This window comes from Dyadobacter sp. BHUBP1, from assembly GCF_050587785.1.
Taxonomy (GTDB): domain Bacteria; phylum Bacteroidota; class Bacteroidia; order Cytophagales; family Spirosomataceae; genus Dyadobacter.
Genome location: NZ_JBOBIH010000012.1, coordinates 57,672 through 144,080 on the forward strand (window position 1 = coordinate 57,672; position 86,409 = coordinate 144,080).

85 protein-coding genes and 2 pseudogenes (1 of these 87 cut by a window edge) are annotated in these 86,409 nt (G+C 43.9%); 25 read left to right on the top strand and 62 right to left on the bottom strand.

Translation table 11 applies throughout. The annotated features are described in order from the left end of the window. A protein-coding gene (locus tag ACQ4MZ_RS29085; protein WP_430851205.1) for a hypothetical protein crosses the window boundary here: on the bottom strand, positions 1-448 show its 5' end (the start). It extends 650 nt beyond the left edge of the window; only the first 448 of its 1,098 coding nucleotides appear in the window; the start codon lies at positions 446-448; its stop codon lies off the left edge, out of view. A gap of 5 nt (positions 449-453) precedes the next feature. Further along, the gene (locus tag ACQ4MZ_RS29090) at positions 454-1,059 is read right to left on the bottom strand and encodes a recombinase family protein (RefSeq protein WP_291036858.1); all 606 of its coding nucleotides are present in this window, start codon (positions 1,057-1,059) and stop codon (positions 454-456) included. Positions 1,060-1,162: 103 nt separating this feature from the next. Between ACQ4MZ_RS29090 and ACQ4MZ_RS29095 the strand changes: the two genes are divergently transcribed. Next, positions 1,163-1,405 carry a hypothetical protein gene (locus ACQ4MZ_RS29095; protein ID WP_430851207.1) on the top strand — a complete coding sequence of 81 codons (243 nt, stop codon included), beginning with the start codon at positions 1,163-1,165 and terminating at the stop codon, positions 1,403-1,405. 159 nt (positions 1,406-1,564) lie between these two features. Here ACQ4MZ_RS29095 and ACQ4MZ_RS29100 read toward each other — a convergent pair whose 3' ends face one another. The 4 genes from ACQ4MZ_RS29100 to ACQ4MZ_RS29115 form a co-directional block, all read right to left on the bottom strand. Further along, positions 1,565-1,765 (bottom strand): hypothetical protein, encoded by a 201-nt coding sequence (locus ACQ4MZ_RS29100; RefSeq protein WP_430851209.1) that lies wholly within the window; start codon positions 1,763-1,765, stop codon positions 1,565-1,567. A 217-nt stretch (positions 1,766-1,982) separates the two neighbouring features. Next, positions 1,983-2,210: a DUF2442 domain-containing protein gene (locus ACQ4MZ_RS29105; protein WP_430851211.1), complete on the bottom strand. Its 228-nt coding sequence runs from the start codon at positions 2,208-2,210 to the stop codon at positions 1,983-1,985. Positions 2,211-2,237: 27 nt separating this feature from the next. Further along, complete coding sequence (locus tag ACQ4MZ_RS29110; protein ID WP_430851213.1) at positions 2,238-2,543, bottom strand: hypothetical protein; 306 nt, start codon at positions 2,541-2,543, stop codon at positions 2,238-2,240. 390 nt (positions 2,544-2,933) lie between these two features. Further along, positions 2,934-3,827 carry an Rpn family recombination-promoting nuclease/putative transposase gene (locus tag ACQ4MZ_RS29115; protein ID WP_430851215.1) on the bottom strand — a complete coding sequence of 298 codons (894 nt, stop codon included), beginning with the start codon at positions 3,825-3,827 and terminating at the stop codon, positions 2,934-2,936. A 1,103-nt stretch (positions 3,828-4,930) separates the two neighbouring features. Between ACQ4MZ_RS29115 and ACQ4MZ_RS29120 the strand changes: the two genes are divergently transcribed. The 9 genes from ACQ4MZ_RS29120 (at position 4,931) to ACQ4MZ_RS29160 (ending at position 11,225) form a co-directional block, all read left to right on the top strand. Continuing rightward, positions 4,931-5,593 carry an AAA family ATPase gene (locus tag ACQ4MZ_RS29120; protein WP_309993640.1) on the top strand — a complete coding sequence of 221 codons (663 nt, stop codon included), beginning with the start codon at positions 4,931-4,933 and terminating at the stop codon, positions 5,591-5,593. Beyond that, a complete protein-coding gene (locus ACQ4MZ_RS29125) occupies positions 5,565-5,846 on the top strand; it encodes a hypothetical protein (protein WP_291036867.1) in 282 nt (93 codons plus the stop codon). Before ACQ4MZ_RS29120 ends, ACQ4MZ_RS29125 begins: the two co-directional genes overlap by 29 nt. 174 nt (positions 5,847-6,020) lie before the next feature. Next, on the top strand, positions 6,021-7,127 hold the full coding sequence (locus ACQ4MZ_RS29130; protein ID WP_430851218.1) for a hypothetical protein: 1,107 nt from the start codon (positions 6,021-6,023) through the stop codon (positions 7,125-7,127). Positions 7,128-7,879: 752 nt separating this feature from the next. Beyond that, positions 7,880-8,824 carry a toprim domain-containing protein gene (locus tag ACQ4MZ_RS29135; RefSeq protein ID WP_430851220.1) on the top strand — a complete coding sequence of 315 codons (945 nt, stop codon included), beginning with the start codon at positions 7,880-7,882 and terminating at the stop codon, positions 8,822-8,824. A 136-nt stretch (positions 8,825-8,960) separates the two neighbouring features. After that, complete coding sequence (locus ACQ4MZ_RS29140) at positions 8,961-9,203, top strand: hypothetical protein (protein WP_430851222.1); 243 nt, start codon at positions 8,961-8,963, stop codon at positions 9,201-9,203. 395 nt (positions 9,204-9,598) lie between these two features. Next, positions 9,599-9,994: an ArsR/SmtB family transcription factor gene (locus tag ACQ4MZ_RS29145; RefSeq protein WP_019991102.1), complete on the top strand. Its 396-nt coding sequence runs from the start codon at positions 9,599-9,601 to the stop codon at positions 9,992-9,994. After that, positions 9,991-10,578: a mercuric transport protein MerTP gene (merTP, locus tag ACQ4MZ_RS29150; RefSeq protein ID WP_027303351.1), complete on the top strand. Its 588-nt coding sequence runs from the start codon at positions 9,991-9,993 to the stop codon at positions 10,576-10,578. Before ACQ4MZ_RS29145 ends, merTP (ACQ4MZ_RS29150) begins: the two co-directional genes overlap by 4 nt. A gap of 6 nt (positions 10,579-10,584) precedes the next feature. Continuing rightward, positions 10,585-10,794 (top strand): GDCCVxC domain-containing (seleno)protein, encoded by a 210-nt coding sequence (locus tag ACQ4MZ_RS29155; RefSeq protein ID WP_083940642.1) that lies wholly within the window; start codon positions 10,585-10,587, stop codon positions 10,792-10,794. 20 nt (positions 10,795-10,814) lie between these two features. After that, positions 10,815-11,225: a bleomycin resistance protein gene (locus ACQ4MZ_RS29160; protein ID WP_207509719.1), complete on the top strand. Its 411-nt coding sequence runs from the start codon at positions 10,815-10,817 to the stop codon at positions 11,223-11,225. 37 nt (positions 11,226-11,262) lie between these two features. Here ACQ4MZ_RS29160 and ACQ4MZ_RS29165 read toward each other — a convergent pair whose 3' ends face one another. Beyond that, a complete protein-coding gene (locus tag ACQ4MZ_RS29165) occupies positions 11,263-11,877 on the bottom strand; it encodes a recombinase family protein (RefSeq protein ID WP_019991099.1) in 615 nt (204 codons plus the stop codon). A 120-nt stretch (positions 11,878-11,997) separates the two neighbouring features. Here ACQ4MZ_RS29165 and ACQ4MZ_RS29170 point away from each other — a divergent pair, with 120 nt between their 5' ends. After that, the gene (locus ACQ4MZ_RS29170) at positions 11,998-14,985 is read left to right on the top strand and encodes a Tn3 family transposase (protein WP_138279465.1); all 2,988 of its coding nucleotides are present in this window, start codon (positions 11,998-12,000) and stop codon (positions 14,983-14,985) included. Positions 14,986-15,300: 315 nt separating this feature from the next. Here ACQ4MZ_RS29170 and ACQ4MZ_RS29175 read toward each other — a convergent pair whose 3' ends face one another. After that, entirely contained in the window at positions 15,301-15,660 is a 360-nt protein-coding gene (locus ACQ4MZ_RS29175) for a plasmid mobilization protein (RefSeq protein ID WP_430851227.1), read from the bottom strand. A gap of 354 nt (positions 15,661-16,014) precedes the next feature. Between ACQ4MZ_RS29175 and ACQ4MZ_RS29180 the strand changes: the two genes are divergently transcribed. Both ACQ4MZ_RS29180 and ACQ4MZ_RS29185 read left to right on the top strand, forming a co-directional pair. Further along, positions 16,015-17,613, top strand: coding sequence for a type IV secretory system conjugative DNA transfer family protein (locus tag ACQ4MZ_RS29180; protein WP_430851229.1), 1,599 nt, complete (start codon positions 16,015-16,017; stop codon positions 17,611-17,613). Further along, entirely contained in the window at positions 17,613-17,987 is a 375-nt protein-coding gene (locus tag ACQ4MZ_RS29185) for a hypothetical protein (protein WP_430851231.1), read from the top strand. Before ACQ4MZ_RS29180 ends, ACQ4MZ_RS29185 begins: the two co-directional genes overlap by 1 nt. Here the strand turns inward: ACQ4MZ_RS29185 and ACQ4MZ_RS29190 are convergent. The 11 genes and pseudogenes from ACQ4MZ_RS29190 to ACQ4MZ_RS29240 form a co-directional block, all read right to left on the bottom strand. Beyond that, positions 17,982-18,335 carry a hypothetical protein gene (locus ACQ4MZ_RS29190; protein ID WP_430851233.1) on the bottom strand — a complete coding sequence of 118 codons (354 nt, stop codon included), beginning with the start codon at positions 18,333-18,335 and terminating at the stop codon, positions 17,982-17,984. The genes ACQ4MZ_RS29185 and ACQ4MZ_RS29190 overlap by 6 nt on opposite strands. A gap of 26 nt (positions 18,336-18,361) precedes the next feature. Continuing rightward, on the bottom strand, positions 18,362-18,607 hold the full coding sequence (locus ACQ4MZ_RS29195) for a hypothetical protein (RefSeq protein ID WP_430851235.1): 246 nt from the start codon (positions 18,605-18,607) through the stop codon (positions 18,362-18,364). 184 nt (positions 18,608-18,791) lie between these two features. Then, entirely contained in the window at positions 18,792-19,856 is a 1,065-nt protein-coding gene (locus tag ACQ4MZ_RS29200; protein ID WP_430851237.1) for a toprim domain-containing protein, read from the bottom strand. A 416-nt stretch (positions 19,857-20,272) separates the two neighbouring features. Continuing rightward, positions 20,273-20,962: a replication protein RepA gene (locus ACQ4MZ_RS29205; protein ID WP_430851239.1), complete on the bottom strand. Its 690-nt coding sequence runs from the start codon at positions 20,960-20,962 to the stop codon at positions 20,273-20,275. Positions 20,963-21,255: 293 nt separating this feature from the next. Continuing rightward, entirely contained in the window at positions 21,256-21,531 is a 276-nt protein-coding gene (locus ACQ4MZ_RS29210) for a hypothetical protein (protein ID WP_430851241.1), read from the bottom strand. Between the two features lie 2 nt (positions 21,532-21,533). Further along, entirely contained in the window at positions 21,534-22,184 is a 651-nt protein-coding gene (gene parA, locus ACQ4MZ_RS29215; protein WP_430851243.1) for a ParA family partition ATPase, read from the bottom strand. Between the two features lie 78 nt (positions 22,185-22,262). Continuing rightward, complete coding sequence (locus ACQ4MZ_RS29220) at positions 22,263-22,910, bottom strand: recombinase family protein (protein ID WP_430851245.1); 648 nt, start codon at positions 22,908-22,910, stop codon at positions 22,263-22,265. 99 nt (positions 22,911-23,009) lie between these two features. Then, complete coding sequence (locus ACQ4MZ_RS29225; RefSeq protein WP_430851247.1) at positions 23,010-23,726, bottom strand: hypothetical protein; 717 nt, start codon at positions 23,724-23,726, stop codon at positions 23,010-23,012. 2 nt (positions 23,727-23,728) lie between these two features. Next, positions 23,729-25,636, bottom strand: coding sequence for a site-specific DNA-methyltransferase (locus tag ACQ4MZ_RS29230; protein ID WP_430851249.1), 1,908 nt, complete (start codon positions 25,634-25,636; stop codon positions 23,729-23,731). A gap of 4 nt (positions 25,637-25,640) precedes the next feature. Beyond that, positions 25,641-28,343, bottom strand: a complete 2,703-nt coding sequence (locus ACQ4MZ_RS29235) for a DEAD/DEAH box helicase family protein (RefSeq protein ID WP_430851251.1) — start codon at positions 28,341-28,343, stop codon at positions 25,641-25,643. 71 nt (positions 28,344-28,414) lie between these two features. After that, positions 28,415-29,317: pseudogene (locus ACQ4MZ_RS29240) on the bottom strand (relaxase/mobilization nuclease domain-containing protein); the annotation flags it as partial. Between the two features lie 280 nt (positions 29,318-29,597). Between ACQ4MZ_RS29240 and ACQ4MZ_RS29245 the strand changes: the two are divergent. Genes ACQ4MZ_RS29245 through ACQ4MZ_RS29260 form a run of 4 tightly spaced genes read left to right on the top strand, consistent with a single transcriptional unit; the run spans position 29,598 to position 31,224 of the window. Then, a complete protein-coding gene (locus tag ACQ4MZ_RS29245; protein WP_019991102.1) occupies positions 29,598-29,993 on the top strand; it encodes an ArsR/SmtB family transcription factor in 396 nt (131 codons plus the stop codon). Further along, positions 29,990-30,577 carry a mercuric transport protein MerTP gene (gene merTP, locus ACQ4MZ_RS29250; protein WP_027303351.1) on the top strand — a complete coding sequence of 196 codons (588 nt, stop codon included), beginning with the start codon at positions 29,990-29,992 and terminating at the stop codon, positions 30,575-30,577. The genes ACQ4MZ_RS29245 and merTP (ACQ4MZ_RS29250) overlap by 4 nt, the downstream gene beginning before the upstream one ends. 6 nt (positions 30,578-30,583) lie before the next feature. Continuing rightward, complete coding sequence (locus ACQ4MZ_RS29255) at positions 30,584-30,793, top strand: GDCCVxC domain-containing (seleno)protein (RefSeq protein WP_083940642.1); 210 nt, start codon at positions 30,584-30,586, stop codon at positions 30,791-30,793. 20 nt (positions 30,794-30,813) lie between these two features. Next, positions 30,814-31,224 (top strand): bleomycin resistance protein, encoded by a 411-nt coding sequence (locus tag ACQ4MZ_RS29260; RefSeq protein WP_207509719.1) that lies wholly within the window; start codon positions 30,814-30,816, stop codon positions 31,222-31,224. A 37-nt stretch (positions 31,225-31,261) separates the two neighbouring features. Here ACQ4MZ_RS29260 and ACQ4MZ_RS29265 read toward each other — a convergent pair whose 3' ends face one another. Further along, a complete protein-coding gene (locus ACQ4MZ_RS29265) occupies positions 31,262-31,876 on the bottom strand; it encodes a recombinase family protein (RefSeq protein WP_019991099.1) in 615 nt (204 codons plus the stop codon). Positions 31,877-31,996: 120 nt separating this feature from the next. Between ACQ4MZ_RS29265 and ACQ4MZ_RS29270 the strand changes: the two genes are divergently transcribed. Continuing rightward, positions 31,997-34,984 (top strand): Tn3 family transposase, encoded by a 2,988-nt coding sequence (locus tag ACQ4MZ_RS29270; RefSeq protein ID WP_138279465.1) that lies wholly within the window; start codon positions 31,997-31,999, stop codon positions 34,982-34,984. 114 nt (positions 34,985-35,098) lie between these two features. On the opposite strand, the gene ACQ4MZ_RS29275 is transcribed toward ACQ4MZ_RS29270, so the two are convergent. From ACQ4MZ_RS29275 to ACQ4MZ_RS29285, 3 genes are read right to left on the bottom strand one after another with little or no spacing between them, the layout of a single operon-like run. Further along, complete coding sequence (locus ACQ4MZ_RS29275; protein ID WP_430851253.1) at positions 35,099-35,581, bottom strand: hypothetical protein; 483 nt, start codon at positions 35,579-35,581, stop codon at positions 35,099-35,101. Continuing rightward, positions 35,581-36,288, bottom strand: a complete 708-nt coding sequence (locus ACQ4MZ_RS29280) for a hypothetical protein (RefSeq protein WP_430851255.1) — start codon at positions 36,286-36,288, stop codon at positions 35,581-35,583. The genes ACQ4MZ_RS29275 and ACQ4MZ_RS29280 overlap by 1 nt, the downstream gene beginning before the upstream one ends. Before the next feature lie 35 nt (positions 36,289-36,323). After that, entirely contained in the window at positions 36,324-36,680 is a 357-nt protein-coding gene (locus ACQ4MZ_RS29285) for a hypothetical protein (RefSeq protein WP_430851257.1), read from the bottom strand. A 272-nt stretch (positions 36,681-36,952) separates the two neighbouring features. On the opposite strand from ACQ4MZ_RS29285, the gene ACQ4MZ_RS29290 reads away from it, so the two are divergent. The 5 genes from ACQ4MZ_RS29290 to ACQ4MZ_RS29310 all read left to right on the top strand — a co-directional run bounded on the left by ACQ4MZ_RS29290 (position 36,953) and on the right by ACQ4MZ_RS29310 (position 40,357). Then, a complete protein-coding gene (locus ACQ4MZ_RS29290) occupies positions 36,953-37,291 on the top strand; it encodes a plasmid mobilization protein (RefSeq protein ID WP_430851259.1) in 339 nt (112 codons plus the stop codon). Beyond that, on the top strand, positions 37,288-38,100 hold the full coding sequence (locus ACQ4MZ_RS29295) for a relaxase/mobilization nuclease domain-containing protein (protein WP_430851261.1): 813 nt from the start codon (positions 37,288-37,290) through the stop codon (positions 38,098-38,100). Before ACQ4MZ_RS29290 ends, ACQ4MZ_RS29295 begins: the two co-directional genes overlap by 4 nt. A 495-nt stretch (positions 38,101-38,595) precedes the next feature. Beyond that, positions 38,596-38,832 carry a hypothetical protein gene (locus ACQ4MZ_RS29300; protein WP_430851263.1) on the top strand — a complete coding sequence of 79 codons (237 nt, stop codon included), beginning with the start codon at positions 38,596-38,598 and terminating at the stop codon, positions 38,830-38,832. An 88-nt stretch (positions 38,833-38,920) separates the two neighbouring features. After that, entirely contained in the window at positions 38,921-39,403 is a 483-nt protein-coding gene (locus ACQ4MZ_RS29305; protein ID WP_430851265.1) for a hypothetical protein, read from the top strand. A gap of 234 nt (positions 39,404-39,637) precedes the next feature. Then, entirely contained in the window at positions 39,638-40,357 is a 720-nt protein-coding gene (locus ACQ4MZ_RS29310) for an outer membrane beta-barrel protein (RefSeq protein ID WP_430851267.1), read from the top strand. Between the two features lie 330 nt (positions 40,358-40,687). Here the strand turns inward: ACQ4MZ_RS29310 and ACQ4MZ_RS29315 are convergent, their stop codons facing one another. From ACQ4MZ_RS29315 to ACQ4MZ_RS29360, 10 genes are all read right to left on the bottom strand, one after another. Further along, a complete protein-coding gene (locus tag ACQ4MZ_RS29315) occupies positions 40,688-41,023 on the bottom strand; it encodes a metal-sulfur cluster assembly factor (protein ID WP_291032088.1) in 336 nt (111 codons plus the stop codon). Further along, on the bottom strand, positions 41,013-42,287 hold the full coding sequence (locus ACQ4MZ_RS29320; protein ID WP_430851269.1) for a hypothetical protein: 1,275 nt from the start codon (positions 42,285-42,287) through the stop codon (positions 41,013-41,015). The genes ACQ4MZ_RS29315 and ACQ4MZ_RS29320 overlap by 11 nt, the downstream gene beginning before the upstream one ends. Further along, positions 42,284-43,123 carry a DUF2249 domain-containing protein gene (locus tag ACQ4MZ_RS29325; protein WP_291032090.1) on the bottom strand — a complete coding sequence of 280 codons (840 nt, stop codon included), beginning with the start codon at positions 43,121-43,123 and terminating at the stop codon, positions 42,284-42,286. Before ACQ4MZ_RS29325 ends, ACQ4MZ_RS29320 begins: the two co-directional genes overlap by 4 nt. A gap of 21 nt (positions 43,124-43,144) precedes the next feature. Beyond that, positions 43,145-44,101: an iron-sulfur cluster repair di-iron protein gene (ric, locus tag ACQ4MZ_RS29330; RefSeq protein ID WP_430851272.1), complete on the bottom strand. Its 957-nt coding sequence runs from the start codon at positions 44,099-44,101 to the stop codon at positions 43,145-43,147. 68 nt (positions 44,102-44,169) lie between these two features. Beyond that, positions 44,170-44,937, bottom strand: coding sequence for an ABC transporter permease subunit (locus ACQ4MZ_RS29335; RefSeq protein ID WP_215239248.1), 768 nt, complete (start codon positions 44,935-44,937; stop codon positions 44,170-44,172). A gap of 7 nt (positions 44,938-44,944) precedes the next feature. After that, entirely contained in the window at positions 44,945-45,700 is a 756-nt protein-coding gene (locus tag ACQ4MZ_RS29340) for an ABC transporter ATP-binding protein (RefSeq protein ID WP_215239247.1), read from the bottom strand. Next, positions 45,697-46,950, bottom strand: a complete 1,254-nt coding sequence (locus ACQ4MZ_RS29345) for a nitrous oxide reductase family maturation protein NosD (protein ID WP_229252760.1) — start codon at positions 46,948-46,950, stop codon at positions 45,697-45,699. Before ACQ4MZ_RS29345 ends, ACQ4MZ_RS29340 begins: the two co-directional genes overlap by 4 nt. A 12-nt stretch (positions 46,951-46,962) precedes the next feature. Next, positions 46,963-47,997 (bottom strand): nitrous oxide reductase accessory protein NosL, encoded by a 1,035-nt coding sequence (locus ACQ4MZ_RS29350; RefSeq protein ID WP_215239246.1) that lies wholly within the window; start codon positions 47,995-47,997, stop codon positions 46,963-46,965. Between the two features lie 11 nt (positions 47,998-48,008). Then, entirely contained in the window at positions 48,009-49,985 is a 1,977-nt protein-coding gene (nosZ, locus tag ACQ4MZ_RS29355) for a Sec-dependent nitrous-oxide reductase (RefSeq protein ID WP_215239245.1), read from the bottom strand. Positions 49,986-50,014: 29 nt separating this feature from the next. Then, positions 50,015-50,476, bottom strand: coding sequence for a c-type cytochrome (locus tag ACQ4MZ_RS29360; RefSeq protein WP_215239244.1), 462 nt, complete (start codon positions 50,474-50,476; stop codon positions 50,015-50,017). Between the two features lie 293 nt (positions 50,477-50,769). On the opposite strand from ACQ4MZ_RS29360, the gene ACQ4MZ_RS29365 reads away from it, so the two are divergent. Continuing rightward, positions 50,770-51,405, top strand: a complete 636-nt coding sequence (locus tag ACQ4MZ_RS29365) for a Crp/Fnr family transcriptional regulator (protein WP_215239243.1) — start codon at positions 50,770-50,772, stop codon at positions 51,403-51,405. A gap of 50 nt (positions 51,406-51,455) precedes the next feature. Continuing rightward, positions 51,456-52,670, top strand: coding sequence for a hypothetical protein (locus ACQ4MZ_RS29370; protein ID WP_291032093.1), 1,215 nt, complete (start codon positions 51,456-51,458; stop codon positions 52,668-52,670). Positions 52,671-52,857: 187 nt separating this feature from the next. Here ACQ4MZ_RS29370 and ACQ4MZ_RS29375 read toward each other — a convergent pair whose 3' ends face one another. The 29 genes and pseudogenes from ACQ4MZ_RS29375 to ACQ4MZ_RS29515 all read right to left on the bottom strand — a co-directional run. After that, on the bottom strand, positions 52,858-54,093 hold the full coding sequence (locus ACQ4MZ_RS29375; RefSeq protein ID WP_215241598.1) for an oleate hydratase: 1,236 nt from the start codon (positions 54,091-54,093) through the stop codon (positions 52,858-52,860). A 603-nt stretch (positions 54,094-54,696) separates the two neighbouring features. Then, on the bottom strand, positions 54,697-55,278 hold the full coding sequence (locus ACQ4MZ_RS29380; RefSeq protein WP_131962168.1) for a hypothetical protein: 582 nt from the start codon (positions 55,276-55,278) through the stop codon (positions 54,697-54,699). Between the two features lie 371 nt (positions 55,279-55,649). Further along, a complete protein-coding gene (locus ACQ4MZ_RS29385) occupies positions 55,650-57,032 on the bottom strand; it encodes an NAD-dependent succinate-semialdehyde dehydrogenase (RefSeq protein ID WP_082218017.1) in 1,383 nt (460 codons plus the stop codon). 413 nt (positions 57,033-57,445) lie between these two features. Further along, positions 57,446-57,661 carry an SHOCT domain-containing protein gene (locus ACQ4MZ_RS29390; RefSeq protein WP_082218016.1) on the bottom strand — a complete coding sequence of 72 codons (216 nt, stop codon included), beginning with the start codon at positions 57,659-57,661 and terminating at the stop codon, positions 57,446-57,448. A 689-nt stretch (positions 57,662-58,350) separates the two neighbouring features. Further along, complete coding sequence (locus ACQ4MZ_RS29395; protein WP_215239240.1) at positions 58,351-59,121, bottom strand: cytochrome c3 family protein; 771 nt, start codon at positions 59,119-59,121, stop codon at positions 58,351-58,353. Next, positions 59,118-59,879: a hypothetical protein gene (locus tag ACQ4MZ_RS29400; RefSeq protein WP_082218014.1), complete on the bottom strand. Its 762-nt coding sequence runs from the start codon at positions 59,877-59,879 to the stop codon at positions 59,118-59,120. The genes ACQ4MZ_RS29395 and ACQ4MZ_RS29400 overlap by 4 nt, the downstream gene beginning before the upstream one ends. Before the next feature lie 23 nt (positions 59,880-59,902). Further along, positions 59,903-61,912, bottom strand: coding sequence for an FAD-binding oxidoreductase (locus ACQ4MZ_RS29405; RefSeq protein WP_215239238.1), 2,010 nt, complete (start codon positions 61,910-61,912; stop codon positions 59,903-59,905). A 29-nt stretch (positions 61,913-61,941) separates the two neighbouring features. After that, entirely contained in the window at positions 61,942-62,817 is an 876-nt protein-coding gene (locus tag ACQ4MZ_RS29410) for a hypothetical protein (RefSeq protein ID WP_229252759.1), read from the bottom strand. A gap of 611 nt (positions 62,818-63,428) precedes the next feature. Next, positions 63,429-63,812 (bottom strand): DUF6799 domain-containing protein, encoded by a 384-nt coding sequence (locus tag ACQ4MZ_RS29415; RefSeq protein ID WP_082218011.1) that lies wholly within the window; start codon positions 63,810-63,812, stop codon positions 63,429-63,431. A gap of 763 nt (positions 63,813-64,575) precedes the next feature. Continuing rightward, positions 64,576-65,037 (bottom strand): hypothetical protein, encoded by a 462-nt coding sequence (locus tag ACQ4MZ_RS29420; protein WP_082218010.1) that lies wholly within the window; start codon positions 65,035-65,037, stop codon positions 64,576-64,578. Between the two features lie 174 nt (positions 65,038-65,211). After that, positions 65,212-65,556 (bottom strand): four-helix bundle copper-binding protein, encoded by a 345-nt coding sequence (locus tag ACQ4MZ_RS29425; protein ID WP_215239234.1) that lies wholly within the window; start codon positions 65,554-65,556, stop codon positions 65,212-65,214. A 79-nt stretch (positions 65,557-65,635) separates the two neighbouring features. Then, positions 65,636-65,980 (bottom strand): four-helix bundle copper-binding protein, encoded by a 345-nt coding sequence (locus tag ACQ4MZ_RS29430; RefSeq protein ID WP_215239234.1) that lies wholly within the window; start codon positions 65,978-65,980, stop codon positions 65,636-65,638. A 30-nt stretch (positions 65,981-66,010) separates the two neighbouring features. Then, on the bottom strand, positions 66,011-66,637 hold the full coding sequence (locus ACQ4MZ_RS29435) for a DUF305 domain-containing protein (protein WP_215239233.1): 627 nt from the start codon (positions 66,635-66,637) through the stop codon (positions 66,011-66,013). Positions 66,638-66,743: 106 nt separating this feature from the next. Continuing rightward, complete coding sequence (locus ACQ4MZ_RS29440) at positions 66,744-66,953, bottom strand: heavy-metal-associated domain-containing protein (RefSeq protein WP_082218007.1); 210 nt, start codon at positions 66,951-66,953, stop codon at positions 66,744-66,746. A 60-nt stretch (positions 66,954-67,013) separates the two neighbouring features. Continuing rightward, on the bottom strand, positions 67,014-69,278 hold the full coding sequence (locus ACQ4MZ_RS29445) for a heavy metal translocating P-type ATPase (RefSeq protein WP_215239232.1): 2,265 nt from the start codon (positions 69,276-69,278) through the stop codon (positions 67,014-67,016). Between the two features lie 319 nt (positions 69,279-69,597). Further along, complete coding sequence (locus ACQ4MZ_RS29450) at positions 69,598-71,664, bottom strand: copper-translocating P-type ATPase (protein ID WP_430851307.1); 2,067 nt, start codon at positions 71,662-71,664, stop codon at positions 69,598-69,600. 148 nt (positions 71,665-71,812) lie between these two features. Then, entirely contained in the window at positions 71,813-74,449 is a 2,637-nt protein-coding gene (locus ACQ4MZ_RS29455; RefSeq protein ID WP_430851282.1) for a multicopper oxidase domain-containing protein, read from the bottom strand. 67 nt (positions 74,450-74,516) lie between these two features. After that, positions 74,517-75,080 (bottom strand): DUF3347 domain-containing protein, encoded by a 564-nt coding sequence (locus tag ACQ4MZ_RS29460; RefSeq protein WP_430851284.1) that lies wholly within the window; start codon positions 75,078-75,080, stop codon positions 74,517-74,519. Between the two features lie 28 nt (positions 75,081-75,108). Continuing rightward, positions 75,109-76,326: an efflux RND transporter periplasmic adaptor subunit gene (locus tag ACQ4MZ_RS29465; RefSeq protein WP_430851286.1), complete on the bottom strand. Its 1,218-nt coding sequence runs from the start codon at positions 76,324-76,326 to the stop codon at positions 75,109-75,111. 3 nt (positions 76,327-76,329) lie between these two features. Beyond that, positions 76,330-77,652, bottom strand: a complete 1,323-nt coding sequence (locus ACQ4MZ_RS29470) for an efflux RND transporter periplasmic adaptor subunit (RefSeq protein WP_430851288.1) — start codon at positions 77,650-77,652, stop codon at positions 76,330-76,332. Continuing rightward, on the bottom strand, positions 77,630-78,883 hold the full coding sequence (locus tag ACQ4MZ_RS29475; protein ID WP_430851290.1) for a TolC family protein: 1,254 nt from the start codon (positions 78,881-78,883) through the stop codon (positions 77,630-77,632). Before ACQ4MZ_RS29475 ends, ACQ4MZ_RS29470 begins: the two co-directional genes overlap by 23 nt. Further along, positions 78,867-80,801, bottom strand: coding sequence for an efflux RND transporter permease subunit (locus ACQ4MZ_RS29480; protein WP_430851292.1), 1,935 nt, complete (start codon positions 80,799-80,801; stop codon positions 78,867-78,869). Before ACQ4MZ_RS29480 ends, ACQ4MZ_RS29475 begins: the two co-directional genes overlap by 17 nt. Positions 80,802-80,803: 2 nt before the next feature. Continuing rightward, positions 80,804-82,093 (bottom strand): efflux RND transporter permease subunit, encoded by a 1,290-nt coding sequence (locus ACQ4MZ_RS29485; protein ID WP_430851294.1) that lies wholly within the window; start codon positions 82,091-82,093, stop codon positions 80,804-80,806. 42 nt (positions 82,094-82,135) lie between these two features. After that, the gene (locus tag ACQ4MZ_RS29490) at positions 82,136-82,801 is read right to left on the bottom strand and encodes a DUF2231 domain-containing protein (RefSeq protein ID WP_430851296.1); all 666 of its coding nucleotides are present in this window, start codon (positions 82,799-82,801) and stop codon (positions 82,136-82,138) included. A gap of 33 nt (positions 82,802-82,834) precedes the next feature. Continuing rightward, a complete protein-coding gene (locus ACQ4MZ_RS29495; protein ID WP_430851298.1) occupies positions 82,835-83,383 on the bottom strand; it encodes a 5-fold beta-flower protein in 549 nt (182 codons plus the stop codon). Between the two features lie 38 nt (positions 83,384-83,421). Further along, a complete protein-coding gene (locus ACQ4MZ_RS29500; protein ID WP_430851300.1) occupies positions 83,422-84,489 on the bottom strand; it encodes a hypothetical protein in 1,068 nt (355 codons plus the stop codon). Between the two features lie 106 nt (positions 84,490-84,595). Next, entirely contained in the window at positions 84,596-85,000 is a 405-nt protein-coding gene (locus ACQ4MZ_RS29505) for an HYC_CC_PP family protein (protein ID WP_430851302.1), read from the bottom strand. Positions 85,001-85,205: 205 nt separating this feature from the next. After that, entirely contained in the window at positions 85,206-85,937 is a 732-nt protein-coding gene (gene istB / locus ACQ4MZ_RS29510; RefSeq protein WP_106599845.1) for an IS21-like element helper ATPase IstB, read from the bottom strand. A 24-nt stretch (positions 85,938-85,961) separates the two neighbouring features. Beyond that, positions 85,962-86,409 (bottom strand): annotated as a pseudogene (locus ACQ4MZ_RS29515) (IS21 family transposase); the annotation flags it as partial.

Genomic DNA, 86,409 nt, shown 5'->3' on the forward strand with positions numbered 1-86,409 from the left:
GCTCAACATATTTGACAAACCCTTTCATAAAGGTGTTATCGCCGATCGGGCCACTTACCAAGTCAAGGTTTGGTAGCAAACGGAACAGCTCCCGATCTGCGAGGCTATGAAGAAATTTATGAAACGAGCCCTTGTAACGCAGTCCCTCTCCTATCAACTGCCGCTTGTCGACAATGACGGCAAAAACCTTAAACGGTGCTTCGTCGATGTCTTCCAGGATTTCTTTCTGCTTTTCATGATTGTTGGCCGTCAGTTCGGGATCTAGGTTGCCACCTGCAAAATGCCGAATTCGCACAGCTTCGATGACCCGTTTGGCAGAAGCAATGTCTTCTTTGTTAAGAATGATTGCGGTGATAATGAAATGAGTGGTTGGCACTTCTACCCCACGCTTGGACAAATCGAGGGTGTCATTACTCCATTCGGACAAAAAGGCAACAGTCTGCTGCATGGTTCTTAGTATTGCGCTGATGATTGTTTTTCATTTTCTGAGCGGTGCTGCTGCTCGATCTCTTTGATGTACCGGTAGACCGTAGCCCTGCTAATGCCTAAGACTTTACCAATTTCTTCGCCGGTCTTGTCTTTCTTGTCGTAAAGTGCCTTCGCTGCATGTGCCTTTGACATGGCCGCCTTGCTTAGTCCTTTGGGCTTCCCTCCCATCCTTCCCCTGGCGCGCGCGGCCGAGAGCCCGGCCTTGGTCCGCTCCCGGATAAGGTCACGCTCAAATTCGGCCAACGATGCGAATATGTTGAAGATCAACCGGCCTTGCGCAGTCGTCGTATCGATCGCGTCGTTCAGGCTCCGGAATCCGATCTGCCGCTCTTGAAATTCATTGATCAGATGGATCAGGTCTTTCAGTGACCGGCCTAGGCGGTCGAGCTTCCAAACGATGATCGTGTCGCCCTCCCTTGCCGAGTCGAGCAGCTTGTTAAGCTCTGGGCGCTCTTTGACTGAAGAGACCTTCTCGCGAAAGATGCGTTCACACCCCGACCTTTTCAAGTCGTCAATTTGTAGGTTCAGGTTCTGATCTTGGGTAGAAACCCGGGCGTATCCAAAAATCATATCATTTGTCTCACTTATTCAGCCAAATATAAAAAATAAGACATAGAAAAATGAGATAAAGATTTAAGACGAATTTATATAACTAAAAACATAGTAAGTTGATATGTCACCTGTTCTCATTAAACGCAGGTTATTTGAGACGAAGCTTTTTCAATGGCTTGTCAGGTGGTATCGAACGATTTACCCAAAAGGATTTGAGCGTGGACTGTTTGAGAGCGGCGATGATGTTGATCTAGCTGAAATGTATCCCGGTCTGATTGTTGAATCTATACTCGCCGCCTTACCGGGCGCAGCAGATTTAGCTGCGAATGAGGAAAATATAGAGGTTGACCAATTATCTTGGTGATTTCAGCTTGGGATACAATTCGGAGCGTCGGCAAAAAATGACCGTCATTTGAGGCTTTTTTTGAAGAGGATTTGCACTTAGATCAACGTATTACATGTCGCGATTCAGATGGGAATTGCTATGTTAAATTCAATACCCGGAAACGTTTATGGGTTTTTGTTAGCCTTTGTTGGCTTCGAATATCTGGCGACGAACGTCGGCTACATATTTCACGGTAACTTCTAAGGCGGAAGCTATTTGATCGTCATTAAGTATAGATTGCTTGATCAAGTTACGCACCATGGTTTCCGTTTTTTGCAGCATAGCCTCTTCAATGCCCTGTCTGCGGCCTTTCTCAATAAAAACATCTAACGTGTTCATAACTGTTGTTCTAATTTGTGCGGGTTGCGTTGTTATTAGCCCTACAATCTACTTTTTGCTCCTTCAAAAAGTGAAAGAACCATTTTGTATGCCAACGGGCCCTTCCATAGTATAGCAGAATGGGCGTTGTGTTACATTGGGGATAGGCGTTGTTATAATAAACCATCACGGTTGAACTTACAGCCAGCCTACCCCAATACCATCTTGCGGAATTACTTCAGAGCTTCGAGTAGGTGTAAAAGCCTTCAAAACTCAAATCTTCATCCAGATCCGGCCAATGAATGCCGAAGGGGGAAAGCTCAAATTTCTGACGCTCTGCCAAAGTAGCATTAAAGAGTTTAGGGAACCATTTTAGCGGCTGACTACGCTCTTCTCCAGATCTCGTTTGGATAAAAATGTTCTCATCCTGAAACCAAACAGATTTAACGCTAATTTCCCTATCCATGCTCGTTCAATGTCAATCTGATTATCCTTATCTACGCATGTTCTTACTTTGGGCTACCAGGTACGAAACCAATACGACCATGTTGACTGGGATATAGCAAGCTACAATCACCATGATTGTTTGATCTGGTAAATTTTCAACAGCATATCCGAAAGCAATGAAGCACATTCCTACCAGGCTTAAATAACTCCCACCAAGTTTGGCCGCTTTCTCTTTATCAATGATTTCACCGCCTTTAGGAATATTGCTCAACCAACCGACTAGTCCGAAACGCCAGATAGCTATACCCAGCAAAATCACCAAAATACCTACCGATGCCAATACCCAGTTCATACCCGTTAATTTAACGACCAACAAATAAGCAAACCCCGATCCAGATGAATCCGATCCCCAGACGAAAGCGGCCTCTCTGGGTCCCTGCCAATACCGGATGGAAAAATATAGTGCAGCTTCGACGGCAAAAAGCTAGCACTCCAGATAGTACAAGGTATCGGAATGGAACTCTTTCGACCTTTTTATAGTGACATAAACTTTGCGGGATATAGAGTAGCACTGTTGATGGGTGAGGAAAGGGTTATTCAAGATAACACTGCCAGGTTTGTTCATGCGGGATTACTCGAAGAGTTCCTTCGCAACTACGGCCATAGTAATAATAACTAGTATAAGCTTCTATGTTTTCGGAAGCATTTACGCAGTGCTGCCGTGTATTAGAACCGAGAATACCTATGCTTCGGTGCTTTGACGGCGAATATCGGCTACGTACTTAACTGTAACCTCCAATGCAGAAGCTATCTGCTCGTCGGTTAGCAAAGATTGCTTGATGAGATTACGTACCGCGTTTTCGGTCTTTTGCTTCCGACCTTTCTCAACAAAAACATCTAAGGTACTCATAACTGTTGCTCTAATTTGAGTTGGTAGCGATGTGGTCAGTTCAATGATTTGCTGCTCGCTTAGTTCACTGTTTACGAATGTATAAATAATCAGGCTGGTTTGCAAGTTCTTATCGATTTCTCCGGCCAGCTTTAATATTGTAGGAATTAGCTCAGTAAGGCTGTCCTTCAGCACACTATGTTTCATTGCAAGCAATGAGGCGGCCAGAAATTTGTTGTGTAGCTCCTGAATTTGCTCGTCGGGGATCACGCCGAGATTATTAAACACGTAGTGGTAATCTGGCACAAACCGCGAGAATTCTGGTTCCAGTCCGCCAAAGAGCGACGAAAGCGTTTTGTATTCCCACCGGGCTTTTCCGTGATAGAGAAGTATCGGAATAATTAGTGATGGCTTCTCACCGTCCGCAATCTGCTTTAATAGGCCGGAGAAAATGTAGCTACCGATCTGGATAGGCGTGTATTTGTCCACGTAGCTTTTGTGCTCGATCAAAAGAGAAATTTTAACCTCCCCTACCCCACCGGCTCGTTTGCATGCATAGACGATATCCGAGATCGACTTTTGTAGCTCCTTCGATACATACGTATCGGGGAGCTGCCGCAGGGTGGAGAAATCTAGCTTTTCGAGGACATTTGCCGGCAGACAAGCATGGAAATAATCCAGCGCAATTTGCCGGTTACCCATAATTGTTCGAAGAAATGTGTCGTGTTTGGAAGGATATTCAGCCATATGACAAAGATATACATTTTGCGATGTGGGTGATTTTATCATGTATATCATGCTGTCGGGTATTGGCACATTATCTATTCACGCCGTTTTCGTTTTGACGGTCTGGAGGTGTTGGAGCCATTTTTACATACTTTCGGTTACAGTGGCAATACGGTAGTTGCAGGGTGTAATGATTCACCTTACTCCTGCCCTGCTATTACTAAATCATCTGGCGATACGCTATTGATCGTCATTCATCATTAAATGTAAGCAAAACTGCATAACTAAGAAATTAGTAGTTGACATATCAAGTTGTTTGGGTGTAGTTCAAAGGTGTCGGCAATTTTTATAATCCATGACGTATCTAGGGATAGACTCAAACAGCATTTCTCATTAATATACAAGACAGAACGGTTGGTGACAGAAATTTTCTTTATTACCGTAATACATTGAAGTTGAGTCATTAGGATAATGGTTGCACCTGTTTTTGATGTAAAAAACAGTGCTTATTTTAGTACCTAAAAAAGTGTTTAAAATGGTGTTTTATATTATACTTAAAATGGTGTTGTTATTAGTGCTAATTATCCACTAGGTATGGAGATGACTTGTTTCGAATCAAATCTATTTCTGGCAGATCGTTGCCGCCGTCGAAGCCTTTTCCGTCATTTTGAAGCAGTGCCTTAATGAGTACTTATTTCAGTGCTTAAATAAGTGTTATAAAATTAGCTGATTTACATGCTGAAAACAGTGCTGAAAAAAATGTCACATAAAGTGCTAATTATAGTGCTTAAATTAGTGCTTACTTTGCGCTCAGAACGTGGCGTCGCATACTGCACTTTTCATTTGATAATTCGCTCATTATCCTTGGCTCAGATAGCTTATCGAATTTGAATTACTATGAAAAGAAGGATTGATCAGAGAATTCGAAATCTGGTAATCCTGACGTTTAAGAGCTTCGGGTGATGTATAGTTAGATTCTTTTGATCCGACTGAGATATTTTATAACAAATTAATATAAAGATATTTATGAATTATAATTAGTGCTAATTTTAGCACTAAAAATTGCATTTGTTTTTGTGTAAAAATATGCATTAATTGCAGCACAATATCTAACATTGAAATCTGTGGTTATATCTTTTAATTCAATCAAAGGTGGGGTAGGGAAGAGCACTCTTGCTACCACGATGGCCGGATGGCTGGCTTCACAGGGAAGGGACGTCCTTCTCGTCGACGGCGATGATCAAGAAACATCATCTGACTTTACGGCCTGGCGCGAGCAAACTCTCGGAAACACTGGCTATACATTAGTCAATATGACCGGTGCCAACCTTCGCAAGCAAGTGGAGGCTATGAAATCCAAATACGAGTTCATTATTATTGACACAGGCGGAAGGGATACTACAAGCCAGCGGGCCGCTCTTTCAGTTGCGGATGTATCCATGATCCCGTTCGTTCCTCGTAGCTTTGATCTCTGGACAATTACAAAAGTCGTTGAACTGATCGATGAAATTCAAAGTATACGGGCTGAGCCATTAATCGCCTACACATTTTTGAGTCGGGCTGATATCAGAAGTGCGGACAATCGGGATGTTGCGGAAGCTCTCTCGCAAATCCCTCAGCTTACTTATTTGCCCTATCCAATAAGTAATAGAAAGGCTATCAGTAATGCTGCCGGCCAAGGGTTAACTGCTTTTGAAGGAAGTAACTCAGATTTAAAAGCAATTAAGGAAATAGAGGACTTATTCAACTATGTATTAAATGTCAGCCACGCTACCACCACCGCGTAAGCCCAAAATTTCAGAAGCTGAAATTGACGCAGTTATAAATAAGGGAGGGAGAACAACGAAAGAAGCGACTGTTGTTGCTGACCTTGAAACCCCTAAACATATCAACATCCGGTTAACCGGCCAAATACTTAGCGAGATAGACCAGCGTAGATCGAAACGACCGCGTAAGCCGGGATCGCCAAAGCCAGGAATAAGTATACATGACTGGATCGTTGAAGCGGTACTTGAGAAGCTTGAAAAGGAAAAAAAGTAACGTTGTTTGGCGAAGTATCTCCCTCTGATAAACAGTGCTATTAAAAGTGCTTATTATAGTGCTAAAAAAAGCACTATATGTTTTGCATAAAGATATTTAAGTGAGCTAGTTATGTAGTATTCGGCATTTCTATCTCTGTAAGATAGAATATGTGTGAATTTAACCGGACAGCAGATGATAAACGAGAATGAGGGTTCAAAAGGCGAGTTTTTTGTTAGTAGGATAGATAGAAGTGTTGCTGACAATCTGAATGATATTAGAACGTCGTTCGGTGATGACGCGGGAGTCGTTAAAGACTTTATCGTATTTGTTAGTAAAAACATGAAGCGAGATTTGTTCGGATATACAAAGTTTACACTTCAGGATTTCTGCAAAGAAACCGGCCGCAATCGCCAGGACCTTGCCAAGAGGCATCCATATTTTGTTAGTAATCCGAAAGCAGTTGTTCCCGAATATCACGGGCATCAGTTTGTTTCTGTTTTCGACTATTCACTCTTCCTGATGCTTCAGCGGAACATCATATTTGCGAAAACTTACACTGTCAATACTAAGGATGAGGTGATTCAGCTGGAGAACTTTCCAATCTTAAAGGACATCAAGCTGAACATGGATCGTGCTTCCAATACCGTTAAAATTTACGAGATAAGAATTTCTGATCAATGGATGGATGGATTCATTAGTAGATACTATACGGTAGAAACAAATGGTTATCGGATGATTGGCAAGGGTAGAGGAGGGGATGGAAGAAAGAGTTTATACCTAATCTTACAACGTACACGACATCAATGCCTTTCACAAAATCAGACAATAGCCAGATTTTCTGTTGATTACCTAGCACATCTGGCTGAGGTTGATGTTGAGGAAAACAGATTTCGGAAACGGGCAGTTAAGAGAATGCTCGATCTGTTTTTGCAGAAAGATGCAATGCCTTTCAGTTATCGTTTTGTAAAAGCAGATCGAGCTAAGGTTAACCAGGAGGAATACTGGGTGGAAATAAATTTTGCTCCCAGTAGTCAAACACCCCCTGTGGCCGAGGATCACGGTGATCACGTATTTTACAATTCTTTGGTGAGGGACTTGAAGAAGAGGTTTAAGCTGATGTACTCTGATGTAGTTATTGAAGACGAAAAGGATCATTTTCAGCGCTGGCTTACCAATCACAAGGTGGACCTTGATGTAAAAGTTGATGTTTTAATAGCAGCATATAACAAGGCATATAGTACGCAAATGACCAAGATACAGGCCAAGCAATACATAAGACAAGGAGGCTTGATTTCCTGACTTGGTGTCGAGTTTTGGCACATGAATTGAAGGCCTTTGAAACGGATTATAATGTTGCTATCAAGTTTTGGCACAAATCGTGCTTAATGCATGTACGAATATATGCAAATAAGTGGCTGATTTTCAGGAATATATTTACATATAAAATCGTAGCCTAGCAAAGAACTATTGCTGTCAACTCATTTAACAGTGATAGCTGTCGAATATTGGCACATTTGCAACTAATCAATGGTGATAAAAAGCTGGCTGTCGAGTTCTGGCACATCTCTGCACTTATTTGCAGCGAAAAGAGATCTCGATTGAAGAGCGGACAACCAGCTCGGCTAGCTAGATAATATGGCTGAATGTCGAGATTTGGCACGCTGCAGTCGAGTAGTGTCACAATCGCGTGGACAAATAGCAATTTGTTGTCGAGTATTGGCACAAAACCTGTGGATAACGCGACAATAACTGTCGAGTATTGGCACGAACTGTCGAGTATTGGCACGTATCTGTCGAGTAGTTGCTCGGGTCGTGTGGAAAAGAGTGTCTAAGTTGTCGAATATAAACTCGCTTGTCGAGTATTGGCACAATAAATATTGCCCCTGGACTTGTTTAGGCTACTTTGCTGTCGAGTATTGGCACTATTTATATAATAAAAAATAAAAAATAATATATGGCGCACTTTAACTTTTTCAAATACACCAGTTCATAAAAACCCACTGGTGAAAAGAAAATAGTATTATAAGTTAATCTATCGATTTAGTATTTTTATGAAACTTGCCGAAGCAAAGAGATTATCTCTTCCGGCCATTCTGGCAGTTTTGGGGCATCACCCACTAAAAACATTGAAGAATGGCCATGAGCTCTGGTACCTATCGCCATTTCGAGACGAAACAAGCGCGTCGTTTCATACGACGTACAGAGGGAACCTTGGAATATGGATATGGAATGATTTTGCGGAGGGGGGCGGGAATGTGATCGATTTTGCCATGCGCTATTTCGCTACCGACGTTCGCGGAGCTATCGAACAACTATCTAGTCTGGCAATAAACTCAAATAAATCCGAAAATTCAGCCTTCAACTCGCCAAAGAAGGGGTTAGATAAGGTCGTTGTTTCTGACAGACAACCAACGCTTGTTTTAACTCAAACTAAACAGCTTTCTATGGTGCTAGGACAAACGACAGCCCTTTCAAATTACCTCACTGTTACTAGACGGCTGGATCCTCTGATTGCCAGCAATTACTTAGTCGAAGTTCATTTCATTAACAGCCAATCAGGCAAACAATATTTTGCTGCTGGCATGAAAAACGAGCATCAAGGTTATGAGATTCGCAATCCTTGGTTTAAAAGCACGGTAGGGCGAAAGGGAATCAGTCTAGTAAAGGGCAAATCCGGGACAAACGTCGCAGTGTTTGAGGGTTTTATGGACTTTTTATCTGCGTTGACGTTTTATCAGGGAATTGATGTGCGCAAATTTGAGCAACTCATTGACGGCGATGTTATAATCATGAATTCACTTGCATTTCAGCAACGAACTAACGAAGTTCTTCTCAATTCTCATTATTCAAAAATTGAACTTTTTCTGGATAATGACCTACCAGGCAAAAAAGCTACTTCTCAATTTTTAGCCGACTTCGGCGGGATTGCAGAAGACTGTTCGCATGTCTATAATTCCGTGGTAGATTTCAATGAGCTTCTTATTAAGCGTTTGTGAATCAATACGGAAACGGCTCGTCCGCGGTAAAGATGAAAAATGCTGATGATTGCGTCGTTTAAATGGATGTCACTCTGCTAAGAAAGACGCTTTCATCAACTATCTGTGATGTTGCTTGTGAACGAACATCTATTGAATGTTCCCAATCGAAGCGAATACCGATTTTCAACCTATTGGACATCCTGTGTACAACAGCCAACGCGTTCCATTCACTTTCGGTCAACTGGCGGTTAAACAAGTCCACAATCTCGCCTGTTGTACCGATCTGATTATCTTCCTCAGAATCAGAATATTTCATCTTGCCTGCTTGTTTAGTGGTGGAATCGAAGCGGATTATCAAAGTAACTACGATGGGCAACATTATTTTGTTCAAAAATAGGTTGTCCGTATTACTTTCAACTCTTTGCGCAACGCTCGGATGCCTCGCTTCGTTTTGCTATCTGATGTAGTTTGTAATTTCACCTTAGCGTCAGAATCTGCCGACTCTTTTCAGTTAATTAGCATTCTAGAGGTTTTTCTTACAAATGTCCGGAAAACGGCGTTAGTAAACTACGCTTTTAGTTTTGAGGCATAATTTATACACTGTTCTATACGCAATTTCCAGTTGCTTTGAAATAGGGTTCTTCTGGTCCGCCAACCCGGCCCCAACCGCAGCGGCGGCCGCCAATGAGTTAGTTTACTCTGTTTGACTATCTGCACATAGTTTTTAATCTTCAAAAGTATTTAAGCAAATACTTAAATACTGTTATATTTGCCCAAATATTAGTGGCAGATATGGAAGATGTAGAAAAAGAGTCAGATCAAATTAGTAGCTGCATCCGTTTGTTCGCGGATCAAGAGCAGATCCAACTATGCAAGGAAACCTTAGACGAAAATGAAGACGCTTTTACCAGGTTAGCGCAGGTTTATGCGCTTGCTGGAAATGAGGCCCGGCTTAAAATACTTTATCTTATCCAGCAACAGAACGAGCTTTGTCCTTGCGATTTGAGTGATATTTTGCAAATGACCGTCCCTGCTATTTCTCAGCACCTGCGAAAACTGAAAGATGCCAGTTTAGTACGTACCAGAAAAACTGGACAAACTATCTTTTATTCGATCATACCTGATCAGGCCAGTATCATCGGTCAACTATTTGTTGATATCCCCAGTCAAGAAAGTGTAGCCTTATGAAAGCGTCCAAAATCACCGCTAATGCCAGCATACTAACTGCATTGGCAAGTTCTGTTTGCTGTATCACACCATTATTGGCCATGGTGGCCGGGACAAGCAGCTTGGCAACCACTTTTGATTGGATTGCGCCTGCACGTCCTTATTTTATTGCTGGAACCGTATTGATTTTGGGTTTTGCATGGTATCAGCAGTTAAAACCCGCTTCCGAAGACTCATGTAATTGTGGACCTGAAAACAAACCATTTATGCAAACCAAAAAGTTTTTAAGCCTGGTAACCCTTGCAGCAGTACTTCTGATTGCCGTCCCAAGTTATTCAGGACTGGCCTATCAGCAAAAGCAGGAAGCACAACAACCGGTTTCCAAAACAGACCAAACAGCCTATATAAAAATTAAGGGAATGACCTGTGAAGGGTGTGAACATCATGTTAAACAGGAAGTTAATAAGTTAAAAGGCATACGGCAGGTTCAGGTCTCGTATAAGAATGGCAATGCAACCGTTAGATATGATAGTAAGAAAACGTCACTGGCAGAAATTAAAAAGGCAGTCGACGCTACTGGTTATAAAGTTGTTGAAACAAACTAAGCAGTTATGAATTTAATATTGGAATCCATACTTACTTGTCCGCATTGCGGCACCCGACGCTTGGAAACAATGCCTGTTGATGCATGTATGTACTTTTACGAGTGTACAAATTGCAAAACATTGTTAAAGCCTGCTTCCGGTGACTGCTGTGTTTTTTGCACTTATGGAACCCAAAAATGTCCCCCGATACAATTGAATAAGTCGTGCTGTGCTTGAACTAAATGATATCAGTATCTATGAAAATGAAGAAAACGATCCCAGCTCTTCCTGTTAAAAACATTGACGAATCCGTTAAATTCTATTCTGAAAAGTTAGGTTTTACAGCACCTTATTATGACGATGGCTTTGCAAAAGTAGTCCGGGACGAAATTGAAATCCACTTGTGGGCATCTTCGGATGAAAGCTGGAAGAATAAAGGCTTATCCCTGGTAGCAGATCCAATTTGCAGTGGGGCTGAAAGCTTTCTGGCAGGCACGGCCAGTTGCCGGATTGAAGTCCAGGGTATTGATGAGTTGTACGAAGAATATAAAAAGCAAGGTGTAATTTATGATACTGACACTGTTGTACAAGAGCAGCCATGGGGAGACCGGGAATTTCCGGCACTAGACCACCATCGCAATCTGTTAACTTTTTATGAGGAGATTTAGAAAAGCCAAGATCATCATTGATGCTAAATTAACGCGGTTAAAGAGTATCCTTCGCTTTGGATAGGTAGTTGTAAACTGTTCCATAAGCTATTCCTAGTTGTTTAGAAATCTTGTTCATTGATAATCCTTGCTTTTGCAAATCAAAAATTTCATTCTGTCGATCCATTGATATAGTTGGCCGTGAAATACGTTTTCCTTGTGCTTTTGCCCTTGCCATACCGGCTTTAACCCTTTGGCTGATCAGTGAGCTCTCAAATTGGGCCAGAGAAGCCATCACATGAAATATCAGCTCACCAGTCGGCGTGGTGGTATCAATATTTTCCTGATAGGAGATAAAATCTATTCCCATACTCTGAAATTCCTTCATGGCATTGACCAGTGCCTGGGTTGAGCGGGCAAAGCGGTCATACCGCCAAACCAGGACTACATCCAGCTTTCTCTTTCTGGCCGCTTCCATCATCAATTTATACTGGACCCTGTCTTGGGTTGTTCCGGAAGCGTAGTCTATAAATTCTCCCATGACTTCAAAGTTTCGTCTTTGGGCGTAGTCCCGTAACTGGTCCAGCTGGGTCTGTGGATCCTGCCCTTTATCCAGAGTAGATACTCTGGCATATAGTGCTACCCGTTTGGCCCGATTGTTCTGTTTTTTCATTTAATTGCTTATCAAAAAGGAACTCCTTTACAAATATACTTTTTAACGCTTAAAAACAGGCTTTAAACCTATTGCAGACGGGGTGAATTTTGATACCCTTTTTGATAGCCCCATTTTCATATGGCATCACGATTTTTGAACCAATCCCAGCGTGAACGTTACGAAAAGGTCCCGACAGAAATATCAGAATATGACCTGATGCAATTTTTCCAAATCACGCGGCAGGACAATATTTTTCTTAAATCGTTCAGAGGGGAGCACAACCGGCTAGCGATCGCACTCCAGATTGGGATTGTCCGGTTCATGGGTTTTCTTCCAGACAAATGGCAGCAGCAGATCCCGGCAAATGTAGCTGCCATGGTAAGTAGGCAACTGGATTCTGATATTGAACTGTTATTAATATACGGGCAACGGGATAAGACCAGAACGGAGCATTTAAATGTAATCTTAAAATATTTGAAATTCCGCCGGTGGCAGCCCCTGGATGAAATCTGGCTTTTGCCCTGGCTGCTCGATAAGGGGATGGAACATGACAACCAGCCGATATTGCTCAGGCAAGTGTGTTTAAAACTGGGGCAGGAAAAAATTATGAGGCCGTCTATTGGGACATTGGAAAGGATTGTTGGTAGCCTGGATGAACAGCTGCACCAGGAAACCTATCGAAGGCTTAGTTTGCTGCTGACCGAGGAAATGAAGGCCAGGCTGACGCAAATAGTCGAATTGGACGATACCGGCGGCATCACTTTGCACCGTTGGCTTTGCCAAGTCCCCACCAGCAATACGCCCAGGGCTATTAACCAGACGTTGGAAAAGATCAATTTTTTAAAATCATTAAACGTCCATGAATGGGACTTATCGGTAATAAGCCTAAACCGCAGAAAAAGGCTGGCCCAAATAGCCAGGAATGTTTCTAACAAGTATCTACAGCGGATGAACGCTACAAGGCGGTACCCGATTTTAATTTGCTTCCTGTATGAGAGCCTGATAGATACCAATGACAAGGTGTTGGAAATGTTTGATGATTATTGGGAGCACATTGTCAACGGATCAAAAAAGCAACTCGACACATATCAGCAGACCTTGTTCAAATCACAGAACGAGGCGATGAAAACCCTGTCCCAGACTGTTAGTATTATCATCAATGACACCATTACAGACGATCAGCTCCGTACCTGTATTTTTGAAATATATCCAAAGGAAATGCTCAGGGAGGCATTACTGGTAACCGGGGCTGCTCTTCGCCCAGCCAGGCAAACTTACTTATACTATCTGAACAACTACTATACAACCTTAAAACAATTCACCCCTAACCTTCTTAAAACCATTGACTTTCAAATTGCCCATTCCAAAGATGGCTTTCTGGGTGTGCTTGATATTTTGACCGGGTTGCAAACGGGCAAAAGAAGAAAACTGCCTGATGACGCGCCGATTGATTTTATAACGCCTTCCTGGAACAAACTGATTTTTGAAAACGATCAGCAACAGCCGGAAGCCCTTCCACAACGCCAACCTTACGAATTATGTGCCCTGGCCAACTTGCGGGACCGGCTCCGTGCGGGCGATGTATTTATCAATATCTCCCGAAAATATGCCGACTTTAACTCGTTGCTTCTTTCAAATGTGCAGTGGGAACTGCTACGACAGGATTTTTGCAATCAAATGTCAATGCCAACTCTTCCCACCGAGCGTATCGACCAGCGCTTGCAAGAGCTGGAATCACTGTTGAAACCGCTGGATGAGCTCTTGAATGCGGGTGGAGAGATCCGGCTTGAAGAAGGCATCCTGGTAGTGCCTGCATTGCCGGCAGAAGATGTACCCTTTTCAGCAAAAGCACTCCGGGAACAAATCAATCAACGGCTCCCGAAAGTCAACATCACAGATATAATTAAAGAAGTGGATGCATGGATAAATTTTTCCGAACATCTTCATGGATTGGAAAATGAACCGCGTAACCAGGAACACCAGTCTATTTTATATGCGGCTGTTTTTGCATCCGGATGTAATATTCCTCTGTCGGATTTGGCTAGGTCTTGTGAGATTGATTATCAAACGCTTTGGTGGACAAGCAATAACTATCTCTCAGAAGAGAATCTTAAAAAAGCCAACGATGCACTTGTTAACTTTCATTATCAACAATGGTTGAGCGGCTATTGGGGCGGGGGCACACTTTCATCCTCGGACGGGCAGCGGTTCCCGACCAGCGGGAAAATCCGGAATGCGAAGGCGCTCCCCAATTATTTTGGTTACGGTAAGGGAATTACCTTTTATACACATACCTCGGATCAATATAGCCAGTATGGCAGCCGGAGCATTTCGTCCACCGAAAGGGACGCCACTTACGTACTTGATGAAATTATAGGCAATGAAACCGATTTGACAATACTCGAACATACAACCGATACGTCAGGATATTCGGACCTAATCTTTGCGCTGTTTGATCTGCTGGGTATGGATTTTTGTCCAAGGATCCGGGACATAAAAGATCAGCGGCTGTGTAAAATCAAGGATCGGGAATGGGAATACCCTGCTTTGAAATTCACCGGTCGTGTTAATCCTGATTATCTCAAACAACATTTTGACGAACTTCTCAAAGTCGCAGCTTCCATTAAATCAGGGCGTGTAACCGCTTCATTGCTAATCTCTAAGCTTCAATCGTACCCGCGCCAAAATAACCTGATGTATGTTTTGCAGGCTTATGGCCAGCTGGTAAAAACCATTTTTATCCTTAAATACCTGCTTAGCATGCCTTTACGTAGAAAGATCAACACACAGCTGATCAAAGGAGAGCAGCTGCACAACCTAAGACTTTATCTTTGGTTTGGCGGCGATGGGATTGTACGCAGAAAACAAGAAGAACAACAGCAAAAAGTGGTCAGGAGCTTGAACCTGATCACCAATATTGTCCTGGTATGGAACACGGTTTATATACAAGAAATTATCAAAGAATTACACCAGGAAGGATATCCGATAGATGAAAATGACTTTGAATTTATCTCTCCTGCTCCATTTGCCCATATCAACCGGTTGGGAAAATACTCCTTCAACACAAACCCGGATCTTGGAGTCAATGGCTTACGGCCTTTGAGAAAGCCAAAACTAAATACATAGTTTACTAACGCCGTTTTCCGGCTATTTGTAAGAAGAACCTCGTCTAGCTCTAAATGCTTCTCGATAATGTCGGCTGATTTTAACCATTCTTCGGGGGTCATGGCCTTATCTTCGCCAATCGCGGGATTAAATTGTAAATGGTAAAGCCCGTGAATACCCTTTGTTAATTCGCTACTTAGCGACATTTCCAAAAGGGATTTTTTCAGGTCGTTAGGCTGGCTTGTGCCGCGTATCTGTAACACCTGTACGCGGTCGTTTTCCTTGCTGTGCAGCAAGTAGCTCGCAAGCTGTGAACCGTTCCCCCTGCTGCGGCCTTTAATGACTGCCATTGCTTAAATCGGTCTGGATTTGATCGGCTATTTTTTCAATGGCACGAAAGACCGCTTTAACGTCCTGCGGTTTTGTAAACCTGTGAGCGTGTCGGTCTTTCAAAAGCTGGTTAATGTCGGCGCGGACATTGCCCAGCGTTCCAAGCGCGGTTATTAAAGCCAGCCTTTCAGGCGTGGCTTTTCGGCTGCGCGGCTTTGCGCCCATCAGGCGCGAACGGCAGAAATCCGCAAGGCTCAACCCCTCGGATTTTGCCAGTTCTTCAAGCTTCAAAAACTCCGCATCCGTCACACGGAAACGGGCGGTTTTAGATAGCTTGACATTATCGGGCTTGGTCGGTCTGGCCATGGTCGATTTTCTTTTTTGCGCGCAAAAAATGGGTAGGGGGTTCAGGGGGTAGGGCAAAGCCCTGACCCTCTGACAAGACGTTTTGGAGTACGAAAATCCCGCGCTAGCTGGTGGTTTTTGTGCTACAAAACATGTCTTGCGTGTAACCATTAGTATCCGTCGACAAGATTACATAATAACGGCTAGATTATCAAGGAAAATCAAGCGGTCTTATCCCCTAACGGGGGGCGGCACGCTCTCCGGCGCGCCGTATGCGAAGCGCTCCTGCGCTTCCCTTTTTTATTGGTCGGAGTCTTACGGGGCAAAAAAAGAAAATTGTTAATTTGCTGGCTATTAACTTTTAACCCTGCCCCTATGGTTTTATTTTCCCTGCTTTATATTGTCGCTCTCGCTTACGTTTATCTATTTAAATTCGACATTGTCGTAAAAAGAACAAACGGCGCACGCTGGCCGCACTTTGTTTATGGATTCTTACTGCTGCAAGCTGGCTTTGCTGGCTCTCTCACAGACAGCCCGACTTTGATTTGGCTGGTTGTGCTGATCGTGGGTGCAATATCCATTTTCCGCAAGCGGAAAAGCTGGGACACTCTTGAATCCCATATGCACCACGAGGGGCAAAAACAGGATTTGCGCAATGCTTACGGGGCTAAAGGCTGGGCTACGGAACAGGATATTTTTAACCGTCTGGGCGATGATTCAGGGCTAAATATAGGCAATCATATAAATTGGTATGAACACGGCCACATGCTGACCGTTGGCGGCTCTGGTGCTGGTAAAGGGGTTAATCTGATTATTCCCGCTTTGCTTTCTCACGGCACGACTGTTTGCGGTATGTCTCTTGTTGTTCTTGATCCGAAAGGCGAAAACGCGGCCATAACCGCCCCCCATTTTAAAAATCAGGGCTATGACGTTCACGTTATAAATCCGTTTCACATTCCTCAAATTGCCCACTTAGGTAATAGTCGTTGGAATCCGTTCGACTGTATCGAGCCGCACGAGGTTAAAAAAATGTGTGATGTGCTGGCCTATTCGCTGCACAACCGAACGGGCGGCAATGATGGCAGTTTTTTTGATAATAAATGCCGTCAATATATCGCACTATATATGCGCTATGCCTATCATACAGGCAACAAATCCATGAATTGGGTTTATAAAAAACTCATGCTTACAGGGATTAAAAGGGCTGAGTTTATAAAGGAAATGCGGGACGATGATAATTTTTCAGGACAGCAAGAGGCTGATAATATTTACAATGCTTTACTAGGAGAAACGGCCAAAACGGAAGAAAATATTTTCGGTACAATACAAGAAGCAATCAATATTTTAGGGGATGATGCTTTGCGCGAAAGTATGGCCTCGTCTGATTTTAATTTACAGGATTTACCCCGGAAAAAAATGATTATCTATATCTGCATCAAGCATGATGAATTGCGTTATTATGCGCCGTGGGTGCGGATGTTTACCGATTTTCTTTTAAAAACACTGACAACGCATTTTAACCCCGAACGAAAAATTATTATTCTGCTCGATGAGTTCGCACAATTGGGCTATGTGAACGAGTTCAAAAACTCCCCTGCCGTATTACGGGGTTACAATGTCACGTTGTGGCCGATTGTGCAGGAGTTAGGCCAACTCAAAAGCCTGTACGGCGACCATTGGGAAACATTCATCAGCAACGCCACAATAAAACATTGGCTAGGCGGCGGGATGGATAACACAACGGCAGAATATTTTGAAAGACGTATGCCGATGGATATAAAATTTGTGGGGTCTAATGCTGACGGGTCGCCACGCGAGGTGCAAACAAAGCTCATGACGGCAGCAGAAATTATAAGTTCTGATAAAATTATCTTGGAAATTGCGCGGCTCGATAAGCCTGTAAAACTGGATAAAATGCCCTATTATACGGACAAATACATAAAGGACAAAGCCGCGCCTAACCCATTCAGGTAATGAATATATTATTAATTCATTTTTTGCTGGTTACTGGTGATACGAAAACTTTATTTATTGTTTTCGCTATTTTCTTTGTTCTGGCAATTATATGGGCTTTTATTAGCTATATAAATAGTTTTAGATGTTCACGTTGCAGGTCATTTTTTACAACAAAAATGACGGAAAAAGAATATTTATACTCCAATGAAACTTATGATAGAATACCTACATCTAAAACAGAATACGACCCCATATCTGGCAACCCTATTGAAATAAAATGGCAAAGACCAGTGATTATAATAACCGACCATTATAATAAGCATTATAAATGTAAAAAATGCGGCTACCAATGGACACAAACATCTAAAAAAAAATATCAAAAAGATTTATAATGTTATATCTTGACGGCGGCTAAATCCGTAAGATAACACTTGTACCTCGCCAACATAATTCCCGTCTTTATCAAACCTATCACCCATTTCAAGCAGCCGGCGTGTTTTGAATCCCGCTATTTCCTCAATACCAGCTAAATAAAGTGTTTTCGCGGCCATTCTCTCTAATTTAGATGTTGTTGGCGTTTCGTGCTTTACAATATTTCGGTGTGATGCTCCGTTATCATAAATTTTAGTGCCATCTGGCAGGCACTCAGAAACAGAAGTATAGGAACTTTTATTAGCTAAAAACAACGCTATTTTCAAATCATTGATTGTACGCTGTGCGGATTTGAAACGAATAAACATTATTCTCTCCTCTGTCTGTCATTCCGTTAACGTTCTAGGCCGCGTGATCTTTCCCTAAATGGAAAATCATCATCGCTTTTTACAGTTGTCCCGTTCAAATTGAAAATAACGGGCGGCGGGGCTTTCCCGTGTTTGGCTGTGTATTCGTCTACGGCTTCAAAATATTGGCGCATCATTGTTTTAAAACCACCTCTTATAGAATCCTGACGCTCTTTATACTGCCGTAACATTTCGGCGGCTTCATCATGATTTTGCTTTTCCTGATCATTCACGGCGCGGTCTCCTGTGTGGAATTTCCGTAATCATACCATGACTTTATTAACAAGTCAAAACCAAATAAAATTTGGTTCATTTTCTCCAGCTTGGCGGATATCGGGCAAAATCCGCTCCGGATCTCGCCCAGGTATGGCCGCACCTGGTCAAACGTCCCAGCTCACTACCAAATATTATTCTGTTTTAGAGGGTTGGCTTTCGCAAGTTTTCGCGCAAGCGGTCGGCGGCTCGACGTGCTTCGGCTGTGGCCGACGTATCAAAGAATTTAGCCGGTGCAGCCGTGAAGCTGATCCGCTTGCTCACCGGCGTTTCTGTGAGGTACTCGTTTAGATCGTGAAAGCCCTCATAGATATAGCTACGATCTCCCAGCGTGTAGCCGGCAGGCAGGAGAATATCGGCCATGCGGTCAAATGCCTTTTGGCCGGCATCGTCATGATCAAAGTAAGTAATTACTGTTTTGCGTAAATCATCATTAGCGTATTTACTGATTATATGCTGCGCTGCCGGTGCTGCAAAGGACAGTGAATTTAGCACAATGGCCGGTTGCTCCGGCTTGGCCTGACCAATCAGCACCAGCCATGACAAAAAATCAGTGAACCCCTCGAATACGTGAATGGCCGGGGCTTCCTTGTCTTGGCCGGGAATAATGCTAATGCCCTTTTCCCCGGTGTTAACGTGGTGCTTGTAGGCCGTGGCTGCCCGGATTTCTAAACCGCCCTCGATGTTCGGGAATGAGATGCCATAAAACTTTTTCTTGCTCTGGTTGTCCAGATATTGCGCTTGGCCGCAATGCAGCTTTGCCAGCTCGGCGGGGATGCTGCGCCCGGCCAGATAGCTAACAAGCTGGGGGCTTCTAAGCGGCTTATTGTCGATCAGGGTAAACCTGTCCCTTTGAATGGCCTCTATTCGCCCAGATTTTGGGGCTGTGGTACGTTGTACGGGGGGCTCCGCTACCCTACCACCATTTACACCGTCAAGCCACTTCAGAGCCTCGGAAATCGCTCTATCGCCGGTTTCCTTTCCAATCATACGGTTAGCAAACGCAATGACGTTTCCCCCCTCGCCGCTTCCGAAGTCTTTCCAGCACCAAAGGCCGCTAGGAAGCTGCCACGCTTTGAAACTCGGCGTGTCTTCCTCCCGGAACGGCGAGAAAAACCAAATGCCCTGCCGGGTCACAGGCTGTTCCTGATACCCCAGCCGGGCGAGTATCGCCGGTAAATCGAGTTGCTTGGCCTGTGCTACGTTCATGCGTCAAAAAAAAAAAAAAACATAATGCTAGGGCATAAAAATAAAAAACGCCCTGCTGTTCAAAAAGAAAAAGCGCGGTGCGTCCCTAGTCTACCAACCCAAGCGTTACTATCAACTAAATTTTTAGTTGCAGGTTTATTTTTCTTTTTGAACAGTAAATAGTTTTCCACGTAGTGGAGCTACTAATATAGGTTTATTTTTTATTGGGTTTATTATAGGTAAAGGGTCGGGAAGTTACAGTGCTTTGGTCGGGAAGTTACAGTGCTTTGGTCGGGAAGTTACAGTGGATAAGTCCTAAATCCTTGATAAAAAAACCTATTTATCCACATTTCGTTTCCGGGGTCGGGAAGTTACAGTTAATAAATTATTACTGATAATCAACTAGTTATATAATAAAATCCGCCAAAGTGCCCATGCTAGTCCTCTTTACCCGGTAACGCCGGGTAAATTTTCCGGTGAATGACCGGCAAGCTAGGGTACAGGATTAAGCCTTTGTCCTGTACGACCTCGATATTGGCCGTCTGATACTGGGTTTTGACCAGCTTCAAAGCAGCAATAAAATCCGCTTTGAAATGCTTCATTTCGGCGTAACTGTCCCCAAATTGCTGTTTAAGGACGCCCCAATGAAGCTGCACGGCCTTCCCATCAATACGCGGTAAGCGGTGAGCAAGCCATGAATAAATATCAATTGCCATTGCATTCATAGATAATGCCCCAAGATGCTTGGGATTTAACGGGACGGCGTGCATTTGCAGACTTTCAAAATAGTCTGTTCCTAGCGTTAAATGGCTGTCCCAAATAATATGCTGGTTCTCGTCTCTCGGAAACCAAAGATCAAATTCTTTGATGATCTGTGTTGTTGCGTTTCTGGTTCTGTCCGGGGCTGTTTCAAAAGACAGAGAAACGGAAGATGCGGCCAATCTGGCAAGCTGATTTTTGATTGTCTGTAACTGATTACCGCCAACAGATAAGCCGATAGATTTTACAAATTCGGTCATATTGTGCGCTATATCAATCGTGGATTTCCCCTGTAAAAGAGCCTGTGTATTGATATGGCATAAAAGCATCCGAACAGCCGGACCAAACGGGATGCCTAAATATTGCATCTTTCCGGTTTGCGGGTTTCGTACCGGCAATGGCTGCACAAACAATGTGGCCTTTCCATTGACTTTTTCCCAAGCCTCCGACGGTAATAATCCTTTCGGCTGGCGCCGTGGGAAATAGTTTTGGCACAACCCGGCATGTTGGTAAGTCTGTTCGTTTTCCAGATCACCAAACCGGTTTTCTTCCCATGCGTCACGTGCCGCCCGGATAATCCGAATCGTCTGTTTGCTGTCGCTGCTACGTGGCTTTCCCATGCTTATATCCTCAATATAGTAAACACGTAAATAAGTATTTACTATGAATTTATATACTGCCTAATTAATTCTCTTACAATGTCTTGACCTTTTCTGTTTTTCCCCTCCATCAGCATTTTCATTTTAAATTTAATGAAATCTTCCTCCGGTAAGTCTGTCGATAGCCTAACGACTTTCCCAGATTTCTTGGCTGCATCATCAGCATTGATCTTTTTGGCAATCGCTTCCGTTTTTTCAACATTGACCGCACTTTTCTTTATCGGCTCTTTTCGCCCAAGTGACAAGGTGGATTTTAAGCCGGTGTCTTTCTTTGCCATGACTACTTTCTCTTGTTAAGTTTCCGAATGATGGTTTGAAGCTCTTTAAACAGGTCTGCAATCTCCTGTTTTGCCTTTTCGTCCTTATACTCAAAGACCCCAAGACCTTTTATAACGGCCTCCCGGTACGCAATCCGCGTTCTTAAAGACGATTTAAACACCGGTATTTCGGTCTGTTCCAAAACGTCTTTAACTTCTCTGGATAGGTTTGTTGATTGGTTTTGATTAATCAAAAATTGCGCGGGAATAGGGCTTTCTTTTTGTACTTCTGCGTCTTTGTATCGTTCTAAAAACTTCTCTGTAGCCCAAATATCCAACCCGCTTGGCTGGATAGGAATAATCACCAGATCGGCCAAAACAATAATCTTACTGGTTACCTGTGACAGGGACGGCGTTCCGTCAATAATAACAACCTCGTGGCTGTCATTAAGGTGCTTCACGTTCTTAGACAATTCAACCCCGTCATTAAGAACATACACCGGCACACCGGGCAACGCTTCATCCCGTAGGCCTGACCACCTTAAAGAGCTTTGGTTAGTATCTACATCAACAATGCAGACTTTATATTTGGTATGAGCGAAGCAAACGGCCAGATTTTGGGCAATCGTGGATTTACCTACTCCCCCCTTTAAACTTGTTATGGATATAATCATGCAAAACCCTCTGATTTTCTGGCAATATACCAGAAAATAAAATTAAGTCAACACGTATATAATTATTAGATTATATACTTACTTACTTATTCTTTTCAAAAGGGCGTAGACATTGGGAATATGCCATTTCTGGCCGTCGTTTCGATAGGTCGGAACATTCCGGGCGTTCAGCTCGTCCCGGATTGCCCGGACGGTTGTAAAGCCCTGTCCTTTCAATTCCTCAATGATCGGACGCATAGCCAGGGCGAACGTGTCAGCCGCCGTTTTATTCTTTTTGCCCAGTACGTGGCCATGCTTGCCCAGCTCAACCCCGCGCCGCTTGGCAGCACCCAAAGCCTCCTTTGTGCGAATGCTGATTTGTTCCGCTTCATGCTCGGCAAAGGCGGCCAGCATGTGCAGCATAACTTTTGTTGCATGGGGATTGTCTACCGCCTTAAACTCTACGCGGCTTTCCATCAGGTTTGATATAAACGCCACGTTACGGCCTAACCTGTCCAGCTTGGCAATAATCAGCGTTGCCCGTTCTTTGCGGCATTGGGTGAGGGCGGCCAACAACTGCGGACGCTTGCTTTTCCGTCCGCTCTCTACCTCTGTATACTCTGCGGCTATATCATAGCCCTGCGCCTCCGTAAAACGCTGTACGGCCATTTGCTGGGCTTCCAGACCCAACCCGCTTTTGCCCTGTCGGTCGATTGATACGCGATAATATGCAACTGCTTTTTTCATGGCTGTCCAAAAAGAAAAAGGGCAGGGGTGTTAGCAAATATACGGACATTAATATAGTAACAAAATAGATAAAAAATTACCTTTTTCTATAATTACAAATTAATTCCTTTCATATCCCATTTGCTCAATCTGATTAATCACCTGAAAGGTATCAAGGGCATTATTAAGAAAAACTACGCGGTATGTACTTTGCTGGGCAAATGAGTCATCGTCCCAAGGCGTTAATGTAACGTTTGAACCTTGATTCATCATCATATCCCACGTTGACCCACCCACCAATGAAAATGTAACTACATCTTCTGTCAATAAATTCGCTTTTGGAGTGTCGAAAAGGACTGCCAAATACATGTTCTTCTGAATTTCGCCAGCCTTTATACTATTAGAATAAGGACCAATATTTTTAAAATTCGCTGCTGTGTTACATAGGGCAAACTTCACACCATTCCGAGGGAACGAAGATCGAACCTCTACAAGGTGTCCCTGACTCAACATAATATCTATTTGCACAGATGCCGCCGTAAATGGAGTAGGAGAGGCAATATCTGTAAAACAGCTATTTATATATTGCTCCCAACCAGCTTCCGCACATAACCCCCCAAATGAGTCAATCTTTCGTCTTGCAAGAGTCCTATCACTCTGCGCATTATTAGCAGCACCAGCATTAACAAGGTTTGCCAATTGTCCAGATCGCTCTAAGATATCTTCATATTCAGGCGTTCCCCTTTCAAGAGTACATTGTATAATCCTAAATTGTCTAGCTGAATACCTCGCATTAGGAGGAATTTGGCAATTTATTGTTAAAGGTGTTAGAATCATATTTAAAAAGCCTGCATTTTATCCCCAAGATAATGCTTTAAATTCCACTTTTTTGTAGTGTCTAATGCTCTCTCTAAACAAATAAAAATTTTATCCGTGTTATCTTTCAAATATTCAACCGTCTCATCCATTAGCGGAGCATCCAGACAAACGAAGGCTTCTTTGTTACCATCTGCTGCCAAATAGACCTCATTTGCGGTAAACTGACTTTGCCTAACTGTGGAATAGTTCAAATTGAACCCTTTCTTCAAAAGAATCTCGGTTGTAAGTTCATCCCTATTGAATAAGGTAACCAACTGCGCTTCTTTCTCCGTAATATATTTTTTTAGAGATTCTATATTTTCTGTCTCTGTTTTATCTGTCTCTGGCGCCCACTCTACACGTGGGAATTTAGATTTTATAAGCTTAAAAACTTTAAAACCAAGCCCATTTTTATCTTCATTTTTATTGAATATATCAAGTGATTTCCCATCCTGATCTTTAATAATTCTCTCAACTACTCGCTTACTTCGATCAATAGTTATATCCGATATTTTTCTATATTCTGCTTTATAAGCTTCCGATTTTTTATCTGTCGCTTCTGGAATCTGGATTAAAATAAACTTACGAGTACCTTCTTCTTCTTGATTGAGTTCCAGAACTGCCTGCGCCGTAGAGCCAGACCCACCAAAAAAATCAAGAATAATGTCGCCATCATTAGCACCTGAAATGTTTATTAATAATTTTAATAAACCAACTGGTTTAGGGTTATTGAAAATATCTGACTTTTCTAAAACAGATTTTAGCTGTTTTTTCCCTTCACTATTTCTTTCTATATCAATCAAAAGAGAGCGAGGAACTTTCATTCTCTCATCTTCATCACCATTATTAAGATAGATTTTGTATTCAACTGCCCATTTCCCAGTAGAATCTTTTTTGATAATTATCTTATTATTAGAAAGGCCTTTTTTAAAATTATCTTCCTCCCATTTCCACTCATCAAAAATAGTGCTTCCATCAGGGCACAAAATAGAATATTGCAGTCCAGGTCTTGGGTCATCTGGCCGCATACGTCTAAAAGATTTTGTTTTATAAAAACCTAAGGTACTAAAATGCTCATCTTTTAGAGTATACTCTTTCTTATCATCTTCATCGAGAGGTATTCTAATTTTATCAATCGTTGAAATTTCTTTTGCATATACCAAAATATATTCATGATCTATTGCAAAATATCGCGAGTCATTACCACCACCAGCATGTCGCTTCCAACATAATTCCCTTAAAAAATTTTCTTCTCCAAAAACTTCATCACAAAGTTTTCTAAGATTATGAACTTCATTATCATCAATGGAAATAAATATCACTCCATCTTGGCGTAATAGCTGTCTAGCAATTAAAAGGCGGCTATACATCATATTTAGCCAATTGCTATGATAACGCCCGTCTGCCTCGGTATTCGTGTCAATTTTAATACCTTGTTCTATAACTCCAGCATCTTCCCAATAACCTTTTTTATCCTGTGTGAAATTGTCGCTATAAACAAAATCCTTTCCTGTATTATATGGCGGGTCAATGTATATGCATTTGATTTTTTCACGATAGGCCGAACTAAGAAGCTTTAACACTTCCAAGTTTTCTCCCTCAATAATTAGGTTTTCGGCTTTGTCAGGATTTACACTTCGTTTTTCATCATAAACTAGCGTTGCATTGCTGGGGGTAAATGCGTTGCGTTTGGCTTGGCTCTTACCAAACCATCTAAATTCATAGCGTTCTGTTTCGTTGACGCTCTTAGGGTCAACGATTTTTTTAAGCTCATCTAGGTTTAACTGTCCCTCGCTTGTAAAGAGGTCAGGAAACATAGTTTTCAATGCTTCAAGACGTTCTTTATTATGATCTGGGCTTAGCGGCAAATGTTCTGTAATGTCTTCCATCGGTTCAATCCTGCATTAAAGCATTTATTTTTTGATCAGCTTTGCCCTTGAAATGAGCGTATTCTTTTACGGGTGCTTCATAATGAACAGGAACACCCAATTTTTTAAAGTGCTTTAAAGCACATTTGATTTTATAAACTTCGCTCTCGGTTAGGGCTTTTGTATCGTTTATATCGTTAGTCCCCTTAGTCTCTATCACAAAGTAAAATTCATCCTCATTACCTGACTTAAGGCTCTTACGCTTCATGACTAAACCAAAATCAGGTTCATAGTTACCAATAGGGGTTTTTATCTTGTAGTAGCTCGGAAGTTTTAGGAAACAAATAACCTGCGGGTCTTTATCCGCACCTTTTGAAAAAAGGCTTTCTACATCACTGTCTATCAGCATTTTATCAAATACGCCATTCTGCGGCGTTTCAACATACTTGCTTTGATCTACATTCTTGACAAAATCTTCGAAACTAAACGGGTAGCTTTCTCCTGTTGTATGATAGTCTAACCCGCGTATCATTTCGTCCAGTTCAGCCCTGCGGATAACATTAGTTGCTGCCTGAATGTAGCGGGGCGGGTTTTTTATCGTCTGGTTAAAGTTGGTTATCCTGCTGACGATTGAAAAAATCGTCTGATAGCTTACACCTGTGTTTTCGCTTAATTCTTCGATTAAGTCCAAAGGCGCAAAATTGGCTTTAAGCTTGTACGTTTCAGCACCGCCGTACTCATTATCAAAACCATCTTCATTCATGGCCTGTATACGCTGGCTGCTCACTTCGGCCACATAATCGCCAATTGTAATTTTATTAATTTCATCGGCTGCTTTATCAATTACGGCTTGTTCATCAAAGGCAACAGTAAAATCTGTCTTTTTCGCCATAGCTGCCCAAAACTGCTTGAAAGCCGTTTGTATGTGATCTTTCGTATTAAGTTTGAATGTAACCGCGTTTGCTGGTTTTCCCTTATGAGTATGCTCAAACGGTGACCCCGATTGTGTGTTTCCGTAAACCTCTTTGATTTCCTCTTGATATTGCGTTACAAAAGTCTCATAGCTTTCATTAGGGATTACAGTTAATTCATTAATTCGCTCATTATCAACCGCATTAGATGGGTCATAAACCCTTTGTCCATACTGATTTACACAGATACGTAGCCCGCGGCCGATTTCCTGCCGCTTCCTGATTTCCGAATAGGCCGTGTTAAGAGTAGCAATATTAAAGATGTTGGGGTTATCCCAGCCAACACCCAAAGCGGAGTGCGAAAAAATAAACTGTACAGGATTATCTATACTTAACAGCTCGTCTTTTTTCTTCAAAATAAGCTCATAAATTTCTTTATTGCTTTTCATGGTTACTTCGCTATCGGTATACTCACCTTTACCCGTGGTAGCAAAATAATAACCTTGAATATCTTGTATGTGCTGCGCCGTCGGCTCTTGTCCATTGTGCCATTCTGGATAAATGGCTTTATATTTCTCAACGAACAAATTTTTGATTATCGGGTCTTCACTCATGTAATTTGCCACCTTATCAATGAAGATTAATGACAAACATTTTATCCCCTGATCGGCAAACTTTTGACTTTTTGAAAAGTGTCTATGTATAAGCCATTCCAATTGTAAAGCCCAAATACTTGCAACATTTCCCGCGGTCTGCCTTTCTATGATTTCCGTACCGTTGGTAAAATTTACACGCCATTTTTGGTCTTTTAAACTCTTTGATATGCGTTCAATCGTGTAATTTAGGTAACTAGGATTGTTTACTTTCTCACCTAAATTATCCCCAACTTTCAGCCATTGGCTTTCTTCAAATACAAATTTCCCGCTTTTTTGCTTCCAAACTTTTAATTTGGCTTTGGGGTCTCCTTTGCCATTTTGTGTTTCGGACAACTCTATTTTTATAGATGCTTCGTCATTTTTTTCGGTGACGGTTAAAACTTCAATCTTTTTAACTAACCCTTGTCTATAACTATCATAAGGGGTTAGACGGTAAAGAAGATTTTTAACAACCTTATGCGTTGCTGAGTATCGGATTTTAGTTAACGGATTAAGTTTACCGATTTGCTTTATTGAATTTTCCGTATCCATGCCCTCTTGTGGCTCATCCATCAGAATGATAGGGCGTGTTTTACCGATAGCGTCAATGTAAGGAATGTTGTTAAATAAGTCTTCCCGCTGCGCTTGATTCAAAATCTTATCTTCCGAATTAAATGACGCTAACGTCATAATCATAACACGCGGGTGCTGATCTTCTATAAATTCTGTTACTTTATTAAGTCTTTTACTGTCATATTCAAATACATGCGGCTGGAATCCGTATACGTCTTCTAATTGTTTGGCAAAATTTTTAAATGCGCCCAATGTTCCTTGACGAATAGCTACGGACGGCACCAAAATAATGAACTTGGTAAAACCGTATTGTTTATAGAGTTCATAAATAGTTTTTATATAAACAAGCGTTTTTCCTGTGCCTGTCTCCATTTCAATACACAAATCGCTATCAGGCGATAATTTGGCCGTGGACTCGTCTATGCCATTTTCATGAATAATTGTTTTTATATTATCGGTGATCTGTTCAGATGTTAATGTTGTTTGGTTAAACCTGATCCCCTCATGTGTTGCATTGTCAAACGTATTTCGGGTAGTGCCGTCAAAAACGCTCACAACCGACTTTATCGCAGTTTTTTGATAATCAAGCTCTTCTAGTTTTAATTCCATGTTGTTTACTATATCGGAGTAAACTTAGTTGTAAATTCTCCAGTTGTTACAAAGTTGGGTATTTTAAAATCTCATCGGTCATAATCTAACCCGCTGCGCCCTCGGTTACGCTCGCGCTCTGCCTGTTTCTCTTTGTACTGGCGTAAAAGCTCGGCGGCTCTGTCGTCCTGTGCCTGCTTTTCTGTCTGCTCTCTGGCCGCTTCCTGAGCCTCGCTCAATTTGCGTTCTCTGTCGTCGTGCTTCTGGCGGTACTGTTCCAACATAGCAGCGGCTCTGTCCTGACTATCAGACAAATTTTGTATTTTATCCGATTGCTCCGGCGCGGATCGCTTCGGCTCAACTTTGGGGGCAGGGGTAAGAGGCTGGGAAAACGTAAAGCTATACCCGTATGATTTTGCCGGTTCCGGTGTCGGCTGCTCGGCTTCCCTGACCTTGTAAATCATGGCTGCGGCTAAATCCTGACTGTCCGACAATTCACGGTTTTTGTCTAACCTGTCGGGGGCTTCTTGTTGCCGCTCTCTCGCCGTCTGCAGGGCTTCGGCTTCGCTCTGCAGCTCCTCACGGATGGGCTGCAGGCGTTCCCGCACGTCCTTTGTCCTGGCTGTCTCGATCTGCCGCACCAGATCAAGGCTTTCACCCTCTGGCGTGATAACGCGCCACGGCCTGCGGTCATCCGATACGGCGATTTCATAGCCAGCCTTTGCGGCCAGTTTTACAAAATCCTGCCCGTCTTTGGCCTGCGCCCAAAGATCGGACAATTCCCGTTTATAATCTGACTTTTCCCGCTCGGTCTGCTGCTGCTCTTGCTGGCGGGTGCGTTCATGGCCTAAAAGCTGTTCGATTTCCTCGCGAGCTTGGTCGTGTTTGCGGTAATTTTTCCCGTCATCCCATAGTTTACCCGTTTCGTGATCGTATCGCTCCCATGAAATATGCGCATGAATCCGCCCGTTCTTTTCATGCAGCACAATAGCCCGTTTATGCCCGTCTAGAGGTTTTTCTTACAAATGTCCGGAAAACGGCGTTAGTAAACTACGCTTTTAGTTTTGAGGCATAATTTATACACTGTTCTATACGCAATTTCCAGTTGCTTTGAAATAGGGTTCTTCTGGTCCGCCAACCCGGCCCCAACCGCAGCGGCGGCCGCCAATGAGTTAGTTTACTCTGTTTGACTATCTGCACATAGTTTTTAATCTTCAAAAGTATTTAAGCAAATACTTAAATACTGTTATATTTGCCCAAATATTAGTGGCAGATATGGAAGATGTAGAAAAAGAGTCAGATCAAATTAGTAGCTGCATCCGTTTGTTCGCGGATCAAGAGCAGATCCAACTATGCAAGGAAACCTTAGACGAAAATGAAGACGCTTTTACCAGGTTAGCGCAGGTTTATGCGCTTGCTGGAAATGAGGCCCGGCTTAAAATACTTTATCTTATCCAGCAACAGAACGAGCTTTGTCCTTGCGATTTGAGTGATATTTTGCAAATGACCGTCCCTGCTATTTCTCAGCACCTGCGAAAACTGAAAGATGCCAGTTTAGTACGTACCAGAAAAACTGGACAAACTATCTTTTATTCGATCATACCTGATCAGGCCAGTATCATCGGTCAACTATTTGTTGATATCCCCAGTCAAGAAAGTGTAGCCTTATGAAAGCGTCCAAAATCACCGCTAATGCCAGCATACTAACTGCATTGGCAAGTTCTGTTTGCTGTATCACACCATTATTGGCCATGGTGGCCGGGACAAGCAGCTTGGCAACCACTTTTGATTGGATTGCGCCTGCACGTCCTTATTTTATTGCTGGAACCGTATTGATTTTGGGTTTTGCATGGTATCAGCAGTTAAAACCCGCTTCCGAAGACTCATGTAATTGTGGACCTGAAAACAAACCATTTATGCAAACCAAAAAGTTTTTAAGCCTGGTAACCCTTGCAGCAGTACTTCTGATTGCCGTCCCAAGTTATTCAGGACTGGCCTATCAGCAAAAGCAGGAAGCACAACAACCGGTTTCCAAAACAGACCAAACAGCCTATATAAAAATTAAGGGAATGACCTGTGAAGGGTGTGAACATCATGTTAAACAGGAAGTTAATAAGTTAAAAGGCATACGGCAGGTTCAGGTCTCGTATAAGAATGGCAATGCAACCGTTAGATATGATAGTAAGAAAACGTCACTGGCAGAAATTAAAAAGGCAGTCGACGCTACTGGTTATAAAGTTGTTGAAACAAACTAAGCAGTTATGAATTTAATATTGGAATCCATACTTACTTGTCCGCATTGCGGCACCCGACGCTTGGAAACAATGCCTGTTGATGCATGTATGTACTTTTACGAGTGTACAAATTGCAAAACATTGTTAAAGCCTGCTTCCGGTGACTGCTGTGTTTTTTGCACTTATGGAACCCAAAAATGTCCCCCGATACAATTGAATAAGTCGTGCTGTGCTTGAACTAAATGATATCAGTATCTATGAAAATGAAGAAAACGATCCCAGCTCTTCCTGTTAAAAACATTGACGAATCCGTTAAATTCTATTCTGAAAAGTTAGGTTTTACAGCACCTTATTATGACGATGGCTTTGCAAAAGTAGTCCGGGACGAAATTGAAATCCACTTGTGGGCATCTTCGGATGAAAGCTGGAAGAATAAAGGCTTATCCCTGGTAGCAGATCCAATTTGCAGTGGGGCTGAAAGCTTTCTGGCAGGCACGGCCAGTTGCCGGATTGAAGTCCAGGGTATTGATGAGTTGTACGAAGAATATAAAAAGCAAGGTGTAATTTATGATACTGACACTGTTGTACAAGAGCAGCCATGGGGAGACCGGGAATTTCCGGCACTAGACCACCATCGCAATCTGTTAACTTTTTATGAGGAGATTTAGAAAAGCCAAGATCATCATTGATGCTAAATTAACGCGGTTAAAGAGTATCCTTCGCTTTGGATAGGTAGTTGTAAACTGTTCCATAAGCTATTCCTAGTTGTTTAGAAATCTTGTTCATTGATAATCCTTGCTTTTGCAAATCAAAAATTTCATTCTGTCGATCCATTGATATAGTTGGCCGTGAAATACGTTTTCCTTGTGCTTTTGCCCTTGCCATACCGGCTTTAACCCTTTGGCTGATCAGTGAGCTCTCAAATTGGGCCAGAGAAGCCATCACATGAAATATCAGCTCACCAGTCGGCGTGGTGGTATCAATATTTTCCTGATAGGAGATAAAATCTATTCCCATACTCTGAAATTCCTTCATGGCATTGACCAGTGCCTGGGTTGAGCGGGCAAAGCGGTCATACCGCCAAACCAGGACTACATCCAGCTTTCTCTTTCTGGCCGCTTCCATCATCAATTTATACTGGACCCTGTCTTGGGTTGTTCCGGAAGCGTAGTCTATAAATTCTCCCATGACTTCAAAGTTTCGTCTTTGGGCGTAGTCCCGTAACTGGTCCAGCTGGGTCTGTGGATCCTGCCCTTTATCCAGAGTAGATACTCTGGCATATAGTGCTACCCGTTTGGCCCGATTGTTCTGTTTTTTCATTTAATTGCTTATCAAAAAGGAACTCCTTTACAAATATACTTTTTAACGCTTAAAAACAGGCTTTAAACCTATTGCAGACGGGGTGAATTTTGATACCCTTTTTGATAGCCCCATTTTCATATGGCATCACGATTTTTGAACCAATCCCAGCGTGAACGTTACGAAAAGGTCCCGACAGAAATATCAGAATATGACCTGATGCAATTTTTCCAAATCACGCGGCAGGACAATATTTTTCTTAAATCGTTCAGAGGGGAGCACAACCGGCTAGCGATCGCACTCCAGATTGGGATTGTCCGGTTCATGGGTTTTCTTCCAGACAAATGGCAGCAGCAGATCCCGGCAAATGTAGCTGCCATGGTAAGTAGGCAACTGGATTCTGATATTGAACTGTTATTAATATACGGGCAACGGGATAAGACCAGAACGGAGCATTTAAATGTAATCTTAAAATATTTGAAATTCCGCCGGTGGCAGCCCCTGGATGAAATCTGGCTTTTGCCCTGGCTGCTCGATAAGGGGATGGAACATGACAACCAGCCGATATTGCTCAGGCAAGTGTGTTTAAAACTGGGGCAGGAAAAAATTATGAGGCCGTCTATTGGGACATTGGAAAGGATTGTTGGTAGCCTGGATGAACAGCTGCACCAGGAAACCTATCGAAGGCTTAGTTTGCTGCTGACCGAGGAAATGAAGGCCAGGCTGACGCAAATAGTCGAATTGGACGATACCGGCGGCATCACTTTGCACCGTTGGCTTTGCCAAGTCCCCACCAGCAATACGCCCAGGGCTATTAACCAGACGTTGGAAAAGATCAATTTTTTAAAATCATTAAACGTCCATGAATGGGACTTATCGGTAATAAGCCTAAACCGCAGAAAAAGGCTGGCCCAAATAGCCAGGAATGTTTCTAACAAGTATCTACAGCGGATGAACGCTACAAGGCGGTACCCGATTTTAATTTGCTTCCTGTATGAGAGCCTGATAGATACCAATGACAAGGTGTTGGAAATGTTTGATGATTATTGGGAGCACATTGTCAACGGATCAAAAAAGCAACTCGACACATATCAGCAGACCTTGTTCAAATCACAGAACGAGGCGATGAAAACCCTGTCCCAGACTGTTAGTATTATCATCAATGACACCATTACAGACGATCAGCTCCGTACCTGTATTTTTGAAATATATCCAAAGGAAATGCTCAGGGAGGCATTACTGGTAACCGGGGCTGCTCTTCGCCCAGCCAGGCAAACTTACTTATACTATCTGAACAACTACTATACAACCTTAAAACAATTCACCCCTAACCTTCTTAAAACCATTGACTTTCAAATTGCCCATTCCAAAGATGGCTTTCTGGGTGTGCTTGATATTTTGACCGGGTTGCAAACGGGCAAAAGAAGAAAACTGCCTGATGACGCGCCGATTGATTTTATAACGCCTTCCTGGAACAAACTGATTTTTGAAAACGATCAGCAACAGCCGGAAGCCCTTCCACAACGCCAACCTTACGAATTATGTGCCCTGGCCAACTTGCGGGACCGGCTCCGTGCGGGCGATGTATTTATCAATATCTCCCGAAAATATGCCGACTTTAACTCGTTGCTTCTTTCAAATGTGCAGTGGGAACTGCTACGACAGGATTTTTGCAATCAAATGTCAATGCCAACTCTTCCCACCGAGCGTATCGACCAGCGCTTGCAAGAGCTGGAATCACTGTTGAAACCGCTGGATGAGCTCTTGAATGCGGGTGGAGAGATCCGGCTTGAAGAAGGCATCCTGGTAGTGCCTGCATTGCCGGCAGAAGATGTACCCTTTTCAGCAAAAGCACTCCGGGAACAAATCAATCAACGGCTCCCGAAAGTCAACATCACAGATATAATTAAAGAAGTGGATGCATGGATAAATTTTTCCGAACATCTTCATGGATTGGAAAATGAACCGCGTAACCAGGAACACCAGTCTATTTTATATGCGGCTGTTTTTGCATCCGGATGTAATATTCCTCTGTCGGATTTGGCTAGGTCTTGTGAGATTGATTATCAAACGCTTTGGTGGACAAGCAATAACTATCTCTCAGAAGAGAATCTTAAAAAAGCCAACGATGCACTTGTTAACTTTCATTATCAACAATGGTTGAGCGGCTATTGGGGCGGGGGCACACTTTCATCCTCGGACGGGCAGCGGTTCCCGACCAGCGGGAAAATCCGGAATGCGAAGGCGCTCCCCAATTATTTTGGTTACGGTAAGGGAATTACCTTTTATACACATACCTCGGATCAATATAGCCAGTATGGCAGCCGGAGCATTTCGTCCACCGAAAGGGACGCCACTTACGTACTTGATGAAATTATAGGCAATGAAACCGATTTGACAATACTCGAACATACAACCGATACGTCAGGATATTCGGACCTAATCTTTGCGCTGTTTGATCTGCTGGGTATGGATTTTTGTCCAAGGATCCGGGACATAAAAGATCAGCGGCTGTGTAAAATCAAGGATCGGGAATGGGAATACCCTGCTTTGAAATTCACCGGTCGTGTTAATCCTGATTATCTCAAACAACATTTTGACGAACTTCTCAAAGTCGCAGCTTCCATTAAATCAGGGCGTGTAACCGCTTCATTGCTAATCTCTAAGCTTCAATCGTACCCGCGCCAAAATAACCTGATGTATGTTTTGCAGGCTTATGGCCAGCTGGTAAAAACCATTTTTATCCTTAAATACCTGCTTAGCATGCCTTTACGTAGAAAGATCAACACACAGCTGATCAAAGGAGAGCAGCTGCACAACCTAAGACTTTATCTTTGGTTTGGCGGCGATGGGATTGTACGCAGAAAACAAGAAGAACAACAGCAAAAAGTGGTCAGGAGCTTGAACCTGATCACCAATATTGTCCTGGTATGGAACACGGTTTATATACAAGAAATTATCAAAGAATTACACCAGGAAGGATATCCGATAGATGAAAATGACTTTGAATTTATCTCTCCTGCTCCATTTGCCCATATCAACCGGTTGGGAAAATACTCCTTCAACACAAACCCGGATCTTGGAGTCAATGGCTTACGGCCTTTGAGAAAGCCAAAACTAAATACATAGTTTACTAACGCCGTTTTCCGGCTATTTGTAAGAAGAACCTCTTCTACGAAGCTGTTGACCAATCAATTTGCATGCGCTGAGATACGTTTGCATTCCAGCGCATGCCAGTTGTCCCTATTCTTCCTTATTAATAAGCCTGATACCTTTCTTATCTGGCATAATTACATAATTCTCTTTCGGAATGAAATAATTCCCCTGCCGGTCACGGATGAACTGTCTGGTAATAAAATTCCATCGCTTGTCAGTCAGCTCGATCTTTTCCTGATCAGCGATTGCGTCTTTAAGGATAAATGCAGCTACGGAGCAAAAAATAAAAGCAGAAAAGATCAAACTGACAGAGACGACGTTCTGGCCAATGCCGGTAGAGATATTCCCCCAAAACATGCGCCATGCGGAAGTGTTAGAGTTGTAATGGTTATTGTAAACCACCGGCTTGATGCTGTCATTGACTTTGGCAGTAGCCTGGTCGATCTTGTTGACAGATTGCTCGACGGCCAGCATCAGCGGGACGAGTTCCAGCTCAATGTCAGATTCTGAAATGCCGAAGCGGAGCGCCAGCCGGTGGCGCTCCTGGTTTAACTTTGAATAATCTCTCATCAGTTAATAATCTCCGTGATTTCGTCTTGCTTCTTACGATACCTGATTTTGGACATCAAACTTAGGCTGGCCGGGTCAGGCTTCGGCTGAGATATCAAATCGATAATCTCCTTCACCGCTCCGCCGGAACCTAAGTCACCAAACTGTTTTAGATCAATGCCCAGCTCTTTTAACTTCTCGACCGCCTTCTCAGCTGTTTCCATCCCACCAAAAGTGCCCATATTGACCAGCATTGTAAGCGGGAACTGTCCCGCAAGAGCTGTCATCAATGCATTGTAATAATTGACGCAGGATGCTAGGGCATCACGGCCAGCCACTACGACAAATACGCGAAGTGTGATGCCGAGTGCAGCAAGCTCCTGCTGCAAGATGTCCGCCGGCACATCATGTTGTAACAAGTATAGAAATTCGGCCGATTCAGGTGCGCCAAAATCCACATAATATTTATCAGATTTTCCGCCCGCCAGCCCTTCAAAAAGCTCAACGATCTTTTCGCGTTCCAGCTTTTTGTACTCGTTGAGTATCTTAAAGCTGCGGATGCGCTGATCACCCACGACGGCCCCCAGACGGGCAACCGAAGTCTGGGTAGACTCGTCGAGGTCAATGAAATTTGTCTTTTCTTCTTTCTGGTTTTGTGCGACAAACCAGATAAACAGGGATTTTCCCACCCCTCCCTTTGACTGTAGAACCAGGTTAACCTGCTTCATGCTAATCGTTGATGGTTATTAATAAAATACAATTGTTAGAAATCAGTGAAATCAAGCCCTTTGTCTTTTTCCCCTTTTCGTTGTTTGGTAGCATTTTCAACGATTGAACCCCAATCCTGTTCGGGTGGGACTGAGGGAGGACTTTGTTTAGGGAGGGTGGGGGTAGGTGCGCCTGCTTCATGGGCAGACCGGGACGTACCAGCCCGTCTAATCCTTTTTTTAAGCGTGTATATGGACTGCTCTGTCAATGTGATCCCAAGTTCGTCTTTGATCTGGGAAACCATGATCTGGGCAGGCAACTGGAAAAGCGCTTCCCCATAATAGCGAAGCAGAACATCAAAGCGTCCTTTCAAATTCAGCTCGAAAGCCTGGATCACGTATTTCTTATTCATAGCTCCAATACATATCTATTATAACACCAATATAGGTCTAATAAGGGTATATTCAAAAGAAAATTGTAAAAAGTAACCGACCAACTATCTAAATTGATACATTTGGATTGAAGATGGGCATGTAGGAAGTAAAGCAAGCCATGTGTTTGTATATACAAAGTCTCCGCTTCGCTAGATTTGCATCTCCAAACACACCGGTCGTGCCTCCCTTGACTTGCCGGGGCGCTGCCCCAAACCCCGGGGGACACAGTCCCCTTTTTGAAACTTTTACTATGGAAGAACCAGAGAAGAACCCGCATTACGAAGCCCGCAAGTCGGGAGCCGCCGGGCGGGAAAACAAAGGCAAAATGATCCCTGTCCGGGTGACCGAGCAGGAGCATGCGCAGATCAAGTCCAATGCGATCCTGGCCGGCCTGAGCGTATCGGAATACCTGCGCCGGCTCGGGGCCGGTCACCAGGTCAAAGCCCGATTTGAGAAAGAGGAAAAACGGAACCTTCAAGGGATCGGTACGAACCTGAACCAGCTGGCAGCGTATGCGAACAAAGGGTTCTTCAATGAAAAGCCGCTGCTGGCAGTATTGGATCAACTTAAAAAAGTACTACAATCATGATCGCGAAAACATCGATCGGATCTGACTTTTCGGGGGCCATCCATTACGGGGCGGGGTATACTGTGGAAGGAAAGGAGATCATGAATAAGGCCGACCTTCTCATAGCACATAATGTGGTATCACGCGACCCGAAAGGTATTGCTGCCGAGATGCAGCAGGAAGCTTCATACAGCCGGTGCAAGACGCCGGTGTGGCACAGCTCCATCAGCTGGAAGCCCGAAGAGAAGCCCACTCGGGAGCAGATGATCGAGACGGCCAACCGGTATTGTCAAAAGATGGGAGCCGACCCGAAAGACCACCAGGTCGTCGTTTATGAGCATCACGACAAGCCGCACCAGCATATCCATGTTTATATTAACCGCGTGCCTACTGATGGCGGAAAGGCACTTGAAACCTCGCACAATTATGCGCGCAATGTGCGGATCTGCAAAGAGATCACCGAAGAATTGGGCTTTGCTAAACTGGAAAAACTAGAAGAGGGCAAATTGCGGCATGTGGCAGTTAACCAGCAGGACGCGCAGAAGATGATCAATCTGGCTATTAAGGCTGCATTGAAGGAGAAATCCGGTACTCCCGACGAGATAGAGCGGCGGTTAAAAGAAAAAGGGATCGAATGTAAATACAAAGTAGAAGAGGGGAAACTGAAATATTCCAGTTACAGCTATCAGGGCGTTCCGATCAAAGGACAGGATGTTGGGTTCACCGCCAAGCAATTGCAAGCGAGACTAGAGAAGAACCAACAGCATATCGAACAACAGTTTAAGCAACCACAACACGAGCAGAAGCGCAGACCTTGGTTGGGCCATTAATATAAGCTGATTATAAGTCTAATTGTGTAGCCGGAGGTAAGCTTTTATTTATTGACGAAAAGGGTCATCAAACGAATTTTGGAAAGACGAGGGACTGATTTTTTTGGTCGAAGAGAATATGGAAAGTACAAATTTTTTTCACCGGGAACTGATGAAAAATAGGACAAAACCGAGTAAATCAGGGTTCGTTCGCATAACCAATTTTATGATAAAGTCGAAAACATGAAGCAAGTGCCGAAGCAAAATATTTATACAACTTAAAAAAGTACAAGGACAGACGGGATGAAATGGGCAGACTTATTTTTTGTCGCCGGAGGTGTTACCGGTCTAGTGCTGATGATGACCTTCTACCGGGCTTGGTCCAGCAGGCAGCCGGTCACCAAGACTAGGGTCACCCTGTTGAGCGTGCTATTCGGGTTTACAGCACTGTTCCTTGTGATGGCCGGGTATCTTCAAAGCACACAATGATTTTGAATTACGTTGAAACCCAGCAAAATGAACGAGCAGTATGATAGGAAACAACAGTTGCAAGATGGACGCGACAAACTCGCGCAGCTGGAACAGCGCACACTCGAGGAGATTGCACCCCAGGTCGGGATCAAAGGAATAGTTTCCGATATGACCACGATGGGTACCCAGGATTGGGAAAGAGCCAGGACATGTCTTTATTGGCTTCTGAACAATACAGATTACCCTTACATTAAGACGGTCGTAGATTGGATACGGCCTTGAAAGGGCATCGGGATATCCGTTTCATCTAACTGTCGGGCTTTCGGATGGAAAATGTAGACAACCTTAATTCACTAATAAACGATTTCAAATGAAGACACCTCAAATCAAATTTTATTCCCCCGAAGATAATATGGAGCCCGTTTCGAAGGCGGCGGTGAAGGCCAAGGCTAAGCCATCTGGTTATATTTCTGAAACAGGCACACTTGTTTTCCCTAAGGCTACCCTTGAAGAAATCGGGGTTGAGCCAGATACTGCTCTTTTCAAAGTCGGCACTGCCGAAGGGAAACGAAAAATAAAGTCGTTGTATCTGATCCCAACTGACGAGCAAGAAGGTGCATTTGCATTTTCGAAGGTGGGCCGTGGCTCAGGAATACCACTTGGCGTTATCTTGAAAAGGGGAGGGGTAGACTATCAAGCAACAAAGCATATTTTTACTGTCACCATATTCAACTATTGTGAGGGGGTAATTGGTTACGAGTTGGCAATAGGCGAGGAAGCACCGAAAGAACCGTACACCGGCAAGCCGCGCGGTAGAAAACCAAAGGCAGCTGACGCAGCGTCAGCGGTTTAGCCAAGCACCAAAATGGAAGTTTGGAAAGGGGTTGGTACCAAATGTACTTGCCCCTTCTTCATTTTCATAGACTGATAAGATACTGTTCGTTTTTTCGAAATGTTCGATTTTGCGGTCGGTTTAAGGATTTGGAGTTCCTTAGCCATTTGCAACGATTCATGAATATTGTTTGTCTTGGAATTAGGTGGCTTAACCGGGTTAACGCTTCAAAATGTCTTACGAAACAAACCAGCCATGAAACAACTGCTACTATTGTTCGTGATCTTTATGGGGGTCGAGCATTGTTATGCGCAAAAATCTCAGTGGACCTTTGGTCTGAAAGCGGGAATTGGGTCGAGCGGTCGCAATAAGGTGTCATATCCTGATTCAGAGGTCAGCGACACCTACAAGACAGGAACTAGTTATGGTTTTGGTATTTGGGGAGGTTATCGTTTTCTGAAATACTTCACCGCTACCGTCGATGTAGAATGGCAGCAGGTCCTGGATGAGCGTGTTCGGACTGCAACATTTAATTCCCCTGGAACCGGGCAGGTCGTGAACACAGTACGGTTTGAAAATGTATTTCAGCGGGTGCAAGTACCGGTAGCAATACAGTTTTCCCCATTTACAAAAACAATAAAGCCTTACGTTAAAGTCGGGATTATACCCAATCGACTGCTCAATGGCTCGTTCGATAACGAATTTAGAAGTTCAGAATCTGCAACTGTTGATTTTGATAAGGCAGACGCTGATTTTGATATGGAACCCAATAAAAATCTGGATCGGCAGCTGAATTTCTTCGCTGGAATCGGCGTCGGAATGGGCAAGCACCTCTCCGTGGAATTCGTGCATTTTTTCGCTGAACGGTTGAAGTATGCGAGCGCATATTCTTTCAATACTTTCGTTCTCTACCCTGATTATTACTCCTATGCGCTACGAGGAACGCAATTTTCACTTGTTTACCACATTTTGTAGCCTATTAAGCCGGATATTTGGACAGTTCGCTTTTACGGTGGTATTACTGTAAAGTATTACAAGAAGACACTTCTATATTAATTAGTTGATTTATAGTGTCTTACAATTTATTAGTTCAGTCTTGATAGCGTTAAAATGAGATTTTGTCGTTAGAATTTGGAAACTCGATACCGGATTCTACTTGTTGATTCTAATTTATTGAATATATGGGCCCACGAAGTTTTTCATTTTAAAGTGCAAGAATTTCCGCTGTCCATATCGTACGTGCTGCTGACTTTTCTCGGCTTCTTTGAGATGGATCGTATTGAATTCGGGTTTGTTTAAGTGGAGCTAGTTATCTGTGCCTGACAATAATAGTCTTCGGCCGTTTTCGGTTATTAGAGCCTGATTCCAACCAGGGTCCCACACCAGGTCAATTACTGTGCTTCGATTGGGGAATTCCGAGGATAATACATCTTTGGCGTGTCTGATGATAGCATCGCCAAGTGGACAATGTGGGGAGGAGAGGGTCATTTGTAAATGGATGGTTTTGGGCGAAATCCGGATTTCATAAACAAGTCCCAAATCAATAATGTTGATTAATAGCTCAGGATCGATTACCTTTTTCAGGACGCGAGTTGCGCGTTCCCTTAAAACCCCTGCATTGGTTTCTGGCTTAGTTTTCATGTGTGATAATGGTTCGTTGGAAGAGGATTTTGCATACGTTAATCAGATATAGTAAGGCGACCATTACCCATACGGCGAGTGCAACCAGGATTATTGTAGAATTGCCAAGCAGCATACCTGCCAGCAGGCTAGACAGTGCGATATAATATAGGTAATGCTGATAGGTCAGTATTGATTCGGAATAGAGGTCCTTGGGAAGCAAAGCTCCTTTCGCTGGTTGGTGCTGTTTACGAGTAATATCGTTCCAAACGATAAACGGTAATGTTTTGAAGGTTTGGCCCAGCATTAGCGAAGTCAGCCAACCTAAAAAAAGAAGAGTGCCGTACATTAGAGCCCACTTGGGCTGTGTGCTACTCTGAACTACCGGAATTAGCAAGACCGCCGCTGCGAGAAATACAAATGACGACAGTGTTAGCTTCATCGGTATGTCGATCCGTTTCCTTAGCCGACTTACTCTGGCATCGTTAATAAAGCCGAGCCAGGCGGCAATGCCAAGCCCAGAAATAACGGCGTAGACCAAGTCCCGGTCACCAGAGCCGAGCAGATGTCCATCGAGCAGAAAAAGGGCAAGAGCCCCATTCTGTAAAACCCATGCAATCTTTGGCAACGTAGTTTTTTTTGGCCTAGATACCAGGAACATCGGTACGAGCTTGATACTGACCCCGGTGATTAATTGTAAAAACCAGCCGCCGAGCCCAACGTGTGCGTGCAGCTTCATAATTTCAAGATGGTTGCGGGTCATAAAAGGGTACCGTAGGTTCACCGCCAGAGTCAGTCCTAAAGTGACTGTGACTAAAAGCCAGAGCGATGAAGTGATCAGAAACGTTTGATGCAGTTCCTTCTTATTGGCCGCACTGGCGGTTAACAGTACATTAAGCACGTAGCAGAGTGTCGCCAGAAAGACAAAGCTACCACCTGTGATCATACGGGTGCCTGCACTGAACGACCAGAATGCCGGGACCAGCTGCGCGATGCCGCCCAACAGAAAAACATATGAAAAGATGGCCAGGCGTTTGCTGTACAAACTGTTTTCACATAAAACAGGCAGCAGTTCGTATGTGGCGCCAAAAATAATCATCGTGCCCCAACCGAGGGCTGCCGTATGTACAATAGCCAGCAAGTGCGGACTGAAAAAGTGCCCTGTAAGATCGTTCGCAGACAGGAATAAAAGGACAGTTAGCACCAGAAAAAACAACGCACCTGTGGCGTAGAATGGCAGTACAATCAATAGGGGTGGCGCTTTGCCGACATGTAGGTCACTCATTTTGACGGCCGATTAATGTGGATAAACAACCGCACGTCTCCGTCTTGCTGATAAAGGATGTGAATGGTCAACCGCTGGCCAAGTAGTTCTTCAAGTAAGTAAACCGGCACCTTGTTGTGATAGACATACAGAGCGTGATGGGTGGGTAGCGATGCGAGCTCATTGAGAATTCTATGCATTGGTTCTGGCGCAGACAGTCCGCGCACGTCCACGCGGTGGATATAGTTTTCGTCAAAGGAGGCGACAGCTTCCACGAATGTTTCACGGGTCTGCATATGCACGCCTGCATCTGCAGGTTTTGAAGCAGCCGCTTCGGCTGGCATGCGCTTTAAAAACCAGCTATGCACTTGATTGCAATCACTTTCGGCAGTGTATACCAGCGATTGTTTGGATAAAAGGTTAATCAGCGGATATGGCGTAAATGAATTGATCACACAGAGCGCCTGGCCGTCGGTCAGCGATGCGAATTTCGCCAGGATTGACTTAAGCGGGTCGGCCCCGCTGTGGATATCCGGCCTTACGTCGATCTCCAGGATTTTGTCAGGTTCAATAGAGAGCAACCAGCCAGGTTTGTCATTGCTTTCGGATCCAGGACTTTCCATCGTGTCTTGTTCGTATTTGAAACCCAGCGGCGAGAGTGCCGCTAACAAATCGTTGAGGTCACAACCGCCTATCGCTGCGGCCTGGGAAAGGGTAACCCGTGGGGCCATGATTTTGCGGAGCAATGGGTTCTTGAGCTTTTCGAGCGGCTTTGCAGCCGCGGCGATCGCTTCAATGCTGGCAGGATTGCTTTTGATGATTTCCGATATTTTCGTGCGGCAGGTGATTGTGACCATAATGCTATGAATGAATAGAGCCTACACTGCCTGGCCTTGTGGTTGCCGGCCTATTTCGAGCGCTTTGGGGAAAAGGATGTTGTTTTCCAGGTGAATGTGGTTGAACAGATCATTTTCAAATTCTTTCAGTTTTTCAAACAGGTAAGTATAAGAATTGCATGCTCCTTGCGGCAAATGGTAATTGCTGCTGATTTCGCGAATCCGTTTCAGGTCATCCCCGGCCGAGGCGTGCTCGGCCTCCATCAACCCGACAACCAGATTCAGGTCTGGTGCGTCCTGCGCATACTCGTTGCTTGCCGTGTTTGCGATTTGTTTAATTGCTGGAAATACGATGCCTTCTTCTTTTTCCAGATGGCTGTACAAGTCCGAAAGCAATTGCTGTACCTGTTCGGACAGCGCTAATAACTCCGGGTGCCGGTCAGCATGACGGCTCGCTACCTTGCTGGCTAGCCCTTCAATAATTGGGCCGTTTTCGAGGATATAACGATGATGTACGTTGACAATGTAGTCGATCAGAAAGCCCGGCTGCCATGCTGCAAAGTTCAGAGGCTGCTGGGCTGCTGGCAATGTGGCGGCCGCAATAAGGGTTTCTTCCAGTTGCTCAGGCGTTACGCCTGCATGCCGCAGCGCATCTTTTAGTTTCCGTTTTCCACCACAGCAAAAATCAATGCCCAACTTTCTGAAAGCATCCGCCATGCGGATGTCTTTGGAGGCGATTTGCCCGACTGTTTCTTCTTTATCCTCCATTGCCCTTTTCGCAATTTTCACTTGCCAGTTTTCGGGGCCATCTTGCAAATATTTCCAGGTGAAAGTGTCCCCCCTCTCACCAAGCAATTGATAATATAGTGGCTTTGGGTCATGATCATTAAAAATAATTAATTCCCGTCCTGGAAGTAGCTCGTCAAAATGCTTGAAGATTGTAGCATGTCTGAGACGGGGTTCGATCAGCGTGACATTGATAGCAGGTATGGTTTCCATAAGGTGGTTGTTTTGAAAATGAAAATTTGGAACTAAGGAGAAGGGATTGTAGATCCCTGAATAATGATTTACAGGTCCTTATTATTAAAGCGGATTGTGGATAGGCCGAGTGGGACCACTGTCCAGACAAGCATTATGATCAAAGCGATGAGCATACCGCTGCCGGTCCCAAAAAACTGGCGGAATATAGCCCCGGTATATCCCATCATCGCCGAGACATCGATATGCAGCAGGATCAGCACTCGGCTAAGGTCAATAGGGTTCAGCGCCGTGAGCGCAACCATTCCTTTCTCGATTGGGTACTCCGAGAACTGGAACAGGAAGAAGAGCACCAGGATATCGAAAAGCATGGCAAAATAAAGCCAGAGCATAATAGCGGCACCAATCCCTTTGGCTTTGTCACGAATCCTGACGGAGGCCAAAAAGGAAATCGCCACAAAAATGAAGGAAAGCAAGATGCCCGTCGCGATCATGATGAGCCCGGTGGCAGACATGGCATATATTAAAATAGCGAAGCCGGCTCCTGCGAGAAACGATAAGCTCAAAGATATGGCAAGACCAGCGAACATACTTAGCCAAATGGTTTTGCGCGGCAAAGGCTGGCTAACGAGTAGCTCGATAAATTCACCGCTATTATATATGTAAATGGTTGAAAATATGATGCTTACTAGTGGAACGATAAACAAAATGATGTTCAAAAGACTTAATATGCCTTTGGATGGGTTGTCCTCAATGGCAAATACTGAAAACGAGATGGCAAGCAGCACTAACGTGTAGGCGATCATGATCCGGCTGCGAAGGATATCGGCAATTATATATTTGATCATCTTTTTCATACGCCATTCATTTTACTGCGGTTAGTATTGCGGTGTGTCCTTTGGCAGCTTGCAGGTCTTGTTGCCTGATCATGGCGGCGATCGCACGGGCCAATTTGCCTTCTCCGGTCTGTTTTTGAAGCTGTTGAATACTATTATGGAACCTGAGGCTTCCATCCTGCATGTAGACGGCTTCGGTGATCAGCTCGTCGAGCTCGCTTAATATATGGGAAGTGATGATTATCAACTTGTTCTTCTTTTTTTCGGCCAGTATTTTTTCCCGAAGGATCTCTGATGACACAGGATCCAGGCCGGCCGACGGCTCATCAAGGATCAACGCCTTCGAGCTGAACATAAAGGCCAGGCAGGCGCTCACTTTCTGCCGGGTTCCCCCAGAAAGTGTTCCCATTCGTTTGTCGAGCAGAGCCCTAATGTTAAACGCTTCGAAGAGCTCATGATCGATCTGGCTGTCCGGCAATTTGCGGATATCCTTCATCATGTCGAGCACCTGTCCTATGCTCATATTTTCGGGATAGCGGCCGATTTGAGGCATGTAACCGATGTGGTTCCGGTAGAGCCAGTCACTGGCGATGTCTTTTCCTTCAAAACTGATACTGCCGGTGTCGGGGTGCACCATTCCCAGAATGGATTTAATAATCGTTGTCTTACCGCTGCCGTTAGGACCGATAAGTGCGATGCACTGCCCTTGGCCGCAATCAAAGGATACATTGTTGAGCACTTTAAACTTGCCAAATTGCTTGGAAATGTTTTGTATGGATATCATAATCTCACAGGTTTCATTGCCGGCAGCGTGTCTTTGAGTTGTTCGGGGGTGATGCCTGGGACCATTTTTTCGGTGCGGTCTAAAAGGCTCACCATAAAGCTGCGGAACAGGATCATCGCAGCTGGAAAACGCTCGACAATCATCGAGTACAGGCTCACCGGCCGGTAGGGCACGTCCCCAACGCCATCTTTGTTTAAATCATAACCTTCATATTTGTCCCAGTAGTTTTTATCGAATGTATTCAGCACCAGGGAGCTGTTGGTGGCCACATCGAAGGTGTTGCCTTGGAAGTTGTTGGCTTCTACCTGGTTTTCCATACAACTTGCCTGAATTTTTAATGCCCAACCGTTGGACCGAAATTCATTCTTTTTAATTTGTATACGGGAGGCACCCTCCATGAAAATACCGGTCGTGTTCCCTGAAAAACGGTTGTTCTCAATTTGACTGTCTGAAATCTCTTTCAGCAGGATGCCATAGGCCGAGTCGCCCCAGTTGTCCTTGAAAGTATTGTTTTGCATGTGCACATGATGGGTGTACATAACTGCCACTCCGGCACCGTTGCTGCTGAAAGTGTTGAAAGTATAGGTGTTGTGATGGGCGAACATAAAGTGTAACCCATAACGCAGATTTTCGTGGCTCACATTACGGTACACCCGCGTGTTGGTGGTAAATTCCAGATAAATGCCGTCGCGGTGCCCCTGGGCCCGGTTTCCGGAGATGGTCAGGCTATCGCTTTTCCAGCAGTGTATGCCGTTTCCGATCAGGTGCTCAGCCTTGCCATAAGCCAGCAGGCGGTTGTCTTCGATCACGCAGTGTTTGGACTGCTGCAAATAGATGCCGAAAAAATTGCCGTCCAGTAGGTTATTCCTTACGGTAACATGATGCGTATTGTAAACCCTGATTCCGGCGATATCCTGCATGGAGGATTGCCCGGAAGACTTTATATGGAAGCCATCGACGACAACATGGGGGGACCTGACCGAAAGGACCTCGTATTTGTTTACGCCATCCAGTACTGGCTTATCGATTCCCTTGAAAACCAGCGGCTTGTCGATCACAATGTTGCCTTCCCTATAAACCCCTTTGTAGACAAGAATGGTATCGCCTGCGGCAGACATGCGGATCGCCTCTTTAATGTTTATAACACCAAATTGCCGGCCCACACGGATTGTTTTCGACCAGGCGTGTAGTACTGAACCGTTCCAGACAAGCAACATCAAGGCAGCGCTGATCTTATTGAGCTTACTCATGAGGATAGGGTTTCATTTTAGCAGCATATCCCATTCGACCAAGGTGCCCGAAAACTGCTTTTGGGCTTCGGCAAGGGAGGAGGGGGTTTCAAATGCTGCGCAGTTACCTCCCATCGGGCTTCTGAGCTGCTCACTATGCAGCAAAGACATCTCGGTGGCAGGCCTAAGCTCTTCTGTTTTAAAATCGGACAGGTAGAAGACTTCCACAGCAGCCTTATCGAAATCCCCTTCGGAGACAAATGAGGTCATGCATTTAATATCGTCAAACTTGTATGCCCTGCCTTTTTTTGAAATCATCTCACAGCCAAACCTCAGGTCGCTAATCGTCATTTTGCAATGGCTGCACGCATCTGTCCCACGCTTAATAGGCTGCGGCCCGGAAGGGCCGCAGGCCTGTGTGGTAATCAGGCCTGCGGGCAGGATGAGCAGCTTAAGAACAAACAGCTTTTTGCCCAGGGTTTGCTTCGTTTTTCTGCTAGCAAGCCATTCGCGCAGCATGCAACCAGCCGCCACTACTCCCGTAAGTATAAAAAGCCAGCCGCCGGTTGCGGGTATGCTATAAGCACCAAAGTTCAGAAGCTGTTTGAAGCCGACAAGTGGTGGTTGGTAAGACATGCCAGGCACTATGATTGCAGCGTCAGGATTCAAATTATGTCCATAGTCGTATTCCCATTTCCAGAAGTCGACCATAGCCACAATGCCGAACAATGCGAACAGCCCGATAGCAAAATAACCGCCCGAGCGCTTGCCCCAGATACCCACTCCAATGAAAAGCAGTGCAAAGAATACGATCAAAGACGGAAGGACCGAAAATTCGATAAAGTCACTGGTGTGCAAGGTCTTCATGCCAATGTAATGGTTTAAGCCATTGATGATATCGACATTACCTGCCAGTTTATCGCTGTAAATCAGCAACTCTAGTCCCTCAGGATATTGAGGTGCACTCAGCTCGATCCGCCATATCGGAAAGTAATTGACCAGCAACAAGGCAATCCCCGAGATGATCAGCAGGATTCTGTGTATAGCAAGCATCTGCGGTTTTTTCATGGGATCCTCAGTTATTCAGCAGGTAGGTTAGTGCCTGTATTTCCTACAAGGGCAACTTTGCTGGCTGCGCCAGAGACGCGGACGTAGCCTGACATCTCCTGGTGTAACGCGCTGCAAAAGTCCGTACAGTAGATCGGAAAGATACCCACGCGGTCAGGAACCCATTTCAGGGTTTGAGTTTCACCTGGCATCACGAGCAGCTCCCCATTGTTGGCGCCTTTGACAGCAAATCCGTGCGGTACGTCCCAGTCTTGTTCCAGGTTGGTCAGGTGGAAATAGACCTGGTCCCCGAGCTTGACGCCCTCGATGTTATCAGGTGTAAGGTGCGAGCGTATTGCTGTCATGTACACATGAACCTTGTTTCCTTCCCGGACAACTTTGGTCTGGGCCTCGCCTTTCGAAACGTACGGGTGCTTGTTGGCCTCCAGTTTGAATGTTTTCAACGACTGTTCTTTAACTTTATCCGCCCTGATTGCCTGTGCATAGTGAGGCTCTCCAATGGTTGGGAAATCGAGTATCAGCTGCATTTTGTCGCCAGAAATATCGAAGAGCTGTGCGCTCTGGGCGAGCTCCGGGCCGGTAGGTAGAAAACGGTCTTTGGTTATCTTGTTATATGAAATCACATACTTGCCGTCGGGTTTCTTCGAGTCGCCTCCGGGAACCATCAAGTGGCCGGGAGAATAGAATGTAGGCTGGCGGTCGATGACTTTAAGGTCCTTGATGTTCCACTTCACAATTTCGGATGAAACAAACATCGTCGTAATGGCATTTCCCCGTCCATCAAATTCGGTGTGCAACGGACCGAGCCCAGGTTTTTGAACCTCGCCATAGAGTGCAGCTTCATACTTAATGACCGGAATGCCATTATAGGCCCCTTCAAACGATTTGTTTTCGATCGCCTTGATCATCTTGGAAAACGAAAAAACCGGGATCAGGGCAGCGAGCTTTCCGCTGCTGACCATATACTCTCCTGTCGGATCAACATCGATGCCATGCGGAGATTTAGGGCATGGGATGAAGTAGCACAGGTCTTTGAGCTCCTTTGAATTGAGCACTATAACTTCGTTTTTCAGCTCAGAAACGGAAGTGTGGCTTTCCTCACTGTACTTATTGTGCGCATACCTGACCTTTACTTTTTTCCCTTTTCCGGCCTTCAAATACTCTTCAGCTTTTTTCCAGTTCACTGCCATGATAAAGTCCTTGTCATTTTTGGAGGCGTTAACCTCAAGCAGCGTATTGGCTTGTTCGGTGTTGTAACAAGAGAAGAAAAACCAGCCATGCGAAGGGCCTTTTCCCGCCCGGCTTAAATCGAAATTGACACCGGGGGTTTCGATCTGAAAAGCGATATCCATGTTGCCGTCTTTCTGATTGACGCTCACGAAGCTGAGAGTACCCTTGAAGTTCTTTTTGTAGGTATTAATAGGCACGTCTCCATCAGACTCATCCATTGGTACGCTAAAACGAGTCCCCGCCACCACATATTCCGTGTTTTCTGTAATGAACGGCGAGGAGTGGTTACCGCCGCTGTTGGGTAGTTCCAGGATCTCGGCGGTACGGAATGTTTTCAAATCGATTCTTGCCAGCCGGGGGGTGTTATTTCCATTGACAAACACCCAGCGTCCATCATTTTCGCCGTTTGTCTTCGAAAGCTGCACATGGTGCAGATCGTCCCAGGGCACACTACCGTGCGAAGTATTGAGCATTGGCTTGGTCTCTTCGCTGAACCCCCAACCTTTTTCGGGATCCATGGAAAATACAGGTATCACGCGCAGTAACCGGCCGGATGGAATCCCGTATACGGAAAGTTGCCCGCTGAAACCACCGGAAACAAAGTTATAGAATTCGTCATATTTGCCTGGCGCAACGTAGGTTTTGGCGGCGGCATCGCCCCCAATCGCCGTGTCTGCACTTTTGGGTTTGCACGAGGAGATTGTGCCCAGGGTGGCCGCTGCACAAACTGCGCCTAGGATGTACTTAGTTGTCTTCATAAAATTTTGATTTGAGAGAATAGGGTAGATTACTTCACACCATCATTCTGGCGCATAAATTCAAGGATGTGCCGGGCATCATCGTCGGACAAGCTCTGATTGGGCATCCTTACCAGACAGATTTCAAGCTGCGACTGCAACTCCGGGTCTTTGTCGATCATTGCGTCGGGATTGGTAATAAAATTCATAATCCACTCCGGCTTACGCCTGGTAGTTACACCTTTCCAACCTGGACCGACAAGCTTCTCGTCTGTCAATTTGTGGCAGCTCGAACATTTCAAATCAAAGACAGACTTCCCGTTTTTAGCCATTGCGTCGTCCAATTTGGCCGGTAATTCTACTTTGTCGAATTTGCCTTGTCCCCTTTGCGGGTCATAGTCCTCAATTTTGGGCTTATTCTCGCTTGCAGTTGTGTCGCTGCCGTTTTCCGACTTTTGACCACAGCCATAAAGCAATAGGGCGCTGATCAAAATGTTAATTGTTGTCTTCATTTTTGTGTAGAATTAATGTGTAGTATTTTTTTGAGTAAAAATTGGTACCATTGCTTCTTCCGTTGGTTACAAATGTAGGAATGAGGGTATGTCCACTTTATGCGTGGACGCATAAACCACAGCCAAATGCCCTGAAAAAGGAAGCGGAGTGGCAATTGATTGAACTTTGTGCCGGCAAGTTGTTTGTAATCAGCGAGTTGGGCAAAAAATGAACTTTATCATCATTAGAGATGTGATGTGGTCATAATTCCCCGAAATGCCATTATTTATCTTGGTTGAAATATGAACCGACAATGATAGAACCAGAACTCTTGATTGGCGCCGGCGCGACGGTAAAAAAGGTAAAGGCAACGGAGGTAATCTTTCAAGAAGGGGAGCCCGCGGCTTTTTACTTTCAGTTACTGGAAGGATCCGTCTCTTGGTCAAATTTCCACCATGATGGGAAAGAAACGTTGCAAGCGCTAGCAGGGCCCGGGGAGTGTTTTGGCGAGCTGCCGGTTTTTGACCGGCAGCCGTATGCTTGTTCCGCTGTCGCCGAAACCGACTGCTTGGTTATTAAACTGGGAATCGATCCATTTCATAGACTTTTACAGGAGCATCCGGAAATCAGTATGATGTTCAACCAAATGCTATCGCAAAAACTACGATTTAAGCTATTCCTGGTTAAACAGCTGGCATCCCACTCGCCGGAGCAGACTGTATGGGAACTTTACAAGTACTTGCAGCGGAACACGAATAATGTTTGCCATAACTGTGGCAAGGTTTTGCTGACAAGACAACAGATTGCAAACCTGACAGGAATGCGTGTTGAAACTGTGATCCGTGCTACCAAAAGCCTGGAAATGCGCGGGAGCGTCCGCATTGCCAAGGGCAAGGTTTTCCTCAAGTCGCTTGATCGCTTGCAGGGGATGCAGACAATCATCGAATAGCCAGTTTTTGTTTTATGTTCTTCCAGCGAATGACAATTAGATCCTGGGCAATGATTTCGGTTGCCAACCTCTTTATCGTAGCCTGCCTGGGGCTGCTGATGCGGTTGAAGATATTGCTGCCGTTTCCATGGGTCGAGCAGCGATTTGTGCTTCATGCCCATTCCCATTTTGCATTCTCCGGATGGTTAACGCAGGTATTAATGCTCGCTATCGCAGCAGTCATCAGCAGTGCAAAGCCCGGTGAGAATTTGCCGACAAAATATTCGTCGCTCCTGGCATTTAACCTTGTTTGCTCATACGGGATGTTAGTCAGCTTCCTTTTTCAAGGGTATGGCGCTGTTTCGATTGCTTTTTCGAGCCTTTCGATACTGGTAGGGATCGTTTTCTTGTATTTTTTCCAAACCGACACAAGCAATCAATTTCGTGATGCACCCTGGAGAAAATGGTTTTTAGCTGCTTTGTTTTTTAACGTGTTATCAAGTCTTGGCACATTCTCACTCGCGTACGTGATGGCTTCCAAGATGGGCAATGCTCCACTAAAATTGGCTTCTATCTATTTTTTTCTTCACTTTCAGTATAACGGCTGGTTTTCTTTTGCCTCTTTGGGATTGTTGCAGCAGTGGCTACATCGTAAAAGAATCATCCAGGTAAGAAACGACGTTTTTCTCTATCTTTTCACTATCTGTTGTGTGCTGACCTACTTCCTGTCCATTAACGAGATGCTACGTCCGCTTGGCCTACAAATTCTGACGATTTTGGCCAGTGTCATTCAACTGGCTACATGGTGCTGGCTGCTTAGAACAATCTGGCGAAATACCTCTCAAATCACATCCGGTCAACCAAACGTAATAAAGTTGATGCTTCTTTTAGCAGCAATCGCAGCGACAATCAAATTTGGCTTGCAGGCAGCATCCTCCGTTCCCGTCCTAGCCCATTTTGCATTCGGCGTTCGCCCTATCATCATTGCCTACCTGCATTTGGTCTTGCTGGCCATGATAACATTGTTTGTCTTGGCCTGGTTAAGTATGACCCAGATATTGCCTCAGAACAAATTAGCTGCGGCAGGCCTTTATATTTTTGTTGCCGGAATTTTTTTAAATGAGTCTTTCTTATTGTTTCAGGGCTTCAATACAGTTTTTCAAATTGCATTTGCTGGTGCATCCGTTCTTTTGGCCGGCGCAGCCCTGCTCATGGCATGTGGGATCGGAATTGCTCTCTGGGGCTATTTGCGGCGGGAGCCGTCTTTTCCTGCTTGCGACCATTGAACTTAAAGTGCCCTAGAGGTTTGCTTGATTATAATGGGAGCTGTATAAAGTCTCTGTCAATTTATAGGCCGAATCCGAAAGTGGTGTTAACATAGCGGATGTAATACTGTCTTTCATATACATCGATTGACTGTTGGATATGATAGCGCTGTAAAGAACATCGCAGCGCCTTTGGCTTGCTGCGATTCTATCCCAGCCCAAGCAACTTGTATACCGCCCGCCGAGCTGACCTGACTGCATACTCGATATTGAGACAGGGATAATCATCCACGTTTGTGAATTGACCAATAAAGGCAAGATTACCGACTCCATTGGGGACTACTTCCGGCTTGTCGGCCGAGGGTAGCAACGGCGCGGTAAAATACGGAAAGATCAGGTGGCGGCAATTGGTGCCTTCCATTATCTTGTGCTGGTCCTGGCTAAAATTTAAGTGGCTAATAATTTCTCTGAGGATTTCTTCCCCTGAGCACTCTACCATGGCTTTCTTGACAAAGTTACCTAACGTGTAAGGCGATAATCCGTATCCCCAGAATACGGAAATGTGCTCGGGTTGTCCCAGAAAATAGGGTTGATAGGGCAGGCTAATGGAAATCTGCCAGTTTGAAGCGTGTAAAGTCGTCAGGCCGCCCGTGCCATCGACATTACCGCTAAGTTGTTCCATGAGCTGGAAAATCTTCTTGTTAGGGCTGGTAACTGTGAATGAAACGACAGTTGTCTGACGGATCCGGTTTACAAACTGGACCGGATCGCCAGATCCTTTCACTTTGTTGGAAAGGCTATGCCACAAGTTCCAGTCGTTTCCAGGCCGCTCCGTCATTAAGGCCGCGGAGTTATGTTCGCCAATAGAAAAATCTGAGGCGACCGAGCCGTTTGCTACAAACACACAAGCCTGCGGCCCTAAATTTAAGGTGTGTTCTTCCCCTGAATGTATATATGTCAGGCCCTGCGCGAACAACTTGCCTTTATCGTCCTGCTTGAATATAATGTCTGTAACCTCACTGTTGTGTCTGAAACGGACTCCTTGATCAATTAACCAGCGGAGTGTCGGGAAGATGAGCGTATCGAACTGGTTATATCTTGTTTTTTCCAACCCCTGCAGCGTGTCGATGCTAATCTGATGATGCTCAATAAGGTTGAAACAAAGCGCTAACTGCTTTATTGAATGCCAGGGCTGCAAACAAAAAAGCGAGGAAACTAACTCCCAGGTGCGAGAGTCAAAGAAAACCGGTTCGAAAATCGACTCTATTGGTAAATTTTCCGACTGATGGTGCGTGGAAATCGCTTGACGGATGTCGAGCAGGTGGTTGAAGAGCTCGTCTGGGTCTGGTGTTACAACCCTGCCATTGCAGACCAGGCGGGCCTGTGCGAATAATGCTTTGCAATGGTGAGTGGTTGAACCTTCTGTACAAGAGTGCGATGCAATGGCTGCTTCATGGCAGCAATAAGGCCGGGCTCATATAAATGAATTTCATATTGTCTCGTGGCATTAAAGTACCTCTGTCTTTTCGCCTAAATCTTGTGAAATAAGAAATGGTTGGTCGCTACTCCGCTCATACGCAAAGCCCGCCTCACATGCCTTCTTTTTTAGAGGCAGCAAGAGATATAAAATCCGTGTCAATAATAACTTCGCTTGTTATAAAGTCGCCCGTCCGGTTTTAGTAGCCGGAGAAACCCATCAGCGCACGGGCTGATCCGGAATTTCCCCGAGGGCTCCTATCATGTACACAGCATTAAATACGGCATCCTGATAAAGCGGTATTTTGCGCATCTCCAAACTTTGCCCGTATGTTGATAACGTGCCTTTTTGTTGCCAGGTGGTCAAGTGCATCAGCATCTTCCGCTGTATATCCAGAACATCGAGTGTACCTCCCGGTAGCAAAGCCTCCGCTACAGGGCAGCGCCTGAATGCCGGGACCCGGTCCAACTTCCAAAAATTTCTCGCCGGACCGTGGTTCCAGAATTTGTTATAGAAAAAATTAATATTCATTACTCTCTTTAAACAATGCCCTGGTGTTCGCCGTATAATTCATTCTGATAATTTTAAAGATAGTCCAATCATAATAAAATTCATGTTCAGATAATTGAGTGGTTTAGAAAATCTGATTGATTTCGCTTGTATGAAGGTTTCTAACCTTTTGCTTGTTTTGTGAGTTAGCCCCAAGGCAATTCCTGCGGCAATACCAACATCTTTAAAATCTGAAACAAAAGAAAAGGTTGGCATCACATATGGAGTGATGATCTTGTTATCATAATAAAACATCCCATTCAGATTAATAAAAGCATCAGTATTATTCTTTATGGTTGGATTATTTAATCCATACATTATACTGCTAAAGTGCCAAACCTCAGCAGAAGCGCCCCAGCTAAAAAAATTCTTGTTGTTCATTTTCCAAAATCCCGTTTCTACATCCAATGCCGGACTGAAATAAGTATCCTCCATTGAGGGTGAAAAAAACACTCCTGTATTCAGAAAATACATTGGTGGATTAGTCGCTTTTAGTGCTTGCGCAGACAGTTGTTGGTTATTTATTATCATGGCAGCTAAAAGAAACAATTGCCAATTCTTTCGAATTTTAATTAATCGCGATAGCATTTCTACAACACACATACATTTTCATTATTCAAATTCAACATGGGAAAGCATCATTGGCGATTTTGCGTACCGTTGAATGTCATTTGGTTCGCTCTGGTAAATGTTCATTGCTGCCTGTTATACAAAATGCACAAGAGTGCGACGCAACGATGATTAAAGTGACATTTCCTAGTACATAAAAATCCTACTTAAAAAATTCTTTTTCAGCCGCATCAGCTTCTGCTCTAATTGTAATAAAAGAACAAAAGTCGTTTTCTTGTTTATTTTTTAGCACCGACATTTGTTTGTCTGTCAAGCATCCATATATCACTCCCGTGGACTTTTATGGTTCTATTCAGCAGGAAATAAATAGCTTTGAAATGAATAACAGCGCTATTTAGAGATTATTAAAAAGGGTCGGTTAGTTCGCTTGTGCGAATAAGTTTTTTGTTTACAAATTCATCAATACCTAACTCTGATAACTCACGTCCGTAACCTGAACGCTTGGTGCCCCCAAAAGGCAAATCAGCTTGTGTCCATGTAGGGTGATTAATGAAAACCATTCCGGTATCAATCTGGTCAGCCACCCGCTGGCCTCGTTCAATGTCTTGCGTGAAAACAGAACCGCCTAAACCAAATGGTGAGTCATTAGCAAGGTCAATAGCAGCCTGCTCATTTTTGACGCGGTAAAAAGAGGCAACCGGTCCAAACAACTCTTCCAGATATGCAGGATTGCCTGGTTTAATATCGGTGAGAATAGTAGGTTGCATAAAAGCGCCAGGGCGGTCAACACGCTTGCCACCTATCAATACTTTTGCTCCTGCATCTACAGCCCGCTTGACCTGGTCGGCTAACTGTACTGCTGCGCCTTCACTACTCAGGGGTCCTAATTCAGTAGTCTTGTCCATTGGGTCGCCGACCACTATATTAGACAACCGGTTTTTGAATCGTTCCAGGAACTCGTCGGCCACAGCTTCTACGGCAATAAACCGTTTAGATGCCACACAACATTGCCCGTTATTATTCATTCTACCCACAACTGCCCATTCAACTGTCTTTTCAATATCGGCATCTTCCAATATGATAAAGGCGTCGCTTCCCCCCAATTCAAGAACAGATTTTTTTAAATTTTTGCCGGCTTCAGATGCTACGCTTGCCCCCGCTTCCTCGCTGCCAGTAAGGGAAACCCCTTTAATTCTTTTATCGCGCACTAATACCGAAGCGCGGCTGCCTGATATCAAAAGGTTGGTATAAATGCCCGGTGCGGCACCCGCTTCTTTGAACAATTCTTCTATGGTGATGGCGCATTGAGGCACGATGGACGCATGTTTTACCAGCACTGTATTGCCTATCATTATGTTAGGCGCGGCAAAACGGGCCACCTGGTAATATGGAAAGTTCCACGGTTCTACACCTAACAGCACACCTACTGGGCTGTGGCGGATAAACGCTTTTCCATGTTCGGGGCTAAGATTTTTATCGGCGAGAAAGACGGCACCATTGTCGGCGTAGTAATCAAAAATATCAGCACTTAAAACTATTTCAGCTTCCGCCTGGGAGATGAGTTTGCCCATCTCCAAAGTGATTGTTGTTGCCAATGCTTCTTTTTTTTCGCGCATCAAGTCAGCTACCTTGTGCAATAAACGGGCACGTTGCTCGTAAGTGGTTCTTTTCCAGTCGCCAAATGCTGTTAAGGCTTGTGCTACAGCAGCATCCACTGCCTCCTCTGTCATTTCTTCAAAAGTCTTGAGCGCAAGGTTTGTTGTGGGATTAATTGTTTGAATAGACATGTTTATTTCTTTTTAGTTTGATTAATATTTCAAGTTCTTTGCCTTCTCGTATTCATTTTTTGAATCGCACAGAAGAACAATTTTTTAACACCGTGAGACTGTGCAAAAACTAGGGGCTAGTTATGCTTTGCCATAACAGAAAGGCCGGTAAAGAAGACAAATGCCGAAACGGTCAGCACAATTAGGGATATGCTCACAACTGTTTATCATTTAAATCATTTTAGACCAAATCCTTTTGCCTATTTTCTCCATTCTGTGTTCTTGGGCAAATATTACACATGAACTTAAAGAAAAGGCAGCAATGAAAGGCAGTAGCTTCTTCATACATTTCTACAGCTAAACCTGATGGTTACCGGTTTAAAAGAAAATCATTTATCTTTAACAGATAGATTTGTTGCAGTTATTTAATATGGTTAAACTACCCGCAAAATTTTTTTATGCTCCTGGTATTCTTCCTTTGTTATTTGTCCTGAAGCGAAACGCTTCTGCAAAATGTCAAGAGGAGTATCTTTCTTTTTTCGCTGACCTGGAATATTGTAAGGCGTAGCAAAAATCCAGAAAATTAATCCTAGCCAAATGAACCACCATATAAAGTGCATTCCCACGAACTGATAACCGCTGTTATACATTTTTTTGTTTTTAAAATTAGAAGATTAACTATGAGAAGTCTTTAAACGGAATAGATGGAAGCAGTTATTGTAACCACTTCAAAACAAGCTATTTAAATTTGATTAAAAGTAGAACCTCTTCTTTCAGCGCTTTATGATAGTGGTCATGTTTGGAAATGACAATCCTCAATTTTATTTTTTTACAACCCGGTATCCATACCTATGTATTTAATCAATCCTCATAAGTGGTTTTCCCTTCATAGCAAAGTTCCTCTTATTGATACGAATAATCTTACATACCTTTGGGTTTAAGTTGCATAATTTACTGATATAAAAATGAGAGAACGGATACAAGTCACGGTTACAGCGAAAGTGCTTTGTTCATTGTAAACTAAGGTTGTTATTAAACAGACCTTTGCTATTGATTATATACCTGCACCCTTCCTCCATCTACCACCAGAACAGTGCCATTGATAAAGCTTGCTTATTTGATGCTAAAAAGCAAAATAGCAGCAGCAATTTCAGGGCTTACCAATGGTGCCTTCGATTTTTTCAATACCGCTTTTTACATTAGGCTTTTTCCTAGCATTGGCGCATCCACAGCGCCATAAAGCTCAGATAGCATTGGCCATCGATTAGCATTTGACTATAGTCGATTATTTTCATTTCATTGGTTTGATGAAGTATAGCAGATGCTTATTCAATGTGTTTTAATGGTGTTTATAAAAACCCACTCCCTGGATATCATTCCATGAAGTTGTTTTATGGCAAGAATAACATTGATTAACTAAAACAGCTTCGCAACAACCGTTCCCTTTTTCATCACTTCGGGCGGCAACCTTTTTAGAAACCATTTCGAAGTGCATCATATAGTGGCTCGGCGGAGCCTGGTGGCATTGGGAACAATTAATAGAAAGTACCGACGGATGCTGGAACTCAGGAATTGTCCACTGGGTAGCGGCATGGCAGGATGCACAATTATTGCCCATCAAACCAAGATGCTTATCTTTTGTGCCGTGGCAGGTGGCACAATTAAGTTTTGCAATCTGATCTGAAACCAGCGGGTGGTCAGCCGGTATGATTGATTCATCTAACTGAAAAGATTTTTTTTCATCGCCAATTATTTTTTCACCAAGAAGCGCCATTGCCTCGTGGTCCATCACCCGCAAATTCGCATCTGGGCCCTGGTGTTCAATATGACAGGAGGAACAATTGCCGATCACACCGTGAAAAGCAGTGGGCTGCCGCTCTAGTAAGGCCTTGTTATCGCCATGGCAGGTGATACATTTTGCATTGTCGACACCTATTGTAGCCGTGTGGCAGGTTGCACAATTGGCTGAAAGCATTTCATGGGCAGAAGACAATTTACCTGGACTTGCTTGTGCTTGCCAGCTATTTTTTTCTGTAAAATCAAAATTACCGTAGTGAGAAACTACCGCTATGTAAAATATAAGAATAAGTATGCCAATTAATTTTTTCATCTAAGATATCTTAACCCAAAATAAATGGCTGACCAAATATGCAGTATCAGTAAAATATAAAACGCAGAAGATGTGATGATATGGATTTTTAACCATCGGGCTGTTCTTCGTTTTAGTAATTCGTGTGTTTTAATAGCATATTCAAGATCCGCAATGGACTCAGTCAAAAGCAAAGCCCGGTGCGATAGCAGGGATTTAGGATCTGTAGCAATACCCTGAGTGCCTACAAAGCTGTTGAAGGCACGGCTTATCAAATTATTGGAGACAACATGACTCGCCCCTGATTCTGGTTGCTTACCTATCTCATTAATTAACTGGTTGTATTGCGTAGCCAAAAGGTTGAGTTCAGCTTGTTTCTCATTGACTTCTTTTGATGAATAACTAAGAAAATACCTTCCTGTAAAACCACTTAATACCGTAAGCATCATCATTACGGTAAGCCATATACCAAGATTGCTTTCGAATCGGTGGCCCGTGTGGAGTATAGCAAGAATGGCACCAACGATGCTTGTATAAACATGCCAGGTAAGTAATGTGCCCATTGAAATACGCTTTGTAATTTTTTCTTTAAAAAAAGGTATCCGTTTGGTGGCTGAATATAAAAGAGGCGGCACAATCATCAGCAAAGCGGCTGTAATTGCCAGTATGCCACCGGTAAGGCTACCTGCAAACCGTGGAGACTGATGCACCAAAAAGCCTAACCACAAAATAAGTTGTAGTATAAGCATGGAGACCATGATGGTGCGTTCCCGTTTCATTTATGTATTCCTTTCGTAAAAATTTAAGCATCAACTGAAACAGCTTCGGTTGCCTTTGCCTGACAAGCCAAAATTATATTTTCCGCCTTATCCTCCTCTGTCAATGCATCTTCTACGGCCATGGTCACCATACCTGAAATCAACTTTATTTTGCACACACCGCATGTTCCAACGCGGCAGGAATAATCGATGTTAACGCCGGCCTCTTCCGATGCTTCGAGTACCGACTTATCCGCTGTAAGTACTGCTGTTTTATTTGATTTGACAAACGTGACCACCCCACCCTTATCTTGCTCAGGTGAAGCAGGTTCTTTATTCTGGGACACCGCAGCTTTTCCTTCTTCAGGTGTGGCAGCTGGCTGCGCTGCTTCACTTCCCTCTGGTGGTTTTACAGGAGCACCAGTTGGTTGTATCGGCGTTTTAGCTGCTGGTGGCGGGCCGGCAAATACCTCTACCATCACATTTTCCTTAGGCACTTTTAACGCATCCATCATCAATTTTACCGCATCCATCATGGGTTTTGGCCCGCAAATGTGAATCATACGGGATATAATATCCGGCACTCGTTCTGTTATTATTTCTTTAGTAATAGGACCGGGGATAAAGTCCACCCCGGCCTCGCCTTGTTGTTGGCTAAGTACAAAAAACACATGTAAATTAGAGTAGCGTTTTTGCAGGTATAATAGTTCTTCTCGAAAAATAATACTGCTTTCATTCTTACATGCAAAGAAAAAATATATTTCACCTTTCCAGGAGCGGTCTGTCAAATAACGGACGGCACTCATCATTGGCGTTAATCCTACGCCACCACCAATGAATACAGCGCTGTCTGCATGTGTTTCTGTAAAAGTGAATTTGCCAGAGGGCCCGGTAAACTGCATTAATTCTCCAATATGAACTTCGTTGTGCATATAATGCGAAACCGTTCCCTTCTCTTCGTGCTTCACCGTTATTTCGCAATATTCTGTATGTGTGGGCGAGGAAGCAATCGTATACGAACGTTTTACAGGTACACCCGCTGGATTAATGGTTACTGTAATGAACTGGCCGGGCAGGAAATTAAAGGGGATTTTTTTACCTCCTGGTTCTGTAAGGCGGAAAGTTTTTACATTGGGCGTTTCTAAAAAAATTTCTGCAACAAGCAAAGTACCTGTCCATGAATTTGGTTTTGATGGTGCACTATCGGGATTTACAGCAGGTGGTGCTCCGGCTTTATCAGCAGGGGAAGCAGTCGGAATAGTGCCCGGTTTATCTGCGGCAGATGCTGCACCTGATTTATCCGAACCTGGTGGTGGTACATCCTCTTTTGGATTGCCCGATAATTTTTCAACAAGTGCATTGGCACGTTTCATTTTGTGGAAATACATCCAAACCATCGTTACTGCAAACGCGGTGAGCAAAAACATGGTGATGTAATGAAACCAGGAAAGCCCCATAAAACTGTGCTTTTTTGCATTTTCGATGGCATTAAGGTTCATTTCCCTGTTAAACCATTGTAAAGCTGTAAGGCGTGGGTCTATACTTTCTGCTAATGCCCGCTGGCCTTCCAGGCCGCTTTCCAGCATCATTTGTCCGCGGTGCATCTGTTGGTTTGCTTCTTTGATAGCCTCCAGATCCTGCAAACGGGTGGCACCTGAAAGTTGTTTTAAACCTATATCCAGCAAGGCATTACCTTCGGTAATTTGCTTATTTGCTAACTGGTTTATTTCAATACGTTTTTCCGGGGTGAGCTCATTTGCCTGCATCAGTGTAGGATACATTTCCTTATTGGTAGGCTTGCCCATATCCTTCATCATATCGCCCATGCCTGCCCCCATTCCACTGGCTTTCTTACCAGCACCTATATCCTTCGTGGCACCGCTGGCATCTTTTGCATTTGCCATCTTATTCATTGAAGCAGCAGTATCTGCTGCTACTTTGTCGGGATGGTGGCCTTCATGCTCATCAGCAGTTTGTGCAATAGCGGAAAATGCAAAAACAGTAAAAATTATGCAGAAAAGAGCAGTAAAAATGATACAACGGAACAAATTCATCGTAGAATATTTATGGTCGTCTATTAAAATTACATATCATCATCCTTCATAGGCATTGGTTTTTTGTCTTTTTTCATTTTATCTGCGCCCATTCCCATCATGTCCATGCCCTTGTCCATCATATCCATACCCTTATCCATATCATCATCCATCATGGGCTTATCTGCTGGTCCCATAGCTTTGCTGGTCATACCTTTGCCCATATCCATCATAGCCATGCCTTTATCCATCATATCCATATCATCAGACATGGGTTTATCGGCCATAACGTTGCTGTCTTTTCCCATCATTTCTTTACCCATGGTAATCATCGCCATACCTTTATCCATCATACTCATGCCGGTTTGCATCATCGGCTTATCCTTGTTTTTTAGTGCATGCTGGGTAATCATTTTGCCAGACTTAGCTACGTCTAATCCCTGATGAATCATATTCATTCCGTTATCACTCATATCCATATCTTTTCCTGCTGTCTTTTTTATGCTATCACCCATTGCCATTTTATCATCCATATCTTCATTTTCATGTTCAGGCCTATTCATGGTACTTTGTCCGGCTTTTACCATTTGCATTCCCTTATCCATTTGAGCCATCCCATTATCTATCATTGACTTATCATTGGCTTTTTGCCCTTTGTTAACCAGTTCGTTGCCGGATTTAATCATTTCCATTCCCTTATGGATTTCCTCAGTAACGTCGCCATTCCTTTGCACGTTAGATTGTGCAGTAGAGTCTGTTTTTAGACTATTATTAGTATTACTACCATTACAGCCAATGATGAAAGGAGACGCAAATAAAATAATGATGAAGCCCACCATTAATGACAAACCTGTACTTTTACTCTCTATAAATAGTCTACAACCTGTACCAAAAGAAATACGGCTTATTGAAATTGATGTTTCCATAATGATGATTTTTATCTGTTTTAAAATACTATGAGTTTCGAAAAATTAAATTTGTATTGTATACGATACCTTTCACTTAATTACTTACTTGGTGTCAATTCATTTCCATATCATTATGTTCGTTTTTCATTTGAAGACAGTGTAAGGCGCAACCACCATATTGTTTGTAGTTCCCATGGACCAGAAGAACCGTTTTCCCATTTTTATCTTTGACTTCACAAGTTCCATTCATTGGAGCAGAAACAGTTAAGCTATAAGTAGCTCCGCATTTGAGATGTTAAAGGTATGTACCATTTTTTCTATCTTCATTTGGTCATCATTACATGGTATTTCTTGACGTCTATCTCGTGTTTCTCTTCGTCCAACTTTATGTTATATCCGTTTTGTCATCATGGGCAAACATAACCGTACTAATTGAAAAGGTATCATCAGTATTGTATTCTTAATTTAAATTTTGGTGCTTCCATTTTGCTTTTGCTTATCAATAAGCATGTTCTTAAGATTATGATCTCTTTCAATGGTATTCCTTCAAAATGCTATGGGCACACCTTTATCCATTTTTATTTTTTGACACCGTAAACTTATAACGGAACCTTGCTCCAACTCTTCTATTACTGCATCTTCATTTTGCCCATTCTACCTTTCCTGGTTGATTTTCCCTTCAATGGCATCTTGCTTATCATTCCTTCCATGTCCATCATATCACCATTCTTCATTGTCATTGTTGCACCATCTTTGTTTGTATACATCCCGTCCGCCATCACCTTCGTACCATTTTGCATTGTCATTTCTTTATCCATAGGAATTTCTTCGCCATTTTTCATCATCTTCATTCGCCCATCCTTCATCATTATGTGGTCTTTCTTCATGTCCATTTTGTGATTCATTTTCATTTTTTCGCCCATTTTCGCCTGGGAGAATGCTGTGGTACTTAAAGCAAGAGCTATAATTAACATTAGTAAATTTTTCATCTTTTTATAAGTTGTGGCTTCCATAGTTTTGTAAATGGTTGCCTGTTTAAATAAATAATTTTACTATTTCTTTGACAACTCGACAATTATTTTCCAATTCTGGAACTATTAAAACTTCGCATCACCAATGCGATGACTACTACAATTAAAATTACTCCCAAAAGGATTTCTGTTATTGAGTAGGAAGAATTATTGTTTAAATTATCATGACCATTCCCAGATTCTGTGCAATTACGCCTAAACTGAAAGTAAAGGCTAAAAATAACATTGTTAGTTTTTGCATCTATTTATAAGTTTATCCGAATCGCTTCCTCAAAATATCAAGGGGAAATCTTTCTTACTTTGCTGACCGGGATAATGTATGGAGCTGCAAAAACTCCCAGAAAAAAGTACTATCCACACAAATCATGAAATGCATTGCTCCAAAAATTGAAACCATTATCTATTTCCATTTTTTTAGTTTTTAAACTCTCTTCTAAGGTTTCTTTGCAACTATGATTAGATTTACTATGGGTTAAAGATCGGTGCGCTTGTTTTTAAAAATATTGCAAAAGCCTGTTTAAAGGTTGTATATATCACATATTGTCTAAACTATTGGACTAAGTCCAATATCCTTTGCAAAATTCTGGTTATTATGCTGCATGATATTTAACACATTTTTTTAGTTTAATTATTACACGATCCATTCACGGGAAAAATGTTAATATGTTAATTATCAGACAATTAACATATTAATAAACTGATCCCTGACCTGAATGTGGGTGTGGCAAATATCACAAACTTTCAATCATTTCATCTTCATATCTTTGTGCGCGCTTTTCATCTGAAGACAATGCATCGCGCAGGCTCCATACTGCTTATAATTTTCATGAACCAAAAGCACGGTTTTTCCACTTGTATCTTTGACTTCGCATATCCCATTCATAGGGATAGATACTGTTAAGCTGTCAATGGCCCCGCTTTTTACATGATAAAGGTAAGTGCCGTTTTTTGCGGCTTTGCCCGAGGTTTTTCCTGTTATGGCATCGATTGCATTCCCGGCATCGTCGATGTGGGCGATTTTTACTCCTGCTGCATCTTTGATTATCCCATCACTGGTAACCCAGCCAATGTGTTTTCCTTTTGCATCAGTAATCTTTCCAGTTGCATCAATAGAAGGTACTGGCATTTTGTAATTTTGTGCATAAGAGCCATTTCCAGCTAAAAAAAGAAGAAATGCTAAAAAAAGAATAAATTGTTGCGTTTTCATTTGATTATCAGATATTTACGATTTCAACAAATCTACCTCAAAATACAGTATATAAACATGACAAGGATCAGTTTTTAATATGATCGGAATCCAACCAAATTGCCGTATCATCCAAAATAAAAACGGATAACCATTGCGGATTATCCGTTATACTTTTTCGATAAAATATCTTCCTTACACCGGTGTGGCCATCTCCTCACACGCTTCAGCGCACCGTCGGCAAGCTTCTGCACATTGCCGGCAGTGATCCATACCCATTTCAGCGTGCTTTTCGCATTCTTCGGCACATGCTTTACAAACGTCTGCACAAACCCTGCATAGGTGTGCACTGAAACTACTTCCCAAACTCATTACTTCTGCCGCGCTGCGGCAAATAGCAGCACATTCCAGATCAAACTGGATACATTTGGCCATATGGGCTACATGTTCTTCTTTTAAGCACTCTGTTGCACAGTGGCTGCAAGCTACTGCACATGCCACACAGGCATCAATACAGTCTTTGAATTGTTGATGTGCCATAAGGTATTTTTTTTATTTTTATATGAAAAATTATTTACTTCTGTTCGCTAGTAAAAATGCCTGGAACGCTGCATCTTCCTTACACCGGTGTGGCCATCTCCTCACACGCTTCAGCGCACCGTCGGCAAGCTTCTGCACATTGCCGGCAGTGATCCATACCCATTTCAGCGTGCTTTTCGCATTCTTCGGCACATGCTTTACAAACGTCTGCACAAACCCTGCATAGGTGTGCACTGAAACTACTTCCCAAACTCATTACTTCTGCCGCGCTGCGGCAAATAGCAGCACATTCCAGATCAAACTGGATACATTTGGCCATATGGGCTACATGTTCTTCTTTTAAGCACTCTGTTGCACAGTGGCTGCAAGCTACTGCACATGCCACACAGGCATCAATACAGTCTTTGAATTGTTGATGTGCCATAAGGTATTTTTTTTATTTTTATATGAAAAATTATTTACTTCTGTTCGCTAGTAAAAATGCCTGGAACGCTGCAATTTCCTTGTTTTGTTCCTCAATAATCATCGTTGATAAGGTTTTCAGCTGAGCACTTTTACCTATTAATAATTGCATTTGAGCCATTTCCGTGGCACTTTGATGATGCCCAATCATTAATGTGGCAAAATCCTGGTCTATGCTGCCATTGATGATCTGAAGATCTGACTGTTTTTCCATACGCTCCATTCCTTCCATCATTTTCATATGGAACTCCATATTCATTGTTGTAGGCGTAGCGCTGGCAAGAAATGAGTCTAGGGTAGCAATCTCCTTTTGCTGAGCATCAATTATGGCTTGCGCCATAGCTTTCATTTCACTGTTGCTTCCAGATTTTAACTCTAATTCAGCCATCTCTATTGCACCCATATGATGCATTTTCATCATAGTAGCATAGTCAATGTCGGGATCCTGGGTTACTTTCATCGTTTCCATTTCGGCCATCATATCGTGCATCACTGTCATCATTTGATTTTGGTCATGCGCTTGAATAGTGATTTTATCATCACCATCGTTATCGTCCGAACATGCGGTGGTAAAAGCCATAAGAACTGCAAGTCCTAACATTCTGTACGTTGTCTTCATGGGGTTGTCTTAAAATAAAGTTTAATCAGCCTGATTCTCAGGCTGATTAAGTAATAAAAAAACTATGCCATTACCTGCTTGATGCAGGACAATCTAAATATTATGATCACTCTACTTTCTCTATAACAAAGCCTGCCTCTTTCACGGCTGATATGATACTGTCTTCATTACCGTCAGAGCTTACCGTTAAAATCTTTTCCGGATTATTAATATCCACATCCCAATTACCAGTTCCAGCGGTTTCATTTAAACCAGATGTAACTTTTGCCACACAACCACCGCATTTAATATTTGTTTTGAATTTTAGAGTTTCCATTAAATTGTCTGTTTTGAATTTGAATTAATTGTAAGTACGTATTCTTGCTGATGCAAATTTTTAAAGCTTCGCTGTCTTTAACCTTAAACTATTACTTACTACTGACACCGAACTGAGTGCCATTGCCGCTCCGGCGATCATTGGATCAAGTAAAAAACCATTGATGGGGTACATTAGGCCGGCAGCAATTGGGATACCGATCAGGTTGTAGATAAAAGCCCAAAACAGGTTTTGTTTTATTGTCTTAACTGTTTTGCCTGAAAGCTTTAATGCTTTGGGTACCATGTTCAGATCAGAAGTAATCAAAGTCATTTTTGCAACATCCATAGCGATGTCCGATCCCTTACCCATCGCAATACTGACATCTGCCTGAGCCAAAGCATGACTATCATTGATCCCATCCCCAACCATGGCTACTATCTTTCCCTTTGATTGCAGCTCTTTAATAAAATCTGCTTTCTGAGAAGGCATTACATCTGCCTTAAAATGTTTCAATCCAACCTGTTGGGCCACAGCAGCTGCCGTTTGTTTATTATCACCTGTCAGCATATAAACCTGGATACCTCTGTCTTGCAATGTTTCAATAGCTTTCTTGGACGTAACCTTAATTTTGTCAGCAATGGCAATGACTGATATTACCTCTGTGTTATTTGCAAAGTAGATTACTGTTTTTGCCTGTTGTTGCCATTTTTCTGCTCCGGAAGAAAGCCCGCTATTGATGCTGATATTATTCTCATCCATTAATTTTTTGTTCCCGACGAAATATTCAGTCCCATCGTAATTGGCCTTTACGCCCAAACCCGTTAAACTTTCAAACTGCTGCAGGCTTACACCTTCAATGCTTTCCTCTTTGAGAAAGCTGGTCACGGCTTCTGCCAGAGGGTGTTCTGATTGGGCTTCTATTGCAAATAGTATTTGCTTGAATATCTTTGGCTCACCCTTAATTGCATTCCAGGAAATGTCAGTAACCACAGGCTTACCCTCGGTTATGGTGCCGGTTTTGTCCAGGATTACCACATTTACCTTATGGCCTAGTTCCAGGCTTTCGGCATCTTTGATTAAGATATTGTTTTCAGCGCCTTTCCCTATACCTACCATAATGGCGGTAGGAGTAGCGAGCCCAAGTGCGCATGGGCAGGCAATGACAAGCACGGTAACGGAAGTTAAAAAGGCGTGTGTAAACGCATTTTCGCCTCCAACCAGCATCCAGGTTACAAATGTCAGTGCAGCGATACCGATCACGACTGGCACAAAAATACCGGCTATCTTGTCAACCAGCTTCTGAACAGGCGCTTTACTTCCCTGGGCCTCTTGCACCATCTTGATGATCTGGGCAAGGATCGTATCACCTCCTACCTTTTGTGCTTTAAATTGAAAGCTACCCTTCTGATTGATTGTCCCTGCAAAGACTTGTTCTCCCTGACTTTTTTCCACAGGCACAGGCTCCCCGCTGATCATACTTTCATCCACAAATGAGCTTCCATCTGTCAGAACACCATCAACCGGGATTTTTTCACCAGGTCTGACCAGTAAGATATTATCAGCCTTTACTGCCGCTATTGGTATTTCCTGCTCTAAGCCATTGACAATAGCCCTGACGGTTTTAGGCTGCAAGCCTATCAATTTTTTGATCGCTGACGAAGTATTGGACTTTGCTTTTTCCTCCAAGAGTTTCCCCAGGGAAATAAATGCAATGACGACAGCTGCTGCTTCATAATATACGTGTGCATGCAAGCCCCTGCTATGCCAGAACTCGGGATAGATGGTGTTAAAGGCACTAAACACAAATGCAATCCCGGTGCTTAAAGCAACCAGGGTATCCATGTTGGCTTTGCCGTATCTAGCCTGTTTAAAGGCATTAATGAAAAAGCTTCGTCCTAAATAGAATACAACAGGCGCTGACAATGCCATCATGATCCAATTTCCATAAGGGACTTTGTCCATAAAAAACATCCCGATGATTACAATTGGCAAAGAAAGAACGGCTGCCCAGATTGTACGTTTCTTTAACTGCTCATACTGTTTTAACTGGGCTTGTTGCTGCTCCAGCTGTGGGTCCTGTGAATCAACAATCAGGTCATAGCCGACAGAGCGGATTAAATTCTGTAAGTCTACTGGCTTAAGGGTTTGGTCATATTCAGCCCAAGCTGTTTGATTCGCATAATTTACGCCTGCATCGTGGACTCCTTTTGCTGATTTAAGGATGCTTTCCACACTTACAGCGCATGCTGCGCAGGTCATGCCCAAGACGGGGAAAGTCTTCTTATTATATGTAGTTTTTGAAGGCTTTATAGCGCTTGCTTTTTCTGAAATGAGTGCTTCCATCGTCTTGTAGTGTTTATACAAAATTAAGTCAGGGCACACAAAACTTATTACACAATTAGCTACGAGATGTGCATAGTTTTTAGAATTTAAGAGAGAAGACTATTTGTTTCAGTAAATTACTGTCGGTGCTGCTAATCTCGCTTTAAGCGCTTGCGTTTATTGCGGTACATGGTGTGGGACGGGCAGGGCTTTTTATTTTCATGTCTATCCAGCCGGTCGCTTAAATCAAGCCAATCCCTGCGCTGGTAAGTAGGCTGGAAAGATTCCAACCTACTTTTAATCATTTTATCAAAATGCCGATTTGTCATCACTGAGCTATTTAATTTACTCTGAGCAGTTTTGCATTAATGGCAACAACAATGGTGGATGCGCTCATAAGAACTGCACCCATCGCCGGGCTCAACATAAAAGTAGGATACAGAACGCCGGCAGCTAATGGAATCGCTATCACATTATAACCTACTGCCCAGGCTAGGTTTTGCACCATTTTCCGATATGTAGCCCTTCCAAAAGTGATCATTTGCACTACATCCATTGGGTCACTGTTTACCAGGATGATATCGGCGGTTTCAGCTGCCACATCAGTCCCTGAACCAACGGCAATGCCTACATCCGCCTGAGCAAGTGCAGGCGCATCATTAACCCCATCACCAGTCATGGCAACAATCTCACCTTTATTTTGGAACTCTTTGACCTTGTCTTGCTTTTCATGGGGCAGCACATTTGCCAGGTATCCATCCATATTCAGCTTCGTGCTGACTGCTTCCGCAATTTTCTCATTGTCACCTGTAAGAAGGAAGGTTTTAATGTTCATCTTTTTCAGTTCAGTGATAGCCTGGGCTGCATTTTCACGGATGCTATCGGCGAAGGTGATCAAACCAACCAGTTTGCCATCAACAAGTATGAAGTTCACCGTGTCTGTCGCCTGATCGACCTGGTCGGGAATAGCGGGCACCGGTTTGTTTTCCTGCTTGAAATAATTAGGTCCGGCTGCTACCACTTTCTTGCCATCTACGATACCGGTCACACCAATGCCTTGCATGTAAGTAAAATCAGTTGACCCCCAGAGCTGCAAGCCTTGTTCTTTTAACTTTCTGATGACCCCATGTGCAATATGATGTTCCGAGTTCTGTTGTACGGCGGCAGCATACTGCAAAATCTGATCTTTTGATAACTGCTCGTCAATTGGTATAATCTGTTGGATTTCATGGGAGCCTTTGGTTAATGTGCCCGTTTTATCGAAAATGATTGTGGTAAGTTTACGGGCATTTTCAAAAGCGGTACGATTTCGGATCAAAAGCCCGTGCGTTGCAGATAGTGTGGTTGAAATAGCAATGACCAAGGGAATAGCAACGCCTAGTGCATGCGGGCAGGATGTTACCATGACTGTAACCATTCTTTCCAGAGCAAACGCAAGATCCTTGCCGCCTGTATACCAGACAATGAAAGTTACGATCCCAACTGTAATTGAAACCAGCGTTAACCATTTCGCAACCTTATCAGCTAAATTCTGAGTATTTGATTTAGCTCCCTGGGCTGTCTTGACCATATCAATTACTTTTTGCAGGTAACTTTCATTGCCTGCACCGGTAACATGGACTTTCAAAACACCATCGCCGTTGATTGCTCCGCCAATTACTTTATCGTCTTTCTGCTTTTGGACGGGCACGCTCTCCCCGGTGAGCATGCTTTCGTTCACATAAGAACTACCTTCCAGGATCAATCCATCGGCCGGGACCTTTTCGCCGGGTTTGACAAGTAATATATCACCGCTGCGAAGGTCTTTTAATGGGATGTCAGTTACCTGATGATCTTTTTCAACATGGACCATTGAAGGAAGCAAAGCGACCAGCGATTCCAGGGCTTGCGAAGCTGCCATCTGCGATTTCATTTCCAGCCAATGCCCGATTAGCATAATATCAATCAAGGTAGCCAGCTCCCAAAAGAAGTCCATCCCTTCCAGCCCAAAAACCACGGCTACACTATACACATACGCAGTAGTAATAGCAACCGCCACCAGGGTCATCATCCCCAGGTTCTTGCTTTTCAGCTCCCTGACAAGGCCCGTCAGAAACGGCCAGCCCCCATAAAAGTATATGATCGTACTTAGTGCTAAAAGCACATATTGATCACCTGCAAACGTCCAGTTAAAACCAATCCACTGCTGGATCATATGCGATAGTAAAAGGATCGGCACTGTGATGACCAGACAAATCCAGAAGCGCTTTAAAAAATCTTCGGTGTGATGTCCTGCATGCTTGTCATGGTCACTATGCCCATCAGCCTGCGCAGTGGGTGCGTGGTGCTCATGAGAAGATCCAGTCATAGAAGGCATGGTTTCCGCTGGCTTTTTGGGATGATGCTCATGGTGGTGGTGATTTTCCATTGATTTGATTTTGTTTAAAAACTGGAACCTTAAACGCACTGAGTGGGCAGCCGCAGCAACATCTTTGGTCTGCCCGTTAACCTTGTTATCGCTGCCAGGATTCCAACTTAAAGGAAAGTCCAGGCACATTGTTAAGAAATCACCGTTATTAGAACCTTACTAATAAGCCCCCGCCCAGCTTATACCTGGAATCATAACCCCCGGATAGTGAAATGTATTTACCAAGCATATATTCCACGTCCAGATGGTATTCCTTGTCGGTATTGATACGCCAGTTGAAAAACAATTTAGGCAGCAGCCATTCTTCACCCTCCAGGGCAAACCGAACCCGGCCATTGGAATTTACCCGCAGATCAGCATCGATGAAAAAAGGAAGGGTATACCGGACTCCTATTACCGGCAAGTCAAAATCCTGCTCGAAGGTTTGTTCCCCGTTGAATATATTGTAGTACCGCTGTTTAACAGCACCAAAGCCAATATAGGGGCGCAGCCAGTCTCCGATGTACCTTTCATAACTAATATTGGCCTCATATTGGGAACCGTAGTTGTAGTTTCCTTCAAACCGGATGGCATTGCTTCTATTAATAAAATTGGCCTTCGCTTCTGCCATATGTGATTTGGCGGCAATGCTGCCGTAAAAAAACCACATCTTATCTTCCTTCAGCAAATTTTTTAGAGGATATCTGGCCAGAGAAGTATCGCGGCTGCTTCCTTGATACTCGACGATGCGGGCCATCCCACTCATCATATGGTAAAGTACATGGCAATGAAAAAACCAATCTTTTTCTTCCGTTGCGTCGAACTCGATCGTAATGCTAGTCATTGGAGGCACATCCAGGGTGTGCTTTAGTGGAGAGAATTCCCCATTCTTATTGAGCACCCTAAAATAATGGCCATGCAAGTGCATAGGGTGGTTCATCATCGTGGTATTTTCGAGCTCAAACCTGACTATTTCGCCCTTTTTAATACCAATCTTATCTGCCTGGGAAAGCACCTTGTTATTTATCGACCACACGTAACGGTACATGCTCCCAGTTAGCTTTAAATGAACAGTCCTGACAGGTTTCGAGCTGTCAAAGCTTGTTTTCTGTTGGGCACTTAATAGATCATAATTAAATATGGTCATTGAGTCGGTTTTACCCATCTGCATTCCACCCATATTCATTTTACCGTGGTCCATTTTGTCCATGTCCATCCCCTCATGCCCTTTTTCAGGCTTACCGGCAGGCTGCTTTTTCTGGGAGGGTTCCATATTCATTTTACTGTGGTCCATTTTACTCATGTCCATACTCTCATTCCCTTTTTCAGATTTGTCAGCAGGCTGCTTTTTCTGGGAGGGTTCCATGTTCATTTTGCTATGGTCCATTTTGTCCATGTCCATACCTTCATGCCCTTTTTCAGGTTTGTCGGCGGGCTGCTTTTTCTGGGCGGGTTCCATGTTCATTTTGCTATGATCCATTTTGTCCATGTCCATACCTTCATGCCCTTTTTCAGGTTTGTCAGCAGGCTGCTTTTTCTCTGCGGGTTCCATTTTCATTTTGCTATGGTCCATTTTGTCCATATCCATACCTTCATGCCCCTTTCCAGGTTTGCCAGCAGGCTGCTCCATTTTCATTTTGCTATGATCCATTTTACCCATACCCATTGCTGAATGGTTCATTCTATCTGGGAAATTAACAGCCATGCCCATCATCATTTCATCCATATTCCAAACGTTTGGCTTAGGGATGGGAGCGGCAGATAGGGTATCACCTTTTCCCAAGTATAAGGAAGCAAATCCGGAGACGTCTTGGGCTGTTGCCCTGAACTCCATGGTTCTATCCTTGGGTACAGTCAGCAGAAAATCATAGGTTTCAGCAATCCCCATCAGTAGCCGATCTATTTTGATTGGCTTTACGTCGATCCCATCCGATGATATTAATTCCAGCTTACCTGCCCCGCCATGCAGATAAAAATAGGTCGAAGCCGAGCCGTTAATGACACGTAACCGGACTTTATCGCCCGGCTTTAAATCCGGAATACTTTCTTTACGTTTTCCGTTTGCCAAAAATGCTGCATAATAAACATCCGATAAGTCCATGGGCGGCATACGTTTCCAGCCATTCTTAAGCCTATTGCCCAATCCTTTATGCTGTATTAACTTATCCAGACTTTGGGCATACCCTTTTTTAATAGAATACCATTCACTAGCCGGGTCATTCCTTTTCAACGCATTCAGCACACGCCTAGGATTCTCATCAGTCCAGTCTGATAATAAAAGCACGAACTCCTTATCTACTTCATAAGTTTTCTTTCTGGGCTGGATCACGATTGAACCATACAAGCCGCTTTGCTCCTGGAGCATGGTATGGGAGTGGTACCAGAATGTGCCGCTTTGAATAAGGGGAAAGGTAAATGTATACTGTCCGCCAGGCTCGACCGGAGCTGTTGTCAGATAAGGAACACCATCCTCTTTATTGGGCAAAAGAAGGCCATGCCAGTGGATTGACGTTTCATGGTGCATCAAATTATGGACATGGATCACGGCGGTGTCACCCTCTGTAAAATGCAAGGTCGGAGCGGGGATCTGACCATTCATAGCCAGTGCAGAGACTTTCCGTTTGCCACTGATGTTAGCTAATGTGTCATTTACATACAGATGGTATTCGACCTTGCCCCCTTTCGAGTTTTCTAAAAAAGGTTTTTTTGCAGGTGCCGGTGCTGCGGATACAGCCCCATGCTGATGCTGCGCGAAAACATGCACAACAGGCAGCAATAATAGTAGTAGTATAGTGGCTAGTTTCATTAGAAGTGTTTTTAGTTTTGCTTGAAAATTGGTTCAGGTCACGCCCTGAACCAATATGTATTATAGGTTAATTAATTGTCTCCTTCACCTCTCCACAGGAAATCATCTTATCTCCCATGTATGGATTTTTAATCTCTTTTTGACCGGAAAGCCAATAACCGCCTTTATCCTTGTTTGCCATTGGACAAAAATCAACATACAGTTCACCACTGCTCAACCCGGCTTTTTTAACCAAGGGTATGAACTCATCACTTAATTCAGAATACAGAGATCTTTGAGACTCAATGTCTTTGGCTTCCGTAATTTGGGCAGCTGTTTTAGCGGCCTGAGATCCTTGTGAAACCTGGTCTAAACCAGCCTCTATGGCACTGGAGGCAATTTTTGCTTCTGCTGTATCTGAATTGATTAAAGCGGTGGTCAAATGGATATAATGTTGATAGACTGCATTAAGCTTATCATCTTTCAGGGTAACTTTACCTGTTTCTTTGCCACTCATATCCATGCCTTCATGATGCTCATGGGCCGTCGAATCCTGATGGGAACCGGTGCTACCTTCTTCATTTTTGCTGCCGCAAGCCGAAAGAAACACTATCATTGCTACCGGCAGGGCCCATTTGGTTACTTTTTTCATGTTATTAAAATTTATGGTTAAAAATTGGTTATTCATGTTGATGCAGCGCCATGGGATCAGACCCCTTTTTTAATACATATTCACTATATAAAAGATAAGCACCTGTGACAACCACTTTCTCGTCTTTGGCAATGCCTTCCTTTATTTCGACCATGTCAGCATTTTGGATTCCGGTAGAGACCATTCGAGCCAGAAAAGTACCAGGCTTCGTTTCAACCCATACATGCGCACCTTTTGCGTCACGGATCACTGCATCGACAGGTAAAGTCATAGCATTCGCAGATGGGGCAATGGGTAAAATTAAATTAGCCTGTAATCCTGGCTGCCACCGGCTGCCTGGATTTGGAACAGTTCCCCGGACCTGCATTAGCTGGCTGCCACTTTGAATTGCCGGAACAATAAAGTCGATTCGCATTGGCTGGGGTTTATCTTCCCAGCCTGTAACTTGTACTTGGACCTTTTGACCGATGCGGATGCTGGCAGCTTCTGCTGGATAGATATCGGCTTCAACCCATAAAGATGAGTAGTCTTCAAGGCGTAGTACGGCGCTCCCCTCCGATACATATTGGCCTTCTGTTACGGATAGCTCAGATACGGTGCCGCTGATCGGCGCGCGGTAAGTAATGTATGGCTCCTGCTTCTGACTTGCCGTCAAGCCTTGTATATCTTCTTCACTTTGATCATACAAACGTAGTTTTTGACGGGCGGCCTTTTCAATAGCTCCAAACCGCGTGTCGGAAGGGAACTGCTTTAATTGGGCATATGCCAACAAATATTCCTGCTGCAATGCGGAAAGCTGTTCAGAATATATTTTATAAAGCGCCTGTCCTTTCCTTACCGGTACACCGGTTTCTTTAATATATAACACCTGAATACGCCCTGCCACACGGCTGGATACAACAGCGGTTTGGTCAGGGTTCACAGCAAGCCGGCCATTGAGCCTTTTTGAATTCGACAAAAGGCCGCTGCCCATTGTCATAGTAGTAATATTGGCCAGTGCTATTTGACTTTCACCTAGTGTGATAGAGGCATCCTTATTACTTTTATCAAAGATGACCAAGTCCATACCACATATAGGACAACTACCCGGTTTGTCCTGAACTATTTGTGGATGCATAGGACAGGTATAAGTCTTCTGCCCGGCTTCTGCGGCCTTTTTCTTTTGATTATCTTTACAAGCAATCAGAAGCATCCCCGGAGCAAAAGATGCCAAAGTGGCCAGCCTCAAAAATGTGATTCTTTTCATATTTTAATTTTCAACAAGACTGTTATCCTTAATAAAGCTCTCACTATCTATCAAATACGATGCATTGGACGCTACTTTCCAATCCTTGATATCAGATAGTATCTGTACCATCCCATCTACAACTGCCCCGGCTTTAACTTTCATAGGTACCAGCACTTTACCCTGCCGCTTAAATACAATAGACTTGCTGCCGGTCTGCCAGACCGCCTTTTTATCCAGCCATAACCCTTTTTGAAAAACAATGGGAATGTTCGCCGTCAGCAGTTGGCCCGGCGTCAGGTTTTTTCCCGGAAGATAAACCCTGGCCAAGGTGAAACTCTCGCCACTTCGAAGGACCGGTTGGATCAGCCCTATCTGGCCACTGGCCATAGTTTCTTTGTCATTGCCCGCATAAAAGAGCAGCTTTTGTCCTGGTTTGATGCGGGAAGATATAGCTGGCGATAACGCGAATTCAGCAATCAGGCCTTGGGAGGTATAAATAGTAAACAGGGTTTGGCCGGCTGTAATATATTGCCCGGCACGCAAAAGGACGGGCGAAACCGCCGCCGATGGCCTAGTAGGAGCTGCTGATGCAGGGGAACTGCCAGCCATCTCATCCATTGCCGCTCCATCACTGCCGGAAGGTGCGGGCATAGGCGCGCTTGCCGCAGGCACGCTGGCCGATTGTTCCAGGATATATCCATTAACAGGACTATACACGGGTACCTTATAGAGTATATTCCCTGACTTGATAATGTCCTGAATTTGCCCAGGACTCATTCCTAGCAGCAGCAGGCGCTGTTTTGCCTTTGTTAATAAATCCGGGCTGTTTGAATCGTTACTAAGCATCAATAGTTCCCTTTGAGCTGATGCCAAATCTGGTGAATAAACCTCCATCACCAACTGACCTTTCCTAACAGGCTGGTAGTTATATTTGATCAGCAGCTTTTCAATACGGCCACCCACTCTGGATGAAAGGGAGACCTGGCTTCGGCTGTCATAAGTTACAACCCCTTGCGCCTGGGCTGAAAAAATTCGCATCCCGCTTTCGGCATTGGTCAGTGGGATGTTGGCAATCACCTGGGCATTCACCGGCTTTAACAATGCATTGAAGCTGGTATCAACGATCAGTTCATTATTTGCTTCTTTTGCTACCAGGTCCATGCCACAGATCGGGCACTTGCCTGGTTTGCTGCTAATTACCTGCGGATGCATCGGGCAGGTATACTGCTCTGATTGCCCATGAGCAGTATGCCCATCTTTTGGGGTTTTACTGTCACAGGCAGTTAAAAACACGGTAGCCAGTAAAAGCACTATGAGCTGGCTAACGATATAGTTCTTTTTCATAATCCACAATCATTTCATAGAGTTTCAATTTCTCGTCCAGCACATTCATTTGCATCATCGTCAAAGCTTCCCAGGCATCTATTACAACAGGCAACTGGGCTTTATTCTCCTGATAATTGGCAAAATAAGCGTTCATCGCTTTTTGAAGGGCTGGGATTATTTTTTCCTGCATGATGCTGACCCTGGTTTGCATGGACTCGATCTCTGACTGCATGCCATAAAGCATGCCCTGGGTTTCCACCAGCATGGCAGAGCGCTCTTTGTGCATCCCCTGGATATTGAGCTGCATAGCCTTGATATCCGACTTGTACATTTTCGAGGACCAGGGAGCTATCGGAATACTAAGCATACCCATTACGCTGTAAGCATTGGGCATCATCGCATCCAATGGATACATGTGGTCAAAGCGAATTTTAAAATCCGGTTTTTTCTGTTGTTTCATACTTTCGATATTAAGCTGCATAGACCGGATACTTTCATTCATTTTAAAAACATCCATGCGTACGTCAGCCAGCCTAGCAGTATCGTAGTACATGGCTGGCTGAAAAGAAGGCCTGTATGTAGTATCAATTTCAAAATCCTGGTTGCCCGCAACATTCATCAGGCTATTGAGCCATCCTTTTGCCTTCCCGATAGTTCCTTCCTGCATACGGATCATATTCTGGTTTTCCAGGATCTTCGATTCAGCCCGGAAAACCCCTCCAAGTTGTGACTGATTGTAAGGGTAGCGGACCTTCTCGATTTCCTTCATCATGACCATAATTTTTTCATTCTCTTCAAGTATCACCACACGCTGCCTGGCTATGAGCCAGTTGACATAAAGTCTTTTTGCCTGTGCCTTATACGTATTCAGGGTTATATCACGGTTAACCCTTTCAATATTTCCTTGTGAGGCGATATACCTTCTTTTCGCATTCAGTTTTGCAGGATTTGGAATATCCTGTTCGATTTGCAGCATCAGGTTGCCCTTATCCCGGGATTCCATAATCATTTGATTGGGATAAGGGGTCATGAAAGTTCCCAGGCCAACCATAGGCGGCATCCATGCTGTGGCTGCATCACCACTATGTTTATAACTGTCTGCTTTAAGCCCGTAGGACTGCAGCAGCAAGTTGTTGTTATCAATTCGTTGTAAAATAGTATCTAGCGTAAACACCGGCTTCTGCGCCCAGCTTGCCAGGGGCAGCAGAAACAGGATGAGCCATTTTACATAACTAGTGTTTTGTATCATGGATTTGCAGTTTTCCGTATTTTCGTAGCTCATACTCTTTTGTCATTAAAAAAATCAGTGGTGTGACCAGCAGAATGTGCGTTGATGATGTAAGTACACCGCCGATCATCGGCAGTACAATAGGCTGCATCACATCCGTTCCTACCCCGTTGGCCCAAAGGACCGGCACCAATCCAAATAGCGAGACGCACACAGTCATCAGCTTGGGGCGCAGACGTTTTACCGCCCCATGGATTACGTATTCGCGCAGGTCATCTCCGGTTATTGACTGAGCAGAATTCCCCTTTTTAGTGACCAGCTGCTGCATGGCATCATTCAAATAGATGACCATTACGATACCGGTTTCTACGGCAATACCAAACAAGGCAATGAAACCCACAGCTACTGCAACCGAAAGGTTAACACCCCAGAAGTAGATCATATACGCCCCACCGATCAAAGCAAAGGGTACTGTGATTAGGCTTAAAAACGCCTCGCGAAGGGAATGAAAAGCGAAATACAGGGAAAAGAAAATAATCAGCAGCACGACCGGGGCAATCCACAGAAGCGTCTGCTGCCCGCGTATCAGGTTTTCGTATTGCCCACTCCATTCCAGGTAATAACCCGGCGGAAGTACCCCATTTGATTTACTGATTTTTTCGATAGCCTCCTGGACTGTCCCGCCAAGGTCGCGGCCGCGAACATTAAACAATACCGCTCCACGCAGCATGGCGTTCTCAGAGACTATCATCGGTGGTCCATTCTCAAAGACAACGTCAGCTACCGCTGATAATGGCACTTCACCCATAGATGCAGACATTAGGGGAAGTCTCTTGATGGTTTCCACACTGTTCCGGTAATTCTGTGCGAGCCTGACGCTGATTGAAAACCGCTTTCTGCCTTCGATGGTGTTTCCTATCGGCGCGCCTCCCAGCGCGAATTCAACGGCCTGGTTTACATCATCGACACTAAGGCCATAGCGGCTTAAATCGTCTCTTCTTGGGTTAACAGACAAATATTTTCCGCCTGTCACAGGTTCTACATAAAGGTCACTTATACCTGCGGTGCCTTCGAGGGTGCTTTTAACCCTTTCGGATACATTCGCGATGGTATCCAAATTCTGTCCATACACTTTAACGCCTACATCGGTGCGGATGCCGGTTGAAAGCATATTGATCCGGTTGACAATTGGCTGGGTCCAACCGTTGATTACACCTGGTATCTGAAGCTTAGCATCTAGCTCAGAAACAATATCTTTCTTTGTGATCCCGGCCCGCCACTGCGACTTTGGTTTTAATTTGATGATCGTCTCAATCATGCTGATCGGGGAGTTGTCCGTAGCAGTACTAGCTCTTCCGGCTTTTCCCAATACCTTGTCAACCTCAGGAACTGATTTAATGATTTTGTCCTGTACCTGCAGGATCCGTTTTGCTTCTGAATTCGATATATCTGGCAACGTTACAGGCATGAAAAGGATACTTTGTTCATCCAGCGGCGGCATAAACTCCGATCCCAGGCTGGCCAGCAGCGGTATGGTAATCAAAAGTGCTATGATGTTGATAGCCAGCGTTGTCTTACGCCATTTCAATACACCTCTTATTACCGGTTCATAAACACGTTCAAGAATCCTGTTGACAGGATTGGCGTGATCCGGACGAAATTTACCTTTCATGATAAAGGATATCAGCACCGGGGCCAGCGTAATGACAAGCAACGCGTCCACGATCAAAATGAAGGTTTTCGTGTAAGCCAAAGGGTGAAACAGCTTACCTTCCTGTCCAGTGAGCATAAATACAGGAAGAAAAGATGTAATAATAATGACTGTCGCAAAGAACACCCCCCGGGATACTTGTTTGCTTGATTTTTCAATAATGGCCAGGCGTTCGGATTCTGTAATCCAATCAGGCTGCTTATCTTTTCTTTTCTTAAACCATTTCATAATTATGTCGTTTTCTGCTGTTCCTGCCACTCTTCATACCGCTGAGAAAGATGCTTATAGGCATTTTCACTCATAATAATGCCGTTATCAACGATTACGCCGATAGCAAGGGCGATACCAGTTAAGGACATGATGTTGGATGAGATCCCAAAGGCATTCAGTAAAATGAAGCTGGCGGCAAGGGTAATGGGAATCTGGATGATAATACTTAGTGCACTGCGCCAGTGAAAAAGAAAAATGATCACTACCAGGGAGACTACGATCATTTCTTCAATTAATGTGTGTTTGATAGAATCTACGGATTCCTGGATCAGCTCTCCCCGGTCATAGACTATATCGAATTTAACGCCCTTGGGAAACCCCTTGGCAGCTTCGCTCATTTTTGCCTTTACTTTTTCAATAACAGCAGCCGCATTTTCACCATAGCGCATGACCACAATACCGCCAACCCGCTCGCCTTCCCCATCCTGATCAAAAATCCCAAGCCGGGTTTCCCCTGTCATCTGCACGGAGGCTACATCTGAAACTTTGATGGGAATACTGGCCTGGTTTTTAACGGGTATATTCTCAATCTGCTCAATAGACTGAAGATATCCAGAGGTCTTAATAATGTAGCCGATATCACTTAATTCAAATTTCCTGCCGCCTGATTCATTGTTATTCAAGCGGATTGCGCTCATGACCTCTGGTACAGATAAGCGGTAGTAAAGCAGCTTATTAGGGTCTACTGTAATTTGATACTGCTTTTGAAAACCACCGAAGGAAGCAATTTCACTGACCCCTTCAACATTCTGCAAAGCGAACTTGATATACCAGTCCTGCAAAGCCCTTTGTTCACCCAGGTCCATTTCTGGTGCGTCCAGTGTATACCAAAGTATATGTCCTACCCCTGTTCCGTCAGGGCCAAGTTGTGGGCTGACGCCAGTTGGCAGTGATTGGGATACAGTACTTAATCTTTCCAAAACCCGCTCACGCCCCCAATATACGTCCACGTCATCATTGAAAATAACGTAAATGAAACTCATCCCAAACATGGAGCTGCCCCGTACATATTTGATTTTAGGTAGCCCCTGAAGATTGGTAACCAAAGGGTAGGTAATCTGGTCTTCAATTAACTGGGGCCCGCGCCCCATCCACTCCGTAAAAACGATCACCTGGTTTTCGGATAAATCCGGAATGGCATCAATAGGATTCTTCTTAATGGCAAACGCGCCCCATATGAGCAGTGCTGCCGATAAGACCAGTACAATGAACCGGTTCTGTAATGACCATTCTATAATACGATGTACCATACTTAATTTTTGTAACCTAACCTTAGCAGGTCTTAATATTTATTAATGATGATGTTGTTCCAGTAAATAACCTTTTGCCCCAACACCATGCTTATGGACCAGTTCCGCACCATGATGCCCTGTATAGGCAACAAAGAATGCGGCCGCACTCATGACGATAGCCATGGAAATGTTAACCCAAACATTTCTTTTCAGAAAAAATAAATTGATAGACTGTACCAGGAGCGCTATCCCTGACAGCCATTGTGTGTAAGACGCATACTTTTCATGCTCTTCAAGAACGGCTTGAATCGCCGGTGCCAGCTGGGATGTGTGGGCATGAAACCAGGTCGATGATGCGTAAGCACCGATAAAACCCAATAGTAACAATGCCCAGGCAACGATGGTTATCTCTTTTTTGTATACAAACAATCCAACCCATTGGAGAAGGGCTGCAATGATCAATAGGACAATTGGAAAGTGCACAACCAAGGGATGTAATGTCGGAAACTCACTAAGACCATGCTGGTGATCACCATCCGGGCTCATAGCTGCTTGCATGGCTGTACTATCATGCCCGCCATGCTGATGCTGTCCAGCTGACGCAACCACCTGGACCGAGTCGATTTTAGCTTTACCATGCTTTTTCCCATTATGTGCAAATAGGGGTGCACCTGTTAGCAGTAACATGCACGTCAGTAAAAGGAATATGTTGCTCATTAATTTCATTGGGATAATCTGTTAAAGTGAATGTATTTGACCCTATTTTTTGACCAGCTTCATATGACATTTTGAGCAGCTATCCCCTTCTTTTCCGGTGATCTCCGGGTGCATCGGGCATACATAGGCTGTTGCTGTCGAAACGGGTTTCTTTTGCATGTTGGCATCCAGGCCATTTTCAAAACAATGCAGCGCGCAGGCCATTCCCTTGTAGCTGGAATGAACATCCCCGATTTTCTTACCTGAGGCGTCGTAAATCTCACAGGTTTCCCCTTTGTCTTTCACAGTCAGGTATATCTCACCATTTGCATTATAATAGGTCTTACCATCTTTACCCACTCGCCCCATTTTTTTGTTCGTTTTAGCATCGATCAGGTTCCCTTCCCCATCCACAAAAGCAATTTTATGACCCTGATGATCCTGGACAATTTTGTCTTTTGTAACCAATCCGATGGTTGCTCTGTCTGCGTTAGTGATTTTCCCATCTTTGGCAATACTGATGGGCTGTTTATAGTTAGCCTGGGCAAACAGGACCGTGGGGATCATCAATATGATCAACAGCAAGGTGTTTTTAATGTGAATGGTTTTCATGATTCAGATAGATATTTGGGTAAATAAATTGTTAAGAGTCATTGTTTAAGCACGATGCCGTTTGGCTTCTTGCCGACAACAATATCTTTAAGTTTTGAGTGATTTGATGTGTTGATAACAGACACGCTTTGCGCCATTTGATTGGTTACAAAGGCAGTATTGCCATCTGTTGTAAAGCCAACCGCATGTGCGCCGGCCGCTGCATCGAAGACACCTCCATGCATCCAGTCTTGCATCGCATTATCCCAGGTCCAATAGTGGACTTTGCCATTTTCCGGATCGGTCACCCACAACTCTTTTTTAGTAGGGTTATGTGCAACGCTGCCAGGCATAAAACCAAGTGGAATGGTCTGGACTACTTTATCAGAGGCGACATCGATGACACTTACCGACTTACCATCTTCATTGTCCACATACATTTTTCCATCATATCCGACCCAGGCAGCAACTGGGTTGTCGCCCACGGCAATGGTTTTAATGATGGCCTTTGTTGCCGGGTTGATAACAGAGACATTGTCATCGCCGCCGTTTGCCACATAAACCTTTGTCCCATCCGCAGAAAACGTTACTTCTGCGGGCTCCATACCCACAGCAATTGTGTTTTTCAAGGTATATGTAGCTGCATCATAAACAAGCACCTTACCTTCCATATCCATTTGAGATGTCCATATCTCTTTGCCATCAGGAGAATAAACTGCGTTGTGATTCATGACAGGTACTTCCAAGTCTTTTAAAACGGTACCTTTTACAGCATCCAAAACAAGAACTCTTCCTTTCATTCCGGCCATTCCGCCCGCATGCCCCTCACTTAAATCCATTCCAGGAACTGCAACAGTTAAGCGATGCTCTCCTAAACTTTGCAGATGATAGATGTGATGTGGCCACATGATCATACCTGCAGAACCAGTCATCAGATCCAGAGTTTCGGAAACTGTTTGATCCGATAACCGGATCACAGAAACCGTGGCATCTTCTCCATTAACTACATAAGCAGCGGGGTAATCGATATTTTTTTCCATAGTCATATCGTCCATGACATGTTTACGACAGGCAGAAAACGAAATAATGGCAAGCAGCAGAAATGCGCCATAGCTAATGCGTAGCATAATTTTGTGTGTTAAGAATTGAAAGAAAGGTTGATTGGTGCTGACAGGAGTGCAACACAAAGAGCCCGGCAAGTATATTTGCCTGGCGCGGAAAGGATCTGAAATTTTAAATCAGGTAACTGCAATGCAGAATATAAACCGGGACTGGTTTACTTCGGGGAGGGGCATTACTTTGATTGCTCGTCTCTAAAATATTCGGGTAAGAGGCTGCTGAGAAATTATACGTTATGCCCTCATTTAACACTGCCACAGATAGCAATGGATTACTGAAAGTGTCTTCTGTCAGTTTGCGGGAATCATCTGTCTTTACTTTTTTAAACTCGTCTTTACAGCAACCGTTTTTTGTGGACTGGCTTTTATCCATCCCACAATTTTCGCAGTGGCCGCTGTCTGCCTTTGTAACCTCCCAATTAACCACTTCCCCCATACAGTAATGCAGGTGTAAAGTAACACCGGTTGCAGTACCTAGGTAAAGAAAGGTCAGGAAAAGTACAGTAAGCTTTCTCATCATGAGTAAAAATGCAAAGCTTGTAAAACCATATTGTATTTTATTATACAATTATGGATCAAGCTTACATAATTTTTGGATTAATCAGCAACTAGATATTCCTGCGAAAGTACGCCAGCGTTCCTGAGCAAAGGTCGCCAAAAATTCCTGGGCAAAGTACGCCACCTGAAAGTGGCTTGACATCACTGAGCGAGAGTGATGATTAAGCTTAGTGATTTTTTCTTTTTCTCAGCGATTTTCCAGTTAAAGCAATTCGGTGAGCGGATGCGGAGAGCCGGTCCATAATGGCGTCAGCCAGCGTAGGTTCGTCAATGAAGTTGTACCAACTGTCGACGGGTAGCTGTGAAGTGATAATGGTCGAGCCGTTCCCATAGCGGTCTTCAAGTATGTCCAGTAATGCGATTCTTGCGTCATTGGTCAGTTGCTTTAACCCGAAGTCATCCAGGATCAGCAATTTGTTAGCCGACACAGCCCTGATCCATTTCAGGTATGTGCCGTCGAGCCGGGCCTGCGCCAGGGCGTCCAGGAATTTGTTCATACCAAAGTATTGGGTGCGTATTCCCAACAGACAAGCGCTCCGGCCTAAGGCGCAGGCTAAAAAGCTTTTACCACAGCCGGTAGCCCCTGTTATTAAGATATTCTCGCCCTTTTCGATGAACATTCCGTCGGACAACCTAAGCACCTGTTCCCTTGTAATTCCTCTTTCGGGGGTGCACAGGATATCCTCCGGCAGGGCGTGATACCGGAGTTTGCTGGCTTTAAGATACTTGGAGGTCTTTGCATGCTGCCGGTATTCTACTTCGGCCTGGGTGATCATCGCAACCAGCGAATGGACATCGACCAGTTCGTGGACGGGAAGTGATAGAACAGACTCATAGCGTCTGGCCATTCCAGACAGTTTAAGTGACCTTAAAAGGTCCAGGGTGTTTTCAGTATTCATTTTGAACAGGTTATTGTAAAACAATTATTCTTGGTAAGCGGATGCGCCCCGCACATTAGGGTGATCGGGAATGCGGTATTCTTTGTCATCCATGTCTTCAAGCCGGTCCATGTTATGGTCCAGGATGTTTTTCACAGCGGTGTAACTGAACTTGTAGCCTGTCAAGGCACGCTTACAGGCATTTTCCACCCGGACGGCCCCGTAGGACTTGATCAATCTGAGAAGGCCCAGACAAGACGTATATGATTGATCGATGATCAGTTTACTGTCCATGACTTTTTTGAAGAGCTCATAGGTGCACGGGCCGTTTTCACTGGCTTTTCTCAGATAGTATTCCGGGTCCCAGCCTTGTTGTTTGGACACCACCCGATGGGCTTGCGGCATATGCTCTTTCAAGGTGGTGTATCCATGACTCCGGTAGTTCCTGCTGTGCAGGGCAATCCGTTGGTTGTCATGATAGATCTCCACGGTT

Excerpts from the sequence above, each read along its gene's own strand:
- ACQ4MZ_RS29475 (WP_430851290.1), bottom strand. The coding sequence starts at position 78,883 with ATGATACAAAACACTAGTTATGTAAAATGGCTCATCCTGTTTCTGCTG.
- ACQ4MZ_RS29480 (WP_430851292.1), bottom strand. The coding sequence starts at position 80,801 with ATGAAATGGTTTAAGAAAAGAAAAGATAAGCAGCCTGATTGGATTACA.
- ACQ4MZ_RS29320 (WP_430851269.1), bottom strand. The coding sequence starts at position 42,287 with ATGAGTGACCTACATGTCGGCAAAGCGCCACCCCTATTGATTGTACTG.
- ACQ4MZ_RS29305 (WP_430851265.1), top strand. The coding sequence starts at position 38,921 with ATGAAGACACCTCAAATCAAATTTTATTCCCCCGAAGATAATATGGAG.
- ACQ4MZ_RS29110 (WP_430851213.1), bottom strand. The coding sequence starts at position 2,543 with ATGAACTGGGTATTGGCATCGGTAGGTATTTTGGTGATTTTGCTGGGT.
- ACQ4MZ_RS29415 (WP_082218011.1), bottom strand. The coding sequence starts at position 63,812 with ATGGAAGCCACAACTTATAAAAAGATGAAAAATTTACTAATGTTAATT.
- ACQ4MZ_RS29395 (WP_215239240.1), bottom strand. The coding sequence starts at position 59,121 with ATGAAAAAATTAATTGGCATACTTATTCTTATATTTTACATAGCGGTA.
- ACQ4MZ_RS29370 (WP_291032093.1), top strand. The coding sequence starts at position 51,456 with ATGATTTCGGTTGCCAACCTCTTTATCGTAGCCTGCCTGGGGCTGCTG.
- ACQ4MZ_RS29285 (WP_430851257.1), bottom strand. The coding sequence starts at position 36,680 with ATGAATAAGAAATACGTGATCCAGGCTTTCGAGCTGAATTTGAAAGGA.
- ACQ4MZ_RS29115 (WP_430851215.1), bottom strand. The coding sequence starts at position 3,827 with ATGGCTGAATATCCTTCCAAACACGACACATTTCTTCGAACAATTATG.
- ACQ4MZ_RS29425 (WP_215239234.1), bottom strand. The coding sequence starts at position 65,556 with ATGGCACATCAACAATTCAAAGACTGTATTGATGCCTGTGTGGCATGT.
- ACQ4MZ_RS29410 (WP_229252759.1), bottom strand. The coding sequence starts at position 62,817 with ATGGAAACATCAATTTCAATAAGCCGTATTTCTTTTGGTACAGGTTGT.
- ACQ4MZ_RS29495 (WP_430851298.1), bottom strand. The coding sequence starts at position 83,383 with ATGAAAACCATTCACATTAAAAACACCTTGCTGTTGATCATATTGATG.
- ACQ4MZ_RS29380 (WP_131962168.1), bottom strand. The coding sequence starts at position 55,278 with ATGTGTGTTGTAGAAATGCTATCGCGATTAATTAAAATTCGAAAGAAT.
- ACQ4MZ_RS29100 (WP_430851209.1), bottom strand. The coding sequence starts at position 1,765 with ATGAACACGTTAGATGTTTTTATTGAGAAAGGCCGCAGACAGGGCATT.
- ACQ4MZ_RS29360 (WP_215239244.1), bottom strand. The coding sequence starts at position 50,476 with ATGAAGACAACAATTAACATTTTGATCAGCGCCCTATTGCTTTATGGC.
- ACQ4MZ_RS29465 (WP_430851286.1), bottom strand. The coding sequence starts at position 76,326 with ATGAAAAGAATCACATTTTTGAGGCTGGCCACTTTGGCATCTTTTGCT.
- ACQ4MZ_RS29160 (WP_207509719.1), top strand. The coding sequence starts at position 10,815 with ATGAAAATGAAGAAAACGATCCCAGCTCTTCCTGTTAAAAACATTGAC.
- ACQ4MZ_RS29505 (WP_430851302.1), bottom strand. The coding sequence starts at position 85,000 with ATGATGAGAAAGCTTACTGTACTTTTCCTGACCTTTCTTTACCTAGGT.
- ACQ4MZ_RS29490 (WP_430851296.1), bottom strand. The coding sequence starts at position 82,801 with ATGAAATTAATGAGCAACATATTCCTTTTACTGACGTGCATGTTACTG.
- ACQ4MZ_RS29270 (WP_138279465.1), top strand. The coding sequence starts at position 31,997 with ATGGCATCACGATTTTTGAACCAATCCCAGCGTGAACGTTACGAAAAG.
- ric (WP_430851272.1), bottom strand. The coding sequence starts at position 44,101 with ATGGAAACCATACCTGCTATCAATGTCACGCTGATCGAACCCCGTCTC.
- ACQ4MZ_RS29260 (WP_207509719.1), top strand. The coding sequence starts at position 30,814 with ATGAAAATGAAGAAAACGATCCCAGCTCTTCCTGTTAAAAACATTGAC.
- ACQ4MZ_RS29335 (WP_215239248.1), bottom strand. The coding sequence starts at position 44,937 with ATGAAAAAGATGATCAAATATATAATTGCCGATATCCTTCGCAGCCGG.
- ACQ4MZ_RS29290 (WP_430851259.1), top strand. The coding sequence starts at position 36,953 with ATGGAAGAACCAGAGAAGAACCCGCATTACGAAGCCCGCAAGTCGGGA.
- ACQ4MZ_RS29385 (WP_082218017.1), bottom strand. The coding sequence starts at position 57,032 with ATGTCTATTCAAACAATTAATCCCACAACAAACCTTGCGCTCAAGACT.
- ACQ4MZ_RS29460 (WP_430851284.1), bottom strand. The coding sequence starts at position 75,080 with ATGAAAAAAGTAACCAAATGGGCCCTGCCGGTAGCAATGATAGTGTTT.
- ACQ4MZ_RS29310 (WP_430851267.1), top strand. The coding sequence starts at position 39,638 with ATGAAACAACTGCTACTATTGTTCGTGATCTTTATGGGGGTCGAGCAT.
- ACQ4MZ_RS29200 (WP_430851237.1), bottom strand. The coding sequence starts at position 19,856 with ATGAACGTAGCACAGGCCAAGCAACTCGATTTACCGGCGATACTCGCC.
- ACQ4MZ_RS29190 (WP_430851233.1), bottom strand. The coding sequence starts at position 18,335 with ATGTTTATTCGTTTCAAATCCGCACAGCGTACAATCAATGATTTGAAA.
- ACQ4MZ_RS29340 (WP_215239247.1), bottom strand. The coding sequence starts at position 45,700 with ATGATATCCATACAAAACATTTCCAAGCAATTTGGCAAGTTTAAAGTG.
- ACQ4MZ_RS29090 (WP_291036858.1), bottom strand. The coding sequence starts at position 1,059 with ATGATTTTTGGATACGCCCGGGTTTCTACCCAAGATCAGAACCTGAAC.
- ACQ4MZ_RS29470 (WP_430851288.1), bottom strand. The coding sequence starts at position 77,652 with ATGAAAAAGAACTATATCGTTAGCCAGCTCATAGTGCTTTTACTGGCT.
- ACQ4MZ_RS29445 (WP_215239232.1), bottom strand. The coding sequence starts at position 69,278 with ATGGAAGCACTCATTTCAGAAAAAGCAAGCGCTATAAAGCCTTCAAAA.
- ACQ4MZ_RS29140 (WP_430851222.1), top strand. The coding sequence starts at position 8,961 with ATGTTCCCAATCGAAGCGAATACCGATTTTCAACCTATTGGACATCCT.
- ACQ4MZ_RS29165 (WP_019991099.1), bottom strand. The coding sequence starts at position 11,877 with ATGAAAAAACAGAACAATCGGGCCAAACGGGTAGCACTATATGCCAGA.
- parA (WP_430851243.1), bottom strand. The coding sequence starts at position 22,184 with ATGATTATATCCATAACAAGTTTAAAGGGGGGAGTAGGTAAATCCACG.
- ACQ4MZ_RS29275 (WP_430851253.1), bottom strand. The coding sequence starts at position 35,581 with ATGAGAGATTATTCAAAGTTAAACCAGGAGCGCCACCGGCTGGCGCTC.
- ACQ4MZ_RS29230 (WP_430851249.1), bottom strand. The coding sequence starts at position 25,636 with ATGGAAGACATTACAGAACATTTGCCGCTAAGCCCAGATCATAATAAA.
- ACQ4MZ_RS29255 (WP_083940642.1), top strand. The coding sequence starts at position 30,584 with ATGAATTTAATATTGGAATCCATACTTACTTGTCCGCATTGCGGCACC.
- nosZ (WP_215239245.1), bottom strand. The coding sequence starts at position 49,985 with ATGAAGACAACTAAGTACATCCTAGGCGCAGTTTGTGCAGCGGCCACC.
- ACQ4MZ_RS29145 (WP_019991102.1), top strand. The coding sequence starts at position 9,599 with ATGGAAGATGTAGAAAAAGAGTCAGATCAAATTAGTAGCTGCATCCGT.
- merTP (WP_027303351.1), top strand. The coding sequence starts at position 29,990 with ATGAAAGCGTCCAAAATCACCGCTAATGCCAGCATACTAACTGCATTG.
- ACQ4MZ_RS29295 (WP_430851261.1), top strand. The coding sequence starts at position 37,288 with ATGATCGCGAAAACATCGATCGGATCTGACTTTTCGGGGGCCATCCAT.
- istB (WP_106599845.1), bottom strand. The coding sequence starts at position 85,937 with ATGAATACTGAAAACACCCTGGACCTTTTAAGGTCACTTAAACTGTCT.
- ACQ4MZ_RS29185 (WP_430851231.1), top strand. The coding sequence starts at position 17,613 with ATGAATATATTATTAATTCATTTTTTGCTGGTTACTGGTGATACGAAA.
- ACQ4MZ_RS29280 (WP_430851255.1), bottom strand. The coding sequence starts at position 36,288 with ATGAAGCAGGTTAACCTGGTTCTACAGTCAAAGGGAGGGGTGGGAAAA.
- ACQ4MZ_RS29210 (WP_430851241.1), bottom strand. The coding sequence starts at position 21,531 with ATGGCAAAGAAAGACACCGGCTTAAAATCCACCTTGTCACTTGGGCGA.
- ACQ4MZ_RS29390 (WP_082218016.1), bottom strand. The coding sequence starts at position 57,661 with ATGTATAACAGCGGTTATCAGTTCGTGGGAATGCACTTTATATGGTGG.
- ACQ4MZ_RS29105 (WP_430851211.1), bottom strand. The coding sequence starts at position 2,210 with ATGGATAGGGAAATTAGCGTTAAATCTGTTTGGTTTCAGGATGAGAAC.
- ACQ4MZ_RS29265 (WP_019991099.1), bottom strand. The coding sequence starts at position 31,876 with ATGAAAAAACAGAACAATCGGGCCAAACGGGTAGCACTATATGCCAGA.
- ACQ4MZ_RS29405 (WP_215239238.1), bottom strand. The coding sequence starts at position 61,912 with ATGAATTTGTTCCGTTGTATCATTTTTACTGCTCTTTTCTGCATAATT.
- ACQ4MZ_RS29455 (WP_430851282.1), bottom strand. The coding sequence starts at position 74,449 with ATGAAACTAGCCACTATACTACTACTATTATTGCTGCCTGTTGTGCAT.
- ACQ4MZ_RS29325 (WP_291032090.1), bottom strand. The coding sequence starts at position 43,123 with ATGGTCACAATCACCTGCCGCACGAAAATATCGGAAATCATCAAAAGC.
- ACQ4MZ_RS29125 (WP_291036867.1), top strand. The coding sequence starts at position 5,565 with ATGTCAGCCACGCTACCACCACCGCGTAAGCCCAAAATTTCAGAAGCT.
- ACQ4MZ_RS29350 (WP_215239246.1), bottom strand. The coding sequence starts at position 47,997 with ATGAAAAAACCGCAGATGCTTGCTATACACAGAATCCTGCTGATCATC.
- ACQ4MZ_RS29430 (WP_215239234.1), bottom strand. The coding sequence starts at position 65,980 with ATGGCACATCAACAATTCAAAGACTGTATTGATGCCTGTGTGGCATGT.
- ACQ4MZ_RS29205 (WP_430851239.1), bottom strand. The coding sequence starts at position 20,962 with ATGCAATATTTAGGCATCCCGTTTGGTCCGGCTGTTCGGATGCTTTTA.
- ACQ4MZ_RS29175 (WP_430851227.1), bottom strand. The coding sequence starts at position 15,660 with ATGGCCAGACCGACCAAGCCCGATAATGTCAAGCTATCTAAAACCGCC.
- ACQ4MZ_RS29500 (WP_430851300.1), bottom strand. The coding sequence starts at position 84,489 with ATGCTACGCATTAGCTATGGCGCATTTCTGCTGCTTGCCATTATTTCG.
- ACQ4MZ_RS29365 (WP_215239243.1), top strand. The coding sequence starts at position 50,770 with ATGATAGAACCAGAACTCTTGATTGGCGCCGGCGCGACGGTAAAAAAG.
- ACQ4MZ_RS29155 (WP_083940642.1), top strand. The coding sequence starts at position 10,585 with ATGAATTTAATATTGGAATCCATACTTACTTGTCCGCATTGCGGCACC.
- ACQ4MZ_RS29225 (WP_430851247.1), bottom strand. The coding sequence starts at position 23,726 with ATGATTCTAACACCTTTAACAATAAATTGCCAAATTCCTCCTAATGCG.
- ACQ4MZ_RS29095 (WP_430851207.1), top strand. The coding sequence starts at position 1,163 with ATGTCACCTGTTCTCATTAAACGCAGGTTATTTGAGACGAAGCTTTTT.
- ACQ4MZ_RS29485 (WP_430851294.1), bottom strand. The coding sequence starts at position 82,093 with ATGGTACATCGTATTATAGAATGGTCATTACAGAACCGGTTCATTGTA.
- ACQ4MZ_RS29135 (WP_430851220.1), top strand. The coding sequence starts at position 7,880 with ATGAAACTTGCCGAAGCAAAGAGATTATCTCTTCCGGCCATTCTGGCA.
- ACQ4MZ_RS29180 (WP_430851229.1), top strand. The coding sequence starts at position 16,015 with ATGGTTTTATTTTCCCTGCTTTATATTGTCGCTCTCGCTTACGTTTAT.
- ACQ4MZ_RS29170 (WP_138279465.1), top strand. The coding sequence starts at position 11,998 with ATGGCATCACGATTTTTGAACCAATCCCAGCGTGAACGTTACGAAAAG.
- ACQ4MZ_RS29400 (WP_082218014.1), bottom strand. The coding sequence starts at position 59,879 with ATGAAACGGGAACGCACCATCATGGTCTCCATGCTTATACTACAACTT.
- ACQ4MZ_RS29450 (WP_430851307.1), bottom strand. The coding sequence starts at position 71,664 with ATGGAAAATCACCACCACCATGAGCATCATCCCAAAAAGCCAGCGGAA.
- ACQ4MZ_RS29315 (WP_291032088.1), bottom strand. The coding sequence starts at position 41,023 with ATGAAAACTAAGCCAGAAACCAATGCAGGGGTTTTAAGGGAACGCGCA.
- ACQ4MZ_RS29130 (WP_430851218.1), top strand. The coding sequence starts at position 6,021 with ATGATAAACGAGAATGAGGGTTCAAAAGGCGAGTTTTTTGTTAGTAGG.
- ACQ4MZ_RS29300 (WP_430851263.1), top strand. The coding sequence starts at position 38,596 with ATGAACGAGCAGTATGATAGGAAACAACAGTTGCAAGATGGACGCGAC.
- merTP (WP_027303351.1), top strand. The coding sequence starts at position 9,991 with ATGAAAGCGTCCAAAATCACCGCTAATGCCAGCATACTAACTGCATTG.
- ACQ4MZ_RS29440 (WP_082218007.1), bottom strand. The coding sequence starts at position 66,953 with ATGGAAACTCTAAAATTCAAAACAAATATTAAATGCGGTGGTTGTGTG.
- ACQ4MZ_RS29220 (WP_430851245.1), bottom strand. The coding sequence starts at position 22,910 with ATGAAAAAAGCAGTTGCATATTATCGCGTATCAATCGACCGACAGGGC.
- ACQ4MZ_RS29235 (WP_430851251.1), bottom strand. The coding sequence starts at position 28,343 with ATGGAATTAAAACTAGAAGAGCTTGATTATCAAAAAACTGCGATAAAG.
- ACQ4MZ_RS29420 (WP_082218010.1), bottom strand. The coding sequence starts at position 65,037 with ATGAAAACGCAACAATTTATTCTTTTTTTAGCATTTCTTCTTTTTTTA.
- ACQ4MZ_RS29245 (WP_019991102.1), top strand. The coding sequence starts at position 29,598 with ATGGAAGATGTAGAAAAAGAGTCAGATCAAATTAGTAGCTGCATCCGT.
- ACQ4MZ_RS29345 (WP_229252760.1), bottom strand. The coding sequence starts at position 46,950 with ATGAGTAAGCTCAATAAGATCAGCGCTGCCTTGATGTTGCTTGTCTGG.
- ACQ4MZ_RS29435 (WP_215239233.1), bottom strand. The coding sequence starts at position 66,637 with ATGAAGACAACGTACAGAATGTTAGGACTTGCAGTTCTTATGGCTTTT.